102 protein-coding genes and 4 pseudogenes (1 of these 106 only partly in view) are annotated in these 114,078 nt (G+C 70.3%); 63 read left to right on the top strand and 43 right to left on the bottom strand.

Features of this window, described 5'->3' with window-relative positions; translation table 11 throughout:
* Together ACFVYL_RS26510 and ACFVYL_RS26505 are read left to right on the top strand one after the other, a co-directional pair.
* A protein-coding gene (locus tag ACFVYL_RS26510) for an ATP-binding protein (RefSeq protein WP_389720019.1) crosses the window boundary here: on the top strand, nt 1–68 show its end. It extends 409 nt beyond the left edge of the window; only the last 68 of its 477 coding nucleotides appear in the window; its start codon lies off the left edge, out of view; it ends in the stop codon at nt 66–68.
* A gap of 164 nt (nt 69–232) precedes the next feature.
* The gene (locus ACFVYL_RS26505) at nt 233–559 is read left to right on the top strand and encodes a plasmid stabilization protein (protein ID WP_389720017.1); all 327 of its coding nucleotides are present in this window, start codon (nt 233–235) and stop codon (nt 557–559) included.
* Between the two features lie 63 nt (nt 560–622).
* Here the strand turns inward: ACFVYL_RS26505 and ACFVYL_RS26500 are convergent, their stop codons facing one another.
* On the bottom strand, nt 623–964 hold the full coding sequence (locus ACFVYL_RS26500; protein ID WP_389720016.1) for a hypothetical protein: 342 nt from the start codon (nt 962–964) through the stop codon (nt 623–625).
* 198 nt (nt 965–1,162) lie between these two features.
* On the bottom strand, nt 1,163–1,753 hold the full coding sequence (locus tag ACFVYL_RS26495) for a TetR/AcrR family transcriptional regulator (protein ID WP_389720014.1): 591 nt from the start codon (nt 1,751–1,753) through the stop codon (nt 1,163–1,165).
* Between the two features lie 51 nt (nt 1,754–1,804).
* Between ACFVYL_RS26495 and ACFVYL_RS26490 the strand changes: the two genes are divergently transcribed.
* Complete coding sequence (locus tag ACFVYL_RS26490) at nt 1,805–2,356, top strand: GNAT family N-acetyltransferase (RefSeq protein ID WP_389720012.1); 552 nt, start codon at nt 1,805–1,807, stop codon at nt 2,354–2,356.
* 115 nt (nt 2,357–2,471) lie between these two features.
* Here the strand turns inward: ACFVYL_RS26490 and rox are convergent, their stop codons facing one another.
* Nucleotides 2,472–3,944, bottom strand: coding sequence for a rifampin monooxygenase (gene rox / locus ACFVYL_RS26485; RefSeq protein WP_389720010.1), 1,473 nt, complete (start codon nt 3,942–3,944; stop codon nt 2,472–2,474).
* Nucleotides 3,945–4,200: 256 nt separating this feature from the next.
* Between rox and ACFVYL_RS26480 the strand changes: the two genes are divergently transcribed.
* On the top strand, nt 4,201–5,058 hold the full coding sequence (locus tag ACFVYL_RS26480) for an SAM-dependent methyltransferase (protein ID WP_389720008.1): 858 nt from the start codon (nt 4,201–4,203) through the stop codon (nt 5,056–5,058).
* Nucleotides 5,059–5,089: 31 nt separating this feature from the next.
* Here ACFVYL_RS26480 and ACFVYL_RS26475 read toward each other — a convergent pair whose 3' ends face one another.
* Both ACFVYL_RS26475 and ACFVYL_RS26470 read right to left on the bottom strand, forming a co-directional pair.
* Nucleotides 5,090–5,845, bottom strand: a complete 756-nt coding sequence (locus tag ACFVYL_RS26475) for an anti-sigma factor domain-containing protein (RefSeq protein ID WP_389720006.1) — start codon at nt 5,843–5,845, stop codon at nt 5,090–5,092.
* Entirely contained in the window at nt 5,842–6,426 is a 585-nt protein-coding gene (locus ACFVYL_RS26470) for a sigma-70 family RNA polymerase sigma factor (protein ID WP_389720004.1), read from the bottom strand. The genes ACFVYL_RS26475 and ACFVYL_RS26470 overlap by 4 nt, the downstream gene beginning before the upstream one ends.
* Nucleotides 6,427–6,717: 291 nt before the next feature.
* Here ACFVYL_RS26470 and ACFVYL_RS26465 point away from each other — a divergent pair, with 291 nt between their 5' ends.
* Both ACFVYL_RS26465 and ACFVYL_RS26460 read left to right on the top strand, forming a co-directional pair.
* A complete protein-coding gene (locus tag ACFVYL_RS26465; RefSeq protein ID WP_389720003.1) occupies nt 6,718–8,397 on the top strand; it encodes a sulfite oxidase in 1,680 nt (559 codons plus the stop codon).
* 124 nt (nt 8,398–8,521) lie between these two features.
* Nucleotides 8,522–9,172: a fasciclin domain-containing protein gene (locus ACFVYL_RS26460; RefSeq protein WP_389720001.1), complete on the top strand. Its 651-nt coding sequence runs from the start codon at nt 8,522–8,524 to the stop codon at nt 9,170–9,172.
* Between the two features lie 132 nt (nt 9,173–9,304).
* Here ACFVYL_RS26460 and ACFVYL_RS26455 read toward each other — a convergent pair whose 3' ends face one another.
* On the bottom strand, nt 9,305–10,507 hold the full coding sequence (locus ACFVYL_RS26455) for a PucR family transcriptional regulator (protein ID WP_389719999.1): 1,203 nt from the start codon (nt 10,505–10,507) through the stop codon (nt 9,305–9,307).
* Between the two features lie 582 nt (nt 10,508–11,089).
* Between ACFVYL_RS26455 and ACFVYL_RS26450 the strand changes: the two genes are divergently transcribed.
* From ACFVYL_RS26450 to ACFVYL_RS26380, 15 genes are all read left to right on the top strand, one after another.
* Nucleotides 11,090–12,532, top strand: a complete 1,443-nt coding sequence (locus ACFVYL_RS26450; RefSeq protein ID WP_389719998.1) for a DUF6801 domain-containing protein — start codon at nt 11,090–11,092, stop codon at nt 12,530–12,532.
* 69 nt (nt 12,533–12,601) lie between these two features.
* The gene (locus ACFVYL_RS26445) at nt 12,602–13,726 is read left to right on the top strand and encodes an ABC transporter ATP-binding protein (RefSeq protein WP_389719997.1); all 1,125 of its coding nucleotides are present in this window, start codon (nt 12,602–12,604) and stop codon (nt 13,724–13,726) included.
* Nucleotides 13,723–14,520 carry an MlaE family ABC transporter permease gene (locus tag ACFVYL_RS26440; protein WP_389719996.1) on the top strand — a complete coding sequence of 266 codons (798 nt, stop codon included), beginning with the start codon at nt 13,723–13,725 and terminating at the stop codon, nt 14,518–14,520. Before ACFVYL_RS26445 ends, ACFVYL_RS26440 begins: the two co-directional genes overlap by 4 nt.
* A 3-nt stretch (nt 14,521–14,523) precedes the next feature.
* Entirely contained in the window at nt 14,524–15,354 is an 831-nt protein-coding gene (locus ACFVYL_RS26435; RefSeq protein ID WP_389719995.1) for an MlaE family ABC transporter permease, read from the top strand.
* Nucleotides 15,351–16,703, top strand: coding sequence for an MCE family protein (locus ACFVYL_RS26430; protein WP_389719993.1), 1,353 nt, complete (start codon nt 15,351–15,353; stop codon nt 16,701–16,703). The genes ACFVYL_RS26435 and ACFVYL_RS26430 overlap by 4 nt, the downstream gene beginning before the upstream one ends.
* Nucleotides 16,700–17,734 (top strand): MCE family protein, encoded by a 1,035-nt coding sequence (locus ACFVYL_RS26425; protein WP_389719992.1) that lies wholly within the window; start codon nt 16,700–16,702, stop codon nt 17,732–17,734. Before ACFVYL_RS26430 ends, ACFVYL_RS26425 begins: the two co-directional genes overlap by 4 nt.
* Nucleotides 17,731–18,807: an MCE family protein gene (locus ACFVYL_RS26420; RefSeq protein ID WP_389719990.1), complete on the top strand. Its 1,077-nt coding sequence runs from the start codon at nt 17,731–17,733 to the stop codon at nt 18,805–18,807. The genes ACFVYL_RS26425 and ACFVYL_RS26420 overlap by 4 nt, the downstream gene beginning before the upstream one ends.
* Nucleotides 18,808–18,842: 35 nt before the next feature.
* Entirely contained in the window at nt 18,843–20,018 is a 1,176-nt protein-coding gene (locus ACFVYL_RS26415) for an MCE family protein (RefSeq protein WP_389720103.1), read from the top strand.
* Entirely contained in the window at nt 20,015–21,184 is a 1,170-nt protein-coding gene (locus ACFVYL_RS26410; protein WP_389719989.1) for an MlaD family protein, read from the top strand. The genes ACFVYL_RS26415 and ACFVYL_RS26410 overlap by 4 nt, the downstream gene beginning before the upstream one ends.
* On the top strand, nt 21,184–22,395 hold the full coding sequence (locus ACFVYL_RS26405) for an MlaD family protein (protein WP_389719988.1): 1,212 nt from the start codon (nt 21,184–21,186) through the stop codon (nt 22,393–22,395). Before ACFVYL_RS26410 ends, ACFVYL_RS26405 begins: the two co-directional genes overlap by 1 nt.
* A complete protein-coding gene (locus tag ACFVYL_RS26400) occupies nt 22,392–22,889 on the top strand; it encodes a hypothetical protein (protein ID WP_389719987.1) in 498 nt (165 codons plus the stop codon). Before ACFVYL_RS26405 ends, ACFVYL_RS26400 begins: the two co-directional genes overlap by 4 nt.
* A 27-nt stretch (nt 22,890–22,916) precedes the next feature.
* A complete protein-coding gene (locus tag ACFVYL_RS26395; RefSeq protein ID WP_389719985.1) occupies nt 22,917–23,648 on the top strand; it encodes a hypothetical protein in 732 nt (243 codons plus the stop codon).
* An 11-nt stretch (nt 23,649–23,659) separates the two neighbouring features.
* Nucleotides 23,660–24,205 (top strand): hypothetical protein, encoded by a 546-nt coding sequence (locus tag ACFVYL_RS26390; protein ID WP_389719984.1) that lies wholly within the window; start codon nt 23,660–23,662, stop codon nt 24,203–24,205.
* A gap of 11 nt (nt 24,206–24,216) precedes the next feature.
* The gene (locus tag ACFVYL_RS26385) at nt 24,217–24,870 is read left to right on the top strand and encodes a hypothetical protein (protein ID WP_389719983.1); all 654 of its coding nucleotides are present in this window, start codon (nt 24,217–24,219) and stop codon (nt 24,868–24,870) included.
* Between the two features lie 85 nt (nt 24,871–24,955).
* Nucleotides 24,956–25,534, top strand: a complete 579-nt coding sequence (locus ACFVYL_RS26380; RefSeq protein WP_389719982.1) for a hypothetical protein — start codon at nt 24,956–24,958, stop codon at nt 25,532–25,534.
* 1 nt (nt 25,535) lies between these two features.
* On the opposite strand, the gene ACFVYL_RS26375 is transcribed toward ACFVYL_RS26380, so the two are convergent.
* A complete protein-coding gene (locus tag ACFVYL_RS26375; protein ID WP_389719981.1) occupies nt 25,536–26,672 on the bottom strand; it encodes a DUF6801 domain-containing protein in 1,137 nt (378 codons plus the stop codon).
* Nucleotides 26,673–26,821: 149 nt separating this feature from the next.
* A complete protein-coding gene (locus ACFVYL_RS26370; RefSeq protein ID WP_389719980.1) occupies nt 26,822–28,033 on the bottom strand; it encodes a DUF6801 domain-containing protein in 1,212 nt (403 codons plus the stop codon).
* Nucleotides 28,034–28,542: 509 nt separating this feature from the next.
* Here ACFVYL_RS26370 and ACFVYL_RS26365 point away from each other — a divergent pair.
* On the top strand, nt 28,543–29,493 hold the full coding sequence (locus ACFVYL_RS26365) for a DUF6801 domain-containing protein (RefSeq protein WP_389719979.1): 951 nt from the start codon (nt 28,543–28,545) through the stop codon (nt 29,491–29,493).
* Between the two features lie 209 nt (nt 29,494–29,702).
* On the opposite strand, the gene ACFVYL_RS26360 is transcribed toward ACFVYL_RS26365, so the two are convergent.
* Together ACFVYL_RS26360 and ACFVYL_RS26355 are read right to left on the bottom strand one after the other, a co-directional pair.
* Complete coding sequence (locus ACFVYL_RS26360; protein ID WP_389719978.1) at nt 29,703–30,734, bottom strand: WxL protein peptidoglycan domain-containing protein; 1,032 nt, start codon at nt 30,732–30,734, stop codon at nt 29,703–29,705.
* A 159-nt stretch (nt 30,735–30,893) separates the two neighbouring features.
* Nucleotides 30,894–32,033 (bottom strand): DUF6801 domain-containing protein, encoded by a 1,140-nt coding sequence (locus ACFVYL_RS26355; RefSeq protein ID WP_389719976.1) that lies wholly within the window; start codon nt 32,031–32,033, stop codon nt 30,894–30,896.
* A 434-nt stretch (nt 32,034–32,467) separates the two neighbouring features.
* Here ACFVYL_RS26355 and ACFVYL_RS26350 point away from each other — a divergent pair, with 434 nt between their 5' ends.
* The 9 genes from ACFVYL_RS26350 to ACFVYL_RS26310 all read left to right on the top strand — a co-directional run bounded on the left by ACFVYL_RS26350 (nt 32,468) and on the right by ACFVYL_RS26310 (nt 50,850).
* Complete coding sequence (locus tag ACFVYL_RS26350; RefSeq protein WP_389719975.1) at nt 32,468–39,583, top strand: SDR family NAD(P)-dependent oxidoreductase; 7,116 nt, start codon at nt 32,468–32,470, stop codon at nt 39,581–39,583.
* A 7-nt stretch (nt 39,584–39,590) separates the two neighbouring features.
* Nucleotides 39,591–44,099 (top strand): beta-ketoacyl synthase N-terminal-like domain-containing protein, encoded by a 4,509-nt coding sequence (locus ACFVYL_RS26345; protein WP_389719974.1) that lies wholly within the window; start codon nt 39,591–39,593, stop codon nt 44,097–44,099.
* Entirely contained in the window at nt 44,096–44,404 is a 309-nt protein-coding gene (locus tag ACFVYL_RS26340) for an acyl carrier protein (RefSeq protein WP_389719973.1), read from the top strand. Before ACFVYL_RS26345 ends, ACFVYL_RS26340 begins: the two co-directional genes overlap by 4 nt.
* Before the next feature lie 74 nt (nt 44,405–44,478).
* Entirely contained in the window at nt 44,479–45,270 is a 792-nt protein-coding gene (locus ACFVYL_RS26335) for an alpha/beta fold hydrolase (RefSeq protein WP_389719972.1), read from the top strand.
* On the top strand, nt 45,267–46,514 hold the full coding sequence (locus ACFVYL_RS26330; RefSeq protein ID WP_389719971.1) for a nucleotide disphospho-sugar-binding domain-containing protein: 1,248 nt from the start codon (nt 45,267–45,269) through the stop codon (nt 46,512–46,514). Before ACFVYL_RS26335 ends, ACFVYL_RS26330 begins: the two co-directional genes overlap by 4 nt.
* Entirely contained in the window at nt 46,493–47,581 is a 1,089-nt protein-coding gene (locus tag ACFVYL_RS26325) for a class I SAM-dependent methyltransferase (protein ID WP_389719970.1), read from the top strand. Before ACFVYL_RS26330 ends, ACFVYL_RS26325 begins: the two co-directional genes overlap by 22 nt.
* Nucleotide 47,582: 1 nt before the next feature.
* Complete coding sequence (locus tag ACFVYL_RS26320; RefSeq protein ID WP_389719968.1) at nt 47,583–48,839, top strand: lipase family protein; 1,257 nt, start codon at nt 47,583–47,585, stop codon at nt 48,837–48,839.
* Nucleotides 48,840–48,864: 25 nt separating this feature from the next.
* Nucleotides 48,865–50,040 carry a lytic transglycosylase domain-containing protein gene (locus ACFVYL_RS26315; RefSeq protein ID WP_389719967.1) on the top strand — a complete coding sequence of 392 codons (1,176 nt, stop codon included), beginning with the start codon at nt 48,865–48,867 and terminating at the stop codon, nt 50,038–50,040.
* A 72-nt stretch (nt 50,041–50,112) separates the two neighbouring features.
* Nucleotides 50,113–50,850, top strand: a complete 738-nt coding sequence (locus ACFVYL_RS26310) for a dienelactone hydrolase family protein (RefSeq protein WP_389719966.1) — start codon at nt 50,113–50,115, stop codon at nt 50,848–50,850.
* 56 nt (nt 50,851–50,906) lie between these two features.
* Here ACFVYL_RS26310 and ACFVYL_RS26305 read toward each other — a convergent pair whose 3' ends face one another.
* The gene (locus ACFVYL_RS26305) at nt 50,907–52,376 is read right to left on the bottom strand and encodes an FG-GAP repeat protein (RefSeq protein ID WP_389719965.1); all 1,470 of its coding nucleotides are present in this window, start codon (nt 52,374–52,376) and stop codon (nt 50,907–50,909) included.
* A 181-nt stretch (nt 52,377–52,557) separates the two neighbouring features.
* On the opposite strand from ACFVYL_RS26305, the gene ACFVYL_RS26300 reads away from it, so the two are divergent.
* The gene (locus ACFVYL_RS26300; RefSeq protein ID WP_389719964.1) at nt 52,558–53,736 is read left to right on the top strand and encodes a cytochrome P450; all 1,179 of its coding nucleotides are present in this window, start codon (nt 52,558–52,560) and stop codon (nt 53,734–53,736) included.
* A 179-nt stretch (nt 53,737–53,915) separates the two neighbouring features.
* On the opposite strand, the gene ACFVYL_RS26295 is transcribed toward ACFVYL_RS26300, so the two are convergent.
* The gene (locus ACFVYL_RS26295; RefSeq protein ID WP_389719963.1) at nt 53,916–55,232 is read right to left on the bottom strand and encodes a hypothetical protein; all 1,317 of its coding nucleotides are present in this window, start codon (nt 55,230–55,232) and stop codon (nt 53,916–53,918) included.
* Nucleotides 55,233–55,809: 577 nt separating this feature from the next.
* Here ACFVYL_RS26295 and ACFVYL_RS26290 point away from each other — a divergent pair.
* Both ACFVYL_RS26290 and ACFVYL_RS26285 read left to right on the top strand, forming a co-directional pair.
* Entirely contained in the window at nt 55,810–55,941 is a 132-nt protein-coding gene (locus ACFVYL_RS26290; RefSeq protein WP_389719962.1) for a hypothetical protein, read from the top strand.
* A gap of 491 nt (nt 55,942–56,432) precedes the next feature.
* Complete coding sequence (locus ACFVYL_RS26285; RefSeq protein ID WP_389719961.1) at nt 56,433–56,924, top strand: glutathione peroxidase; 492 nt, start codon at nt 56,433–56,435, stop codon at nt 56,922–56,924.
* 123 nt (nt 56,925–57,047) lie between these two features.
* Here the strand turns inward: ACFVYL_RS26285 and recA are convergent, their stop codons facing one another.
* The 4 genes from recA to ACFVYL_RS26265 all read right to left on the bottom strand — a co-directional run bounded on the left by recA (nt 57,048) and on the right by ACFVYL_RS26265 (nt 60,414).
* Nucleotides 57,048–58,124: a recombinase RecA gene (gene recA / locus ACFVYL_RS26280; protein ID WP_389719960.1), complete on the bottom strand. Its 1,077-nt coding sequence runs from the start codon at nt 58,122–58,124 to the stop codon at nt 57,048–57,050.
* A gap of 339 nt (nt 58,125–58,463) precedes the next feature.
* Nucleotides 58,464–58,874 (bottom strand): DUF3662 domain-containing protein, encoded by a 411-nt coding sequence (locus ACFVYL_RS26275; protein WP_389719959.1) that lies wholly within the window; start codon nt 58,872–58,874, stop codon nt 58,464–58,466.
* 356 nt (nt 58,875–59,230) lie between these two features.
* Nucleotides 59,231–59,491, bottom strand: a complete 261-nt coding sequence (locus ACFVYL_RS26270) for a hypothetical protein (protein WP_389719957.1) — start codon at nt 59,489–59,491, stop codon at nt 59,231–59,233.
* Nucleotides 59,492–59,787: 296 nt separating this feature from the next.
* A complete protein-coding gene (locus tag ACFVYL_RS26265; RefSeq protein ID WP_389719956.1) occupies nt 59,788–60,414 on the bottom strand; it encodes a hypothetical protein in 627 nt (208 codons plus the stop codon).
* Between the two features lie 468 nt (nt 60,415–60,882).
* Here ACFVYL_RS26265 and ACFVYL_RS26260 point away from each other — a divergent pair, with 468 nt between their 5' ends.
* Nucleotides 60,883–61,299, top strand: a complete 417-nt coding sequence (locus ACFVYL_RS26260) for an ATP-binding protein (RefSeq protein WP_389719955.1) — start codon at nt 60,883–60,885, stop codon at nt 61,297–61,299.
* 435 nt (nt 61,300–61,734) lie between these two features.
* Nucleotides 61,735–62,241, top strand: a complete 507-nt coding sequence (locus tag ACFVYL_RS26255; protein WP_389719953.1) for a MarR family winged helix-turn-helix transcriptional regulator — start codon at nt 61,735–61,737, stop codon at nt 62,239–62,241.
* Nucleotides 62,242–62,271: 30 nt separating this feature from the next.
* Here ACFVYL_RS26255 and ACFVYL_RS26250 read toward each other — a convergent pair whose 3' ends face one another.
* The gene (locus ACFVYL_RS26250; protein WP_389719952.1) at nt 62,272–62,781 is read right to left on the bottom strand and encodes a MarR family winged helix-turn-helix transcriptional regulator; all 510 of its coding nucleotides are present in this window, start codon (nt 62,779–62,781) and stop codon (nt 62,272–62,274) included.
* 442 nt (nt 62,782–63,223) lie between these two features.
* Here ACFVYL_RS26250 and ACFVYL_RS26245 point away from each other — a divergent pair, with 442 nt between their 5' ends.
* Entirely contained in the window at nt 63,224–64,396 is a 1,173-nt protein-coding gene (locus ACFVYL_RS26245; RefSeq protein WP_389719951.1) for a PP2C family protein-serine/threonine phosphatase, read from the top strand.
* 60 nt (nt 64,397–64,456) lie between these two features.
* On the opposite strand, the gene ACFVYL_RS26240 is transcribed toward ACFVYL_RS26245, so the two are convergent.
* The 5 genes from ACFVYL_RS26240 to ACFVYL_RS26220 form a co-directional block, all read right to left on the bottom strand.
* Nucleotides 64,457–65,782 (bottom strand): PP2C family protein-serine/threonine phosphatase, encoded by a 1,326-nt coding sequence (locus ACFVYL_RS26240; protein WP_389719950.1) that lies wholly within the window; start codon nt 65,780–65,782, stop codon nt 64,457–64,459.
* A complete protein-coding gene (locus ACFVYL_RS26235; RefSeq protein ID WP_389719948.1) occupies nt 65,779–66,534 on the bottom strand; it encodes a SpoIIE family protein phosphatase in 756 nt (251 codons plus the stop codon). The genes ACFVYL_RS26240 and ACFVYL_RS26235 overlap by 4 nt, the downstream gene beginning before the upstream one ends.
* Nucleotides 66,535–66,786: 252 nt before the next feature.
* A complete protein-coding gene (locus tag ACFVYL_RS26230; protein ID WP_389720101.1) occupies nt 66,787–67,173 on the bottom strand; it encodes an ATP-binding protein in 387 nt (128 codons plus the stop codon).
* 64 nt (nt 67,174–67,237) lie between these two features.
* A complete protein-coding gene (locus ACFVYL_RS26225) occupies nt 67,238–67,648 on the bottom strand; it encodes an STAS domain-containing protein (RefSeq protein ID WP_389719947.1) in 411 nt (136 codons plus the stop codon).
* Nucleotides 67,648–68,523 (bottom strand): STAS domain-containing protein, encoded by an 876-nt coding sequence (locus ACFVYL_RS26220; protein ID WP_389719946.1) that lies wholly within the window; start codon nt 68,521–68,523, stop codon nt 67,648–67,650. The genes ACFVYL_RS26225 and ACFVYL_RS26220 overlap by 1 nt, the downstream gene beginning before the upstream one ends.
* 384 nt (nt 68,524–68,907) lie before the next feature.
* On the opposite strand from ACFVYL_RS26220, the gene ACFVYL_RS26215 reads away from it, so the two are divergent.
* Nucleotides 68,908–69,087 (top strand): hypothetical protein, encoded by a 180-nt coding sequence (locus ACFVYL_RS26215; RefSeq protein WP_389719945.1) that lies wholly within the window; start codon nt 68,908–68,910, stop codon nt 69,085–69,087.
* A 259-nt stretch (nt 69,088–69,346) separates the two neighbouring features.
* Nucleotides 69,347–70,066 (top strand): tyrosine-type recombinase/integrase, encoded by a 720-nt coding sequence (locus tag ACFVYL_RS26210; protein WP_389720100.1) that lies wholly within the window; start codon nt 69,347–69,349, stop codon nt 70,064–70,066.
* On the opposite strand, the gene ACFVYL_RS26205 is transcribed toward ACFVYL_RS26210, so the two are convergent.
* From ACFVYL_RS26205 to ACFVYL_RS26185, 5 genes are read right to left on the bottom strand one after another with little or no spacing between them, the layout of a single operon-like run.
* Nucleotides 70,047–70,925 carry a phytanoyl-CoA dioxygenase family protein gene (locus ACFVYL_RS26205; protein WP_389719944.1) on the bottom strand — a complete coding sequence of 293 codons (879 nt, stop codon included), beginning with the start codon at nt 70,923–70,925 and terminating at the stop codon, nt 70,047–70,049. The genes ACFVYL_RS26210 and ACFVYL_RS26205 overlap by 20 nt on opposite strands.
* Nucleotides 70,926–70,950: 25 nt before the next feature.
* Complete coding sequence (locus ACFVYL_RS26200) at nt 70,951–71,811, bottom strand: class I SAM-dependent methyltransferase (RefSeq protein WP_389719942.1); 861 nt, start codon at nt 71,809–71,811, stop codon at nt 70,951–70,953.
* Nucleotides 71,808–72,551 (bottom strand): class I SAM-dependent DNA methyltransferase, encoded by a 744-nt coding sequence (locus ACFVYL_RS26195; protein WP_389719941.1) that lies wholly within the window; start codon nt 72,549–72,551, stop codon nt 71,808–71,810. The genes ACFVYL_RS26200 and ACFVYL_RS26195 overlap by 4 nt, the downstream gene beginning before the upstream one ends.
* Nucleotides 72,552–72,570: 19 nt before the next feature.
* On the bottom strand, nt 72,571–73,740 hold the full coding sequence (locus tag ACFVYL_RS26190) for a YcaO-like family protein (protein ID WP_389719940.1): 1,170 nt from the start codon (nt 73,738–73,740) through the stop codon (nt 72,571–72,573).
* A gap of 23 nt (nt 73,741–73,763) precedes the next feature.
* Nucleotides 73,764–74,606 carry an aKG-HExxH-type peptide beta-hydroxylase gene (locus tag ACFVYL_RS26185; RefSeq protein WP_389719938.1) on the bottom strand — a complete coding sequence of 281 codons (843 nt, stop codon included), beginning with the start codon at nt 74,604–74,606 and terminating at the stop codon, nt 73,764–73,766.
* Between the two features lie 757 nt (nt 74,607–75,363).
* Between ACFVYL_RS26185 and ACFVYL_RS26180 the strand changes: the two genes are divergently transcribed.
* From ACFVYL_RS26180 to ACFVYL_RS26155, 6 genes are all read left to right on the top strand, one after another.
* Entirely contained in the window at nt 75,364–76,503 is a 1,140-nt protein-coding gene (locus tag ACFVYL_RS26180; protein ID WP_389719937.1) for a glycosyltransferase family 4 protein, read from the top strand.
* Nucleotides 76,500–77,492, top strand: a complete 993-nt coding sequence (locus ACFVYL_RS26175; RefSeq protein ID WP_389719936.1) for an NAD-dependent epimerase/dehydratase family protein — start codon at nt 76,500–76,502, stop codon at nt 77,490–77,492. Before ACFVYL_RS26180 ends, ACFVYL_RS26175 begins: the two co-directional genes overlap by 4 nt.
* Nucleotides 77,489–78,118, top strand: a complete 630-nt coding sequence (locus ACFVYL_RS26170; RefSeq protein WP_389719934.1) for a sulfotransferase family protein — start codon at nt 77,489–77,491, stop codon at nt 78,116–78,118. Before ACFVYL_RS26175 ends, ACFVYL_RS26170 begins: the two co-directional genes overlap by 4 nt.
* Complete coding sequence (locus ACFVYL_RS26165; RefSeq protein WP_389719933.1) at nt 78,115–79,527, top strand: sulfotransferase; 1,413 nt, start codon at nt 78,115–78,117, stop codon at nt 79,525–79,527. The genes ACFVYL_RS26170 and ACFVYL_RS26165 overlap by 4 nt, the downstream gene beginning before the upstream one ends.
* 106 nt (nt 79,528–79,633) lie before the next feature.
* Entirely contained in the window at nt 79,634–81,511 is a 1,878-nt protein-coding gene (locus tag ACFVYL_RS26160; protein WP_389719932.1) for an ATP-binding cassette domain-containing protein, read from the top strand.
* A gap of 39 nt (nt 81,512–81,550) precedes the next feature.
* Complete coding sequence (locus ACFVYL_RS26155) at nt 81,551–82,387, top strand: sulfotransferase family protein (protein ID WP_389719931.1); 837 nt, start codon at nt 81,551–81,553, stop codon at nt 82,385–82,387.
* Between the two features lie 892 nt (nt 82,388–83,279).
* Here ACFVYL_RS26155 and ACFVYL_RS26150 read toward each other — a convergent pair.
* The 3 genes and pseudogenes from ACFVYL_RS26150 to ACFVYL_RS26140 all read right to left on the bottom strand — a co-directional run bounded on the left by ACFVYL_RS26150 (nt 83,280) and on the right by ACFVYL_RS26140 (nt 85,707).
* Nucleotides 83,280–84,449, bottom strand: a complete 1,170-nt coding sequence (locus tag ACFVYL_RS26150; RefSeq protein ID WP_389719930.1) for a hypothetical protein — start codon at nt 84,447–84,449, stop codon at nt 83,280–83,282.
* Nucleotides 84,450–84,956: 507 nt separating this feature from the next.
* Nucleotides 84,957–85,070, bottom strand: a pseudogene (locus ACFVYL_RS26145) (IS5/IS1182 family transposase); the annotation flags it as partial.
* Nucleotides 85,071–85,371: 301 nt separating this feature from the next.
* Complete coding sequence (locus ACFVYL_RS26140; protein WP_389719929.1) at nt 85,372–85,707, bottom strand: ArsR/SmtB family transcription factor; 336 nt, start codon at nt 85,705–85,707, stop codon at nt 85,372–85,374.
* 171 nt (nt 85,708–85,878) lie between these two features.
* Here ACFVYL_RS26140 and ACFVYL_RS26135 point away from each other — a divergent pair, with 171 nt between their 5' ends.
* From ACFVYL_RS26135 to ACFVYL_RS26125, 3 genes and pseudogenes are all read left to right on the top strand, one after another.
* Entirely contained in the window at nt 85,879–87,021 is a 1,143-nt protein-coding gene (locus ACFVYL_RS26135; RefSeq protein WP_389719927.1) for an FAD-dependent monooxygenase, read from the top strand.
* Between the two features lie 33 nt (nt 87,022–87,054).
* Nucleotides 87,055–87,477: a transposase family protein gene (locus tag ACFVYL_RS26130; RefSeq protein ID WP_389719925.1), complete on the top strand. Its 423-nt coding sequence runs from the start codon at nt 87,055–87,057 to the stop codon at nt 87,475–87,477.
* A gap of 629 nt (nt 87,478–88,106) precedes the next feature.
* Nucleotides 88,107–88,256, top strand: a pseudogene (locus ACFVYL_RS26125) (transporter); the annotation flags it as partial.
* 362 nt (nt 88,257–88,618) lie between these two features.
* Here the strand turns inward: ACFVYL_RS26125 and ACFVYL_RS26120 are convergent.
* From ACFVYL_RS26120 to ACFVYL_RS26110, 3 genes are all read right to left on the bottom strand, one after another.
* On the bottom strand, nt 88,619–90,016 hold the full coding sequence (locus ACFVYL_RS26120) for a DUF3533 domain-containing protein (RefSeq protein WP_389720098.1): 1,398 nt from the start codon (nt 90,014–90,016) through the stop codon (nt 88,619–88,621).
* A 226-nt stretch (nt 90,017–90,242) separates the two neighbouring features.
* Nucleotides 90,243–91,046 carry an IclR family transcriptional regulator gene (locus ACFVYL_RS26115; protein WP_389719924.1) on the bottom strand — a complete coding sequence of 268 codons (804 nt, stop codon included), beginning with the start codon at nt 91,044–91,046 and terminating at the stop codon, nt 90,243–90,245.
* 48 nt (nt 91,047–91,094) lie between these two features.
* Nucleotides 91,095–91,589: a VOC family protein gene (locus ACFVYL_RS26110; RefSeq protein WP_389719923.1), complete on the bottom strand. Its 495-nt coding sequence runs from the start codon at nt 91,587–91,589 to the stop codon at nt 91,095–91,097.
* Nucleotides 91,590–91,698: 109 nt separating this feature from the next.
* On the opposite strand from ACFVYL_RS26110, the gene ACFVYL_RS26105 reads away from it, so the two are divergent.
* The gene (locus ACFVYL_RS26105; RefSeq protein ID WP_389719922.1) at nt 91,699–92,538 is read left to right on the top strand and encodes a fumarylacetoacetate hydrolase family protein; all 840 of its coding nucleotides are present in this window, start codon (nt 91,699–91,701) and stop codon (nt 92,536–92,538) included.
* 66 nt (nt 92,539–92,604) lie between these two features.
* On the opposite strand, the gene ACFVYL_RS26100 is transcribed toward ACFVYL_RS26105, so the two are convergent.
* From ACFVYL_RS26100 to ACFVYL_RS26070, 7 genes and pseudogenes are all read right to left on the bottom strand, one after another.
* Nucleotides 92,605–93,060 (bottom strand): MarR family winged helix-turn-helix transcriptional regulator, encoded by a 456-nt coding sequence (locus ACFVYL_RS26100; RefSeq protein ID WP_389719921.1) that lies wholly within the window; start codon nt 93,058–93,060, stop codon nt 92,605–92,607.
* A 52-nt stretch (nt 93,061–93,112) separates the two neighbouring features.
* Nucleotides 93,113–93,511 carry an antibiotic biosynthesis monooxygenase family protein gene (locus ACFVYL_RS26095; protein WP_389719919.1) on the bottom strand — a complete coding sequence of 133 codons (399 nt, stop codon included), beginning with the start codon at nt 93,509–93,511 and terminating at the stop codon, nt 93,113–93,115.
* The gene (locus ACFVYL_RS26090; protein ID WP_389719917.1) at nt 93,508–93,882 is read right to left on the bottom strand and encodes an antibiotic biosynthesis monooxygenase family protein; all 375 of its coding nucleotides are present in this window, start codon (nt 93,880–93,882) and stop codon (nt 93,508–93,510) included. Before ACFVYL_RS26090 ends, ACFVYL_RS26095 begins: the two co-directional genes overlap by 4 nt.
* Nucleotides 93,883–93,896: 14 nt before the next feature.
* Nucleotides 93,897–94,817, bottom strand: a pseudogene (locus tag ACFVYL_RS26085) (VOC family protein).
* A 35-nt stretch (nt 94,818–94,852) separates the two neighbouring features.
* Nucleotides 94,853–95,698 (bottom strand): fumarylacetoacetate hydrolase family protein, encoded by an 846-nt coding sequence (locus tag ACFVYL_RS26080; RefSeq protein ID WP_389719916.1) that lies wholly within the window; start codon nt 95,696–95,698, stop codon nt 94,853–94,855.
* A gap of 54 nt (nt 95,699–95,752) precedes the next feature.
* Entirely contained in the window at nt 95,753–96,925 is a 1,173-nt protein-coding gene (locus ACFVYL_RS26075; RefSeq protein WP_389719915.1) for an acyl-CoA dehydrogenase family protein, read from the bottom strand.
* 57 nt (nt 96,926–96,982) lie between these two features.
* Nucleotides 96,983–97,534 (bottom strand): flavin reductase family protein, encoded by a 552-nt coding sequence (locus ACFVYL_RS26070; protein ID WP_389719913.1) that lies wholly within the window; start codon nt 97,532–97,534, stop codon nt 96,983–96,985.
* 104 nt (nt 97,535–97,638) lie between these two features.
* Between ACFVYL_RS26070 and ACFVYL_RS26065 the strand changes: the two genes are divergently transcribed.
* The 12 genes and pseudogenes from ACFVYL_RS26065 to ACFVYL_RS26010 all read left to right on the top strand — a co-directional run bounded on the left by ACFVYL_RS26065 (nt 97,639) and on the right by ACFVYL_RS26010 (nt 108,255).
* Nucleotides 97,639–98,466, top strand: coding sequence for a FadR/GntR family transcriptional regulator (locus tag ACFVYL_RS26065; RefSeq protein WP_389719912.1), 828 nt, complete (start codon nt 97,639–97,641; stop codon nt 98,464–98,466).
* A gap of 59 nt (nt 98,467–98,525) precedes the next feature.
* The gene (locus tag ACFVYL_RS26060) at nt 98,526–99,071 is read left to right on the top strand and encodes a pyridoxamine 5'-phosphate oxidase family protein (RefSeq protein WP_389719911.1); all 546 of its coding nucleotides are present in this window, start codon (nt 98,526–98,528) and stop codon (nt 99,069–99,071) included.
* Between the two features lie 158 nt (nt 99,072–99,229).
* Nucleotides 99,230–100,210, top strand: coding sequence for a TAXI family TRAP transporter solute-binding subunit (locus ACFVYL_RS26055; protein WP_389719910.1), 981 nt, complete (start codon nt 99,230–99,232; stop codon nt 100,208–100,210).
* Between the two features lie 8 nt (nt 100,211–100,218).
* On the top strand, nt 100,219–100,920 hold the full coding sequence (locus ACFVYL_RS26050; RefSeq protein ID WP_389719909.1) for a class II aldolase/adducin family protein: 702 nt from the start codon (nt 100,219–100,221) through the stop codon (nt 100,918–100,920).
* An 82-nt stretch (nt 100,921–101,002) separates the two neighbouring features.
* Complete coding sequence (locus ACFVYL_RS26045) at nt 101,003–101,734, top strand: dienelactone hydrolase family protein (RefSeq protein WP_389719908.1); 732 nt, start codon at nt 101,003–101,005, stop codon at nt 101,732–101,734.
* A 60-nt stretch (nt 101,735–101,794) separates the two neighbouring features.
* Nucleotides 101,795–102,781, top strand: a complete 987-nt coding sequence (locus ACFVYL_RS26040; protein ID WP_389719907.1) for a hypothetical protein — start codon at nt 101,795–101,797, stop codon at nt 102,779–102,781.
* 19 nt (nt 102,782–102,800) lie between these two features.
* Complete coding sequence (locus tag ACFVYL_RS26035; protein ID WP_389719906.1) at nt 102,801–103,901, top strand: alcohol dehydrogenase catalytic domain-containing protein; 1,101 nt, start codon at nt 102,801–102,803, stop codon at nt 103,899–103,901.
* Nucleotides 103,898–105,484, top strand: a complete 1,587-nt coding sequence (locus ACFVYL_RS26030; protein WP_389719905.1) for a bifunctional 3-(3-hydroxy-phenyl)propionate/3-hydroxycinnamic acid hydroxylase — start codon at nt 103,898–103,900, stop codon at nt 105,482–105,484. The genes ACFVYL_RS26035 and ACFVYL_RS26030 overlap by 4 nt, the downstream gene beginning before the upstream one ends.
* On the top strand, nt 105,481–106,572 hold the full coding sequence (locus ACFVYL_RS26025) for a zinc-binding alcohol dehydrogenase family protein (protein WP_389719904.1): 1,092 nt from the start codon (nt 105,481–105,483) through the stop codon (nt 106,570–106,572). The genes ACFVYL_RS26030 and ACFVYL_RS26025 overlap by 4 nt, the downstream gene beginning before the upstream one ends.
* 94 nt (nt 106,573–106,666) lie before the next feature.
* Nucleotides 106,667–107,422: an alcohol dehydrogenase catalytic domain-containing protein gene (locus tag ACFVYL_RS26020; RefSeq protein WP_389719903.1), complete on the top strand. Its 756-nt coding sequence runs from the start codon at nt 106,667–106,669 to the stop codon at nt 107,420–107,422.
* Nucleotides 107,359–107,502: pseudogene (locus tag ACFVYL_RS26015) on the top strand (hypothetical protein); the annotation flags it as partial. The gene ACFVYL_RS26020 and the pseudogene ACFVYL_RS26015, both read left to right, overlap by 64 nt.
* A gap of 276 nt (nt 107,503–107,778) precedes the next feature.
* Complete coding sequence (locus ACFVYL_RS26010) at nt 107,779–108,255, top strand: aldehyde dehydrogenase family protein (protein ID WP_389719901.1); 477 nt, start codon at nt 107,779–107,781, stop codon at nt 108,253–108,255.
* 16 nt (nt 108,256–108,271) lie between these two features.
* Here ACFVYL_RS26010 and ACFVYL_RS26005 read toward each other — a convergent pair whose 3' ends face one another.
* Complete coding sequence (locus ACFVYL_RS26005; RefSeq protein WP_389719900.1) at nt 108,272–108,748, bottom strand: MarR family winged helix-turn-helix transcriptional regulator; 477 nt, start codon at nt 108,746–108,748, stop codon at nt 108,272–108,274.
* A gap of 130 nt (nt 108,749–108,878) precedes the next feature.
* Between ACFVYL_RS26005 and ACFVYL_RS26000 the strand changes: the two genes are divergently transcribed.
* Both ACFVYL_RS26000 and ACFVYL_RS25995 read left to right on the top strand, forming a co-directional pair.
* A complete protein-coding gene (locus ACFVYL_RS26000; RefSeq protein WP_389719898.1) occupies nt 108,879–110,525 on the top strand; it encodes an MFS transporter in 1,647 nt (548 codons plus the stop codon).
* Between the two features lie 1,485 nt (nt 110,526–112,010).
* The gene (locus ACFVYL_RS25995) at nt 112,011–112,298 is read left to right on the top strand and encodes a transposase family protein (protein WP_389720096.1); all 288 of its coding nucleotides are present in this window, start codon (nt 112,011–112,013) and stop codon (nt 112,296–112,298) included.
* 217 nt (nt 112,299–112,515) lie between these two features.
* On the opposite strand, the gene ACFVYL_RS25990 is transcribed toward ACFVYL_RS25995, so the two are convergent.
* Both ACFVYL_RS25990 and ACFVYL_RS25985 read right to left on the bottom strand, forming a co-directional pair.
* Entirely contained in the window at nt 112,516–113,250 is a 735-nt protein-coding gene (locus ACFVYL_RS25990) for a transposase (RefSeq protein ID WP_389720094.1), read from the bottom strand.
* 43 nt (nt 113,251–113,293) lie between these two features.
* On the bottom strand, nt 113,294–113,632 hold the full coding sequence (locus ACFVYL_RS25985) for a hypothetical protein (RefSeq protein ID WP_389719896.1): 339 nt from the start codon (nt 113,630–113,632) through the stop codon (nt 113,294–113,296).
* Nucleotides 113,633–114,078: the final 446 nt, after the last annotated feature.

The following is a 114,078-nucleotide window of genomic DNA, read 5'->3' as shown; positions in this document are numbered from 1 at the left end:
GCATCAAGGCCGCCGTGGTCCTGGCCGACGAGCCGGCCGGAGAGACGGCGGACCACCAGGCGGTGTGATCGGGCAGCGCCCTCACCACCTGCGTACGTCCGGTGGCGCAGGGCGGGCCGGTTGACCGGGCGGGGTCAGGGTACTGGTGTGAAACTGGGCGCTATGCCCACAAAGGAGGCTGCCGCGCACCACCGCGTGCTGTGTGCGGTGTCGATGAGAAAGCGAGGTCACCATGCCGGCCGGATCCAGCAACAAGCGTGAGCGCCAGTACGAACACATCAAGGACAGCGCCGAGGACCGCGGGGCGTCCAAGGGCCGCGCCAAGGAGATCGCGGCGCGCACGGTCAACAAGGAGCGGGCCCGCTCCGGCGAGTCGAAGACCGCCGGCAAGACGTCGACGAAGGACCCGAAATCGGCTTCGCAGCGCGGCGGGGAGCGCTCGCACAGCGGCGCCCAGGGCCCCACCAAGGACCAGCTCTACGAAGAGGCCAAGAAGAAGAACGTCGAGGGCCGTTCCTCGATGAACAAGCAGCAGCTGAAGAAGGCGCTGGGGCGCTGAGCGGCGGGAGCTGACGCCCGCGGCGGGAACGGCTACCGCGGGGCGTCAGGGCGCTGCGGCCGCTCAGGACGGGACGCGGCTGCCGATCGTCAGCTCGACCTCGGCTCCTTCCGGCGTGAACTCCCGTACCAGCCAGGCGCGTTCGTCGATACGCGTGCCGGCGGCGGTGGTGTGGGCCGGGACGGTGAGCACGGGACCCGCGGGGTCCCCGGTGTGCAGTTCCGCGTCGACGAACACCGCGTCGGAGAAGCGCAGGTCCACGCCGACCGATCGTGGCGCGAGGGCGAAGGCGCGAGGGTCGGACAGTCCCTGCAGACGGCACCGGGCGCCCGGGAACAGGTGCGTGTGGCCGCAGAGGGCGGGGACGGTGTCCGGCTCGGCGGGATCTGCGGGAGGCTGGGGCATGGGCGGGCTCCGGGAGGGTCGGCGGCGTCCGGTCCCGCGCAGTCTGACTGCCCCGGACGCCGAGGCGGGCGATACGACGGCCGCGCCGCCCCGAGGCCACCCGGTCGGCGTCGCGTCCCCGGCACGCTCGCCCACCGCGCCGAACAGCGCCGGACCGCCGCACTCGACAGCTGAGCCGCGCGCCGCCGTCCGGCACGGTCAGGTCCGCGTGGTCAGTGCGGCGAGGTAGTCGTCCAGGAGCTTCACCTGTCGCTGCGGCGGGAACGCCGCCGGGTCGAACAAGGCCTGGACCACCAGGCCGAGAGTGAAGGACTCCGCGCCGGCCGCGATGTCCGTGGGATCGCCGGGGGGCAGCTCGCCGAGCTCCTGGGCCGCGATCACCCGCTCGCGCACCCTGTCGCGGCCCTGGGCGTACTTGCGGGCGTAGTCGGCGCTCAGGGCGGGGTCGGACAGCGCGGTGTCCCAGGAGGAGACCCAGATCCGGTTGCTGTCGACGGCCTCGGGGGTGAGCGGCAGGATGTCCAGGAGCGCGTCCCTGAGCGCGGCCAGACCGTTGCCCGACGCACGGCGGGGGCGGTTGAGCGTGCGCTGTTCGAGCAGGTCGAGGGCGTACTCCACCAGGGCCCGCTTCGTGGGGAAGTAGTGCGTGAGCAGGCCGGTGGTCGCCCCGAGCTCGGCGGCGACGGCGCGCAGCGTCAGGCCCGCGAAGCCGTGCGTGGCCATGACCTGCCAGACCGCCTCGGACACGTCGCGCCGGCGGGCTTCGTGATCTCCCTTGGTGCGTGGCATGCCGCCACGGTACATTGCCATAACGCGTGTTATGTAAATAGGGAGGCCCTCATGTTCTCGCTGTCGCTGCGCGATGGTGCCCGCCTGGCTCCGCTGGAGGTCTGGCATGCCGAGGAGTTCGCCGAGCACCTGGACCGGGCCCGCGAGCACATCCGCCCGTGGGTCGGCGCCGGGTTCGTCACCGACGACGTGGCGGGTGCGCGGGCCACGCTCAAGCGCTATGCCGAACGTCAGGCCGACGACGGTGCCCGGCTGTACGGCATGTGGCGGGACGGCGTCCTTGTCGGCGGCGTGATGTTCACCGACTTCCGGGCCGCTGCCGGTGCGTGCGAGATCGGCTGCTGGCTGGAGCCGTCCGCGGAAGGCCACGGTCTGGTCACGCAGGCGTGCGGCGTACTGCTGGACTGGGCGCTCACGTCCCGGGGGCTGCACCGCGCCGAGTGGCACTGCCGGGCCGACAACGACCGCAGCTCGGCGGTGGCCAAGCGGCTCGGCATGACACTGGAGGGTGTACGGCGCGAGGCATGGCCGTACGGGGGAGCGCGCCACGACAAGCAGGTCTGGGCGATTCTCGCTCCCGAATGGCGAGCCCTGAGCCGGTGACCGACGGGGGCGCCTCCTCCGGGCTGCACCTGGTCTGCCCTGAGCACCGCTGTCAGTGATCGAGGTGCGGGGCCGAGCTCGCCACGCGGGTGGAGGCACCTCCGTCGCCGCTGGATCAGCCGACAGGCCCGCCGAACCAGCGGGAGAGGTGGGCGTCGAGCTCCCGCTGATCGTCGCCGATCCAGGCGACGTGACCGTCCGGGCGCAGCAGGACGCACGGAACGTCCAGTGCCGCCGTGCGGTCCGCCAGGTGATCGACCCGGTCCGACCAACCGCCGACGGTCAGGCGTTCGGTGCGGTCGAGGAGCAGGCCTCGGCCGCTGTGCAGCTGGTCGTAGAGGCGGCCCTGTTTCACGTCGATGTCGCGCAGACGGCGGCCCAGCAGGTCGGGGCCTTCGCCGAAGTCGTAGCGGATGTTGATCGCGGTGATCTTCTCGATGAGCCGGCGGTTCACCTCGTCGAAGTCCATCAGTTCCGCGAGCAGTCTGCGCACGGCCTGCGGGCCCGGTTCGGGGGAGTGCAGTTCCATCTGGGCGCGGGTGTTGTCGAGGACCTCCTCGGCGACCGGACGGCGTTCGGCCTCGTAGGTGTCGAGGAGTGTGTCCGGCGCCCAGCCGCGGATCTGTGCGGCCAGTTTCCAGCCGAGGTTGAACGCGTCCTGAACGCCCAGGTTGAGGCCCTGTCCGCCGGTGGGCGGATGGATGTGTGCCGCATCGCCGGCCAGCAGCACACGCCCGAGCCGATACCGGTCCGCCAGCCGGGTGGCATCCCCGAAGCGGGACAGCCAGCGCGGGGAGTGCACGCCGAAATCGGTTCCGGCGACGGCGCGCAGCTGTTGCTTGAAGTCATCGAGGGTGGGCGGGTCCGCGCGGTCGCTGACTCCCGCGGCGGGGACCACGACGCTGTAGGCCTCTTCGCCGAAGGGCCTGAGCCAGAATCGCTTGTTGGTCCTGCCGATGTCGGCCACCTTGGCGGCGACCTCCTCCCGCGCCACGCCCACCTTCATCTCGCCCATCAGCGTCTCGGTCTGCGAGGGCTCGCCGGGGAAACCGACGCCGAGCAGCTTGCGCACCGTACTGTGCCCGCCGTCACAGCCGACGAGATAGCGCGCACGCAGCTGCTCGCCGTCGGCGAGCTCGACGGTCACACCCTCGTCGTCCTGCTCGAAACCGGCCACCGCGCCACCGCGCCGGACCTGGGCGCCCAGGCGGGCCGCGTGGTCTTCGAGCTGGGCGACGACGACCGGCTGCGGGATGCCCAGCAGATAGGCGTGCGCGGAATCCAGGTCCTTGGGCGCGGGTTTGTCGATGGCGGCGAAGAATCCGGCGGCCGGACGCCGCCTGCCGTGGGCGAGAAGACGGTCGAGCAGTCCGCGCATCGCCATCAGCTCAAGACTGCGGATGTGCAGACCGACGATGCGGACGAACGAAACGGGCTCGGTCTCCTTCTCCAGGACGAGTACCCGTACATCGTGCAGCCGCAGTTCGGCGGCGAGCATCGCGCCGGTCGGGCCGCATCCGGCAATGATCACGTCGAACATACGGGGTGCGTCCGGCGACGACTCGGCGGTGACGTGCAAAGAGTCCATGGGTGGTGCCCTTCAGGAGTGCCTTGTGGTCGAGGCGCTCCCGGCGACACCTGCGTCAGTCGCCGGCCGTGACGGTAAGGGGGAGCACCCACGTCGATACGTCGTTCATGGGTCTCACCTCCTCGGGCGGTGTCACGGTCGATCGCACGCTACAAGCCCGGACACCGCACCGTCCAACTCTTTTCCCGGACGTGGCCACGCGAGCGTGTCCGAAAGTCGGGTTTGTGCCGCGCCGCCCCTGCCGAGGAATGCCCCCATGACTGAGGACAACGCGGCGCGTGCCACCGATGTGGCTCGCGCGTACTACGACACAGATGACATCGACGCCTTCTACGCCCATACGTGGGGCGGCGAGGACATCCACGTCGGGGTGTACGAGGACGAGGTGTACGCGGACGGGCAGGCGGGGATCGCCGCGGCCGCCGGGCGAACCGTCGCGCGGATGGCCGCGAAGGCGGGCGACGGGCTCGGCCCCGGCACGTCGGTCCTGGATCTGGGATCCGGCTTCGGAGGCGCGGCCCGCAGGCTGGCCGGTGAGTTCGGCTGCCGCGTCGTGGCCCTGAACATCAGCGAGGTCCAGAACACCAGGCACCGCGAGCTCAACGCGCGGCGCGGCCTCGACGACCGGATCGAGGTGGTGTCCGGTTCCTTCCAGGACATCCCCGCCCCCGACGCGTCGTTCGAGGTCGTCTGGTCCCAGGAAGCCCTGTGCCACAGCGGCGACCGGCCCGGCGTGCTCCGGGAGGCACGACGGGTTCTCAAGCCCGGCGGCCGCCTGGTGTTCACCGACATCATGATCGCGGAGGGCGCCCCCGGCGACGTACTGCGGTCGGTGGCGGAGCGCCTGAGGCTCACCGACTTCGCCACGCCCGGGTTCTACGAAGAGCACCTGCGGTCACTCGGGTTCACCGACGTCGGATTCGAGGACCTCAGCGACCACATCGAGACGCACTACCGCCATCTGGCCGAGGCCGTCCGCACCCCGTCCCCGGGCCTGGTGGACGGCGTCAGCTCCGCGTACATCGACCAGCTGCGAACGAACCTGCCGCAGATGGCCGCCGCCTGCCGGGACGGACACGTGAGGTGGGGCATCTTCCACGGCCGGCGCACCTGACGCCCGGTCCCCACCGACTTCCCCGCCTCTCTCAGGCGGGGAAGTCCATCAGCGCCACCGGTGCGCCGGTGGGCCGCGAGGACCCGCCGGCGGGCTCCAGGGTGATGCCCATGCCGATCGCCCGGCCGAGCTGCCCGTCCATCAGCAGGGAGTCCGTTCTCCTGTCGGGGTCCAGGAGCCCGGCGGGCCGCATGGTGCCGTCGTCGTTGAACCACAGTTGGTAGACCTTGCCCCGCGGGGGAGTGGGCAGCTCGGTCGCCAGGAACGCGGCCCGGTCGCGGCTCGCGGACACGACCACGGTCCCGCTGCCTCCGCCGGACAGCCTGCCGGTGCGGGTCCTGGCGTCCGGTGCGGCAAGCACCGCCGCGACGCCGTCCGCCTGACGCTGCGTCTGCTGCGCCCGCTCGCGGGCGTCCTGGGCCTGCTGATGCTGCCAGACGGTGGTGCCGCCCAGGCCCGCCGCCACGACCAGGCAGGCCGCGAGCGCCCAGCGGGAGAGACGGTGGGACCGCTGTCGTACGGCACCGGGGCCGGGGTCCGGCTTGGCGAGCGGGACTTCCTGCCGGACGGTGGTGATGCGGCGCAGCACCTCGTCCTTCAGGCCCTGGCGGGGCGTGATCGCGGAGGCCTGCCCCAGGCGAGCCGTGGTCGCGGTGAACTCGCGCACCTCCTGTGCGCAGGTGTCGCACGCCGCGAGGTGTTCCTCCACCGTCGCGCGTTCCTCGTCGTCCAGCGCGTGCATCGCGTAGGCGCCGGTGAGCGTGTGCGGATCGTCGATGATGCTCATGCGCTGATCCCCAGGCAGTCACGAAGGCGGATGAGTCCATCCCTGAGGCGGGTCTTGACCGTTCCCAGCGGGAGAGCGAGTAGTTCGGCCACCTGCCGGTAGGTCAGGCCACGGTAGTACGCCAAGGTGACGGACTGCCGCTGGACCTCGGTCAGGGCCCGGAGGCACCGGCGTACCTGCTCGTGCTCCAGGCGGGTCTCCACCTGCTCGCTGACCTCGTCGAAGTCCCGGTCGCGCGCCAGGAGTGCGGCCTTGTGGTCGCGGGCCGCGGACGCTTGGACGGAGCGCACCCGGTCCACCGCCCTGCGGTGGGCGAGCGTGAGGATCCAGTTCCGCGCCGTTCCGACGTCCGGCCGGTAGCGGGGCGCCGTGCGCCATACTTCCAGCAGGACGTCCTGGGCCACTTCCTCGGACTGGGCATGGTCGCGCAGCACGGCACGGACGACCCCGAGGACGGGTCCCGCCACGGCGTCATAGACGCCGGAGAAGGCCTTTTGGTCGCCCTGGGCGACCTGAGTGACGAGCTCTTGGAGATCGGGCCCCGGAGTTGTCCGGGATCCGATGTGCACGACTTCCTTCACGCAGCGGTCCTCCACGGAACAGGCGTACGGCGCTGGCTACTCCCATGATTCGGAGCCGACGGCGGTGGCGGATTGGTCCGCCCCGGCAACAGGCCGGACCGAAGGCTCTTGGCCGTGCGGGTTCGCGGTCCTGCGGCTCTCGCCTGGACATGGCCGCGCCACCGGGCGACCGTCAGGGGTGTGCCTGGACGGTGGTTACGAGAGGGCCTTATGCGTCGGTTACGAGAGGGCCTTATGCGTCGTATGCGTGAACGACCAATCCGGACGCGGAGCAAGGACGGATTCCTGAGCATGGACGACGTGACACATCAGCCGCTTCGCGGCACCGGACGACTGTCTCTGGGCGCCCTGAGCGGCCTGCTGGCCGGATACGCCGCGGTCGCGGTCGCCGAACTGGTCGCCGCCGCGGTACGGCCCGAAGCGGGGCCCGTCGTCGCGGTCGGTGGGGCCGCGATCGACCGGACACCGGCGCCGGTCAAGGACTGGGCCATCCGTCAGTTCGGCACCGACGACAAGCTGGTCCTGCAGCTGGGCATCCTCACCGTGCTGGGCGTGCTCGCCCTGGTCCTCGGCATGGTCGCGACCCGTTGGCGGCCGGCCGGTCCGAGCGGTGTCCTGGCCTTCGGTGTCGTCGGGGCGCTGGCCGCCGTCGGCCGTCCCGACTCGACCAGTGTCACCGACGCGCTGCCTTCCGCCCTCGGCGCCGTCGCCGGGGCCGCCCTGCTGTACTGGCTGATCGGCCGTCTCGACCGGACGACGGGTCCGATGGCACCGGTGGACGGTTCCGTGCCGTCGGCGGACGGTTCCGTGCCGTCGGCGGACGGTTCCGTGCCGTCAGCGGACGGCGGGCCACCGGCGGGTGCGACGGCGGCCGAACCCGGCTGGGACCGGCGGGGGTTCATCCGCGCGGCCACCGCGGCGGCCGCCGCGTCGACCGGTGCCGGTCTGGCCGGGCGGGTCCTGAACGGCACACAAGGCCAGCAGGCGGTCGCCTCACGCAACGCCGTGACGCTGCCGGTTCCCTCCTCGAAGGCCGCGCCCGTGCCGCGCGGTGCCGCCTTGCGGATCAACGGCATCAGCCCGTTCACCACCCCCAACGGCGACTTCTACCGCGTCGACACCGCCCTGGTCGTACCCAAGGTGGACGCGACCCGGTGGCGGCTGCGCATCCACGGCCAGGGTGTCGGGCGCGAAGTGAGGCTCTCCTTCGACGACTTGCTCGGCATGCCGCTCATCGAACGGGACATCACTTTGACCTGCGTGTCCAACGAGGTCGGCGGGCCCTACGCGGGCAACGCCCGCTGGACCGGCGTCCGGCTCCGCGACCTTCTGGAGCGGTGCGGGGTGAAGCCCCCCTCCAAGGGCGGCTCCGCGGACCAGCTGGTGGCCCGCTCCGTGGACGGAATGACCATCGGCACCCCGGTGGAGGCCGTCATGGACGGCCGCGACGCGATGCTCGCCGTCGGCATGAACGGGCAGCCGCTGCCGTTCGAGCACGGCTTTCCCGTCCGCATGGTGGTGCCCGGCCTGTACGGCTACGTCTCGGCCTGCAAATGGATCCAGGACATCGAACTCACCACCTTCGACGCCTACGACTCCTACTGGGTGAAGCGGGGCTGGGCCCAACGCGCCCCGGTCAAGACCCAGTCGCGCATCGACACCCTCAAGCCCTTCGGCCGTCCGAAGGCCGGCACGGTCATGGTCGCGGGCGTGGCCTGGGCCCAGCACCGCGGCATCGGCAAAGTCGAGGTCCAGGTGGACGACGGGCCTTGGCAGGAGGCCGATCTCGCCGCCGAGGACACCCGTGACACCTGGCGCCAGTGGTCGTATGCCTGGCAGGCGACCCAGGGCAGCCACACGGTCACCGTCCGCGCCACTGACCGCACCGGCGAGACCCAGACGGACGAGCGCACCCAGACCATCCCCGACGGCGCCTCCGGACGGCACTCCGTCGCCGTCACCGTCGACTGACCCGCCGAGCCGTAGAGGCATCTCACGCTTTCGAGTGGTGGACCAATCCGTGGCGCGATCAGTTCCGGATTCCAGGTGATGAGGGCAGAGGGCCCTCACGGAAACTGAACGTCGAGGGATTGCCATGCAGACTCGTATCCGCCGTGTAGCTGTCGCCGTCGCCGCGGCCGCCCTGCTGCCGCTGGGGCTGACCGCCTGTTCCGACGGTGACTCCAAGGACAAGGCGTCCGACAGCGCGTCGGACGCGTCCGCGAGGGGAGCCGACAAGTCCGGCCCGTCCGAGGACATGGGGCGCGTGAACGAGCCGTTCGGTCCGGCCTGTTCCACCGTTCCCAAGGACGGCAAGGGCAGCTTCGAGGGCATGGCCGAGGACCCGGTCGCCACCGCGGCCTCGAACAACCCGGCCCTGTCCACGCTCGTCACGGCCGTGAAGAAGGCCGGTCTCGTCGACACGCTGAACAACGCCGAGGACATCACCGTCTTCGCCCCGACCAACGACGCCTTCACCAAGATCCCCAAGGCCGACCTGAACAAGGTCCTCGCCGACAAGGACCAGCTCACCAAGATCCTCACCTACCACGTGGTGGGCAAGAGGCTGGCCCCCGAGGACCTGGCGGACGGCTCCTTCGAGACGCTGGAGAAGACCAAGCTCACCACGTCCGGATCCGGCGAGTCGTACAAGGTCAACGACAGTGCCGACGTGGTGTGCGGCAACGTGAGGACCGCCAACGCCCACGTCTACATCATCGACACCGTCCTCATGCCCAAGAGCTGAAGGTGACGGCGGGCTGGGGGGCCGCTATGGCAGGCGTCGGCCAGGGGGTACGCCTCGTCGTGGCGCTGGGCCTGCTCCAGGAGGGCGACGGCGACGGAGGTCTCCACGAGCGTCCTGCACCGACGTCCCCCGTCACGGCCGGCGCGAGCGTAACTCCAGGGCGCGCAGCACCATTTCCGTGGCGAAGCGGCGGTCCGGGGAGGCCAGCAGGTCGCCGAAGACCTTCTCCAGGTTGCGCAGCCGGTAGCGGACCGTCTGCGGGTGGAGATGGAGCACTTCGGCCATCTGCAGGACGTTCCCCCGGGTGTCGAGCCACGCGCGCAGGGTGAGGATGAGCCGGTCGCGCTGGTTGGCGGTGAGACCCGCCAGAGGGGCGAGCTGCTGCTTGGCGAGCGCCGTGATCAGGCCGGGGTCGGCGAAGAGGGTGAGCGTGACCAGATGGTCCTCGCAGTAGATGTACGAGGTGTCGTCGAGGATGCCGGCCTCGGCGAGGCTCAGGGCTCTTCGGGCCCAATGCAGGGACTCTGCCGCGTCCGCGAGCGGCACGGTCAGGCCGACGGCCGCGCGGATGCTGCGCGGGGCGGCGTCCATGAAGGCGCGGCGGCACTCGTCGACGGCCCCGGGGATCAGGGCGTGCGGCAGCGGGGAGCTCAGATCGACCAGGACGTCCTCGGAGACCGCGCCCCGCTCCGGCTTGCCGTCCGCGCTGAACGCGATCGGCGTGACCTCGTCGGGCAGCTTCCACTTGGCGCGCTCGGCGAGTTCGACGAGGGTCGCCCGGGGAGCGGCCACATCCGAGAGCAGGTGCTTGAGGAGCCGTTGGCGCTGAATGTCCTGGCCCTGCTCCATCTCCGCCCGCGCTTCCAGATAGCCCTCGCGGGAGACGTCTATCAGGTTGTCCACGTAGAGCAGCAGAGCGTCGGCGAATGACAGCATCAGACCGGCCGGCAGGTTGAGCCGCCGGAGCACCCGCTTGGCCCGGTTGAGGGCGAGCCGGGCGCCGAGCCGGAAGATCGCCTGCATGGTGTCCAGGCTCCGGCCCTCGTAGGCCTCGAAGCGGCCGAACATGCGGCACACCTTGTCGCGTTGGACGGTGGAGGTGTCCGGGGCGGCGACCTGATCGACGAAGCTCGTCAGATTGTGCTCGACGACGAGATGCACGGCCCGGGAGTAGGGGCCGTCGAGGACTTCGGCGTACTCGGGGTAGGAGCGGCGGATCTCGTCGATGACTTCCTGGATCAGTCCGGGCAGTTCGGGCCGCATGACCGCGGCGAACTCGCGCGGGAGAGCGGACGCCGGGTGTCCCGCATCCACCGCCTTCAGTGAAGTTGTCATGGAACTCCCCTTACTCCGCCCGTGATCGAAACCGCTGACCGGTGGTGATGGGGGGCACGACCGGTCCCGGGCGACCTCGGTGGTCGCCGGCTGGCGGCAGGTCATAATTGATCTCGGCGCTTCGGGACCTCTGGCACGTTAGACCATGGGCAGTCGGTGTGCACCCTGCTCGCCACTCTCATCTGACAACTCCGTCCCGTCGGTGCCGTGTTCAGGGCGCCCTGCTCGTGTGCGGTCCGTCAAGGGGCTGGCGGGAGAGTGCTCACTTATGGACGAAGCCGCATTCGGAATTGCTGCCCGGGGGACAAGGAATTGCCAGGTGGCCGCGGGCCGGGGCGCTTTTGCAATTCGACCGTTGCGCCGCTCAGTTACCCGTGCGTAAGGTCCGGATCGCAAGCTGAACAGAAAGCAGATCGGGCCTTGTCAGAAGGCATTTCCCGACGCCTGCCCGGGTCCTTTGAGGTGCGGATCTCCCCTTCGCACGGGTGGCCCCGACGGTTTCGGGACCACTTGAGGACCTTCCCACCGGACCCCGCGGCGGCCCCCCTGCCGCGGGGTCCGCCCTCTGATCGGAGAGCAGCGATGACCGGTGCCCTGAGCGGCGGGCGTACCACCCGACCGGCCGTGGTCGCCGTCGCGGCCTGCGTGCTCGGTCTGCTGCCCGGCTCGGGTTCCGCCGCGCGGGATCAGCGCGAGGCCCGGCTCACGGCCGCGTACGACTGCGCACTGCCGTCGGGAACGCGGCAGGTCGAGGTCGCCTTCGACGTCACGTTTCCCGAGCGCGGCGTGGCCGGGAAGCCGATCAGGCCCAGGGCGGTGAGCGTACGGGCGAGCCTGCCGCGGCAGGCCGTCGCGGAGCTGCTGCCGGAGGGGGCGGTGTCGGCCACGGGGGCGGCCGCGGTCGCCATGGCCGTCGCGCAGGGGCGGGAGCGGGCCGGGGCGGAGTGGGCCGACCTGGCGTCCCCCGAGGTGAAGCTGCCCGCGCGGGGCTCCGTCGAGTTCGGCTTCGGCGGCGACGTGCCGTACGTGACGGTCGGCTCCGGAGGCGATGTCACCTTCAGGGCAGGGAAGTTGACCCTCACCCTTGACGCCGCCACCGCCCCGGCCGCCGGCGGCACGGGCACGCCCCCGGCCCGGCTCGCCTGCGCCCCCGCCCGGGGCGCGGACACCCTGCTCGCGACGGTCCCCGTCGAGGCAGCCGCCTCAAGCACACCGTCGGCACCGGACACCGGAAGTGATGCCCCGGACAGCGACGCTCCACAAGGCACCCCGAACGGCACCCCGAAGGGCGTCGAGACCGGGCCGCGGCCCCGCGCCGCCACGGACGCGTGCCCGGCGGAGGCGCCCAAGGGCGAGCTCGACCCGCAGCGGCTGCCGCCCGTGCCCGCGGGCGGCGAGGTCAGCGAGCTGGAGCCGACCTCGACGTGCGCGGTGCCGGTGGGCTTCGCCACCCTGCGCAAACTGAAGAGCTCCACCCTCGTCAACGACCCGCGCGGGCGCCGGGTCGGGCTCATGCGCCTCGCCATGCGGCTGCGGGAGGTGAGGGCGCCCGGGTACGTCGAGTACGACCACCTCGGAGACATGCGACTCCCCGACGCCGAGGGCACGTTCCTCACCTTCGGGTTCCAGCCGACCACCGCCAGGATCCGCTTCGAGCCCGAACCGGCGACCATCGTCAACGTCATCCGTCCCGGCAGGCCGCCGACGACCCGGGTCGGCTACCGCCAGCATCTGCGCCTCTACGACGTACGGGTCAACGGGGTGCCCCTCGACGTCGGGCCCCGGTGCCGCACCTCGCGACCCGTCGAGACGGAACTCACCGGCAGTTATCCGGTGAGCGAGGGCGGGCTGCTGCAAGGGGAGCTGGACATCCCGCCGCTCGCAGGGTGCGGCGTGCACGGCGAGGACCTGGACGCACTGCTCTCGGGTGCGGTCTCCGGGCCCGGCAACGCGCTGAAGATCCGCCAGGGGCGCGTCTGCGGCGCGGGATCGCCGTGCACGGTCCCGGAGCTCCCCGGCCTCTGACCGCCGGGCGGGCGCGCGGGGCCAAGGCGTGAACAGCGAGCAACCCCGAACTCTGAGCAAGGAGGTGCGATGGGAGTCGAAGTGGTCGTCGAAGGGCTGACCAAGTCGTTCGGCAAGCAGAACATCTGGCAGAACGTGACGCTCACCCTGCCGCGCGGCGAGGTCAGCGTGATGCTCGGCCCGTCCGGCACCGGCAAGACAGTCTTCCTGAAGTCGATCGTCGGCCTGGTCCGCCCCGAGCGGGGGCACGTGCTCATTGACGGCGTGGACATGGTCAACAGCCGCGAGCGGGACGTGTACGAGGCCCGGAAGCTGTTCGGCCTGATGTTCCAGGACGGCGCGCTCTTCGGCTCGCTCAGCCTCTTCGACAACGTCGCGTTCCCGCTGCGCGAGCACACCCGCAAGAAGGAATCGGAGATCCGCCGCATCGTCATGGAGCGGCTCGATCTGGTCGGCCTCGCCGGTGCCGAGAAGAAGCTGCCCGGCGAGATATCGGGCGGCATGCGCAAACGCGTGGGCCTGGCCCGGGCTCTGGTGCTCGACCCGCAGATCATCCTGTGCGACGAGCCGGACTCGGGGCTCGACCCGGTGCGCACGTCGTACCTCTCGCAGCTCCTCATCGACATCAATACCGAGATCGACGCCACGATGCTCATCGTCACCCACAATCTCGACATCGCGGCGACCGTCCCGGACAACATGGGCATGCTCTTCCGCCGCAACCTCGTGATCTTCGGACCCCGCGAGGTGCTCCTCACCAGCGAGGAGCCGGTGGTCGAGCAGTTCCTCCACGCCCGCAGGGCGGGCCCCATCGGCATGTCCGAGGAGAAGGACCAGGCCACCCTGGACCTGGAGGCCGCGCGCGGCATCGTCGCCGGGCCCGCCACGGAGCGGAGAATCGTGCCGCAGCTCGCGCCCACTCCCGGACTGCCGGAGCGCCGGGCGGTGCGTCGGCGCCGGGAGCGGGTCCAGGGCATGGTGCACGAGCTGCCGCCCGCGGCCCGCCGCGCCGTCGAAGCGAGCCTGCGGGGCGAGGAGGCGAGCTCGCGGGGCGGCGACGCGCATCGGCGGGGCGGGGAGGCGAGCTCGAAGGACGGCGAGGCGGGCCGGTGGGGTGGCGAGCAGAGCCAACGGGGTGGCGGCGACGCGCCCACGCTCGCCGCGCCCCGCGTGAGCAGGGGAGCGGGCGCATGACCGCTCCTCCCGCCGCGCGCAGGCCACTGCCGGGCCTGGGCGTGCTGCGCGAGATCGGCCAGATGTTCATGCTCGCGGTGAGTGTCCTGCGCCTGACCTTCAAAAGGCCTTTCCAGTGGCGGGAGTTCGTCGAGCAGTTCTGGTTCATCGCGAGCGTCACGATCCTGCCCGCGATGCTGGTGACGATCCCGTTCGGAGCGGTGATCGCGCTCCAAGTGGGCTCCCTCATCGAGCAGTTCGGTGCCCAGTCCTTCACCGGCGGCGCCAGCGTCCTCGTCATCATCCAGCAGGCCAGCCCGCTGATCGTGTCCCTGCTCATCTCGGGCATCGCCGGGTCCGCGATCTGCGCGGACCTCGCCTCGCGCACCATCCGCGAGGAGCTCGACGCCATGCGTGTCATGGGCGTCTCGCCCGTCCAGCGCCTCGTCGTCCCCCGGGTGCTCGCGGTGATGCTGGTCGGGCTGCTCCTCAACGGCCTGGTCTCCGTGGTCGGCACCCTCGGCGGCTATTTCTTCAACGTCGTGATGCAGAACGGCACTCCGGGTGCGTACGTCGCCAGCTTCTCCGCGCTGGCCCAGCTGCCCGACCTCTACGTCAGCGAGCTGAAAGCGCTGGTCTTCGGCTTCATCGCCGGTGTCGTCGCCGCGTACCGCGGGCTCCACCCGAAAGGGGGGCCGAAGGGCGTGGGCGACGTGGTGAACCAGTCCGTCGTCTTCACCTTCCTCATCCTCTTCTTCGTCAACATGGTCCTGACGGGCGTCTATCTGCAGCTCGTCCCCCCGAAGGGGCTGTGACCCATGGCCCTGACCGAACGCGGACGCGGGAGCCGCGCCTTCGCCTGGCTGGACCGGCCCGGCGACGAACTCCTCTTCTACGCCCGGGCGTTGTTGGGCATCCCTCGGGCCGTGCGCCGCTACCCCAAGGAGATCCAGCGGCTCCTCGCCGAGGTCGCCTTCGGCAGCGGCGGGCTCGGGGTGATCGGCGGCACCGTCGGCGTCATGATCGGCATCACCGTCTTCACTGGCACGGTCGTCGGCCTCCAGGGGTACGCGGCGCTCAGCCAGATCGGCACCGACGCGTTCACCGGATTCGTCTCCGCCTACTTCAACACCCGCGAGATCGGCCCGCTCGTCGCCGCCCTCTCCCTGTCCACCACGGTCGGCGCGGGCTTCACCGCCCAGCTCGGCGCGATGCGCATCAACGAAGAGGTCGACGCCCTGGAGAGCATGGGCGTGCGCTCCACGCCGTTCCTCGTGAGCACCCGCATCGTGGCCGGCACACTCGCGATCATCCCGCTGTACGGCATCGGACTGCTCGGCTCCTATCTGGCCTCACGCGCCACGACCGTGCTGTTCAACTCGCAGTCCACGGGAACGTACGACCACTACTTCCATCTCTTCCTCGTCCCCACGGACGTGCTCCTGTCCTTCCTCAAAGTGCTGGTCTTCAGCGTGCTCGTGATCCTCGCGCACTGCTACTACGGCTTCCGCGCCTCGGGCGGACCGGCCGGGGTCGGGGTGGCCGTCGGCCGCTCGGTACGGACCGCGATCGTGCTCATCAGCGTCACCGACTTCTTTCTCAGCCTGGCGCTCTGGGGCGCCACGACCACGGTGAAGGTGGCCGGATGAGCGCCCCGCCGAAGCCGCCGCGTTCGCCCGATGCGCCGGAGACCCGGCCCCGTCCCAGGACGGTGCCCCTTGCGCGCACCCGCCCCACGCAGGGCGCTCTGGCCCGCCGCAGACGGCTCGCCGGAGTGGTGTACCTCGTGGTGCCCGCCCTGCTGGTGTGGCTGTCGATCGCCGTGTACCAGAAGAAGTTCACGTCCTCCGCGACGGTCGTCGTCGAGACGGCACGGGCCGGCAGCGAGATACACCCGAGCGCGGAGGTCAAGCTGCGCGGTGTCGTGGTCGGCGAGGTCGAGAAGATCGACACGGACGGCTCCGCCGCGCGGCTCACCCTCGCCCTGCGGCCCGACAGGATCGGCAGGGTCCCGTCCGACGTCCGGGCCCAGCTCCTTCCGACCACCCTCTTCGGGCAGCGGTACGTGGCCCTCGTACCGCCGGAACACCCCTCGACGCGGCCGCTCGCGGCGGGCAGCGTCATCCCGCAGGACCGCAGCCGCAGCGCCGTCGAACTGGAGCAGGTGCTCGACAATCTGATGCCGCTGCTGACCGCCGTACGGCCGCAGGACCTCTCGGCCACGCTGTCCGCCCTCGCCAAGGCCCTCGAAGGGCGGGGCGAGAAGCTCGGCGACTCGCTGGTGACGCTGAACGGCTACCTGAAGGACTTCAACCCCCATCTGCCGTCCCTGAACGAGGACATCAAGGAACTCGCCGAGCTGAGCGACACCTATGCCGAGGCGGCCCCCGACCTCGTCGACGCGCTGCACGACGCCACCGTCACGAGCGCCACCATCGCCGACCGGCGGACCGAGCTCTCCGCGCTGTACGCGTCGGTGACCAGCAGCTCCCAGGAGTTCGGCGGCTGGCTGCGCGCCAACCGGGCCAACCTCATCCGGCTGACCGCGACCAGCCGGCCGACCCTGGAGATCCTCGCGCGGTACGCGCCCGCCTTCCCCTGCACCCTGCGCACGGTCGCCGACTTCGTCCCGGCCATGGACGCCGCTCTCGGCAAGGGCACGGACCGGCCGGGCCTGCGCGTCGACGTGCGGGTCGTCCCCTCGCGCGGTGCCTATGTGCCGGGCCGGGACACGCCCCGCTACGAGGCGGGCGGCGGGCCGCGCTGCTACCCCGTCCCCTACACGGGGGGTTCGTACACCACGCGGCAGAGCACGGCCACGACCCTGAGCGGTGTGGCCGGTGGTCTCGGCGTGGCCAACTCGCCCCAGGAGAACGACCTTGTCACCGAACTCCTCGCCGCACCGGACCAGGACAAGGCGCCACGCGGCCCCCTGCCCGACTGGTCGAGCGTGCTCGCCGGACCGGCCTTCCGCGGGGCGGAGGTGAGGCTGAGATGAGCGGACAGCGCAGCCTGACCGGCCCCGCCGTCAAGTCGCTGATCTTCATCGTGGTGACCGCCCTGGCCACCACCGTGCTCGCCCTGAGCATCGCGGGCACCGAAGTCGGCAGGACCCACGGTTACAAGGCCTGGTTCACCGACGCCACCGGTCTGAACGAAGGCGACTCCGTGCGCATCGCCGGGGTGAAGGTGGGCCAGGTGTCCTCGATCGAGATCGTCCAACGCCGCTACGCCGAGGTCGAGTTCGCGCTGGACGAGGACCGGATCATGCCCGCGTCCGCGACGGCGTCCATCAAGTACCTGAACATGATCGGGCAGCGCTTCGTCGAGCTGCGCCGGGGCACGGGACCGGTCGGCCGCACCCTGCGCCCGGGGCAGACCATCCCGTTGAGCCGCACCACCCCCGCGCTGGACCTGACACAGCTCTTCAACGGGTTCCAGCCGCTGATGCAGGGCCTGTCCCCGAAGGAGACCAACCGGCTGGCGGCGTCGGTCGTGCAGGTCCTGCAGGGCGAGGGCGGGACGGTCGAGAGCCTGCTGCGGACGGTCGGTTCGCTGACCACCACGGTCGCCACCAAGGACCGGGTGATCGGAGAGGTCATCAGCAACCTCAACCGGGTCCTCGCCTCGGTCAACACCCGGCAGAAGGGCTTCACCGAACTCATCGGAACCGTCGAGAAGCTGGTCTCCGGGTTCGCCGACGACCGCAGGACCATCGGCCGGTCCTTCGACTCCCTGGGCAAGCTCAGCGCGAGCACGGCCGGCCTGTTCCGGGAGGGCCGGGCGCCCCTGAAGAACGGCGTCCGCGACCTGGGGCGGGTGTCCGAGACCCTCGCCGCCGACACGCCACTGGTCGAGAACTTCCTCGAGAAGACACCGCGCAAGATGGCCGCCGTCTCCCGGATCGCGTCCTACGGGTCCTGGCTGAACCTCTACCTCTGCGAAGCGCAGCTCAGCGGCGTCACCACGTACGACGGCAGTCCGCCGCCGACCGGACTCGCGATCAAGGATGCGAGGTGCCGGGCATGAGGTCCCCGCGCGGGAAGCGGCCCGGACCGCGCGGGCTCCGGCTCCGGCGCCCTCGGCTCAAGCCCTTCGGGGAGCGCAACCCCGTGGCCGTCGCCCTGGCCGGGCTGCTGGCCATGACCCTCGTGGGGCTGCTCGCCTACAACGCCGCGTCGCTGCCCCTGATCGGCGGTGGCGGCACCCGCTACACCGCCGACTTCCGGGATTCGGTGGGACTCAAGGCGGGGGACGAGGTGCGGATCGCCGGCGTACGGGTCGGCGAGGTGGCGGACGTCGCCCTTGACGGCCCCAAGGTGAAGGTCGCCTTCGAGGTGCGGGACGCCTGGATCGGCGACCGCAGCACCGTCGGCATCGCCATCAAGACCCTCCTGGGCGCCAAGTACCTGGCGGTGGACCCGCTCGGCAGCCGGAAGCAGGACCCCGGCAAGCGCATCCCGGCCCGCCGCACCACCTCCCCGTACGACGTGATGGAGGCCTTCAACGGTCTGAGCCGCACGACCGGCGACCTGGACGAGGACCGGCTCGCCAAGAGCTTCGAGGCCGTCACCGGGGCCTTCGGGAAGACTCCGCCGCACGTCCGCAAGGCCATGACCGGTCTCGCCGCGCTCTCCCGGACGATCTCCGGACGCAACGACGAACTGTCCGAACTCCTCGACGGATCAGCGAAGTTCAGCACCTCCCTGAACAGCAAGAGGGCGGAGTTCGAGCGGCTGCTCGACAACGGCAACCTGCTGCTCGAAGAGGTACGCCACCGGCGGAAGGTCGTCCACGCCCTGCTCACCGGCGCCCGTGACCTCGGCACGGAGATCAGCGGCCTCGTCGACGACAACGAACGGCAGCTGGGGCCCGCGCTCACCGCGCTCGACCGGGTCACCGACGTGCTGGCCAAGAACAAGAAGAACCTCGACAAGGCCCTCGCCGCCGCCGGACCGTACTACCGGCTCGTCGGCAACACGCTCGGCAACGGGCGCTGGATGGACGGCTATCTGTGCGGCCTCGTCCCCAAGGACTATCTGCCCGCGGGCACGGGCCCGGGCACCGGTTGCATGCCGCCGAAAAAGGGAGACGGCCGATGACGGTCCGCACACGAGAGCCGGCCCGCACACGTGTGATGGCCACACGTGTGCTGGCCCGCACACGAGCGTCGGCACGCGGACACGCACGCGTAATTGTCCTCGTCATCGTCGTGACGCTGCTCGTGGCGGGCGGGCTCGTCGGCGTGACGGCTCTGGCACGCGGCGGCGACGGCAAGCACATCACCGCCTACTTCGACCGGGCCGTCGCCGTGCACGAAGGATCCGACCTCAGGGTGCTCGGGGTCCGCGTCGGCAGAGTCGACGAGATCCGGCCCGAGGGCAGGCAGGTGAGGGTGCGGCTCACCCTCGACGAAGGGGTGAAGGTGCCCGCCCGGGTCCAGGCCGTCGTGGTGGCCCCCAGTGTGGTGTCCGGGCGGTTCGTCCAGCTCGCTCCCGCCTACGGAGGAGGCCCGCAGATCCGCGACGGCGCCGTCATCAAGGCGGAGCACACGGCGACCCCCGTCGAGGTCGACGAGCTCCTCAAGAGCCTGACCGACATGAGCGACGCCCTCGGCCCCAAGGGCGCGAACAAGGACGGCGCACTCGCCGGGCTCGTCAAGGCAGGCGCGGAGAACCTCGACGGCAACGGCAAGGACATCGGCGACACCATTCACCAGCTGGGCGGCGCGTCCGCCGTCCTCAACGGGAACAGCGGTGACGTCGTCCGGACGGTCGAACAGCTCCAGCAGTTCATCAGCATGCTCAAGCGCAAGGACGGCCAAGTGCGCCGCGCCGTCACCCAGTTGTCGGACGTCGCGAGCTTCCTCGCCGACGACAAGGACGACCTGGCCGCCGCCCTCAAACAGTTGGGCAAGGCCCTCGGCCAGGTCAAGGGCTTCATCAGCGACAACCGGGGCCGGCTCAAGTCGAACGTCGACAAGCTGGCGGGCCTCACCCGGTCCGTCGTCGACCAGCGGGCCTCGGTCGCCGAGGCCCTGGACGTGCTGCCACTGGCCGCGGCCAACCTTGAACGGGCCTACAACCCGCGCACCCGCACCATCGACGGCCGCGCCAACATCAACGAACTCGCCGGGGCGTCGGGGACCGGGGTGACAGGCGCGGGGACCACGGACACCGGGGTACGCGGCGCCGCCGCCGACCGTCTCGTCGCCCTCCCGCACAGGCAGGCCAAGAACCTGCCTGCCCTGCCCTTGCCGCCGGTCGGCAGCGTGTACGGCGCGCGGGACAGCGCCGGGGGAGGCCGACGATGAAGCGCCGCACCGCACGCGTCGCACTGGGTCTCTCCCTATCCGTGACCCTCGTGGGCCTCGCCCTGGGCGTCGGCGGCCTCCCGGACTTCGACGGTCTGCAGGACCTGCCGCTGCCCGGCGGGGCCGACCTCGGCGGCCATCCGTACGAGATCACCGCGGAATTCCGGGACGTCGTGAGTCTCTTCCCGCACTCCGCGGTCAAGGTCAATGACGTCGACGTCGGCCGCGTGACCCGGATCGGCCTCGCCGCCGACGGCTGGGCCGCCCGCGTCACCCTCAAGGTCAACGGCGACGTACGACTTCCTGCCAACGCCTACGCCAACCTGGAGCAGTCAAGCGTTCTCGGCGAGAAGTACGTCCAGCTCACGGCCCCCGAGGACATGAGGGCCCGCCCCGACCTCCAGGAGACCAGGACCGGCACCGAGGCGGCCTACGCGCGCAACCGGGGCCGGTTGCGCGACGGGGCCGTGATCCCGGTGGCCCGCACCAACCGCAACCCCGAGATCGAGGAGGTCTTCGGCGCCCTGTCGATGGTGCTCAACGGCGGTGGCGTACAGCAGATCCGGACCATCTCCAGCGAACTCAACAAGGCGCTCGGCGGCAACGAAGGCCAAGTCCGCTCCGTGCTGCGGCAGATCAACACCACCGCGAAGAGTCTCGACAAGAACAAGAAGCACATCACCGCCGCCCTCGACGGCATGAACCGGCTCTCCACGACCCTGGCCACCCGCGACCGCAAGATCGGCGGCATCCTGCGGGACCTGCCGCCGGGCCTGAAGGTCCTCAGTGACCAGCGCTCGTCCCTCGTCTCCATGCTGCGCGCCCTGGACTCGCTCTCCGAGGTCGCGGTGAACACCGTCGACCGCACGAAGAACGACCTCGTGGCCGACCTCAAGGCGCTGGGCCCGGTCCTGCGGAACCTCGCCGACTCGGGCGCCGACCTGCCGGAATCGCTGCAGGCGATGTTCACCTATCCGTTCACGGACGAGGTGCTGACCGGGGTGAAGGGGGATTACCTCAACGTCTATCTGAAGATCGCGGCGGCCCCCGGCACGGAGATCGTGCCACCGGTCCGTGGCGCTGGTGGCGGTGCCGGTGGTGGCGGTGCCGCTCGCTCCTCCCTGCCGCTGCCCGCGGTCACCGGAACGTCAGGAGGCGACTCCTAGTGCTCACCCTCTCCACCCACCTCAAGAACATCGCCTTTCTCGTTCTCGGCGCGCTGGTCCTCGCTCACATCGCGACGACGTACGCGGATCTCGGGCGGTACGTGGGCGCCCGCGACTACTACACGGTCAAGGTCGAACTCGCCGAGGCCGGCGGCCTGTTCAGCCACGGAAACGTCACGTACCGGGGCGTCGACGTCGGCCGCGTGGAATCCGTCGAGCTGACCGACGACGGGGTCGAGGCCCGTATCCGCATCAAGGAATCGGCGCCGAAGATCCCCGCCGACCTGGAGGCGAAGGTCGCCAACCTCTCGGCGGTCGGCGAGCAGTACCTGGATCTGAGTCCGCGCACCGACGACGCGCCCTATCTCGCCGAAGGGTCGGTCGTCCCCCGAGGGGCCACACGGACGCCCGCGCCGGTCACCGACGTACTGACCAGCGTCGACCGGCTCGCCTCCTCGGTGGACACCGCCGCACTGCGCACGGTCGTCGACGAGCTCGGCAGGAGTTTCGAGGGGCGCGGGCAGGACCTGCAGATCCTCATCGACACGGGCAGCGAATTCATCCGGGCGGCAGACAAGGCGCTGCCCGCCACCACCGGACTCCTCATCGACGGCGAGACGGTCCTGCGCACCCAGAACGAGCGGGCCGACGCCCTGAAGTCCTTCGCGAGCGGAGCCGCCGAACTGGCCGAGCAGCTCAAGAAGTCCGACCCCGACCTGCGCCGCCTCGTCGCCCGGACCCCGGACGCGGCAACCGAGTTCACCGCGCTGCTTCGCGACACCGACCCGGGCCTCGGCGTCGTGCTCGCCAACCTCGTCACCACCTCCGAACTACTGGTGACCCGCCAACGTGGCATCCGCGAACTGATGGTGCGCATCCCGCGAGTCGCCTCAGCGGGAGCGACCGCCATCGGCCCCGACGGAGTCCGCTTCGGCATGGTCACCACCTTCTTCAAGCCGCTGCCCTGCACGGCCGGATACGGCGGCACCACCTACCGCAACGGCCTCGACACCTCACCGGCCCCCGCCAACACCGAGGCGGCCTGCACGGCGGCACCCGGAGGCGGTCAGAACGTACGCGGCTCGGCGAACGCACCGCGCGGCGGCGTGCCGTCCCCCGCCCGGCCCGGATCGGACTGGCTCGCGCGGAGCGAGACCCCGTCCGACAGCCCGAACGGTCTGGCCGAACTGCTCGGGATGGGGGAGTCATGAGGCGACGGTGGACGTGGACGGCCGCGCTTGTTCTGGGCGCACTCTTCTGCGGCTTCTCGGGATGGACGTACGCGCGGACGCGTGGCGACGACGATCTCGCGTACGCCCGCGACCGGTCCACCGCACTGGACGCGGCCCGCAAGCACATCGCGGTGCTCAACACCATGGACGGCAAGGACGTACGGGCCTCGCTGCGCGCCTGGACACAGGTGGCGGACGGGCCGCTCGCGGACGAGCTGCGGCGCACCGGAGACGACAGTGCCAAGGCCCTCGAAGAGGAGGGCACCAGCACCCGCGCCACGGTCACCGACGCGGCGGTCGTCGCCCTCGACACCCGGTCGGGCACGGCGAAGGTCATCGCCACCGTCCGCGTCGAGGTGACCGAACGCACCGGAAGATCCACCACCGACCGCAAACGCTTCGAGGCGAGCCTCGACAAGGGGGCGGGCTGGAAACTCAGCTCGCTGACGGCGATACCGGCCGGGACGCAATAGGGGGCGCGGCGGAATGAGGGAACGCGGATGAGTGCAGGACTGAGACCCCGGCGCGGGGCGGCGACGGATGCTGTCGGGACAGGCGACACCGTCGAAACAGGCGATGCTCATGGGGCTGAAGGTGCGCACGGATTAGAGGGTGCGCATGGGGCAGAGGGTGCGCTCGGGGTAGACGATGCCGTCGAGGCAGACGCGTCTGTCCGAAGCGGCGGTGACGCGGAGGACGACGCGGATACGGAAGCGACGCCCGCCTCCCGCCGCCGCCCGGGTGTCCGCACTCCGCTCGGCCTCCTCCTCGCCGCGCTGCTCCTGACCGGCGGCGGGCTCCTGGCCCTCAGCGACCGTGCCGAGGACACACCGGCCGCCGCCAACCGCGCGCTGACCGACAGCGAGCGGACCCGCCGGGTCGTCGGAGACGTCAGCGACGCACTCGCCGCGGTCTTCACCTACACGCCCAAGGACCTGGCCACCACCGAGCGACGCGCACGCGATGTGCTGCGGGGCGAGGCGGCCGAGGACTACCGGGCCCTGTTCGGCAGGCTCCGGGGGAAAGTCAGGGCGCAAAGACTGTCGCTCACCACGCAGGTGGTCCGTGCCGGAGTCGTCGAACTCGCCGACGACCGTGCGCGGTTGCTCGTCTTCCTCGACCAGCGGGCCGAGCGCGAGGGCGCCAGGGCGACGACCGCTGCCGCCCAGCTCTCGGTCACCGCGCGCCTGGCCGGCGGTCACTGGACGGTCACCGACATCAAGGCCCGTTAGCGGAGGCGGACATGGCACGTACGACATCGCGGGAGCGTACGAGACTCTCGCTCATCGCCACGGCGGCGGCCGTCGCCCTGGGCTTCGCCGGCTGGACGGGCTCGTCCTGGTACGCGGCGGCCCACGACGACTCCGCGCGATTCGCGGAGACCCGCGACGAGGTTCTCGCGGCGGGCGAGCAGGCCGTACTCAACATGAACACCCTCGACCACCGGGATCTGGAGCACGGACTCGACACCTGGGAGCGGTCCGCCACCGGAAGTCTCCTCGAAGAACTGCGCAAGGGCAGAAGCGAGTTCGAGAAGCAGGTGCGCAACGCGCGCACGGTCACCAAGGCCGAGGTGCTGTCCGGCGCTGTCACCGAACTGGATGCGAGAGAAGGCCGGGCAGGGGTCCTCATCGCGATGCGGATCACCGTCGACCCGCCGAAGAAGAAGCCGAGCAGCAAGGAGAGCCGACTGCTCGGTGAACTCACCCGCACCGGTGAGGGCTGGAAGCTGAGCGGGCTCGGCCAGGCCCCCGCGGGCGAAGCGCCCACCGATACTCCGTCCGACTGAGGGGCCTTTCCATGTCGACGACACGTCATGTGGTCAACAGGCAGCGGCGGTTGGCCGCGGCCGAGAGCCGCAGGGCGGCACCCGCGCCCGCGCCGCGAGCCCCGCGACCGAAGCCCCGGAAACGGCCCGCCCGAACCGTGCGCAGGTCCGTCCCCCGGCCCCTGCTGCTCGCGCTGCTTGCCCTGCTCGCCGTACTCGCGACGGCCTTCGCGGTCCTCGCCCACGTCCGGGCCGAAGACCTGCGCGACGCGCCCGCCCTGCGCAACGCGGCACTCACCGACACGGCCCGCACCAGCGATGTGAAGGGCACGGTCGGCCAGGCCGTCGACGCGGTCTTCTCCTACGACCACACGGACCCGGCCCGTACCGATAAGGCCGCGGACAAGTACCTCACCGGCAAGGCGGTCGGCCAGCACCGGGAGATGCTCGCGCCGCTCCGTGCCCAGGGAGCCCGGCAGAAGCTCGTCCTCACCACCACCGTCACGCACAGCGGGGTCGAGGCCATCGACGGTGGCAGGGCCCGGGTCCTGGTCTTCGCCGATCAGAGCAACACCAGTACGGCCAAGGGGGGTTCGGCCTCCCGGGCGGCAGCCATGTTCGCCGTTGACGTGGTCCACCGGGGCGGGTCCTGGCGGATCGCGAACATCGACACGTTCAGCCGATGAAGCAGAGCCAGACATGGATGAAGCAGAACCAGAGACGAAGCAGTGCCAGAGACGAAGCAATGCCAGAGACGAAGGAGAGCCGGACATGAAGAGCACGAGACAGAAGCGGCGCACCGCCGCGCTCCTGTCCGCCACCCTCGGGGTCGCGGCCGCGGCGATGATGTCGGGGTGCAGTTCGCGCGTCGACGACGGCCCGCAGGTCGACTGGGCCTCGGACGTCTGCGACAGCGTGCAGGACGTCGGGGCCGAGCTGACGCTTCCCGCCTCGGATCACAAGGACGCCAAGAAGTACCACGCGGAGGTCGTCACCTTCATGGACGCGCTCGACCGGCAACTCGGCGCCCTGGACGGCAAGATGCGCAAGGACGGCGCGCCACCCGTGAAGGGCGGCGACGCCGCGTACAAGAAGGCACTCGCGAACCTGCGCGGCGCCCGCAGCAAGCTCGCCGGCACCACCGCCGAGCTCAAGAAGGCCGATGTCACCGATGAGAAGTCGCTGAAGGCGGCATTGCAGAAGGCGGCCGAGGGCATGGAGCGGGCGGGCGCGTACCAGGGCCCCGCCCAGGACTTCCGCGCCGACCCCGCGCTCAAGCGGGCCTTCGACAAGGCGCCGGAGTGCTCGGGCCTGAACGGCGCCGGGCACTCGGCGGCATCGGCCGGCTGAGCTACTTCTCGTAGGTGAGGTCCATGTCGATGGTGTTGCCGGGGCCCGCGGTGAAGGCGCTGATGACGTCGTTGAGAGCGCCGCAGCCCGTGAGAGCGGGCAGGGTGTACGTGCCCTTGAGCTTGCCGCCCTTGTAGGGCTCGAAGCGGCCCTCGCCGACGAGGTCGATCCTGGCGGGTTCGACGGTCGTGCAGTTCGGCCCGCCGCCGATGGGCAGGCCGAACGCCCTCACGCCGGTGAGCTTGACGTGCGTCTCGGAGTGCGATGTGAGGCTGCCCGCCGTATCGACGGCTCCCGTCGTACGGGCGGTCTGCTCGAAGGCGACGTCCGCGGTCGTGGGCAGGAAGCCGAGCAGGGTGAAGCGGGCCGTGGTCGGTTCGAGCCGCAGGTCGGCGTCGAAGGTGCCCTTGTCCAGGTCGTAGCGGGTGTCCAGGGCGCCCGCCAGCGGAAAGCCGCCGTTGCCCGCCTTGATGGACGAGCTGCCCAAGATGCCGAAGCCGAGCGGCACCGGTTCTCCCCCGGGGTCCGTCGGCGCCGGTTCCACCTGGATGGTGTGCAGGGTCTTGTTCTGGTCGGCCGGGTCGAGGGTGCACTCGGTCTCGAAGGTGTCGAGCGCGGTCTTGTCGCCCGCCGCGTCCCGCGGGGTCATGGTGAGGAGCAGGCTGTCGACGTCGATCCGTACGGCGCCGGGCTGCCGGAACGTCAGGGGTGGGGTGTGGCCGGTCGCGGTCACGTCGAAGGCGGCGGGCGGGTCCGGCAGGGGCGTCTTCCCGATGGTGTTGTCGATGCCGATGTTCAGCGGCCCCTCCGGCATGTGAACGGTGACGCCGGCCGTGGCGGCCCCTTCGAGGGTGACGCCGCCGACCGTCCGCAGGGCGGCTGCCGCGGCCTTGCTGACCTTGGCCACCGAGACGACCTCGGAGGCCGGGATCCGCGCGCCGACCCGCACCTTGTCCGGCAGGTCCGTCTTGATCACGACGGTGAGCGGATCGTCCTCCATGATCGGGAACACACACTTGTACGTCTGCGTGAGGGGTGCCGGTTCCGCGGCGGCCGACGGGCCGGAGCTGAAGCCGGTCAGCACGGCGAGCAGCACTCCGGCGGAGGCGATGCGCAGCGGTATGTCGCGCGATCTCAACACTGTCTCTCCAAGTCCTGGAAGTTCTGAAGTTCTGAAGTTCTGAGGTCCTGAATTCCTGGAAGTGGTGCAAGTCCTGGGGGGAACGGGACGGCCCCCCGCCTGGAGTGGCGGGGGGCCGGGTCGGGATGCGGACTCACCACGGGGGGCTAGCTCTTGTAGGTGAGGTCCATGTCGATGGTGTTGCCGGGGCCTGCGGTGAAGGCGCTGATGATGTCGTTGAGGCCGCCGCAGCCCTTGAGAGCGGGCAGGGTGTACGTGCCCTTCAGCTTGCCGCCCTTGTAGGGCTGGAAGCGGCCCTCGCTGGCGAGGTCGATCTTGGCGGGCCCGCTGGTCCTGCAGTCGGGGCCACCGCCGATGGGAATGCCGAAGACGTTGACGCTCCCGAGCTTGACGGCCATCTCGGAGTGCGACTTCAGGGCACCGGCGGTGTCCAGCGTTCCGTTGGTCTTGCCGGCCTGCTCGAAGGCGATGTCCGCGGTCGTGGGCAGGAAGCCCATGATGGTGAACTGGCCCTTGGTCGGGTCGAGCTTCAGGTCCGCGTCGAAGGTCCCCTTGCTCAGGTCGTAGCGGGTGTCGATGCCGCCGGAGAGCGCGGCGTTGCCGTTGGCGGCCTTGATGAACGACGTGCCCTTGATGCCGAAGTTGAGCTTCACCGGCTCGTCACCCGGCGGGTCGGTGGGGGGATCGGTGGGCGGGTCGGTCGGTGGGTCGGTGGGCGGATCCGTCGGCGGGTCGGTCGGCGGGTCCGTGGGATCCGTGCCGCCGCCGTTGATGGTCATCGTGTGGAGGGTGGTGGGCTGACCCGCGTCCATGGTGCAGCTGGCGGTGAACTCGTCGCCGTTCGGCGGCAGTTGGACCGGCTTGCCGTCCGCGTCCCGGGCGATCATGTTGTGCAGTTTCAGGCCCGTCACGTCGAACTTGGCCGTGCCCTCCTTCTCCCAGGTCAGCAGGGAACCGGGCGACTTGCCGCTGGCGATGACGGTGAACGCGGCCGCCGGGCTGGGGATGTTGGCCTTGGCGACGGTGTTGACGACCTTGATGGGCAGGTTGCCGCCGCCGCCCGGCAGCGTCACGTTCACATCGGCGGTCGCCTTGCCCTCCAGCGTGACCGCGCCGAGCACGCCGAGGCCTTGGGCGGCCCGCGAACTGACCTTGGTGACGGCCTTGATGTCGTACTCGGGGACGGTCTCGCCCACCTTCATGGTGGCGGGCATGTCGGCCGTGATCTCGACCTCGATCGGATCGTTGTTGATGATCGGGAACTTGCAGGTGTACTTCTGTGCGAGCTTCACCGGGTCGGCGGAGGCGGAACCGCCGCCCAGGCCGACCAGGCCGGCGACGAGGCCGGCGGCCGCCACCGTGCTCAGGGCAGTGCGTGCCCTGACTTGTCTCTTGTGCGCTCCCATGAGCTACCTCTCGGGCTACGTGAATGGGCACGAACGAACGTCGGTGCCACCTCTGCGATTCCGGACTCGCCGGCCCAGCCGTCCAAGGAAATCGGAGATGCGAAATGTTCCGCCGCGAGGGAGTTTTCCTGCCGAAATTCCACAGGTGATACGGCGGTGTTTCGAATACGCAAACTACTGATGGGTAGCTGGGGGGTCAAGGTCTGTTCCGCCCTGATGGTGAAAGGCGGTCGACCGGCCGAGGTTTTGTGGCGGTGGTGAGCATGCGATGGTGCGTGGATGACAAATTGCGCGCCCCGCCACGTCGCGCTGTGCCGATCGGGTTGACGGGATCCCTTCCTGTCAGTACTCATTTCTCGATTGCGCCCATTCTCGGACAGGCCACACAGGGAGACCGCATGGGGAACCGCAGAGGAGAGCAACCAGGGAAAACCACGGCCAGGTTGGCACGGGGGTCGGCCTTGACCGGGGTTGCCGCGGTGTTCCTCGCGCTGGCCGGCGGGGGTGGCAGCGCTTCGGCCGAGCCGGTGTCGCTCACGCAGAAATACACGTGCAAGTTCCCGATCATCAACAACGACGCCATCGAAGCCGCGATCACCACGGACATGCCCGCCACCATGAAGGTGGGCGAGACCGTCCCCGAGTACGACATCAAGGCCGTCACCAAGGTCAGCTCGCGAGCCGCCCAAGGCCTCGGCGTGCTCGGCGCGGTGACGCTGGAGGGCAAGGCCACGGCGGATGTCGTCGTCACCCAGCCCGGCGGCGACGGCACGCTGCCCATCAAGGTCGTCAACACCGTCGCCAGGGCCGACATCCCCGATCCTCCGGCCGCTTTCGAGGTGACGGCGACGGGCAAATCGCCCGGCGGGCTGCTGACCTGGGGCAAGGCGGGTGAAGCGGCCTTCGATGTGAAGGGCCTGAAACTGCACAACATGATCGCCCGGGACGCGGCGGGAAAGCCGGTGAAACTGCCGCCCAATGGCGACGAGTTCACCGCGGAGTGCACCCTCGACGCGGGCCAGAAGACGCTGCTGCACAAGATGACGATCACGGGTGGCGGCGGTACGGACCCGACCGATCCGCCCACGGACCCGCCCACCGATCCGCCGACCGACCCTCCCACGGACCCCCCGACGGATCCGCCGACGGATCAGCCCGCCGACCCCACCGACCCCACCGACCCGGCCGACTCCGGCATTCCGGCGACCGGCGGCGGGACCACGACCGGCGGATCCGGCGGCCCCGGCGCCCAGTTGGACACGGAGGTGACCGGCGGCTCGGGCAGCCTCGCCTCGACCGGCCTGCCCGGCATCGGCCTGTTGCTGGCGGCGGCCGGCGGCCTCGGCACCGCGGGCGTAGTGGCCTTCCACTATCTGCCGCGGCGCTTGCGGAAGGACGAGGAAACCGCCTGAGTCCGCTGCCGCGCGGCGCCCGGGAATCCGCGTTCCCGGGGGCACTCCCCGCCGTACGGCGGCGCAGCGGGCCCGGAGCAGCGTCGGCGCTCCGGGCCCGCGGTCGTGCCGTCATACGTTGCCGTAATACGCGCCGTAAGACGACGTGCCGTAAGACGACGTGCCGTAATACGTGCCGTAAGAGGCGAGTCGTCGCCGAGTCGTACGGTTCAACTCCCCGCAGCGGTACGGGCTCTGCGGCGCCGCACCACCACGCCCACGGCCAGGAGCACCACCACAAGGGGGAACATCGCGAGCACGCCCCAGTTCACCGTGCGATACGCCGTGCTCGCACTCTCGACCAGTTCGCCGCCCTTGTCGCTCGCGGTCAGTTCGACGCTGCCCCAGTCCAGCGGTGGCGGCGCGGCCCACTTCTGGGTGATCCGCACCCGCTGGCCCGGCATCAGCTCGGCCGGCAACGTATTGCCCGCGCTGTCGAAGGACGTCCGGCCGAACAGACCCTCGGCCTTGAGGTCGACTCTCGGCGCCAGCAGCACGTTTCCGCTGTTGACAAGGGTGTACGTGACGGTGGCGTCCTTGCCGAGGCCGGGCAGCACGGGGACCTCGTAGTCGAACCGGACGTCCTGGACGCGCAGGCCGGGCGTCCGCTCACCCTTGACCTGGAGATAGATCCGGGCACCGACCGCCTGGCGGATGCCGACGCCGGTGCCCTTGGCGCGGGCGACCCGCTTGTCCAGGGCGATGACGGCTCCTGGGTGGTCGCCGGGCGGGGCGGTGCGGGGGAGGTCCACGGTGAAGGGGACCGTCACCCTGCCGTTGGCCGGGACGGTGACCTCCGAGCGTTCCAGGTGGGTCCACACTCCGACGGACCGCTGCTTCGCGGTGGGCTCGCGGACCGCGAAGCCGCCGTCGCGCGGGGTGTTGTAGGCGTCGGCGGCGTAGAGCAGAAAGGTCACCGGCTCCTTGGCGAGATTGGAGACGGTGACCTTGTCGTGCACGGCGCGGCCGGGGTCGGCCTTCATCCGGAAGTACGCCCGGTGCTTCCCGTCCTTGGCCGCCCGCTCGCCGGACTCGCCGGACTTGGCGGACGCGGCGGCGGGAAAGACGGACCAGCGTCCGTTGTCGGCGGCGTACGCGCCCGGTGGTGGGCTCGCGGTGAGCAGGCCGGACGCCAGGGTCAGGGCGGTGACGAGTACGGCGGCAGGTCTGCGATGCGCGAGCAGTGCGCGGACGGGTTTCATGCGGCCCCCGAAGCGAGGTGGACGGCGGGAAGGGAAAGGGGAAGGGGAAGGCGGAGCAGCGCGCGAGAGGCGCACGCGCCAGAGCGCGAGAGGTGGACCGGCCGTCGCACAACGGCCGGTCCACCGGTCAGGGCATGGGATCAGGTCAGCGTCCTGGGATCAGGTCAGCGTCAGCGTGAGCACGGCCGCGTAATCACCGGCGGCCGCGGTCTTCGGCACGTCGAGCGCGAGACCCGCGCCGACCGTGAACTCGCCGCCGGTCCGCGCCGCGTCGGGCGCGCTCGCGAGCGTGGCGCCCACCGTGCCGACCGGTCCTTGGGTGCCCGGCACGCAGGTGCTGGCCGATCCGGCCGCCGTCGCGCAGGACGGCGTCCAGGCGAGCTTGTCCGCTCCGATGCTGCCGGCGCCGCCCGTGAAGTCGGTGACCTTCCCGGTGAGCGACCAGCCGGTGGCGCCGTTACGGGCGTCCTTGACGGTCACCTTCTGCAGATCGCCGGTCGAGCTGCCGCCCGCGCCCTCCTCGACCGGGGAGAGCGCGACGGTGTCGCCCGCCTGGGCCATGGTGAGCTGACCGCCGCCCTGCTTGGGCGTGACCTTGGTGTGCACGTTCTGCTTGCCGGTCGTGGGGTCGGGGCCAGGGCCCGGGCCGGGGCCGTCGCCCTGGATCTCCATCGTGTGCAGCAGCGTCGCCTGCCCCGCGTCGAGCGTGCAGGTGGCGTCGAACTCGTCGCCGAACGGCGGGAGTTGGACCGGCGCGCCCGCCGAGTCCCGGGCGATCATGTTGTGCAGCTTCAGGCCCTTCACATCGAACTTCGCGGTGCCGGGCTTGGCCCACGTCAGCAGGGAGCCGGGCGACTTCCCGCTGGCGTTGACGTCGAAGGCGGCCGCCGGGTTGGGGATGTTGGTCTTGGCGACGGTGTTGACGACCTTGATGGGCAGCGTGCCGTCGCCGCCGGGCAGCGTGACGACCACGTCCGCCGTGGCCTTGCCCTCCAGGGTCACCGCGCCCATGACGCCGAGGCCCTGGGCCGCTCGCGCGCCGACCTTGGTGACGGCCTTGATGTCGTACTCGGGCACCGTCTCGCCCACCTTCATGGAGGTGGGCATGTCCGAGGAGATGTGGATCTCGATCGGGTCGTTGTTGATGATCGGGAACTTGCAGGTGTACTTCTGGTCCAGCCGAACCGGACCGGCGGCGGCTGTGCCTGCCGTCAGGGTGACCAGCCCGGCCACAAGGCCTGTGGCCGCGACCGTACACAGGGCGCGACGCGTCCTGGTTCTCTTTCGCTGAGCTCTCATCAGCTGCCTCTCGTACCGCGTGAAGGAGCAGAACGGTGAAGGGGAAATGGCCGTACTTGTCGTTGTCCTCGCCAGTTACGGCCCTGTTTTGGATTCGTAAACTACTGACGGGTAGTTGGGCGGTCAAGATGTGGATTACCAGCGGAATCCAGTTGCCCGTATTCGGGGACGGCTTCATCACCAGGTGAGCAGAGAGACGCCGGGATTCATACGCCGTTGCCAAAAAACGCGAAGTGGTTCCGGATGACAAGTGCTCCCGACTCCGTACTCACCGCACAACAGAACTTCCTTGTGCGGCGAAACATCCCTTGACCTGTTTCTCGGAACGCCGCTAACTTCCGCTCTCGACTCGTTTTCCCATTCAACGTAAATGCCTGCATCGCCGAGCGGTCGGAGTTCTGGTGCTGTTTTCTGAGGAAAGCCTGGACGCAGTCATGGGGGTGAGCCCTTTCGGCCGCCCGGACGCCCGTCTGGTGAGCGCGGTGTGCCGGGCCGGCGGTCTCGGCATGCTCGACCTCGGGACCGGCGACCGGCACGCACGCGAGGAACTCGCCCGGCTCTGCCGCTGGGAACCCGACCGCTTCGGGGTGCGGGTGGGAGAGCGCTGCGCCCTGCGCCCCGGCGACCTGGACACGACATCGGCCGGGCGCCCGCACACCGTACTGCTCGGTGTGGACTCCGCCTGGCTGCCGGGCGAACTCGGCAACTACTACTCCGTGTTGGTCGAGGTCACCACGCGCGATGAAGCCGTGCGGGCGGTCGCCGACGGGGCCGATGGCCTGGTCGCGCGCGGCAGCGAGAGTGGCGGACGCGTCGGCGACCTCAGTACGTTCGTCCTGCTGCAGCAGCTTCTCGCCGACCCCGATGTGCCGCTGCCCGTCTGGGCGTGCGGCGGCATCGGCCCCCGTACCGCCGCGGCCGCCGTGCTCGGCGGCGCGAACGGGGTCGTCCTCGACACCCAGCTGGCCCTGCTCGCCGAATCCGGCCTGCCCGAACGGGACCGGGCCGCGCTGGAGGGGATGGACGGCACGGGGACGGTCGTCGTCGACGGCAGACGGATCCTGCGCCGACGGGGCGTGCCGCGGGAAGCGGCGAGTGAGCCAAGGGACGGCGATACCCGCGATACCCGCGAGTCCCGCGATACTTGCGACACCCGTGGCATCCACGGCGGCACCCGCGACGCCCTCGGTGAAGAGCGCGCGCTACCCGTCGGTGAGGACGGATTCCTGGCCGCCCGTTTCGCCGCACGGTGGGGGACGGCGTCGAAGGCTGTACGGGGGATACGTACCGCCATCGCACAAGTGGTGGCCCCCGTGCCCCCGCCCCCGTCGGCAGGCGTCGAAGGCGTCGAACTCCCCCTCGCTCAGGGGCCGATGACCAGGGTGAGTGACCGGCCGGAGTTCGCCGCGGCCGTCGCCGAGGAGGGCGGGCTGCCGTTCCTGGCGCTGGCTCTCGCGGACGGCGAACAGGCCCGCGCCCTCCTCACCGCCACCCGTGCCGCGCTGGGCGAGCGCCCCTGGGGCGTCGGCATTCTCGGCTTCGCCGACGAGAGGGTCCGCGAGGCCCAGCTCGTGGCGGTACGGGAGGTCCGGCCGAGCCACGCCGTCATCGCGGGCGGCAGACCCGGACAGGCCGCCGAACTGGAGGCCGCCGGTATCCGGACCTTCCTGCACGTCCCGTCGGCGGGGCTGCTGCGGCAGTACCTGGAAGCGGGCGCCCGCAGGTTCGTCTTCGAGGGCTCCGAGTGCGGCGGCCATGTAGGGCCCCTCGCCTCCTTCCCGCTGTGGGAAGCGCAATTGGCGGTCCTGGAGGACTACGCGGCCGACCATCCCGACGGGCTCGCGCAGACCCAGGTGATGTTCGCCGGCGGCATCCACGACGCGCGGTCATCGGCGATGGTCACGGCCCTCGCCGCCCCGCTCGCCGCGCAGGGCATGGCGGTCGGCGTCCTCATGGGCACCGCGTACCTCTTCACCGAGGAGGCGGTCGCCCTCGGCGCCGTGCAGCCGCGCTTCCAGGAGCAGCTCGCCGCGGCCCGGACGACCGCTCTCCTGCGGACCGCGCCCGGCCATGCCACCCGGTGCGTGCCGAGCCCCTTCACCGCGGATTTCGCCACCGAGGAGAGGAGGCTGCGGGGTCAGGGTCTCGCACCGGAGCGGATATGGGCGGAGCTGGAACGCCTGAACCTGGGCCGGCTGCGGATCGCGGCCAAGGGCGTGGAGCGCCGCGACGGTGAACTGGCCCCCGCGGACGAGCAGCGGCAGCTGGCCGCAGGAATGTTCATGGCCGGGCAGGTGTCCCTGCTGCGCACGCGACCGACCACGATCCGCGCGCTGCACCTTGAAGTCGGGCCCGGGGCGCGGCAGTTCCTCGCCGAGCAGAGAGCCCTTCAGCGACCCCGGTTCGCGCCCCCGGCGCCGACGGCTGTCGCCGCACCCGAGCCGCTGGACGTCGCGGTCGTCGGCATGGCCTGCATGTTCCCCCAGGCGGACGGCCTCGACGCCTACTGGGCGCAGATCCTGGCCGGGACCGACGCGGTCACCGAGGTCCCCGCCGACCGCTGGGACCCGGCTGTGTACTACGACGGTGGCGCCGATGCCGATGCCGATGGCGGTGGCGGCACCGGTACCGGTGGGCAAGGCTCACCCTCGCGATGGGGCGGTTTCCTGCCCCGTATCCCCTTCGACCCCCTGTCCTACGGCATTCCGCCCGCCTCGCTCGGCGCCATCGAGCCCGTTCAGCTGCTCGCCCTCGAAGCGGCCCGCCGCGCACTCGACGACGCCGGGTACGCGGACCGGGCCTTCGACCGCTCCCGCGCGTCGGTCGTGTTCGGCGCGGAAGCGGGCAGCGATCTCGCGCACGCGACCACCCTGCGCACCGTCCTGCCCTCCTACCTCGACTCCGTGCCCGAGGCCCTGTCCGCCCAACTGCCGCGCCTCACCGAGGACTCCTTCCCCGGCATGCTCGCCAACGTCATCTCCGGCCGCATCGCCAACCGCCTCGACCTCGGCGGCGCCAACTACACGGTCGACGCGGCCTGCGCCTCCTCGCTCGCCGCCGTGGACGTCGCCTGCAAGGAGCTCGTCCAGGGCGCCAGCGACCTGGTGCTGTGCGGCGGCGCCGATCTGCACAACGGCATCAACGACTACCTGCTCTTCTCCTCGGTGGGCGCCCTGTCTCCGACCGGCCGCTGTCGCACCTTCGACGCGGACGCCGACGGCATCGCGCTCGGGGAGGGCGTGGCCTGCGTGGTGCTCAAGCGGCTCACCGACGCCGAACGCGACGGCGACCGCGTCTACGCCGTGATCAGGGGAGTGGGCCGCTCCAGCGACGGCCGCGCCCTCGGCCTCACCGCGCCCGGTCCCACGGGCCAGCGCCTCGCCCTGGAACGCGCCTATGCCCAGGCCCGTGTCTCACCGGCCGAGGTCGGCCTCGTCGAGGCCCACGGAACCGGCACCGTGGTCGGCGACCGCACCGAACTGACCGTGCTCACCGAGGTGTTCGCGCAGGCGGGCGCCCGTGCGGGTGCCTGTGCGCTCGGCTCCGTGAAGTCCCAGATCGGGCACACCAAGTGCGCCGCGGGCCTGGCCGGTCTGATCAAGACGGCCCTGGCCCTGCACACCGGTGTGCTGCCGCCCACCCGGCAGCTCACCCGGCCCAATCCGGCCTGGGACCCGCACTCCAGCCCTTTCGCCTTCCACACCGTCGCTCGTCCCTGGGCGGCCGAACCCGCCGAACGACGCGCCGGGGTCAGCGCCTTCGGATTCGGCGGCACCAACTTCCACGTGGTCCTGCGCGCTCACGAAGGCGGCGCGCCTCCCGCCCACGGGTACGCCCACTGGCCCGCGGAACTGTTCACCTTCCACGGCGACGACCATGAAGGAGCCGCCCGCGAGGTAGGGCTGCTGCTCGACCTGATGGACCGGAAGCCCGGCCCACCGCGGCTGCGGGACCTCGCGGCCGCCACCGCCCGGCGAGCCGCGCGGCGCACCGGGCCGGTGCGCATCGCCGTGGTCGCCACCGACCCGCACGGCCTGCCCGTACTGCTGCGCCGAGCCGTGGCCGGCGAACACGACCCGGCGGCCGGGATCTTCCTCGCCGACGCGTACGCCGACGCCGACGCGTACGCCGACGCCGACGCGTACGCCGATGCGGACGCGAGCGTGCATACGGAGAACCGGATCGCCTTCCTCTTCCCCGGCCAGGGCAGCCAGCGCCCCGGCATGAGCGGCGACCTGTTCATCGCCTTCCCCGAGGTCCAGCAGCACCTCCGCCGCGCCTCCGCCTGCGTACCCGCGCTCTATCCGCCCACCGGCTTCACCTCCGACGCCGACGAACGGCAGCGCGCCGGGCTCACCGACACCCGCAATGCCCAACCGGCCCTGGGCATTGCGGGGCTCGCCACCGCCGATCTGCTCGCCCGCGCCGGGGTACGGCCGCACATGGCCGCCGGGCACTCCTACGGCGAACTCGTGGCCCTGTGCGTGGCGGGCGCCCTCACTCCGGACGCCCTGATCGCGCTGAGCGCCCGCCGTGCCGAGGCCATGCTCGACGCGGCGGGCGACGTCCCCGGCGCCATGGCCGCGATCGGGGCGGGCGCGGTCCCGATCCTGGACGCCCTGCGCTCCGCGGGGCTGGCGGACCAGGTGGTCCTCGCCAACCTCAACGCCCCGGCCCAGAGCGTCGTCTCCGGACCGGCCGACGCGGTGCGGGACGCGGTGACCGCGCTGCGCGACGCCGGTCACAGCGCCAAGCTGCTGCCCGTCGCCTGCGCCTTCCACAGCTCGCTTCTCGCGGGCGCGGGACCGGCGTTCGCCGTCGACCTGGCCGAAGTCGCCGTGGGCATACCGGAGTTCGACGTGTGGGCCAACGCCACCGCGGCGCCCTACCCGGTCTCGCCCGAGGCGATCCGGGACGGGCTCGCCGAGCAGATCGCTTCACCCGTACGGTTCGCCGAGCAGATCGAGGCGATGTACGCGGCCGGGGCACGGATCTTCGTCGAGGCGGGCCCCGGCACCGTACTGAGCACACTCGTCGGCCGGATCCTGGGCGACCGCCCGCACCACGCGATCCCCACCGAGCCACAGGCCGGGGCCGGACTGCCCGGCTTCCTCGCCGCCCTCGCCCGGCTCGCGGTCGCGGGCGTGCCCGTGGCCACCGGGTGGCTGTTCCACGGGCGTGCCACGACCGGCACCGAGCCGTCCGCACCCGCCCGGCCCGCCGCCTGGACCGTCGACGGCCACCTCGTCCGGGACGCCTCGGGCGACCCCCTGCCCGGCGCACTGCGTCCGGCCCGACGCATCACTCTGGAGGCCGACGTGACCGGCACGAGCACGCACCACGACGGGGGAGCGGGAGGCCGGGACGCGTTGCTCGCCGACTTCCTCCGGGGGACGCGGGAGCTCGTGGCGGCCCAACGTGACGTACTGCTGGCCCACTTCGGCGCCTCGGCCGCACCCGCTTCTGAGGCCGTGCTCGCCACTCCGGCACGAGACGGCCACGCTGCCCGCCCCGAGGCGGTCCAGCCGGACCCGGAGCCGGACCCGGAGCCGGTGCCGGAGCCGGTGCCGGAGGCGGAACGGCCGCGGCCCGCGACCGGCGCCGATCTGCTCGGCGCCGTCCTGCGGATCATCAGCGACCGCACGGGCTACCCGGCGGACATGATCGAGCCCGACCTCGATCTGGAGGCCGACCTCAGCATCGACTCCATCAAGCGCACCGAGATCGCCGGGGAGCTCGCGGGGCTCCTCGGCGCGGGAGCGGACGCGGTGCGGCTCGACGACGCCGCACTCGAAGCGCTGTCCAGGGCCCGGACGGCGGCAGCGATCACTCAGTGGCTGAGGGCACGGCAGGCGGTACCGGCGGAGGGGGGCGAGGTTCTCGGACTGCCCGAGGAGGGCTGCCTGCCTGAAGCCGGACTGCCTGAGGCCGGATTGCCCGAAGCCTCGGCTCGGGATGACGCGGCTCGGGATGACGCGGCGTCGGCGGCACTCCTGGGGACGGTCCCCAGACGCTATGTCGTCCGACCGGAACCGCTGTCGAGGCCGACCGGGACCACGGCCCTCGACCTGACCGGAAAGCGGTTCGCGGTGCTCGGCGAGGCTCCTGCGGACGCGGGACCGGCTGATACCGCCGGGGCGGATCAGGGCACCGCACGGGCCGACCGGGCCGCACGGGCCGACCGGGCAAGCCGCGTGGCCGCCCTCGTGGTCGCCGGGCTCCGGCAGCGCGGGGCCGACGCCCTACCGCTCGGCCGAGAGCACGTGCTGACCGAGGAATTCGGCGCTCTGGACGGCGTCGTCCACCTCGGCGCGCTGGCGGACGACGCCGGGCCCGTGCTCCCCGCCGGGTTCGCGGGACTCGCCGCAGCGCTGGCGCTTCGCCCCGCCTGGCTGATCGGTGCCTGCCCGGCCTCGGGTGCGGCGGGAGCCGGTCTGGCCGGTCTGTTCCGTACGGCGGCGCGTGAACACTCCGCTACGAACGTCCGGTTGGTGCGCCTGGCGCATCGGCCCCCGGACGCGGACCTCGCCGACGCGCTGGTGGCCGAGCTGTCCGACCCCGGGCCCGAGCCCGTGGTCGATCACAGGCCCGAAGGCCTTTTCGCGCCACGTCCGGAGCCCGTCCCGCTGGGCCCGGCCGCGCAACGCGGCGCGGGACCCGCGGACGACGGTGGAGCCGAGGCCGCGGCCTGCGGGCTCACCTCCGAGTCGGTCGTGGTCCTCGCCGGAGGCGGGCGCGGCATCACCGCCCGCTTCGCCCTGGCCCTCGCCGCCGCCGCACGCTGCCGCGTCGAACTCCTGGGCCGCACCCCGCTGCCCGACACTCCCGAATCCCCGGCCACGGCCGTGGCACGGGACCGCGCCGGGCTGCGGGCGGCGCTCGCCGCCCAGGGCGGCCGCTCCCCGGGCGAGGTCGACCGGGCCGCCGGGCTGATCCTCGCCCAGCGCGAAGTCGCCTCCACCCTCGCCGAGTTGACGCGCCTCGGCTGCCCCGCCCGCTACCACGCCGCCGATCTGCGCGACGCGGACGCCGTCGACCGCGTACTGAAGGAGGTCATGGCCGAGCACGGCAGGATCGACGGCGTCGTCGGCGGCGCGGGCGTCATCGAGGACCGGCTGATGGCCGACAAGGACGCCGCGTCGTTCGACCGCGTGTACGGCACCAAAGTCGACGGGGCCCGCCACCTCCTGGACGCGGCGGCCGCGCTCTCCGAAGGGCGGCAACGCCTGTTCGCCGTCCTGTTCGGCAGCGTCTCCGCCGTGCTCGGCAACCGCGGCCAGTGCGATTACGCCGCCGCCAACGACGCCCTGGAGAGCCTCGGCGCCGACTGGTCGGCCCGCACCGGCCACCGCGCGCTCACCGTGCACTGGGGGCCCTGGGCGCCCGTCGGCGCCCACACCGGCATGGTCACCCCGGAGCTTGGCCGCGACTACGCACGCCGCGGTGTCGGGCTGATCGACCCCGACGAGGGAGTGCTCGCGCTGCTCCGTGAGCTCGCCTGGGGCGACCCGGCGTCGACGTCCGTCGTCCTCACCGCGTCGGGTCTGTGAGGCCGCGATGACGGATGTGGCCATCGTCGGCATGGCGGTCCTGCTGCCCGGCGCCCCCGACCTCGCGGCCTACTGGCAGAACCTCGTCGCCGGAGCCGACGCCATCGCCGAGGCGCCGGGGCACCGCTGGGACGCCGCCCTCTACCCGGAGCGGATCTACTGTCGGCGCGGCGGCTTCGTCGACGAGTTCGCCTCGGTGGACGCCGTCGGTTTCGGCGTGCTGCCGGACTCCGTGCACGGGACCGAACCCGACCAGTTGATCGCCCTCCAGGTCGCCGCCCGCGCGATCGCCGACGCGGGCGGCGAGGAACGCCTCCCCGGGCGCGACCGCGTCGGTGTCGTCCTCGGTCGCGGCGGCTATCTCACCCCGGCCCAGGCCCGCAACGACCAGCGGGTGCGTACGGCCCGGCAACTCCGGCTCACCCTGGGTGAGTTGCTGCCGGAGCTGAGTCCCGCCCGGCTCGCCCGCATCGAGGAGGCCTTCGCCGGGCAGCTGGGCCCCGACCGGCCCGAGGCGGCCATCGGCCTCGTCCCCAACCTCGCCGCGTCGCGCATCGCCAACCGGCTCGACCTGCGGGGACCCGCGTACACGACGGACGCGGCCTGTGCCTCGTCGCTCATCGCCGTCGACCAGGCGGTGGCCGAACTGACCACAGGACGCTGCGACATGATGCTCGCGGGCGGCGTCCACCACTGTCACGACATCACGTTGTGGAGCGTCTTCAGCCGCCTCGGGGCCCTGTCGCGCTCCGAGCGCAGCCGCCCCTTCCACGCCGAGGCCGACGGCATCCTCATCGGTGAGGGCACCGGCATCGTCGTCCTCAAGCGTCTCGCGGACGCGACCCGCGACGGGGACCGTGTCTACGCGGTCGTCCGCGGTACGGGCGTCGCCGCCGACGGCCGCGTCGCGAGCCTGCTCAGCCCCGATCCGGGCGGCCAGGCCCGGGCTGTCCGGCAGGCCTGGCGGGCGGCCGGGCTCGACCCGCGCGCCCCGGGCGCCCTCGGCCTCCTAGAAGCCCACGGCACCGGGACCCCGGCCGGTGACGCGGCCGAACTCGCCACGCTGGCCACGGTGTTCGGGCCGCCGCAGGATCGCTCACCGGACGAGCGGCGCGGCGTCATCGGTTCGGTGAAGTCGATGATCGGCCACACTATGCCGGCCGCAGGCGCCGCGGGCCTCGTCAAGGCCGCCCTGGCCCTGCACCACGCGACGCTCCTTCCCACCCTGCACTGCGAGGACCCGCACCCCGCACTCGCGGCCACCCGCTTCCGGCCGCTGGGCACGGCCCGGCCGTGGGACGCCGAGGTCCGCAGGGCCGCGGTGAACGCCTTCGGCTTCGGCGGCATCAACGCCCACGTCGTCCTCGAACAGGCTCCGCGGCCGCCCGCCGCACCGGCCCGCACCGTCGTCCGTGAAGCGGAACCGGTGCTCCGCCTCACCGCCGAGAGCCCCGGACTCCTCGCCGACCGGCTCGCCGTCCCCGACTCCGCGCTGCGCGACCAGGCGGACACCGAGCCGCTCGCGGGCCGCGTCCGCCTCGCGGTCGTGGCCCCCGACGCCAGACGCCTCGCCCTGGCCCGCCGCGCGGTGGCCAGAGGGCGGGCCTGGCGGGGCAGGGGAGACGTGTGGTTCACCCCGGACCCCCTGCTCACTCCCGAGGCCGGCGGCAGACTCGCGTTCGTCTTCCCCGGTCTCGAAGCGGAGTTCGCGCCCCGGGTCGGCGAGGTCGCCCGGCACTTCGGACTGCCGCTGCCGACGGGGGACGCCACGGTCGTCGGCGACGTCGGACGCCACGGCATCGGCGTGCTCGCCGTCGGCCGGGTCCTTGACGGCGCCCTGCGCGCCCTGGGCATCGAACCCGACGCGGTGGCCGGACACAGCATCGGCGAGTGGTCGGCGATGCTCGCGGGCGGCCTGTACGACGCCGCCACGGCCGACGCCCTCCTCGCGGACTTCGACCCCGACTCCCTCAGCGTCCCCGGCGTCGTGTTCGCCGCACTCGGCACGTCCGCCGAGCAGGTCAGGGCCGTGCTCGGCGCCCGTACCGACGTGGTCCTCTCGCACGACAACGCCCCCGCCCAGTCCATGATCTGCGGCCCGAAGGAAGCGGTCGACGTCCTGGTGCGGGACTTCCGCGAGCGGCGGATCGTCGCCCAGATCCTGCCATTCCGCTCCGGCTTCCACACGCCGATGCTCGCCCCCTATCTGACCCCCCTGACGGCAGGAGTGCACCGCGCCCCCGTGCGCACGCCCCGCATTCCCGTCTGGTCGGGCACCACCGCGGCCCCCTTCCCTCCGGCCGAGGCCGACGTCCGGGCCCTGTTCGTACGCCACCTCCTGGAGCCGGTCCGCTTCCGGCCGCTGATCGACGCGATGTACGCGACCGGGTTCCGGGCCTTCGTGCAGATGGGCACCGGCCGCCTCAGCTCCCTGATCGACGACACCCTGGCGGGCCGCGAGGGTCTGACCGTCGCCGCCGACACGCCCCGCTGCGGCGGGCTCGCCCAACTGCGCCGCGTCGTCGCCGCGCTGTGGGCCGAGGGCAGCCCCCGGGCCGCGCACGCCCCGCTGCCCCGCCGTGCCACCGCCCGGACACCGGTACGCCTCGACCTCGGCGCCGCGTCGGTGTCGCTGCCGTCTGCCGTACGGTCGGAACTGCGCGCGGACCTCCTCGCCGCGCTGGACCGCACCCCGGCGCCCACGCCCGGCCGCCTCGACGCCCTCGCGACCCGTTTCCCCGCGGCGGCCGAACTGCGGTCCGCGCTGGCCGAGACGGCGGACACCGCGGTGGCGCTGTTCACCGCGACTGCGGCACCTGAACGGGCCGCCACCCCGCCGGGGTCGGCATCGCCCGCGGCACCCGGGGCCGCGACGCCGCCCACCGCCCGAACGGAACCGGCCTGCCCCGCAGGAGGAAAGACAGGAGGAAAGACCCGCACACCGCCGGCGGCCACCGAGCCCCGCGACCGCACCCAGCTCGTCATCGGCACCACCGCCATGCCCCACCTCCTCGACCACTGCTTGATCCCGCAGCGCCCCGGCTGGCCCGACCTCTGCGACCGGCACCCGGTCGTCCCCGCGACCACCGTCATCCACCACATGGTGCGGGCCGCCGAGCGAGCCCGCCCCGGCCGCCGGGTCGTCGCGGTGTACGACGTACGGCTGGAGCAGTGGCTCGCGGCCGAACCCGCCACCCGGGTCGAGGTCGTCGTGACGCCCGAACCCGACGAGCGGCTCATGCGGGTGGCGTTCGGGCCGTACGCGCGGGCCGTGCTCGAACTCGCCGACGGCTACCCCGCCCGTCCACCCGCACGCTGGCGCCGGGAGACGGACGAGCGGCCCTGCGCGATCACCGCCGAGGACCTCTACCGGGACCGGTGGATGTTCCACGGCCCCGCCTTCCAGGGGGTCACCGAGCTGACCGGCATCGGCGACCGGCACGTCCGCGGGACCATCGCCGCCCCGGCCGCCCCCGGCGCGCTCCTCGACAACGTCGGCCAGCTGCTCGGCCACTGGATCCTGGCCGAACACACCGAGCGCACCGTCGTCTTCCCCGTACGGATGGACGCCTTCCGCTTCTTCGGCCCGCACCCGGCCCCCGGCACACCCGCCGAGTGCCACGTCCGAGTCACCTCCCTCACCGGCCCCGCACTCACCGCCGACGTACAGCTGAGCGTCGGGGGCACGGTCTGGGCCGAGGTCACCGGCTGGCAGGACCGCCGCTTCGACGTGCCCGGCGCCGACCGGCCCGGCGGCTACCCCGAGCGCCGCACCCTGTCCGAGGCCCGGCCCGGCGGCTGGACGCTGCTCACCGACGCCTGGCCCGACCTGGCCTCGCGCGACCTCGTGATGCGCACCCAACTGGGCGCCGCCGAGCGCGCCGCCTACGAGAAGCACCCGCCGCGCGGCCGCCGCCAGTGGCTGCTCGGCCGGATCGCTGCGAAGGACGCGGTGCGGCACTGGCTGTGGCGGCGGTCCGCGGACGCGGTGTATCCGGCGGAGATCGCCGTCCGCAACGACGCCGAAGGACGGCCGTACGCCGTCGGTGTGCACGGCAGGGAACTGCCTGCCCTCGATCTGTCGCTGGCCCACCGAGCGGAGACCGCCGTCGCACTCGTACGGCCGCACACCGAACGGGAGCACCCCGGCACGGGCGTGGGCATCGACGTCGAGGTCGTCGCCGAGCGGACCGATGCCACCCACCGCACCGCGCTGGACGACCGGGAACGCGCCCTGCTCGCCGGGCTCGGCACGGCTGCCGGCGGTGAGCGCGAGGCCGTGTGGTTCACCCGGTTCTGGGCGGCCAAGGAAGCCGCGGCCAAGGCCGAGGGCCTGGGGCTGCGCGGCCGACCGCGGCGGTTCGCCGTCCGCGGGGTGCGCCCGTACGGACTGATCGTCGAGACGGACCGGCAGCGCCACCACGTGCGCTGCGAACACCTGGGGCCCGCCCCCGCACCCGGAGCTCAGCACAAGGACTACGTCGTGGCCTGGACAGCGAAGGAGAACGACCTGTGAAGACGACCGCGGCGCCGGACGAGCGCCACGTGCTCGGAGAAGTCGCCGAGATGATCACCACGGTGCTCGGCGACTACGCACCGGACGCCGTCGAGATCGGCCCGCACTCCCGCTTCGGCGACGACCTGGAGATGGAGAGCATCGACCTGGTGACCCTCGCCGGCCTGCTCGCCGACCGGTACGGGCCGGACGCCAACTTCGCCGCCTACCTGGCGAGCCTGGAGCTCGACGAGATCATCGCCCTGACCGTGGGCGATCTCGTCGCCTACCTCTGCCGCGCCCTGCGGCCCGGCGCGGGAGGCTGACCGTGGCCAGGGTACGGGCGAACGGCCTCCTCCACCATGTACAGCGGCTTCCCCACGGTTCCGGAGCGCGGGTCATGACGGCCGACGGCCGCGCGCCGACCGTCGTCTTCCTGCACGGCGCCTTCATCGACAGCCTCGCCAGCTTCTACTTCACGCTCGGCCCGCAGTTCGCGGACGCGGGCTTCGACGTCCTCATGTACGACCTGCGCGGGCACGGCCGCAGCGAACGCCCGCCCACCGGCTACACACTGGAGCACTTCACCGACGACCTCGTCGCCCTGCTCGACGCCCTGGGCATCACCGAGCCGGTGCACCTGGTCGGCAACTCCTTCGGCGGCACGGTGGCGCTGGACTTCGCCGTGCACCGCCCGGCGCGTACGGCGTCCGTCACCGTCGTCGAGTCGGGGCCCGCGACGCGCGACTGGGCCACCACCATGTCCGGGGCCCTGCACCGGGTGACGGGGGAGCGGTCCGAGGAGGAGGCGCTCGCCTGGTTCGTCGCCGAGTACGGGGCGCTCGCCTCCACCCGGCAGGGCGACGGCCTGCACGACGCGCACATCGCCCGCCTCGGACGCGCCGCCGGGCGGCTGATCGCCACCACCTCCATCGCGCGGGACATCCCGGGCGGCCGCACCCTCGGCGACGCGCAACTCCGCGCCCTCGACCGCCCGGTGCTGCTCGTCAACGGCCAGGGCGGCCTCGTCGCCGCGGAGACCGCCCGCCTGGCGGCACTGCTGCCCGACTGCGACGTCGTCGTGGTGCCCGGCCAGAAGCACTCGGTCCTGGTGGAGGCCGCCGAACACGTCGGTGCCCTCACCCTGGACTGGACGGTGCGGCGGCTGCTCTCCGGGGGCGTCGCCCGATGAGCCGTTTCCTCTTCGTCGTGCCGCCGCTCGCCGGTCACATCAACCCGGCCTCGGCCGTCGCCGCCGCACTCGCCGAGCGGGGCCACGAGGTGGCCTGGGCCGGGCAACCGGCGGCCCTGCAAGGCTTGGTGGCCGCGGACAGCCGCGTCTTTCCCTGCGCGGGCGCGCCGGGCATCGAGGACCGGCCCCGCGAGCTGCGCGGCGTGGCGGCTTTGAAGTTCCTGTGGGACGACTTCTTCGCACCGCTCGCGTACGCCATGGCGCCCGGAGTGACCACCGCGGTCATGGAGTTCGGGCCCGACCTGCTCGTCGTCGACCAGCAGACGGTCGCGGGCGCACTGGTCGCGGAGCGGCTCGGCGTCCCCCACGTCACCTCCTCGACCACCTCCGCGGAGCTCTCGGGCAGTCTCTTCGGCATCCCGAAGGTCGACCAGTGGCTCACCGACCTCCTGGACGGTCTGCGACAGCGTCTCGGCGACCCCTCGGCCCGCCACGACCCGCGCTTCTCGCCACGGCTCACGCTCGTCTTCTCCACCAGTGAACTCACCGGCTCCCCGGCGCGGGACCGCGGTCCGGTGCGCTTCGTCGGGCCGGCGCTCGGCTCGCGCGGCGACATCGCCGACTTCCCTTGGGAGTGGGTCGACCGGGACGACGGCCGGGCGCTGGTCCTGGTCTCCCTCGGCACCGTCAACGCCACGGTGGGCGCCCGTTTCCTCGCCCGCTGCGTCGACGCCGTACGAGCCCGCTCACGCGACCTGCGCGCGGTGGTCGCCGACCCGGGCGGACTCCTCGGCCGGCCGTGCGGCGACGACGACGTCCTGATCCGCCCCGCGGTTCCCCAACTCGCCCTCCTGGCCCGCGCGGACGCCGTCGTGTGCCACGCCGGACACAACACCGTCACCGAGGCCCTGTGGCACGGCGTCCCCCTCGTGGTCGCCCCGATCCGCGACGACCAGCCCGTGGTCGCCGCCCAGGTCACCGCTGCGGGAGCGGGCGTACGGGTGCGGTTCGGCCGGGCCGACGCCCAGGCCGTCGGAGCCGCTCTCGACACCGTGCTCGGGCGGCCCCACCACGCCGCGGCCGCCCGCCGCATCGGCCGCTCCTTCCGCGCGGCGGGCGGAGCGCCCGCCGCGGCCGCACATCTCGAAGAGCTCGCCGTCGAACACGTCGAAGAAGTCGTGGAAGTCGAAGAAGTCGAAGAAGTCGTAGAACAGGAGAACCCGTGGCACGGACTGCGGACATAGCCGCGCGAAGGCCCCACTACCAGCGGCTGCTCGCCGCGGGAACGGGCCGGTTCTTCCGGCCCCCGCGCACCACCTGCCCCTGGTGCGCCTCCGGCCGGCTCCGCCACCGGCTGCGCAGCCGGGACCACGTGCAGAACAAGCCGGGCAGCTTCGTCCTCGACGAGTGCCGCGACTGCGGGCACATCTTCCAGAACCCGCAACTGACCTCCGAGGGGCTCGACTTCTACTACGGCGACTTCTACGACGGCCTGGGCGGGGAGACGACGGCCAAGATGTTCGCCGGGCGCGGCAGCGTGAAGCGCTTCCGGCACAGCGCCCGCGCCCTGCGCGCCCATGCGAGTCCGCGGCGCTGGCTGGACGTCGGCACCTCGCACGGCCACTTCTGCGCGACGGCCAAGGAGGAGCTCCAGGACACCGAGTTCCACGGCCTCGACATGGGGGAGAGCGTCGAACTCGCCGTGAAGGAGGGGCGGATCGAGGTCGCGTACAGGGGACAGTTCACGCTGCTCGCCGAGGAACTGGCCGGACGCTACGACACGGTGAGCATGTTCCACTACCTGGAGCACACCCTGACGCCGCGCGGCGAACTCCTCGCCGCCCGCACCGCGCTGCGGCCCGGCGGGCACCTCCTCATCGAGGTCCCCAACCCCGAATCCCCGCTGGGCAGGCTCTTCCGCGGTCGCTGGATGCCCTGGTTCCAGCCCCAGCACCTGCACTTCGTGCCGATCGGAAACCTCTGCCGCGAGCTGGAACGCATGGGCTTCACCGTGGTGTCCGCCCGCCGCCGCGGCAACCAGCACATCCCGGTCGACCTCGCCTGCGCCACCTGGTTCTGGGCGGCCCGCGCCATGCCCAAGGAAGACGCGCCCTGGCTGGCACGACCGCCGGGACGGGCCGCGGTCGCCGTCCGCTGGGCCGTGGCGCTCGCCGCGCTGCCGCCGCTCCTCGCCGCGTACGGCCTCGATCTGCTGCTCGCACCGCTCGTACGGCGGACCTCGCTGAGCAACGCCTACCGGGTGATCGCCCGCCGCGGCCCCGACGACGCTCCCGAGAGCGGAGGGAACTGACATGCCGGTACCGACGATCCGCCGGGCGGGACGGCTCACCGTCGCCCTCGCCCTGATCCTCGCGGCCTGCACGCTGTCCGCGGGCACGGCGGGCAGTGAGCCCCGTCCGGCCCCTGCGAGCACCGCCGCGACGCTGCCGCCCGACGACTTCTACGTACCGCCGGGGACCCTGCCCGACGGAGAGCCGGGCGACGTCATCCGCTCCCGCAAGACCGACCCCGGCACCCCGACACCCCGCGCCCTGGCCGACACCTGGCAGGTGATGTACCGCTCGACCGACGCGCTCGGCAAGCCCCGGGCGGCGACCGCCACCGTCATGGTGCCCAAGGGCGGCGCCCCCGCGTCGCGGCCCGTCGTCGGCTGGGGCCCCGGCACCCAGGGCCCCGCCTTCCGCTGCACCCCGTCCCGGCTGATCGCCAAGGGCGCCCTGTACGAACAGTGGGTCATCAACGCCATGCTCGAAGCGGGCTACGCGGTCGCGGTGCCCGACTACGAGGGCTACCGGCCCGCACCGAAGACGACGTACATGGTCGGCCGGTCGCTTGGCCCCGCTCTCATCGACGCGGTCCGCGCCGCCCAGCGGCTGCCCGCGGCCGGACTCTCCGCCGACGCGCCGGTCGTGTTCCGCGGATACTCGCAGGGCGGTGGCGCCGCGCTGTGGGCGGGGGAGTTCCAGCCGGACTACGCGCCGGAGCTCAAGCTCAAGGGCATCGTCGCGGGCGGTGTCCCCGGCGACCTCATGGAGGTCGCCCTGCCGCTCAACGGCCGCCCTGGCTCCGGCTTCCTCTTCTACGCCCTCATCGGCCTCGACCACGCGTACGCGGAGCTCAGGTTCCACGACGTGCTCAACGACGCGGGACGCGCCATGGTCGCCGACCTCGAAGCGGGCGGCTGCGCCCTGGAAATGATCAACAAGTACGGCAACAAGCCGCTGTCCACGTACGTCACCCGCAGCCCGCTCGTCGACCCGCCCTGGGTCGCCCGCTACACGGAGAACACCCTCGGCAGGACGCCGAAGATCAAGGTTCCGGTGTTCCAGTACCACGCGACCCAGGACGCCCTCGTCGAACCGCACCAGGCCGACGCCCTGCACAGGGAGTACTGCGCGCAAGGCGTGCCGCTGACCTGGAAGACGTACGACACCACGGGCCGCCCGCCGGTCGCCGACCACCTCTGGCCGATCCAGGCGGCTAACGCCGAGGCCATGCGGTATCTCGCCGACCGTTTCGCCGGCCGGCCCGCCGCCTCCACCTGCTGAGCGTCGCGAATCCGAGAGGTGAGCCATGGCAACGAGCAACAGACACCGCGGCAAGGGCAGCCGCCGCTTCCGCCGCGGCATGACGGGCACCGTCGTCGCGGCCCTCGCGATGGCCGGACTCACCGCGTCGGCCGCGCCCGACGGCCCACTCGCCCCACCCCGCCACGGCGCCGACCCGGAAAGCGATGCCGGGGGCGGCGGCTGGGACCCGCCCGCCGGATCGTCGGCCGACTCCTACCACACCGAACTCCCGCCTCTGCGCGCCGGGAAGGGCGCACCGGCCGACAGGAGCGAGGCCGCCGCGGCGCGGACCCAGTCCGGCATCCCGGCCACCGTCCTCACCGCCTACCGGCGTGCCGAGGCCGCCCTCGCCGCCACCGACCCCGGCTGCGGACTGCCCTGGCAACTCCTCGCGGCCATCGGCAAGGTGGAGTCCGGACAGGCCAGGGGCGGCCGGGTCGACGCGGCCGGTACGACACTCACACCCATCCTCGGACCTGTCCTCAACGGCACCGGATTCGCCCGGATCTCCGACACCGACGACGGGGCGTACGACGGCGACTCCACCTACGACAGGGCGGTGGGGCCGATGCAGTTCATCCCCTCCACATGGGCCCGCTGGGGCGCCGACGGCAACAGCGACGGCCGCGCCGACCCCGGCAACATCCATGACGCCGCGCTCGCCGCCGGCCGCTATCTGTGCGCGGGCGACCGCGACCTGGCGAACAAGGCGGACCTCGACCGGGCGATCCTCAGCTACAACCACTCGGCGGTCTACCTGCGCACCGTCCTGGCCTGGCTGGACTTCTACCGCCGCGGCGTCCACGAGGTGCCCGACGGCCGGGGCCCGCTGCCGACCGGCCCCGGACCGGGCGGCAGGACGCCCACGACCCGGCCCACCGGCGTGGTCGTAGGCCCCCCACCGTCCAACCCCTCCCGCCCGCGCCCGGGCGGCTCCCCCTCCCCGAACCCGCCCCGCCCCGGCCCGACCCCTTCCGCCCCCGGAACGACCCCCGCCCCTTCCGACCCCGGCCCTACTCCGACGCCGACCCCAACCTCGACCGACCCGGAGTGCCCCACCCCCACCCCGGCCCCCTCCGACACCCCTTCCCCCTCACCTACGGGGCCGTCCGTCCCCTCACCCTCACCCTCACCGTCGGATTCGGAACCCCCGGAGCCGTGCGCCCCCCGCATTACGTAGACACAGCCGTCATGTTCTGCCCGTGGCAGAACATCAGTCCGGTCGAACACGTCGGTCTCTAGGGTCCGTGTCATGACGAGAACGACGACGAGGGTGACGACGCGCACGGTGACGTATCCGGCCGACGGCCTGACCATGGTCGGCCATCTCGCGCTGCCGGCCGGTGTGGACCGCCGCCCCGCGGTCCTGGTCGGGCCGGAGGGCACGGGACTCAGCGACGTCGAGCGCCACCGGGCCGACGCGCTGGCCGAGTTGGGGTACGTGGCGCTCGCCTTCGACATTCACGGCGGGCGCTGGTTCAGTGACCCCGAGGAGATGCTGGCGCGGTGCATGCCGCTGCTCGCCGCCCCCGACCGGATGCGGAGCATCGGCCATGCGGCGCTCGACGTGTTGCGCGCCGAACCGCGTACCGATCCCGGTCGCATCGCCGCCGTCGGCTACGGCACCGGGGGCGCGATCGGCCTGGAGCTGGGACGCGACGGCGTCGATCTGCGGGCTATCGGGACGGTCAACGCACTGACCACGGGCCGGCCGGGCGAGGCGGCGCGCATCCGCTGCCCGGTGTGGGCCGGTGTCGGGTCGGAGGACCCGATCATGCCGCCCGCGCAACGGGAGGCGTTCACCGCCGAGATGCAGGCCGCGGGCGTCGACTGGCGCCTCGTGGTCTACGGCGGCGCCCTGCACGCCTTCCACCATCCACCGGTCGACCAGACCGTGCTCCCCGGCGTCGGCCACCACCCGCGCCACGCGCAACGGGCCTGGCGCGACATCGTCGGCCTGCTCGCCGAGTGCCTGCCCGTGACGGAGTGATCCGGCCAGGCAAAGGCTGTTGAAGGGCGGATGCCGTTCAGCGACCGCTGGACTGCTCAGTGGCTGCTCAGCGGCTTGCCGTACTTCTGAGCCGTGGAGAGGTACGGGAGGCCGAGCGTGCGGGGCGAGAAGGCCGCGGAGCCGTCGGCCGAGCCGCCGGGCAGGAGCCATGCGGCGCCCAGGGAGGCGTTCTCGGCGGGGGAGCCGACCGTGACATCCGGGACGCCGTCGGCGTTGTGATCGCCCCCGGAGACCGCCGCGCCGAAGGCGTCACCCGCCTCCGCGACACCCGGGACGCCGGGTGTGTCCTGGTTCCAGGCAACGGACGTGGCCGCGCCGCCCGCGTCGAGCAGGCCCTTGGCGCCGCCGCGGAGCAACCAGGCGGCGCCCGCCCCCGCTTCGCTTCCGACTGCCTCGCCGGGAGCGCCCGCGATCAGGTCGTCGCGGCCGTCGCGGTCGACGTCGGCGACGGCGAGGGCCGCGCCGAAGCGGTCGCCGCTCTCGGCCACGCCGGGAACGCCCGCCGTGTCCTGGTTGAGGGTCTGGGCGCGGCGGCCGAACGGGCCGCCCTCGGGGCTCCCGTAATGGACGTGGACGCCGCCCCCCTTGGCGAGTCGCTCGGGGCCGCACGGGTCGTCGATGTTCTCGTCGGCGATCTCACGGCACTCGCCGAGCGCCAGGTCGTCGCGGCCGTCGCCGTCGAAGTCACCGGCGGCCAGGGCGGTCACGCCCGCGTTGTCCGTGTTCCAGAAGTTGGCCATCTCGGACCGGGCGGCGTCCCACTTCCACAGGCGCACGTGGGACTGCGTGCTGGGGCTGCCCGCCGTCCAGTACGCCACGGCCAGGTCCGCCGTGCCGTCGTCGTCGAAGTCGCCGGTGGCCAGGACGGGGGCGCGGCCGCCCATGGGGGCGGCGACGACGGTGGTGACCATGCTGTCCTCGCCCTGGATGACACGGGCGACGACCTTGTCCGTGCCGCCGATCACGATCGTCTTGTTGCCGCCGCCGGTGAGGTCGGCCGCCGCGATCGAAGTGCCGTACGCCGCCGAAGGCGACGGCCCGGTCAGGACCGTCGACCCCGGTCCCGGCCCGGTCTCCGAGCCGCCCACGGCGATGACCATGCCCGCGTCCCTGCCGCGGTCGGTGACGTCCTCGCCGGGGACTCCGGCGAGCAGTTCCGCGACGCCGTCGCCGTTGAGGTCCGTCAGGGCCACGGACGCGCCGAAGCGGTCGCCCGCCTCCGGGGTGCCGGGCACTTCGGGGGTGGCCTGGGTGACACGGATGCTGCCGTGCCCGCCGACGCCCTTCGGGCCGCCCCAGACGACGTTCACGTACCCCGCCTTGGCCTGGCCGCCGACGGTTCCGTCCGGGACACCGACGGCGAGGTCCGCGTAGCCGTCGCCGTTGAAGTCGCTCGTGGCGGAACGGGGTGCGGCGGCGCAGGCACCGGTCGGGAGCACGACCCCGGCGGTGACCGCGGCGGCGGCTGCGATGGCGTACGTCAGAATGCGGCGGCTGTGCGGCATGGAGGCCCCACTCGGTCGACGGGTTGCGGGTCTACCTGGTGTGACCGCCGAAGGACGGAGCTGGTTGTACGGAGTTCACCGGCAGGTGACGCCGGGGTCGCGGGAACCCCTCGTCGGACGTGGCTATCGTTGTCGCCGACGACGACGGCCTGCGGCCGGAACCCCATGGGAGCCTGAGCACATGACCGACCCGACTCAGGACCCCCGCTTCCTCCGGGACCCCTATCCCGCCTACGCGGCCATGCGGTCTACCGGCCCGGTGCAGTCCGTGCCCGTCGGCTCCGGAGGGCATCCCGGCTACGTGGTCACCGGCTACGCGGAAGCCAGATCGGCCCTCGGCGACGCCCGGCTCTCGAAGGACACGGCCGTCTTCTTCGCGGGCAAGAAGTCACGCCGCCGCCTCCACCCCGCGGTCGCCCACACCATGCTGGCCTGCGTCCCGCCTCAGCACACCCGGCTGCGCAAGCTGGTCACCAAGGCGTTCACGACCGGTGCCGTCAAGGAGCTGCGTCCGTTCATCGCCCGCGTCACCGATGAGCTCCTTGACCAGTGGCGTGCGGGCGAACGGTTCGACTTCGTGGCGGGCCTTGCGGTGCCGCTGCCGGTCGTCGTGATCTGCGAACTGCTCGGAGTCCCGGAAGCCGACCGGCCGCACGTCCAGCGCTGGTCCGCCGAGCTCTTCGCGGCCGGACAACCCGACGTCATCGACGCGGCCTCCCACGCGATGGCCGACTACATGACGGGCCTCATCGCCGCGAAACGCCTGGCCCCGGGCGGCTCCCTCCTCGACCGGCTGATCTCGGCCCGCGACGGTGACGACCACCTGAGCGAGGAGGAGTTGGTCTCCCTGGCCGTACTGCTCCTCGTAGCCGGACACGAGACGACCACCAACTTTCTCGGCAACGCCCTGCTGGCGCTGCTCCAGCACCCGGCCGAGCTCAGTCGCCTCCGGGACGACCCGGACGACATCCCCGCCCTGCTGGACGAGTTGCTCCGGTTCGATTCCCCCGTGAGTACGGCCACGTTCCGGTTCACGACGGAAGCCGTCACGCTCGGCGGCACCGAGATCCCGGCAGGCGCCCCGGTGCAGGTCGTTCTCGGAGCGGCCAACCGTGACCCCGCGCGGTTCCCCTCGCCGGACCTGCTCGACCTGGACCGCGACGCCGCCGCACACCTCGCCTTCGGCCACGGAATCCACCGCTGCGTCGGCGCCCCGCTGGCCAAGGCCGAAGCGGAAATCGCCCTGCGAACGGTGCTGACCCGCTTCCCCGCAACGCGCCTTGCCGTACCCGCCGACCAACTGGACTGGCGCCGCACACGTCTGGTCCGCGGACTCGTGTCGCTTCCTGTCGTGGCGTAGCGCGAACTCCGCGTGGGTTCGGGGGGTTGTTGTCGGTGGGCGGCACCGCGTACGAGGCCCTCTCGCATGGCCAGGTGGCACCTGCGGTGGAGCGCAGGCGCTCCAAGCGGCGGGGTTGATGCTGGGTGCTTGGCCGCCGTGCCCTACCGGGCCGTGGGCTTCTACGGCCCGGTAGAAAATCAGGGGAGTTTGATGGAGAAGACGACCCGGTCTCCGGTGCGTTGCTGGCCGGGTGCCACGTACATGCTCTCGTTCGTCCCCCACAGACGGCCCGATTTCGGAGCGTACGAGAGATTCTGGGTGAGGCGGGGCGAACGGGTGAGTACGTGGGGCGCCTCGTTCGGCTTGGCGCGGTGGATGCAGTTGAACGCCGCTGGGTCCTTGACCGGTGGCTCACCGTCCTGCCACCAACCCGTGGGGCAGGCCCCGCTGGAGTAGTAATAGGTGCCGTCGGTCGCGGTGCCCTGCGCGGCCCACACCGGCGAAGTGTAGGCGGCGGATGCCGTGGTGGTACCGATGCCACTGCCGTCGTCAGCCTTGGGCAGCGCCACATCCGCGTTCAGCGGCCAGCGTGCGACGCGACCGCGCACACCCGTGGCCGAGGTCGCGTAGGTGACGTGTTCGCTGGAGACCAGGGCGTCCGGGTAGGAGCTGCGGTCCAGGCTGAGGGAGCTGAGGCAGATCTCGGTGCCGGTGCCGGGTGTACAGCCCGATCCCTCGTTCGCACCCTCGATGTCATAGCGCCCGATCATGGGCATGGCCCACTGATGCCAGCGGGCGGACGACTTCCCGTCGTCGACGCCGACGTTCTCGGCGAGGGATGTCATCTTCCACAGGTGACGCATGTCGTAGACCTGGAGTTCGCCGCCGTTGGCCACGAACAGCCGGTTGCCGTACCAGACCATGCCGTCCGCGTGCGTGTTCTCCACCGGAGTGAAAGTCCCCGACGTACCGGCGACGGAGGGCACGACCAGGAGGACGTGCCCGTAGGAGGGAGCGGTGCCTCCCAGGTTCTTGGCGAGGGTGATCCGGGCGAACTCGTTTTTCGACCCGCCCTTCCCGTAGTACCAGGAGGCCGCGTACAGGTGGTTGCCTTCGATGGTTCCGTCGGGGGAAGCGTCGTGACTTGCGGTCAGCCCCTGCGGCATCCAACCGCCCTTGACCTTGTCGTAGTTGTTCGTCACGTCGTCGGTCTTGTCCCAGCAGAACCCGTCCGGGTCGAGCCTGATGTCGAGTCCTGTGGAGTGACAGAGTCCCGCCCTGCCCACGTGCTGGCCCGAGGTCGCGACCTGTGTCGGCGTCACCTTGGTGACTGTTCCTGTGGCCTCGACCGCCTCGACCGCCTCGCGGGAGGCGGTCCAGGCCCCGTCGGTGGTAAGCATCTTGAACTTGGAGCTGGGTATCGACTTCAGAGTCTCCGGAGGCGCTTCGGCCGCTGCCGCGACGGAGGGAGCGGCCACCAGGCCTGCCCCCAGGGCGGTCAGGCCGAAAAGCATGCCTGCAAGGTTGCCCCGCACGGACAAAAGCCGTCTATTCGTTCGATGTTGAGTGGGCATTAAAGGAAGTTAACCGAGGTAGATGGCGCCTGCAACCACGTATGGGCCGCGCGACAGCGCTCCGGTGCGCGACCGGCGGCGGCCCTCGAACGAGGCCGCAGCGCCCGGCTTCGGGTACGGATCCTCTCGGGGGATAACTGAGCTGGGAAGACGCTGATTGGTGTGGGGCGGCGGCGTCGTGTTTCTACCGTGGCGGGGTGGAGGTGGGACGCCATGGTGTCTTTACCGGAAGGGCTTCAGGCGCGGGAGGCGGCGGCGCGCCAACGGGTGGAGGAACTTGAGGCTGCGGCGGCGGAGTTGGCCGTCCGGCTGGAGAGGGCCCGGGAGGATCTGTCGCGACTGGAGATCATGTGGGAGACCGTCGGGCAGGTGCTGGCGGGGCTGTCGGCCGCCGAGCGCGAGGCTGAACCGGACTGTCAACATCCTCTTCGGCATCGCCGCAGCCCTCGGCGCGCTGCGCACCCTGCCCGCCCCGGCCGCCGACCGGCCGCGCCCTCGCCTTGACGTCCCCGGCGCCTTGCTCGCCTCGGCCGGCCTGGCCGGCTTCGTCTACGGCCTCTCCCACGTCTCCGAGGACGGCTGGAACTCCGCCGCCACCCCGGGCCCCATCGGCGCCGGGCTGGTCCTGCTGGCCACCTTCGCCAGGTGACAGACGCGGGCGAAGTCCCCGCTGCTGCCCCTGCGCATCCTGGCCGACCGCAACCGCGGCGATCGTGTGCTGCCCGGTATGCTCGTCACCGGCCTGGGCCTTGGCGCCGCCTTGATGCCCGCCTTCAGCCTGGGCACCCTCGGTGCCCGCCCCGAAGACGCCGGCATCGCCTCGGCTATGGTCAACACTCCCAGCGGGTCGGCGGCGCGATCGGAACCGCCCTGCTCAACACTCTCGCGGCCACCTCCACCGCCGCCTACCTCGGCGGCCACAGCGGACAGAAGAGCGACGCCCTTGTCCACGGATACAGCACCGCCCTGTGGTGGGCCGCCGGAATCCTCACCCTCGCCGCTCTCGCCGCCACCCTCCTCATCACCCACGACACCCGGCACCACCCCGGCACCGCACAGCCGCACGCCCCGGACAAGGCCCCCGCCACCCACAACTCAGGCCACCCGCACCCCTGCAGAGCACCAAACACAAGGAGAGTCATGACCGTCTTCGACGTCGAGATCGACGCCCTCACCGGCGGCCCCGCCCGCCTCGACCAGTACCAGGGAAAGGCCGTTCTCATCGTCAACGTCGCCTCCCAGTGCGGCCTCACCCCCCAGTACGCCGCCCTGGAGAAGCTTCAGCAGACCTATGAGGCCCGCGGCTTCACCGTCCTGGGGGTGCCGTGCAACCAGTTCATGGGCCAGGAACCCGGCACCCCCGCCGAGATCGCCACGTTCTGCTCCGCCACCTACGGCACCACCTTCCCCATGACCCAGAAGACCGACGTCAACGGCCCGGCCCGCCACCCCCTCTACGACAAGCTGATCGGCACTCACGACGCCGACGGATACATCGGCGACGTGCGCTGGAACTTCGAAAAGTTCCTCATCGCCCCTGACGGCACCGTCGCCGCACGCTTCGCACCCCAGACCGAACCCGACGCCGACGACGTCACCACCGCGATCGAAACCGTGCTGCCTGTCCAGTAACGGCCACGTGCGCCGCTGCCACTCGGACATGTGCCCGGGACGCTGAAGGACTGAAGCGTCCCGGGCGTCGTCGTCCTACCACGGGCCGCCCCGACCAGCCGGATCCTGACGCGCCCGTGTCCGTCAGGCGGCGTTTCCCGCCGAGGCCCGTGCGGCATCCGGGGCCGGGGCGGCACCCGGGCCCTCGGCGCCCGCGGCCTTCACCGGTACCCCGATCCCGAGCTTCTCGAGGATCTTCTTCTCGATCTCGTCGGCGAGGTCGGGGTTGCCCTTGAGGAAGTTGCGGGCGTTCTCCTTGCCCTGGCCGAGCTGGTCGCCCTTGTACGTGTACCAGGCGCCCGCCTTGCGGACGAAGCCGTGCTCGACGCCCATGTCGATCAGGCCGCCCTCGCGGCTGATGCCCTGGCCGTAGAGGATGTCGAACTCGGCCTGCTTGAAGGGCGGGGCGACCTTGTTCTTGACGACCTTGACGCGGGTGCGGTTGCCGACCGCGTCCGTGCCGTCCTTGAGGGTCTCGATGCGGCGGATGTCGAGCCGCACCGAGGCGTAGAACTTCAGCGCGCGGCCACCGGTCGTGGTCTCCGGGGAGCCGAACATCACGCCGATCTTCTCGCGGAGCTGGTTGATGAAGATCGCCGTCGTCTTCGTCTGGCTGAGTGCGCCGGCGATCTTGCGGAGGGCCTGGCTCATCAGGCGGGCCTGCAGACCCATGTGGGAGTCGCCCATCTCGCCCTCGATCTCCGCACGCGGCACCAGGGCCGCGACGGAGTCGATCACGATCAAGTCGATCGCACCGGAGCGGGTCAGGATGTCGACGATCTCCAGCGCCTGTTCACCGTTGTCCGGCTGGGACAGGAGGAGATTGTCGGTGTCGACGCCGAGCTTCTTGGCGTACTCGGGGTCGAGGGCGTGCTCAGCGTCGATGAACGCCACCGAGCCGCCGGCCTTCTGCGTATTCGCCACTGCGTGCAACGTCAGCGTCGTCTTGCCGGAGGACTCCGGCCCGTACACCTCCACCACACGGCCGCGGGGCAGACCGCCCACACCGAGCGCCACGTCCAGCGCGGTCGATCCGGTAGGGATCACCTCGATGGGTTCATTGGGCCGGTCGCCGAGGCGCATGACCGCACCCCTGCCAAATTTCCGCTCGATCTGCGCAAGCGCGGTGTCCAACGCCTTTTCGTGCTCGGTTCCTGCCATGAGCTTTCACCCGGTCCGATGGTGTGGCACGCCGCACGTCGGAGAACGTGAGCGTCTACTGCCGACAACGGACGTCTCGGAGATCCCAGTAAACGAACATCCGATCGATTTTCGTGTCCAGTGAAAGGTACCAAACGGAAACGAAGCGGGACGGGGTGCGCACCGGACTACTCCGGACGCATCGCGGCGCCCCCCGTTTGCCCGTGTTGAACCGCGGCGTCGTCACCTGCCGTCGCGGCTTCCGGGAGCGCCCCGCGCCGGGCCGCGATGGCGCGGTAGGAGCCGTGCCCCTGCCAAGAGCCCCCACCGGTAGGCGAATTCGAGGGGCTCATGGGCCGCTTATGCGTCGCCCGATCGGGCCTTGGGGCACCGAGCCTCAGTGGGGTCGATCCGGCTGCGGATCTGGAAACGGCCAACTGACTCGTTGGCGGAGGGACGTAGCGCGACCGCGACGGGTCCCGCGAACGTGTATCCGTGTTCGGCCGCGTGACGACACACTTGGCTCGCCAGCTGGCGCGAGACCTCCTCGGAGTGCGCGGTGAGTTGGCTATGACTTTCGGACGGCAGCTCGATGACGAAGGCGTTCGGCACCAGGACGCGCTGCCGGTCGAGGATCAAGGCGTTGTCGTCGCACTCCCGATGGAGTATGGACACCACCTCTGCGTGCTGCTGGGGGGATGGAACAAGGATCGCCCACAAGGCAGAGGTCCATCGCTCTATGGTCTGTTCGACGGTGCTGATGAGTCCCATCGACGCCGGTTGCCCAACGGCGCTTGAGACACACTCGGCCATACGGGTGTCACGGCTCGCGTAAGCTCAACCGCTTCTTGGGCGTCCCCTGGCTGCTGGTGTAATGCGCCGGCGGAGTCTCTTCGGGGCACTGCTGGCGGCCCCTGCCGCCCGAGCGCTAATCGGCTTCAGCTCGTAGCGCGGCACGCGAGGCATCAAGGGCACCACGCATGTGCCGAAGGCGTCGGTTCTGCAGGTTGCCGTTGGCGATGAGCCAGCCGACGATGATCACAGCGCTGGCAGCCAGGATCGACAGGATTACCTGGAGCCAAGGCGCTTGGCTAGGAGAGCATTCAGCTTCTCCATGATGGCCCGCCTCAGATCCGCGTCCGGCTGCGGGCTGCAACAGCACGGGTGACCAGCGCCATGGCCAGCAGCACCCAAGCCACGGCGGAGTACGCCCAAGCGGAGACGCCCCCCGCTACGCCGACGGCGCTCCAGATCCCCCAGAACAGCAAGATGACGCACAAGGCAGTCCAAGCGACATCCGCGATACGAGTACGCAACTGCGCTCGTTGCCTGGTGACCGGTTCGAGTGCGCCGAGCCCGGCTGCGTCATCCGTCTCCGGTTGTGCCATGAATCTGTTCCCCTCCATCGCCATTCCCCTCCATTGCCGCGCGCAGCGGCTTCTCCCGCGCCCGGAGGCCCGCCAGGGGTGCCTAACGGAAACAGTTTCTATCAGGAAACAGTAGCATGGGTAGGCTTCAGATCAGCCGAAAATCACGTCCTGCCAGCAGCCCTCTGCCCGCAGCCCAGGCGGCCCGGTAGCCCGGTAGTCCGGATGTCTGGTGTGCCGAATGGAACGCGAGGGGGGCGGACCCGAAGCCCGCCCCCTCGCGCTCCGCTACGTCAGCCGCTCAGCCGCTCAGCCGCTCAGCCAAGGCTGCGAGTACGGTCGGCAGTGCGCTGCACCGGGACGTTCTGCAAGCGTGGTGCCCGAGCCTTCCTCGCGCCCTCCTCCCGCGGCTGCGTCGTCAGGAGCTCTTCGAAGAGCAACCGGCCGGACACCATGGCCTGACGCATCGTCTCGGGTTCAGCCTCTCCGGCAGCCGACTGTTGTGCCGCCGTGTGCAGCTGGCGGATGCCATCTACGCGGCGCGGGTGATGGACGGACAGCGCTTCGACCTGCCGGGCATGCGAATCCGCCGGATAGCCGCGGGCGACGGCCAGTTGCCACAGCAGACGGTTGGCCTTGGCGACGGCGGCACCGGGGCAGTCGACGAACTGGCCTTGCAGATCCGCCCACTGGGCGGCGTACCGCTCCCGAGTCGGAGCTGTCAGGCTGAGGGGACGCAGATTGCCGAACCGGCGTACCCGGGCCTTCAGTTCACGCTCCGCCGCTTTGGCGTCTCCGTGATGCTGGGCGGTGACGCGGTCAAGTTCGGGCCCGAATCGCTCTCTCAGGCTACCGAAGCGAACGTGAGGCACGGGTGGGGCGAGCACGAGTGCGGTGATGATCGCTACCACCACGCCGAAGACGATTCCGAGACCCACGGACATGTGTTCCGCCTTTCTCCGAGGTTCCTTCAGGCGCTTTTCGCTACCCAGCGTTTCCAGAAATCCGCTCGGGAAACACGGAACGTAACCGAAGGAAGTGCTTCCGCTCCCTCGAGCACCGTTCCGATAAGGGGTTTCGCAACCGATACGCTCCTTGCGGCACCGCTCGAATGGGCGGCGAGACACACGGGGCGCTCGACCGGTGAAGCCGGGTCTCCGGCCTGTTCCGTGAGCTCGACCGGCTTGCTCAGCAGCTGACTTCCTGGCTGCGGGCAAATCGCCAACCACAGCGACGCCATATGGCTACTCCCAGCAAGGGAGATTTTCTACGTGACGCATTGACGGTGTTCTGTCGTCCCGGTCTGCAGAAAGCTTCATCAAGACGTGCGGGACAGGTGTGGGAGTGGCGAGAGGGGGCACAGTGCCTCGCACTGCAAAGCGGCGCAACCGGAACAGATGGGGTGAACGCGCATGAACAGCACGAAGATCACCATTGCCTCGACGCCATCCGTACCGACCGTGGTGCGTGGCGCCAGTGCCGACAGCGTCCGCTGGGCCCGTGAGGCCGCCCGCGCCTTCACCGACAGCCTCATCCCGGCCACGGCTCCCGCTACGGCCGACACCTTCGTCCTGGTGGTTTCCGAGCTGGCCACCAACGCGCTGCGGCACGGCGGTGGCCGGTACACGCTCGAACTGTCTGCCACGACGGACGCGTTGACGGCGGCGGTCAGTGACCCCGACCCGGCACCCCCGCGCGAGCGCACACCTGACCTGGACGCGGGCAGCGGCGGCTTCGGCTGGCACATGGTCCGGCGCCTCACCACCGAACTGACCGTCACACCCGGACCCGGCAGTGGCAAAACCATCCACGCCCGACTCCAGCGCTGAGAGCGCCGTGACTAGGTAGGCCTCTTCCTGCTCCTGGTCATCGTGGCGATCGTGCTGGGCATCATGGGGGCTGTCGCCGAGGGGCTCTTCTCTCTGCTGAGGCCGTGGGCCCCAGAACGCGAAGGCCCACCGGCGCCGGCTACGACGTCGACCTGGTCTCGGTCCACGGGCGGCAAGCCGCCCGTGGACGGCGGCGCCGAGAACTTGAGCATCAGGCAGAAGCCGAGCCTCGTCGGGCCGTACTTGTTGGTCACCAGGTCTCAGTCGTCATCAAAACCAACGTCCAGCACGCCACCACGTCACTTTGCGGCACGGCTGAGGTAGTGAGGTATTGAGGTATGACGCGGGACCGTAACCAGTCGCTGCTCAGGGGGAGTGGTTCGATGGAGAGGTCCTTGGCTGACAAGCCCAGCCTTCTAGTGAGAGAGTGTTTGGATGCCCCGAAGTCGTCCTTCCCACAGCCCTGAGCGGGTGGCACACGCCGCGTGCAGTGTGTCGGATCTGCTGGAGGTGTTGTGGGGGCGCGGCCAGGAAGCCTCCCCCTCGGGTCCCCTGCCGCCTTCGCAGTTCCGGGCGCTGACGGTGATCAAGGAGCAGAAGAAGGTCAACCAGCGGACCCTTGGTGAAGCACTCGGCTCACGACCGTCAGCCGTGAGCCGGCTGTGCGATCGCTTGGAGGCCGCCGGTCTCATCGAGCGGCTTCCCAGCACCACCAGCCGCCGTGAAGTCGATCTGTGCCTGAGCCGGCGTGGATCTGCCGTCCTCGAAAAGTTCCGTACGTTGCGGATGCGTGAGGTCGAAGCCGTACTGGAAACAATGTCACCGGATCACTTGGCGACACTGGCCGAGGGGCTGGAGCTCTTCCAAGCCGCCGCTGGCGCGCACATCGGTTTGCGTAGCGAGGCGAATGCTGACGACGGGCCCGCCACGGCTATCGCCTAGACACCGGCCCAGGCCGCTCCCGCGGCGCGTTCAGCCTCCGTCCATGCCCGGCGGGCCGCCGCCGTCAGAGGTCAGCTCCGATCGCTGCCGTTGAGGGTGTCGTTCTCGCGCGGCATCTGAGAATTCCTGCAAACCTGCCAGAAAATGTCGCCGAGCGGCGGTCGGCATACGGCTCAGCACGTCACCGAACAGCTGGGAACGCCGGACGAGCAAAGCGTTGATGACGTCGGTTCCTTGCTGTGTCAGTGCGAGCCCAATCTCTCGCCGGCTCGTGGGCGCCGGTTCGCGGCACAGAAGTCCAGCGGCCTCGAGCCGGTCACACAGTCTGCTGACGGCGGGCAGTGTGGCCCCGACCTCTACGGCCAGCCCGGTGAGATTGATGCCGGGGCTGCGACGCGTGATGAGCAGTGCTTCCAGCTGCAGGGCCGAAAGCCGGGGAGTGGCGGCCCGGGATGCCCGCGCCCACAGAGACACCAGTGTTTCGACAGCAGCAGCCGTCTCCTCGGTCAGCTCGTACAGGGGATCGCCCTCGCGGTCCATACGACCGTCACTCTCCGTGAACTGATGTGCGCCCTCGTGAACCACGAATGTCGTGCCACGTGCCTGGTCTTCTGCCCGCTCGCCGCAAAGTATCCCTGGGCGTCTTCCACCACCCAGGGTCGGAGGCCTTGGAGGAGACCGGCAGGAATGCCGACGGAGTCAGCCTGGAACGGCCGCTTTTTCCGGCTCCGCCGAGCGGTAGGATCAATAGTTGCCGCATAGCAATATTCGCGGCTCTACGAAGTCTCGCTCGGTCTCAGCAGACCGCGCTGTCCGGTGCACCGCGGTCAAGGTCAGGTTGGTGAAGGGCGTACACCGCCAGGAGCGTTCTTCCCGGGCGCCGGGCGGTGAGCGACCTGATGGCACATGCCCGCGGTCCCATCAGTCACTCAGTAGTACCCGACCAACCCGACCAACCGACGAAGACGAAGAAGGCCTCACCGTGACGAATTTCCTGGCTGTGGAACGCGCCGTGCGGACGGCGGCACCGCACAACCTCCTCGGCACGGTGCGAGCGGCCCTGGTCGAGCACTATGAGGCCACCGAGGTCGATCTGCTCATGGCCGATTACAGCCTTACGGTTCTCCAGCCGGTTACGGCGCTGCCGCACACCGCTGAGCCCTTGTCCGTGTACACCAGCGCCGAAGGCCGCGCGTTCGGCAGCCAGGAGCCCTATGGGCGGCTCGTGAGCCGTGAGGGCGTCGTGGACCTGCACCTGCCCGTGACGGTCCGCGGCGACAGACTCGGGATCCTCTCCGCGCGCATCCCCAGAGACCGGTGCACGCCTGAGGCTGTGGAGGAGCTCACCGCGGTCGCCGAACTCCTCGGGCACGAGATCGTTGTCGCTGAGCGGGACACCGATCTGTACCTTCAGGCCCGCCGGGCCAGCCGCCTCACACTGGCCGCCGAGATGCAGTGGCAGCTGCTGCCGGGACGGGCCTGCACCCGCCAGGAATACGCGATCGGTGCGCAACTGGAGCCGGCGTATGCCATCCACGGCGACAACTTCGACTGGGCCGCGACGTCGGAGACGCTCACCCTCAGCGTCACCAACGGCATGGGGGAAGGAATCCAAGCCTCTCTCCTCACCAACCTGACGGTCAACGCCCTGCGTAATGCCCGAAGAGCCGGTATCGGCATCGCGGACCAGGCGGCTCTGGCCGACCAGGCGCTGTACGCGCAGCATCGGGGCGATGAGTACGTATCGACCCTGCTGCTCTGCTTCGAGCTGGCTACAGGGCGCGTGCAGGTGGTGGACGCCGGTTCGCCCCAGCTGTGGCGTCAGCGCGGCAAGAGCGTGGAGCGCGTGCACTTCGAGGCGCAGTTTCCGCTGGGCATGTTCGAGGAGACCGAGTATGTCGCCCAGGAGTTCGATGTCCTTCCGGGCGACCGGTTGATCTTTGTCAGTGACGGCGTCTACGGCGCCGCCACTGAGATGGGAGAGGCTTACGGCGAGCGGAAGCTGGCGCTCGCGGTGCAGGCCGCGAGCCTTCTGCCCGCCGCTGCGGTTCCCCGGGCGATCCTTCAGGAACTCGCCTCGTACCTCGACGCCGATGCTGAGGACGACGCGTTGGTCGTGTGCCTCGACTGGTTCGGGCGCGATTCTCGCCCCTGAACGCGGAGGCCCGCTTCCGTTCCAGGGGTGGGGGCTTCCCCCTCGCCATGTGGGGTTCCCTCACCGTCGTTTCGGTGTCTGCGTCTGCGTTTGCGTTTGCGTTTGCGTCTGCCGAGCCTGTGGAGCAGGGGTGGTGCGGCGGATGGCAAGGGCCAAGGTGTCGTCGGGGTGGAGCACGACGGTGTGCATTTCCGCGGCGATGGCGCTGGGGAGTTCAGCGAGCGGCGTGGCCGCGTGCCGACGGGCTGCTGCGACGAGTCGCAGTTCGCCCTCGCACGGGTCGCGGCGGCTTTCGGTGAGGCCGTCCGTGTAGAGGATGAGGAGGTCGCCCGGGTGGATCTCGGTGTGCAGCAGTCTTTCGCTGCCGGGCAGCGGGAAGCCGATGCCGCGGCCGCGCACTTCGAGATACTCGGATGTGCCGTCGGCCCGGAGCAGGAGAGCGGGAGGGTGGCTTCCATTGGCCAGTTGCAGTTTCCCGGTGGCCGGGTCGAGTCGCGCCAGGAGCACGGTCGCCATGAGTTCGGGTGCGAGCGGCATGAGGATCTCGTGTGTGCGCTGCAGGATTGACTGCAGGGGGTGGCCTTCGAGCGCCAGCGTCCGGACGGCGTGGGTCACGTTGAGGGCGCTGCGGGTGCTTCGTACCCCATGGCCGAGCGCGTCGACGACGGTGATGTGCAGGGTGCCGTCGGGCAGCGCGAACCAGTCGTAGAGGTCCCCGCCCGTGGGGGCGTTGGCCTCTGCGGGGGCATAGTGGACCGCCAGCTCCAGGCCGTCGATGTCCATCGGCTGCGGACGCAGCGCGTCTTCGAGGTCACGCAGTATCTGCCCGTGCGCCTTGCGGAGCTGTTCGTCGCGCTCCTCGAGCTGGACGTAGAGGGCGAGAACGCCGCCATTGGTCTCGGCGAGCTCGTGCTTGAGACGCCGGTACTCGGCCGCGAGCGCGTCGGCACGGGCGACGGTGGCGCGCAGTTCCTCGTTGATGGCCCGGGTTTCGGCCAGGGACGACTGTTCCGCGGTCGCATCGCTGTCGGCGCTCGGGCTCGGGCCGGGCACCGGTGAACCCGCCGTGTGAGGCACCGGAAGGCGCCAGATGACCGAGCGGGGGCCGTCGGCCAGCGCGGGTAGCGGCAGGTCCCTGACACTCAGCGGCCGACGGGCCTCCGGGGCGCTGAGAGCCATGGCCAGGACGGGCGAATCGTCGTGTGAGCCGGCCTCGTGGGCCGTGCTGAGGACAACGGACCGGTTCGCGCCCAGCTCGTCGGCGGCCACGTCGGTGACAGACAGCACCAGGCGTGCCCGGACGTCTGCCGGCAGCCGGTGGGCGTCGGCCACGCGGCGCACGGCTTCGCGCAGTGGGGCCAGAGCGGAGAAGCGGTTTCTGGTCATGAGTGCCTTGGGTGGGGCATGGCGGCGAGTACGGCGGCGTCATCGCGCGTGGAGCGGTGGTTGTGGGCGACGGCGCCGGCGAGCAGGGAAGGAGGCAGGCGCAGCATGAAGGGCGGGGGAGTGTGCGTCCATCTGCTGTCGATGCCGTCGCTGTGGAGCACGGCTGTCGTCCCCGGGGTCAGGGGGAAGCAGTGGCTCTGGGGAGCGGGGATGTTCCAGCCGACGACGCCGGGTTGTCCGGTCAGCCGGTGGTGGACCTGGTGGGGGGAGATCGCCGCGGCGCGTACGTTTCCGATCCCGCAGTACTCGGCTCGCTCCGGCCTCAGGCGGAGGACGCCCACGGCTGCGCCGCGGGTGCGGCGAAGTGACCGGTGGATGCCTGTGAGGATCTCCGGCAGTGGACGGTCCACGACCGTGTGGAAGGACCGCAGGGCGGTCTGCGCGGCCTCGGCGGCGTGCGGACCGTGGCCGAGCCCGTCGATGACGATCGCCGTACGCGCGCCGTCCGTGTCGACGATCGCGCAGGCATCGCCGCACTGCTGCTCCCTGTCGGCGGGTACGCAGACCAGTCCGACCGCCTGGCGCGCTGCCCGTGGCCGGGGCAGGGCGAGCCGGGCGCAGGAGAGGGTGCCCATTTCGGCATCGGTCCGGATGATGAAGTCGGTGGCGATGCGGGCCACGGCGCCCAGGCCTGCGCCCATGGTTCCGGTCGTGGTGTAGCCGTCCGTGAGGCATCGCTGGAGCTCGGGCATGCCCGGGCCCCGGTCGGCTGCCAGGATCTCCAGACCGCCACCCAACGGCAGCGGGTGGACGTAGAGCGTGCCCCCGTGTGCGTGCTTTGTCGAGGTTGCTGGCCAGTTCCGAGGCGATGACCGCTGCTTGGTCCGGCATCGCACCCGGCAGGCGGCACTGCCCGGCCATTGCACGGGCGGTCGAGGCGGCGAGGTGGACGGCACTGTAGTGGTCGATGGGCACGCATGCGGTCGGCGGTGTGGAGAGGGGTGTCACTGGCGAGCCCATCGCGTGGCGACCACGGTCGTGCCCCTGCCCGGTGCGGAGTGCACGTCGAAGTCGTCCATGAGACGGCGTGCCCCGCCCAGTCCGTGGCCGAGCCCGGCGCCGGTGGTGAAGCCGTCGGTGAGGGCGGCCTCCAGGTCGGGGATGCCGGGGCCCTCGTCCCTTATGGTCAGACGCAAACCACGCCCGCCTCCCCGGCGGAGGTATTCGATGGACAGCGCTCCGCCCCCGCCGTGGATGTACGCGTTACGGGCAAGCTCGCTGGCCGTGGTCACCACGCGGGTCTGGTCGACGATGCCGAAACCGACCTTCAGTGTCGCGGCACGCACGGCATGACGAACCGTCAGCAGGTCTTCCTCCGTGCGCAGTTGGATCCGCTGGGCGGATGCAAGAGTGGCGGGGGAACCGGCCTCGGCGCGGCCTGCCGCATCGGTGCTGTCAGCGAGTCGTGTCACGGCGCGCCCCTTCAGGGGGCTGCGGGACTTGGCGCCAGCCGAGGGCAGTCATGCCACGCTCCGCATCCAGCGCGGTCTCCACGCCGATCAGTTCGATCCCCAGCTCGCCCAGGGTGATGGCCACCGGCGGCCGCATACCGGCCACGATCACGCGGGCACCCAGCAGTCGAGCCATGGTCGTCAGCTCCATCAGCGTGCGCGCCACGAAGGAGTCAATGATCTCGAGACGTGAGACATCGAGGAGCACGCCTCGGATGCTCTCCGCCGAAATGCGTTCGGTCAGCTCATCGGTAAAGGCAAGAGCGGCCTTGTCATCGATTTCGTTGAGCAAGCCGGTGACCAGCACATCGCCGAGCCGCAGAAGGGGAACACCGGTGCTCGGGCGGCCGTCCATCAACGTGCCGCTCCCAGCGGCTCGGGCGCGGCACTGCCCGTGAGCTTGATGGCCTCGGAGAGGGCGTCGGCGAGGGTGACCCGCGTAAGGATCTTCGACAGGTCGATGCCCAATTGGGCGATGGTCTGCGCGATCGGAGGCCGGATGCCGCTGATGACGCAGTCCGCTCCCATCAGGCGCACCGCGTTGACGGTCTGCATGAGGTGCTGCGCGACGGCCGTGTCGACCGTCGGTACCCCGGTGATGTCGATGATGGCCACCTGCGCTTCGTGGTCCTGGATCGCCTGGAGCAGGCTCTCCATGACGATCTGTGTCCGGGCGGTGTCGAGAGTGCCGATCAGCGGTACGGCGAGCACCTGCCGCCACAGACGTACGACCGGCGTCGACAGCTCGAGCAATTGCCGGCTCTGTCTGCGGATGATCTCCTCCCGGCCTTCGACGTACGTGTCGAAGGACAGGGCGCCCGCCGCGTCCAGCAACCGGTTGATCAGCAAGGCGGCGGAGAACAGTTCATCGGCCTTGTCGGTGCTTTGCTGCACGGCCTCGAGGACCGCCTCCTTGAGGGAGAGGACCGACAGGGAGGTGGCGGTGGGTGTCGTGCCCACTCTGGCCCGGCGCAGTGAGAACTCGCTCACCGCCCGCTCCAGTTCGTCGTGGGAGTGCACGATTCTGCCGACCGGGAGCACGCTGTCCATCCCGGCGATCAGAGCGGCGACCAACGCATCGGCCTCTTCGCGCAGTTCACCCTCGGTGATGCCGGTGCCGGGCTCCTGTTGGCTCCGCTGGAGCTGCACCCAGCGATCAGCGATCTCGTCGGCACGTCCGTGCAGCGCCGTCGTCACGCGCTGCCGAATGACGGCCTCGCTGCTGCTCACTCGTAAATCCCCTCGACGTAGCTGTCCTCGCACGGCACACGCCGACGCCGCGGGGGATCACCTGCGCTGGATGTCGGGGCACGCCTGACCATCCAACTGTTTCCATGTGGCAAATATAAGCACGCTGTCCGTGATGCGGGGAAGCCCCGGACTTCTTGCGGGCCGGGCCGGAAGTGGAGCGGCGGCCAGGGGTACTGCGAGAAGATTGCCAGAAGGCAACTGTCGCCCTATGGTGTTGGGGCAGTGCGCGGGTACAGGATGGCGATGCCCTTCATGGGAAGGGCCCCTTGGGCCCGGGAATCCGCAAGAGCGGAATGAGCGCGGCGGGTCGGGCGCATGCCAGTTCTTGATGCCGCCGTTCGGAGATCCGTCAGAAGGGCATCTGTGGAGGTTCCTGCTGGGCGGGATGCGGCCATCGCGGAGATCGTGCAGGCGGTTCGTGAGGGTGAACACTGGCGGGTCAGTGTCCTGCTGGACCGGTTCGTGGTGGATGCGGACCTGCCCGCGCTCATGGCTCTGCGAAAGGCGCTGGCCGACGCGGTGTCCGAGCGGGGAGGGCCCTGAAGCCTCCGTGGCCGTTCTCGGCTCCTGCGGGAGGGAGCCGAGAACGTTTGCGTGCAACGCGCGCCGTGCAAGTGCGGGCGATCGGTGGCGTCAGCGAGAACCCGGACGCGTCCTCGACGAGAACCCGGACGCGTCCTTTACGAGGGTCCAGGCACCGAGCGCCGCCGCGGTGTAAAGTGTCGAAACAGCCCTTGACCTGTAAAAACGCAGGCAGGGAGCCTAAGACCGGGAGTGCCTCAATGCTGAAGCGCGCCGGGAGCTGGGACAGGAGACCGTCGCGGAATACGCGAAGCAGTGGCGGCCCCGCCAGCGCCGGATGACCGAATACTCCACGGGCGAGCACGTCAACAGCTCCATCAACGTCCATATCGTTCCGCGCTTGGGGTCACGGAAGCTGATGTCCGTAACTCCCCTTGTGGTGGAGCGTTTCCTGGACGAGATGGAGGCCGACGGCGTCGGCCGGGGCAATCAGGTCAACATATTGCGCACCCTCAAGGCGATTCTGCGGGACGCCTATGACAAGGGGGCGATGGCGGATGACCCGGTTAAGGGGGTGCAGGAGCCGGAGTACGTCCGCAAGAGGGTGGTTATTCCGGACCTAGCCTATGTGAAGCAGGCTCTGGCTGTCGCGGGTGACGACCTTGCTCTGGAGATCGTGATGATGGCGGGGTGCGGGCTGCGCAACGGCGAAGCGCGGGCCGTGAACACCAACAACGTGGTAGCAGCCGACATGTACCGGGTGCACGAGCAGATCCACTCCAACACACACCGGCCTGCGAAGCTAAAACACCGCAAGGTGGAGGAGTTCCGTGAGGTGCCGCTGCCCCGCTCGGTACGGGAGGCGATCGAACGCCATGCGGAAGAACACGGCACGACAACGGAGGGGTATCTGTTGCGGGGGCCTAGGTCGACCGAGCCGGATGTCGTGGGCGGAGTACCGAGTGGTGCTCCGCACCTGCTCAGGTACCGCGCGAGTTGAGACGGCGGCGGGTCTGACGAATGAGTTGGCGGGCGCGTCCGGCGGTCAGAACCGACCGCAGCGGTGCCAGGGGGCGAAGCGGTGTGCCGAGCAGGCGCGGGTCGAGGTACGGAACCCAGCCGGTGGCGCGCGGGTGGTAGCGGGGCGGGCCGAGGCAGATGCGCTTGGTGACCACCCACCGGGTCTCCGGCCCACTGTTGGGACGAGTGGCATGAAGATGGTCGCCTGCGAAGAGCAGTAAGTCACCTGGGTTGAGCTGGACTTCCACCGGTTCGCCGACCGCTTGGCCGGGGAGCAGCCGTACCCCCTCGTGGAGCAGCGAGCGCCGATATGCCCCGGGCCAGATGAGCAGGCCGTTGTCCCGACGGACCCGGCTGAGGGCCATCCAGAGGTTGACGGAATTGACGGCTGTGTTGAACCACGAGTCCACGTGGGCGCCGGTCGGGATCATGAAGCCGGTGTACCCACCCAGTTCTTCTTCCCGGCCGTGGACAGTGGTCCTTGGGGGCATGATCCGCACGCCCAAGTGGTCGCTGACGTACACCTTGCGGCTCTGCGGCGGGAGCAGGTCGGCGAAGCGCAGCAGCAGGTGACGTGCGGCGGGTCTGAGGCGACGGTCCAGGTCGTCGCGGACGGCGCGCAACTGATCGATGTCGGCGACGGTGTGGATGTGTTCCAGCCCTCGCTCCGACACCTGCTCGGCGGCCTCCGGCGAGACGGCGGATGCGATGGCCGCCAGTGCCGCCCGGGTCCATGATCCTGTGGGGGTGAGCTGTGCGAGACCGTCCCGGACGACCGCCATCCGGCCGTCGAGGACGTGGCGGAGATCGAGTTCGTCGAGGGAGCGGTGTGAGGTCACGGCGGGCAAGCTGCTTCTCCCTGTCTCAGAACCGCTGTTGGGCGGGTGGCTTGGAAGCACGGAGAGAGAAGGACAGCGGCATGGACGGCAGACCGTCCGGCAGTCGCCACCAGTTGTCGTCGTGCTCCACCATGCAGGGGAGCATCCGCCAAGCCACGAAGGGCCATTCGTGAAGGAATTCGATGGTCAGTCCCGCGGACGCCAGGGCGCTGACGATCTCGCCGAGTGAGTGTCCCCAGGCGTATTCGACTCCCGGCACCTCCCGGTCTGGTACAGCAGTCGGACTGCGGTACTCGAAGGAAAGAGGCTCCGGCTCACCGAAATACGAGTAGCGGAGGCGTAATTCGGCTGTGTCGAGCCGGTTGTCGAGCATCCAGGCCGCGGGATGGGACTCGAAGACGTAGACGAAGCCGCCCGGTGCGATGAAGTGGGCGACGACCTCGGCCCAACGGCGCAGATCGGGCAGCCAGCCCAACACTCCGTGGGACGTGTACACGATGTCGAAATGGCCGTCCAGATGCGCGGGCAGCGCCAGGACATCCGCCTCCACGAAGACCGCCGACGGGTCGATGTCGGCGGCCAGGGAACGCGCCGTCGCCACGCCCTCGGCGGCGAAGTCGACACCGGTTACCCGGGCACCCAGCCGCGCCCAGGAGAGTGTGTCGACGCCGACATGGCACTGCAGGTGCAGCAGCGAGCGGCCGCGCACCTCGCCGACCTCGGTACGTTCAAGTGCGCGCATGCGCGAACCGCCGACCCGGAAACCGGCCAGGTCGTACTGGGCCGACGCGGCCTTCAACGGCGTCCACAGGCGCCACAGTTCACGATTCTTGCGCAGGTACGCCTCTGGGTCACGAGCTCCACGGGGCAGGTCCGCCGCGCTCACGCGGGCAGCTCGTACACGCTGACGTGGTAGTTGCTGCCGTCGGTGAACGGGCCTCCGGACCAGCCGCCAAACCGTTCGCGCAGTCGCAGGCCGGCCATGGCGGCCATCAGGTCGAGTTCGCCGGGGGAGGCGTAGCGGAAGGCCACCCGGATGTGCCGGACGTCGCCGTTGTGGATGACCTTGTAGTCGGAGGTGTAGCGCTGCGTCGCTGGGTGGATCCGGCGGACACGCGTGACCGGGTCGCCGCTGGCCGCCCGGACGGGCTGGGCACCGGCACCGGCTCCGGCGGCCAGGACCTCCGGAAGATGCGCGTCCAGGACGAAGAGCCCGCCCGGGAGCAACCGCCCCGCAGCTCGTGTCAGGCAGTGGATCTGCGCCTGCTGGGAGGTCAGCTCGAAGAACGTGCCGTTGACCACGTAGATCACCCCGAACCGGCCTTCGTGTTCCACATCGGAGAAGTCGCCGATGCTGATGGCGATTTCACTGCCCCGGGACTTGGCGCGGAGCTGTTCAACCATGGCCTTCGCGGCATCGACACCGTGGAGGTCGTGCCCGAGCGCGGCGAGCGGAAGGGCTATCCGCCCTGTGCCGATGCCGAGTTCGAGCATGGGCCCTTCCGGTGCGGTCGCCGCCAGCCGGTCGAGCAGGGCCACTGTGGCGTCGGTGGTGGCCGTCGGTGGGGTGAACCAGTCGTCGTAGTGGTCGGCCAGGTCCACGGCGTAATCGGGACTCGGTGGCATGCTGCTCCTCTGTGAGGGTTCAGCCGAAGGGATGCGGCGGAATACGCGAGCCGATGGAAGAGGCGGACGGCAGCGGCAGGGCGCCGGGGGCGATCAGCCGGACGACGGCCGTACCGGAGGCGGCGAACGCGGTGGGGGTCGTGTCGACCGCGATCACGTCCTGGCCGGTGTGTTCGGCGAGCAGGCGCACCGGGTCCACCGGCCCCTGCCTTGTCGGGCACAAGTCTGCCGTGGTGTGCGGCAGCCAACGCGCCATCGCGTCCTGACAGCCGAGATACGTCCACACAGCGTGCTCGACCGCGGAGACCGGTCTGTCGCCGGGTAAGGACCGCCCACGGACCCGTCGGGCCGCCGACGTGCTCATGCTCCAGCGCACCATGAGCGCCTCGTGGGCCGCGCGGGCGATGAGCTCCGCGTCCTGCCCGGGAGGGCCGCAACGAGCACCGAAGGTCTGCTCGTTGAGCTCGGGCGTGTGCAGACAGACCGCGACGGCGTGGGAGCCGGGCGCGGGCAGGGTGAAGGCGGTCGCCCGCAGTCCGAGGTGCGCGCATACGCGGCGCAGGGGGAGGGGCAGTTCGTCGTGTACGGGACGGTGGCGGGGCGGATGCCGTGCCGGATCCTGCCAGCTCAGGCGGAGCAGATCGCGTTCGAGTGTCTCCCATGCGGCATGGGCGACGGCGGCCCCCGGGTCGGGGTGGGCCGCGAGGCCCGTGGAGCCGGCCCGGTCGGGCGCCGCGCAACCCGTGGGCGGACGGTGCTGCAGGAAGGCCAGACCTGCCGGAACCAGTACTTCCGAACCGGAGAGCAGGGAGCGCCCGGTGACCCACAGCTGGCGTACGCTCCGGGTGGCCGGCCCGGACCAGGGCGCGGGGTCCAGGGCGGGAGCGCCTCGACGGACCAGCTCGGCGTGATCGGCGAGGAGAGAGCAGGACTCCTCGGCGGCGCGGGCCGCGAGCACGTTGCCCAGCCGCTCCAGCAGCTCGCCGCGGGCCCGTACGGCGACGTCGTCGGGGTGTTCCCCCGAAGCGCTGCCGATCAGGACGTGGTCGCCCCCGGCGCTGTCCGTGGCGGCGAACAGCGCGCTGCGGGCGGCAACCCGCCCGAAGAACACCGCCGGTTCGACGGAGAACGGTGCGAAGACCTGAGGCTCCCAGGTGGTGGGCGATGAGGGAGCTGTGGGCTGCGGCATCGGCGTGGCTCCGGGGTCTAGGGTCAGACGGCGGTGGTCCTCAGCAGGGCGGCACACTCCTCCAGCACGGTCAGCCCGTGCCCGGTGAGCAGTGGTGCGCGGTCCCGCAGGGAGCCGATCGCCTGCCGCGCCCTCTCCGCCAGCAGGACCCGGCGGGCCTCCAGCGCGTCCGCGGCCGTGGTGTCACCGCCGAGGAGCAGCGCGTAGAGCGCGCTGCTCCGGGCCAGGACGACCATTTGCTGGAACAGCCCTGCCACAGGCCGGGGGTCGGCGCGCAGGGGAGTGCGGACGGGACGCGCGGAGTCCGCGGCCGTGGTGAGGAACGGAGTGCTCAGTTGGGCGGCGTTGCAGCGGGTGTGGGTGCCTTCGTGCACCAGCGCCTCCGCGCACCGCACCGGACCGGGCAGCCCGCGGGGACTGGTGCGCAGCCGCGACCGGTTGACGTAGATCGCGCCATGAGTGGCGAAGTCGGTGAAGCCGTCGATCGCCGGGCCCTCCAAGAGAGCCACTTGCGCGACACCGATACGCAGTTCGCTCAGCATCAGCGGCCAGGCGGCCGCCAGCCGCGCGACGCTCTCGTCGAGCACGGCCCGGTCCGGGCGCTGCCAGGACACCACGCGGGAGCCCCCGGGGGCGTCGGCTCCGGTTGGCAGAGCGGACAGTGCGCGGGTCACCGAGCGGATGAGGTGGGGGGACGGCTCCGCGGGCGCCAGGCTCTCGCGGGCCTTGGTGTCACGCGTGCTGCGCAAGATCGCCGAAGGAGTGAGTCCTGGCTCCGCCTGAAGGGTGAACGCGGCCGCCACCACGGCGGGATGCGCCTCCGGCGGCGCGGGGAGTCCGGCCGCCGTCAGGACGGAACAGACCACTCGATGGACCGCTCCCTCATCTCGCACCGCCTCGCGCGTGTCGGGTGCTACTCGCAGCAACTGCTCACCTCCACGCGTTCACTCCCTTGCCCGGGTGAAGACTGGTGCCGTGGCCGACAAGGCCGGCCCTTCGGGGGACAGCGCCCCGCGCGCCGGGCGGCCGGCAACCCGCACGGTGAAACCGCCGGACCGTCTGCCGGTGCGGTGAGCGCGCGGAGGCTCCGACGGAACGAACCTCGCCGGCGGGAGCACCGGCACGACGGGCGGGTGCGACTGTCCGGACCGCTCAGTCCTGGTCCGGAATGTCGATCATGAGCGCGTACTCGGGGAGCTCCTCGGTGACCTGCTCGATGTCCTCGTTCTCCACGATGTCCTCCACGGCTGTGCTCGGGCCCGGCAGCGTCGGATGACGCCCCGCTCAGAAGTACCGCACGGCGGGACGGCGCACCATCGGCGGAGGCACGGCCAGTGCGGGAACCAGACAGCCGGGGGTTTCCGTGCTCCGGCCCCGCCCGCAACAGCATGGAACAGGCGAACGGCATTCCGGTGAGCGGCCCTTGGCGATGCGCATGTGACGCGTGGGGCGCCATGGACCCTGTCGGCCCGTCAAATCTGGCTGGCAAGGGTGAGACCGGGCCCGCCCGTGCGCTGCTGTGCGCCCTTGTGTGCCACAGCCGCCCGGTGGCGGGCATTGTGCCCCGACGCCCGGCTGCGGAGCATGGGTGTCCCTCTCCAGATCCCGGAGGCCCATACAGTCATGCGGATCGCCTACCTGCACTCCGGCAGCATCCCCTCCGTCTACGCGAACGGCGTCCACGTCATGCGGATGTGCGATGCCTTCACCGACGCGGGGCACGAGGTCGTCCTCTACGCGCTGCCGGGGACCGTGCCCGCCGGTGACACACACCGCTACTACGGCACCCGCAACCGTTTCGAGGTGCGGAGCATCGCCCAGCCCGCGCTGCCGGGCCCGGGCGTATGGATCCGTGCCTGGCGGATCCGCGCCGACTTGCGCCGACGAGGCGCCCCCGATCTGCTGTACGGACGAGACCTGCGCGCCCTGCTCGTCTCGTCGGGCCTGGCCCCTCTGGTGTACGAGACGCATCTGATGTGGCCGCGGCGGATCGTCCGGAGGATCGAAGGCGTCCTGTTCCGCAGAAGGAATCTGCGACGCGTGGTTTTTGTGTCCCAGGCGCTCGCCGACGACTACCGTCGCGTCTTTCCGGAGCTCGACTCGTCTCGGCGGGCGGATCTGGTGACGGCTCATGACTGTGCCGACCCCGCCCCGGCCGACGGGCCGGTGGCAGACCTGCCGGGCCGCCCGCAGGCACCGAAGATCGGCTACGTCGGTCATCTGTACCCGGGGCGCGGCACCGACGTCATTCTCGAACTCGCCGCCCGCGTACCCGAGGCCGACTTCCACCTGGTCGGCGGCACCGTGGCCGACCGCGCCCACTGGCAGAGCCGCTGCACACGCCCCAACGTCTACTTCCACGGGCATCTCCCGCCTGCCGAGCTGGCCCCCTACCAGCGGGCGTTCGACATCGTCCTGGCGCCTTACCAGCGCAGGACGTACTGTGCCGGAGGCGTGGGCGAGATCAGCCGTTGGGTATCGCCGATGAAGCTGTTCGAGTACATGTCCTACGGCAAGGCCGTCATCGCCTCGGATCTGCCGGTACTCCGGGAGATTCTGACCGACGGAGTCAACTGCCTGCTCTGCCCGCCGGACTCCGCCGAAGCCTGGGCGGCCGCGGCCAAGAGGCTCGTCGGTGATGAACACCTGCGCGCCGCCCTGGGCGGCGAGGCACGACGGCAGCTCCACGACCGGCACACCTGGCGGATCCGGGCCGACCGGGTACTGGCCGGGCTCGGCGACACAACCAGGCCGCAGCCTTGACGCGGGCCGTGGTGACCGGCGCCGCCGGCTTCATCGGCTCCCACCTCTGCGCTCACCTGCTCGCGGCCGGTGACAGCGTCCTCGGTATCGACGTGCTCACCGACTACTACGACCCGGCACTCAAGGAACGAAACCTGCGCGACCTGATCCCGCAACCGTCCTTCACCTTCCACCGCGTGGACCTGCTGGAAGCCGCTCTCGAACCCCTCGTCGACGGAGCGGACGTCGTCTACCACCTGGCCGGTCAACCAGGAGTACGGTCTTCATGGGGAAAGGACTTCGAGCTGTATGCCCGTCGCAATGTGCTCGCCTCGCAAAGACTCCTGGAAGCAGTGAGGGACCGACCATTGCGCAAGTTCGTCTACGCCTCCAGTTCCTCCGTGTACGGCGACGCCCCGGTCATTCCCACGGGCGAGTCGGTGTGCCCCCGGCCGCTCACGCCGTACGGCGTGACCAAACTGTCGGCGGAACATCTGTGCGAGATCTATCGGATCACCTTTGGCCTGCCCGCGGTGTCACTACGCCTGTTCAGCGTGTACGGCCCACGGCAGAGGCCCGACATGGCCCTGGCCCGGCTGATCGAAGCGGCCCTGACCGGCGGGCCCTTCCCGCTCTACGGGAACGGCGAGCAGATCCGCGACTTCACCTACGTGCACGATGTCGTCACGGCGATGCGGGACGCGGCCGGTTCCTCTTTCACCGGCGTGGCCAACCTCGGCGGTGACGCCCCGGTGTCCATGAAGCACGCCATCGCGGCCGTCGAGCGTCTCGTCGGCCCGGTGAACCTGGATCCACGGCCCGGCAGCCATGGCGACGCCCGGCGCACCGCGGCCGACATCGCCCTGGCGGCGCGGGCGTTCGGATATCGGCCCCGCACGGAGCTGGACGACGGCCTGGCGGCGATGGCCGACCAGACCGTCATCGATCTGGCGCGTCGGCCCGAGTCCGGAAGCACCGGCCCGCGAGCCACGTGGAGGGGCGTCACGTGACCGGTGGTATTCCCGGTGCGGCACCGCACCGCTCCCGTCCTCGTCCCAAGGTCTTCGGTATCGGCCTCTCGCGCACCGGCACCCGCTCGCTGACCGCCGCGCTGCGCACCCTGGGTTTCGACACCGTGCACTACCCCTCCGACCCCGCCACCTACCGGACCCTGCTCGCGGGCACCGGGCGCTTTCCGCTGCTGGCGGACCATGACGGGATCACCGACATCAGCGTGGTTCCGTACTACGAGGAACTCGATCTCGACTGGCCCGGAGCCAAATTCATCCTTACGGTCCGGGAGGAGCAGGCCTGGCTGCGCTCGTGCGCGACACACTGGGCACGACCGGTGGACAGCAAAACCGACCGTGGCGAGGGGTATCCGGACATGCAGCGCTTCCTGCGTGCTGCCGTCTACGGGTGTCTGGAATTCAACCCGGAACGATTCGCCCGCGTCCACCGCCGCCACGTCGAGCAGGTGCTGCACCACTTCGCGGGCCGGGACGACGACCTGCTCGTCCTCGACATCGCCGGGGGCGAGGGCTATGAACGGCTGGCCCCCTTCCTGGGCAGGGAGGTCCACGACCGTCCCTTCCCGAACGTCAACCGGGCCTCGCCCGCCCAGGACCGGCTGTGAGCGGCGCGATCCGCACCCTCCCCGGCGACTGGTCGCCGCCCGCCGGCCGTCCGGTCGACCTGGTACTCCGCACGGTCGGTGAGCGCACCACCCACCTCGCACTCGGCCTCGCGATCCGGCACATCCGCCCACGCCGGGTTCACATCGCAGAGAACATCCAGCCACTCGCCCGTGCCGTGGACCGCCAAGTGCACATCGACCACGGCGACGCCTCGCACGTCGTCCACGTCGACGCCGACTGCCTGATCCTCGAGGACATGAGGCCCTTTCTCGACGCCAACGACCTGGCATACGTCGACTGCTTCGTGCACGACCGGTTCCGCGGCCGGGTCCACTGCGGGGTGCACATCACCCGAACCGACCTGGTCCGGGCGATGCGGGAGGTGGATGTCGAAGCGGAGGCACCAGCGGCGGGGCGCGGGCCGATGCTGCGGCCCGAGGCGTTCCGGCGGCACCTCGCCCGACGTCATCTCCAGCCCGATGTGCAGCTGAAGGGCTTTCACATCCTGCACGACCACTTCCAGCACTATCACCACATCTTCGCCAAGTACGCTCTGCGCGAGGTGCGCAGCCGTACCGAAAGCGCACACGCGGTGCTGAAGTCGGCCCTGCTGCGCTGGGGGGACGACCTGGACTTCGTGGTCGCCAGAAAGGCGATACGGCACAGCCGCTCGGTGGTACCCGCCGATGTCACCCCGCACGCGCTGGGCCGGTACCTCGACGGCCTGCCCGAACTGGCTGCCCGCGTGGTCGGTCAGCTGCGCCTGCCCGACCGTCCTCCGCTGACCATGGCCGAGGTCCGGAAAGCCGTGGCCCGCGCACCGCGGCCCCATGGCCCCGCCGCCGACCGGCCCAAGGTGTTCTCCCTCGGCCTGCCGGGTACGGCGACCCGGAGCCTGACCGAGGCCCTCCACCGGCTCGGTTCCGACCTCGCCCACTACCCGCTGGGCGCGGCGGACCTGGCGGCCCTGCGCCGCCGGGACGGTGACTTTCCGGCGCTGCGGCACTACGACGGCCTGACGAGCGTCTTCGCACTCGCGTCCCTCACGGCACTGGACGCCCGGCATCCGGGGGCGCGGTTCGTCGTCACCGTACGGGATACGGAGAGCTGGTCGCGCGCGGTGGAGCGGCTCTGGGACACCGGCTGGCCGGCGGGGGCGCCCTCGGCGGAGCGGGCCGCCCACAGGGAGGCGGCGCATCTGTTCCGTACGCGGATCTGCGGCGGGGAGACCTTCGACCGGGTTCGATTGGCTCGGGTCCAACAGGAACAACTCGCCCGCGTACGACGTCACTTCGCCCGCCGCCCCCGGGATCTGCTGGTCCTGGACATCTGCGCGGGTGAGGGCTGGGAGAAGCTCGCCCCTTTTCTCGACCGACCGATTCCACCGGGTCCGTTTCCGAGAGCGTGAAGCCCTTCACCGCACCGTCGTCCGCACGTGGGATTTCGGCGCCCGCAGAGGCGGGCCCGGAGCGGTGTCACCGTGCGGCACCGGGCGTGACGGCAGGATGACCCGGGTGCCTACCCATGCTCCCTCGTCCTCCGCTCCTCAGCCCGAACTGCGCCTGGGCTGGGACGACCCGCACCACGACCGCGTCGCGGCGGCGGGCCTGCCGCAGCTGGCGGCTCGTCTGCCCGCCACGATCGCCGGCGCCGCCCGGTTGAGCTGGGCCGCCGACCGGTGGGCAGTCCTCCAACTGCTGGTGGCCCAGCTCCTGGCGGCTGCCTCCGCCGCGGTGGTCCTGGCCGCGACCGCCCAGGTGATCCAAGCCTTGGTCGGGCAGGGCCGGACCACCGAGCGGCTGCACGCCGCGGTGCCGGCGCTGATCATCGCGGCGGGGGCGGCCGCGGCCCGGGCGGCGTCGGACGCGGTCTCCCAGTACGCGGCGGTGAAACTGGGGCCGGAGGTGACCGCCCTCGCCGAGGAACGCATCCTCGCCAAGACCCCCGAGGTCGAGCTGACCGCGTACGACCGGCCGGAGTTCAACGACTCGCTCCAGGCCGCCGGGCTGGGGGCGATGGCCACGCAAGACCTGATCGCCGACGCGCAGCAATTGGTGTCCGCGGTGGCGCAGCTGACGGCCGCGGCGACCGTCCTCACCCTGCTGAACCCCGTCTTGCTGCCGCTGCTGGTCCTCGCGATGCTCCCAAAGGGGGCGGCCGCTCTGGGCGCGGCCCGTATCGCCCACCACACCGCTCACACCAGCCTCGCCGACAACCGACTGCGCTACATCCTGCGCCAGCACAGCACGGACCGCCGGACCGCCGCAGAAGTCAGGGCCGGCACCATGGCCGCGTTCCTGCGCCAGTGGTACGCCCAGGTCGCCACGCGGATCAGGACCAGGCACCGGGCGGCCGCGCCCAGGGTGCTGCTGGTGACACTCGGCGGAGCGGCCGGGACCGGCGTCATGCTCGCCCTCACCTGGCTCACCGTCGGGCTGCTGGCGATGAACGGCACCATCGCGCTCGCGGTCGCCGTCACGGCCGTGGTGGCGGTCCGCTCTTCCACCGGCGCGCTCAACTCCCTGGTGGTGGCGGGCGCCCGGCTGTTCCGCACCTCGCTCCACCTCCAGGACTGGCGGGACTTCCTGGCGCTCGCCGACACCCTGCGCGCCACGCGCGGACCGCTGGTGATCGACTCGGCCGGTCCCCGGGAGATCCGCGCCCACCGAGTGTCCTACCGCCACCCCGGCAGCCCGGCGAACGACTTCGCCGTGCACGACATCAGCCTGGCCCTGCGCAGCGGTGAAGTCGTCGCCCTGGTGGGTGAGAACGGTTCCGGCAAGACGACGCTCGCCCATCTCCTCACCGGTCTCTACCTGCCCACACACGGCACGGTCAGCTGGGACGGCATCGATCTGGCCCAGGCGGATCCGCACTCGGTCTGGTCGCGAGTCGGTCTGGTGCCCCAGGACTACACCAAGTGGCCGATGGCCGCGAGGGAGAACATCACGCTCGGTCAGGACCGCGGCGGGGACGGCCTCGTGCACGCCGCAGCCCGCGAGGCCGGCGCGGACAGCGTGCTGGCCGGACTGCCGCACGGTCTCGACACACTGCTGGCCAAGTCGTTCTGGGGCGGGCACGATCTCTCGGGCGGCCAGTGGCATCGCCTCGCCGTCGCCCGCGCCTGTTACCGGGAGGCCGGCGTCCTGGTCCTCGACGAGCCCACTTCCGCGATGGATCCGCGTGCCGAACACCGGGTGATCAGCCGTTTCAAGACGCTGGCCGAAGGCCGGACCGCCGTGTTCGTCACGCACAACCTCACCAACACCCGCGTCGCTGACCGCATCGTCGTGCTGGCCGGGGGGCGCATCGCGGAGGAGGGCACCTTCGATGAACTCCTCGCCCGGGGCGCGCTGTTCGCGGAACTGCACAAGCTGTCTCAAGATCGGTGACCGGTTCCTCGACCCCGGCGACGGAGGTGCTGTGAAGTGATGAACAGTGAGCGGCGCAACAAGACGGTGATCTTCATTATGGGGGCCGGGCACTCCGGTACCACGCTGCTCGGGCTGATGCTGGGTGCGCATCCGGCGGTCTGCTTCGCCGGCGAGGCGTGGAACAGCACCCGCCTCGGCGCCACCGACGCACAGGGGCGGACCGTCGGCTGCAACTTCTGCGCCGACGGTTGTTCCGTGTGGGGCGACCCGCTGCCGAGCACCGGCCCCGACCTCTACGAGGTGCTGGCCCGGCGCTGCGGCCGCCCCTTCGTCGTGGACTCCACGAAAGCGGTCGGCTGGATCGATCAGCAGGTGGCACTGCTGCCCGGCACCGTCCACCGTCATCTGGTGGTGCTGGCCCGCGATGGCCGGGCGGTGGTCAACTCCCTCCTGCGCAAGTACCCCGACGCCCACCCGGCGGAGCTGGCTTCGGAGTGGGTCGCCCAGATCCGCCGGACAGAGGAGCTTGCGGCCCGCTGGCCCGGCGTCGTCAGCCGGGTGCACTACGAGGACGTCGCCACCCACCCCGAAGACGTCCTGTCCCGCCTGAGCGCGACGCTGGGCTTCTCCTTCCTTCCTGCGATGCTCGACCCTTGGGTCAGCGTCCAGCATCCGTTGGGCGGCAACGAGGGCACTCAGTACATCGTGGCGCGGGAACGCGCCGCACGGGCCACGGACCGGTCCGTCAATCTGGAGCGCACCAAACGCGCCTACTACCTCGGCCACCCACCCGCGATCGTGCTGGACCTGCGCTGGCGTGAGGAGATGTCCGAGCCCGCCCTGCGCGCCTTCGACGCCATCGCGGGCGAGACCAACGCGCCCTATGCGCGTTGACCACTGCCGAGTCTCCGAATTCTTCCAGCCGATACGGGCAGACCCGCACGCCGACCCAGATGGGCGACAGCGAGCTGATCCTCACCCCCGACCGAAACCTGCTGACGCACCAGAGACGTCTACCCCGCCTACATCGACCCCTATGTCTCCAGCCCGCGTCCGGGCTGGACCGCGGTCTCCAAGAAGCACCCGGGCACCTCTTACTGGAACCACTCCTCCGATGTGGCCCGGGTCGGGCACGTCGGAGACGGGGTGGGGGGCACCTGGTGAGCCTTCATCCCAATCAACCCGCGCGCTGCACGGCAAGCAGATGATGAGCCGACTTGATCATCCCGAAAGTAGCCTCTGACCTGCATGTTCCTTTGTGATGTCTCAGTTGCACGCGTTCCCTATGGCCCATCATGTTGAGTGCGTCGCGATCCTTGAGCCCTCCGCAAAGGGTGCCTGACCTGCGGTTTTGGTGAGTGTGCATTATGTGCGTTGTGGGCGTTACGGGCGATATCTTGACGCATATTCGAAGCACGTGAGGCCCTTCTGACGCACGTTTGACGCACGTTCTGACGGGATTTCAGGTGCGCGTTCCTGCAGGTGGCGGTGCGTCAGGTGCGGCCTTCAGGGGGTCCGTCTTTACCGTCTCTTGGGGAAATCCTGTTGGTTATGCCCGGATTTTAGGCGGCCGGTGGGGCGAGGTCCGTGGGGCATCGGTGGCCGAAGAAGGGCTCTAGGTCTTCGGCGCTGGGCTGCGGCGGTGTGGGCAGCTTCGGCGCCAAGGCGGACTCGGTGCGCTGGCGCAGGTGGGCGTCTGCGAACGCGAGCCATGTCTCGGTCGCGGTCCTTTCCTGGCCGGGCGGCAGTGATGTGGTGTGGTTGCGTACGGCCGTGACGTATTCGGTCAGGCGCTTGGCCTGGCGCCAGGTGTCTGCCTGTTCTTCGAGATGCTCGATGCGATAGGCGTGGGTGTATGCGGCGTGGGCTTGGCGCGCGGCGCTTTCCCAATTCTGCTGGGCCGCCTCTTGGGCTTGTTCGTCTGCGTGACGGTTGCGTTTGGCGGCTTCGCCGCGGAGGTTGACTTCTTGGGCGATTTCGGCGATTTGGTCTTCCAGGGGTCGGTCAGGGAGGTCGGCCCATTCGCTGCCGCGGTGCGCGGTGCCGCCACGGAGGATGAAACGCAGCCGGTCGGCGGGGGTGTAGTCGAAGCGGGGGTGCGTATCCATGTGTGCTTCTTGGCGTCGGCGCGTTCTTTGTCGGTGGGGATGTGTTTGCTGTGGTCTTGTTCCTGGAGGACGAGGAAGTCGATGGATTCGCCGTGGGCGGTGATGGTGAAGTGCGGTTCGGCCTGCCGGCGGTGGCGGGGTGGGGGAGCGTCTTGAGTGGGGCCGAGTGCTGGGGTATGGCCTTGTGATTCGGTGGCGGTAACAAGGGTCTGGATGATGCGCAGGGCTCGGCCGTAGATGGATTTCGGCAATCCCATCCGGTGGGGTTGCTGTTGCAGGGCGGCCACCACGGTATGGGGCCGGGTGAGTCTGGTCGGCACGATGAGCGGGGTGAGTTCGACGAGACGCCAGGCGGGGATATCAACGAGTTTGATTTCGTAGCCGCGGTGGGTCTGCTTTCCGCGGAGCTCCTGGGTGTGGGGGACCTTCCCGGACTTGCGTGCGGCACCGACCCGCGATGCCCAATTCACCGCGTGCGGGCCGGATTCGACTGCCTTGACGAGGTAGTTGTTGTTGGCTGTCAGCTCTTCGAGGAGCTGGTCGGTGTAGTTCGTGCGGGCCCTCGGCGCAGTTCGGACGTGTAGTGACGGCAGTGTTTCGCTGGACGCTGCAGGTACTTCGCCGTTGCGCTCCCCGGGGCTGGTGTCGACGGAGGCCAGATATGCCCGCCCTTTGTCGGTGAGTTGGGCGTTCCAATGTCCACGGCGTTTGGTGACTTTGACCAGTTCACGGCTTTGCAGGGCCTGGGCGCTCACCTTGTATGTACTGTCTGACCAGACTCCGTCGGGACACTGCAGGCCCACCCATTCGAGGACGGCCAGCTGGCGCTCGTTGAGGCCGCCTTGCATGAGGTTCTCCCGTGGTTGTCGGGCGTGCTGCCCCAGGCACAATGCCCGCCGGATTCGCGGCCACTCCCCGGGCTACGGGAGGACCTCTATTCGGATGGATGTGCTGCGTGCGCCGCTGTCAGGGGTCTTCCTGGTGGTTCTCTACGAGCTGTCGCCGGATTCCGGGCTTTCCAGGATGACGATGCGCTGGTCGGGTCGTGTCTGTGCGGCGATGCGGTCCTTCTCCCTGCGTGAGGCCACGAAGATCACCAAAGGGGGCAAGATGCGCCCTCGAGCCGGGGATTCTGCTGGCGACGGGGCACACCACGCCGTAGGGGCATTGGCCGATGTATACCGGTAGGCCCATGGCGAACTCGGGGGCCGGCCCTCATCGATGTATGGGTAGACGCCTGTCGCGCGGCGTATGAAGTCGTACACCGGCTTCTCCAAAGCTGCTTGGCGTTGCATCAACGCCTGAATTGCTGCTTGGTGGTCATCGGACCGGTCCGTAGGGAGCCTTTTCCAACCTCAGTTTGAGCATGTCAGGTGCAGGGTGAGGACGGCCTGGACGAGGCTGGTGATACGGCTGGTAGAGCATCGCAGTTTGCGCATGAGCCGCCAGGTTTTGAGGGTGGCCATGGCCCCGCGGAAGCTCCTGGCAAGACGGTTGGACTCGACATGCCCGTCTACCAGGAGCTTCTCTACTACCGGACCCCCGCCCTCACCCCAGTGGCTCCGCTCCGCACGCAGCTTGAGGAAACCTCAGTGGGTGTTGGCGTGAGGGAGCGCGCGCCGAAGTGCTCGGCGCCGATCACAAGCGCGGGACGGTAGTCGAAGCGGCACCGATCCCATTCGTGCCCGCGTCGTTACCTGCGGGCCGGGCGCGAGCTGGATCCGGTCGGGCTCGCGGCTCAGGGCCGGCTCGGACTCCCCTCCGGTGTGCTCAGCGAGGAGCGGTACCGGCCGGGGGCTCTGTCCCCAGGAGCGCGAGCAGCCCAGGGAATCTCTTCTCGATGTCCGCTCGTCGTAGTCGGATGCCCTTGCGGTTGCCGTAGTCGATCTCGTCGATGAGGCCTGCCTCGCGCAGGACCCGGAAGTGGTGAGTCTGGGTCTGCTTCGAGATCGGAAGATCGAACGAGTTGCAACCCCGCTCGCTGTCGCTGCGGTCGGTGGCCAACTCCGTCATCACCGAACGACGGTGCTCGTCGGCGAGGGCACGAAACACCGTACCCAGATCGAGTGCATCGGCCTCCGGGCCGTCCAGGTTCTTCCCGGTCACGCGGCACCTCCTTCAGGTACGACTTGAATCGTACCTGAAGCATGTGCTCCACTGAGGTACGAAATTTTTCGTACCTCAGTTCCGGTTGCGCTGCCCCGTGCCGCCGCGCCCTGAGAACCGGCCCGGCACTCGCCGGGGACCTGGTCATCGACACTCCGAGAGGTCATCGTCATGAAGAAGCCCGAGGTGCTGATAGTCGGTGCCGGAATCGCAGGGCCCGCACTCGCGTACTGGCTCTCCCGGAATGGATACCGGCCGACGGTCGTCGAACACGCCCGGCAGCTGCGCTCCGGTGGTAGCGCGATCGTCGTGAAGGGGCCCGCGATCCCGGTCGCCGAGCGCATGGGCATCCTCCCGCAGCTCCGCGAGCTCGCCACCCGCAATCGGTCGCTGACCCTGCTCGACCCCGGCGGCAGGCGAATCCTGCAACTCCCGCTCACCTCGGACAAGGCGCCGACGGTCGAGGTGACCCGAGCCGACCTGTCCGAGGTGCTCCACCGGTCGGCGCAGGCCGAGGTCGAGTTCTTGTTCGACGACACGGTCACCGCTCTCGACCAGGATGAAGGCGGGGTGGACGTCACCTTCCGGCGGTCCGCGCCACGGCGCTTCGACTTGGTAGTCGGTGCCGACGGGATGCACTCCACCGTACGGCGCCTGGCATTCGGGCCCGAGCGGCAGTTCGCGAGCGACCTGGGCCTGTACGGCGCGACCGTCCCGCTGGAACCCGACGCCATCGAGGACCCGACCGAGATGACGATGCTGACCGTGCCGAACCGGATGCTGGTCCTCCACCCCTCACGGACCACCCCGCTTGCGATCTTCACCTTCCGGGCCGCACAGCCGGCGCCCCACGACCGCAAGAACATCGCCCTTCACAAGCAGACCGTGGCCGACGCCTACGCCGACGTGCCGTGGCGGGCACCAGAACTCGTGGCGGCGTACCTCGACCACCCGGCTCCGTTCTTCGACCCCCTGACCACCCTCCGGATGCCCTCGTGGTCCCGCGGACGGGTCGTACTGCTCGGGGACGCGGCGGCGGCGACGGCCCTGCTGGGTGACGGGTCCAGCATGGCGATGGCGGGCGCGTACGCCCTCGCAGAAGAGCTCGCCGCCCATCCCGGTGATCACGCCCGCGCCTTCGCCGCCTACGAGTCGCGGCTCCGCCGTGAGGTAGGCCCGCGGCAGCGACGCGTCGGTCTGCTCTCCAGGCTCATGGTGCCCCGCACCCGGCCGGGCCTCGAGGTGCGCAACGCGGTGGGCCGCGCGGTCGGTCGCACGAACCGGATCGCCTCTCGCGAAGCCGCGAACCGGTAGACCGGATCCGCACCAACCGGTCGTCACCGGTCGGTGCTGCAGCTCCGCGGTAGCTCTCAGCCGGGTCGGCGCCGCCATGTCCGACGAGCCCGGCTCGGCGCGGTAGGCCATCGCCGATGCGGCAGGTCGGCTGCTGTCGGCCTCGCCCACCGTTCCGGGCGCTCGTCACGCCATGGGTGCTGCCGGTGGCTACGCCCCCGTGACGCGGAGGTGAAGTACTGGGCGGACAAGGCGTATCAAGGCGCCAGCGGCACCATCCGGGCGCCCTTCCGCGGCCGGCGTCTCAAGCTGCGGCAACGTCGGCACCACAGCACCCACGCCAGGATCCGCTGCCTCGGCGAGCAAGCCATGGCCGCCCTGAAGGGCTGGTGCCTCCCGCGGAAACTCCGCTGTAGCACCAACCGGGTCACCGCCATCGTGAAGACCATCCCCGCCCTTCGTCACGCCTCAACCTGAGGTTGGAAAAAGCTCACTGAGGCCAACAGGTTCTTCGTCTGCTGGTGGTACAGCAGCTGTACCCCGACTGACCAGGGAAAACGGTGCTTTGCAAGCCTTTCGCGCGGGGGCTGGTCCGGAAATGGTCCGGATCTTGGTGGCCACGGCATCAGCACTAGGGGCCAGTTGCATAGTGGGAAGTCGTGGGAGCGATTGGGAGCAGGTAGGGCAGTCCTGCGGGTAGTCCGTGCTGTGGGCAACGGCCGGTGGTCGTCGCAGAGCCATCCGGCGGGATAGAAGCGAGCGGGTGCCCCGCATGGTCGTACCCCAGCCCCGCACTTGCCCCGGTAAGCGATCGGCGGCGCCCCCGGCACCGTATGCCTTGGGCTCGGGGTGGACGCTGGTGAGCGGGGTGTCGGGATGTAGGGGAGCGGCACGGTGTCGTGGTCCGGCGCAGCCGGCGGCCGGACGCGGCACGTCGGGTCGCCGTCCTCCATAGGACGCCGCGCCTGACGTGGCCTTGACACGGCGGCGGGCGGTTCGCCCGATGTTGCGTCGAGGTACGCAGTGTGATCGGTAGTGGGGGTCCAGAACTCAAACGCAGTCCGCTTCACTTTGACGAGCGGCCCCGATCTCGGGCAGGAGCTGGCATGACCGAGGTCATGCCGCGTCGGGCCGGAGCCGAGGCCGATGTGCAGGGTCTCGTCGAGGCAGGAATGGAGACCCTGCTGGGCGTTCGCTTCCTGGCGAGCGAGTACGGCACTGGGCCGATCCACGGGGGCCGGATCGATTCGCTCGGGACCCTGCCGCGCCGATGGCGCTCCGAAGTCACTGCACGTTCACGGTTCACACCTTCCTCAAGCCCGAACAGAACCTCGTCGAGCGCGCTCGCAATTGCCTCCGGTGAGCCTGTGCGGTCAGGGCACCAGGTAGTCAGGCTCTGCCTCGTCGATCACGAGCACCGGGGACGCGAGCGCGGCCGTGCATGCCCCTGCACGGCCGCGCCGCTTTCCGGCCGGGCACCGGAGCGTCGCCGGTGTTTCCCCGTCCCCACGGTGCCCGGCGGCTGCCGCGCCCCCTGCCAGATCGAGCCGGGTGGACGCGGGCCTGGGTTCCGCCTCCGTGCCGAACCACGAGGACGGTGGTCAGTTGATCCCCGGCATTATGCGGGGCCTGGCGTGGACGTGCTGGCCGGGGCAGGGTGCTGACCGGCGGCGTCGATGCCTGTGGGGGTCTCCTTGTCGTCGTGGTGCAGGAAGGCACGCAGGCGCTCGAGGGCATGTGGGTGGATCCGGTGCAGTCCCTTGTGGCCGTAGAACCAGGTCACCAAGAATCCGATGAGCACCGTGATGGCCAAGCCCACGCCGAGGACGGTCCAGGCGCGTCCCAGTCCGGCCGAGGACTGCGCGTCGAAGTACATGATGGCCCGTACTCCGTCGCACAAGGCGCGCTGTGGCTCGAACGAAGCGAGGAACTTCCAGAAGGGGGGCATCGCGTGGAGCGGGATCGCGCCGCCCGAGGTGGGGATGGCCGCCGCGACGAAGACGAGCATGGCCACCACGATGCCCGGCGCTCCGAGGACGGCGAGGACACAGAGCGTTCCGATGCCGACCGCGGAGATGGCCGCGGTCCCGAACAGCCACAGCTGAGCCGAATGCGGAAGATCCAGGTCGAGTGCGAATGTGGAGACGGCCAGTACGCCGGCTGAGACCACGGCCGCGGTCGCTGCCATGATGAGCGACTTGGCGAGCAGCGTTTGGCTTCGGTTGATGGGCTGCGGAAGGGCAGTGTGCCGCTTGGGGCCGAACTCCGATGCGCTGAAGCCGAGTTCGGCGTCTGTCATCGCATTGATCAGGTTGGCGCCGAGGAAGCCGGCCATCATGAGGAGCAGGGCGTAGAAGAAGGCGGTCATCCCCATGCCGGTGCGCTCGCCGAGGGGGGAGCCGGGTTGCTCGACCACGGTGACCGGATCGAGCAGGAGGGCCCGGTTGGCGTGCGGGACGGGCTGCCCGGCCTTTTGGGTCTGCTGCAGGATGAACTGGCCGACAGCTTTGGAGGCGCCGATCGCCGCCTTCTGACCGGCGTTCTGGCCGATGGACGCGGCCATGGAGCCGCCGCCATGGTTGGTCAGGACGGTCACAGCCGGTTTGGCCGGCTCAGGTCCGGCCAGGCCGAGCATCTTGGCGCTGTAGTCCTTGGGCAGGACAACCGCAGCGAACAGTTCGTTCCGCCCGATGCGTGTCTTTGCTTCGTCGAGGGACGAGAGGGTTTCCCATTTGATCTGCCGCGGGTGTTGAGGCTGAGACGTGATGCCTGTCAGAGCCTGGTCGCCCAGATTCTGGGTGGATTCGCCTGCCATGGCCCCCTGGTCGAGGTTGACGAGCCCGACGGGGGCGTCGCGCAGATCCGCGTTGGGGTTGGCCACGCTCCCGTTGAACACGACAGCGATCACGCAGAGCGCGACCGTTAGCAGGAGACAGGGTACGAGCCAGACCTTCGGGCCGCGGAGGAGGTGGAGCGCGCTGCTCACCCTTTGCGGGTGTGGCGACGAGGGATGCATCCGTATTGACCGATCTTCGTAGATACCCAAGATGTCCATCCGACTATAGCTATAGTTGCATGGGTACCTGCTCTGGATCGGCTGTGGCGTGCGCGACCGTCGTGAGGCTTGATTCTCCGACGGCCGTCCGCTCGGGGTCCCTGCGGGGGCTGACTTGGTTGTCACCACGAGGTTGGTGGCGGCGCGTCGAGGCCCCTCCTTCCGGGCTGCGGGGACTCGGAGAGCCTCAGGCCACGGTCATGCGCGTCACCTGGGCGGACAGGTCGTCCGCGGCTTCCCGAACTGCCTTGACGTAGCGGGGTACATCCCGGTCGGGTACCCGGTGTGACAGTGCGGCGAGGCTGATGGCGGCGGTGACAGTGCCGCTCTCGCCGAAGACCGGGGCCCCGATGCCCAGCACGTCCGGGTCCAGCTCTCCGCGCCCCACGGCGTAGCCCTGCTCGCGGATCACTGCCAGGTGTGCTCGCAGCTCGCCGGGCTCGGTGTGCGTCGCGTCGGTGTACCGGGGGAGGGGGGTGGCCAGCAGGGTGTCGAGTTCCGCTTCCGGCGCCCAGGCCAGCAGGGCCAGGGCGGCGGCCCCGGCGTTGACCGACAGCACCTGTCCGCGCTCGTAGGAGAGCCGAAGTGCCGTGCTGGCCTCTTCGCGCTCCAGGCAGACCACGGCCGCGCCCGTCCTGCGGGTGAGCAGGACGGGCATCCCGGTCCGCTCGACGAGATCGCGCATGACCGGCCGCGCCAGGTCGGACAGGCCCACCCCCTTGCGGGCCAGGCGGGCGAGGTCGAGAACCCGCGGGCCGAGCCGGAACCCGGAGCCCTCGCTCTCCTCCAGGAACCCGTTGGAGGTGAGGCTCTGCAGGTAGCGGTAGGCGGTGGAGCGAGCCACACCCAGATGCTTGGCGACCTCGGTGGCCGGCAGCACCAGCTGGTCGTCGTCGAACATAAGCAGGATGTCCAGGGCCCGGTCGGCCGTGGAGTTACGCCCGCGATACCCCTGACTGCTTCCTGCTTCACGAGGAGTGATTCCTGACATGCAGGAAACCTACCAGGGGCAGGTGCGGGCCATCATCGTGTGGGGCGGCTACTGGACGGGCTGGTAGGCGTCGGAGTCGTCGTTCAGCAGGCGGTCCGCCTCGGCGTAGATCTCGTCCGGGCTCAGGCCGAAGTCGATGGACTTGCGGAAGGGCTGGCGCACATCGCGCTCGATGCGCAGATACACCTCGTTGCGGTTGCCTTCGGGGTCGAAGAAGTAGATCCCGAAGGCGTTCCCATGGGTGACCTCCTGCTGGACCTTCACGCCTTCCGCCTCGAAGCGCCGGTGGAACACGCGCAGATCCTCCAGCGACTCCACCCGCCAGGAGATCTGGTGCTGTTGCTTGTCCCCGATCGCCGCGGTGCGGCCGGTCTGCAGTACGAACTCATGATGCTCCTCGTCCGGGCGGGCACTGAAGAAGACGATCTGCAGCTTCTCGTCCTCGTCGGTGACGGGCAGCCCCATGACGCGCTCGTAGAAGTCCCGCATCTTCGGCAGGTCGTACACCCACAGGCCCGTGTGGCCGAGTCCGGTGATGGCCATGTCGCCAACCCCCTCAAGTGTCTCGTTTAACAGGACATCTATCCTGCATTTCGCGACTAGCGTACGATCAGGTCGCGGTATCGGTCAATGAAAGAAGAGGTGCATCACCATGCGACTGGCCACACTCCGGGTGGGGGACGAAACCCGCGCAGCCCGGCTCGACGGTGACTTCTACGCCCTGCTGCCCTCCCGTGACGTGGGTGAGCTGCTGGCGTCGGGGGAGGGTTGGGCCGAGGCGGCCGGGCAAGGTGGCGGGCAGCGGATCCCGGTCGAGGAGGCCGAGTTCGCGACGCTCGTACCCCACCCCAACAAGATCGTGTGCCTCGGCCTGAACTACGCCAGCCACATCAAGGAGATGGGGCGCGACACCCCGCAGTACCCGACGCTGTTCGCCAAGTACGACGGTTCGCTCATCGGCGCCCACGATCCGATCACGCTGCCGTGCGTCAGTGACCGGGTGGACTGGGAGGCCGAGCTCGGCTTCGTGATCGGCCGTGCCGCCCGACACGTTCCCAAGGAGAAGGCGCTGGATCACGTCGCCGGTTACACGGTGGTCAACGACGTGACGGTGCGCGACTATCAGCGGCGTACGCGGGAGTTCCTGTCGGGGAAGACCTTCGAGGCGACCACCCCGGTCGGCCCTGTGCTGGTCACGGCCGACGAGTTCGGCGGTCGGGAACCGGACTTGGAGATCCGCTGTGAGGTCGACGGGGAAGTGATGCAGTCCTCGCGCACCTCGGACCTGCTGTTCGGGATCGCGGACGTCGTCTCCTACGTGAGCGACATCATCACGCTGCTGCCGGGCGACGTCATCTGCACCGGCACCCCGGGCGGTGTCGGTGACGGCCGGGAGCCGAAGGTCTATCTCAAGCCGGGCCAGACTCTGCGGACGGTGATCGAGGGGCTCGGCGAGACCCGCAATCTGTGCGTGGCCGAGCAGTCCCTCTGATCCGGCCGAGGGCGAGGGCGAGGGCGAGGGCGAGGGTGGCGTGACGTCGCCCCCGCCCCCGGCCGGTTACCGGGGCGGAGCCAGGGCTGCTGCCAGATCCCACAGATCGGGAACGGCGGCGGTGATGCGTGCCACCGCTTGCGGTGAGAGCTCGGCCAACGCCGAGCCGATCTCCTTCTGCAGGCTGTGGTTCACCTCGCCGCTGGCGGCGATCATCTTCCCGGTGGGGTGCAACTCCACGAAGCGCCGGTCCAGCGGGTTCTGGCGTCGCTCCAGGAACCCGTCTCGGTGCAGGTGTGTGACGAGCGTGCTGACGTTGTTCGGCTGCATGCCCAGGGCCTCGGCGATCTCCCGCACGCTGATGCCTGGCCGGCTGTCGATCAGGCGCAGCACCTCGACCTGGGCGAGCGGGCGGGCGGTTTCACCGGACGGGGGAGTCTGGCGCTGGCGAAGCGCCCGGTGAAGGGTCCACGTGAGCCGGACCAGATCGATGGGGAGTTCTTCGGTGGGGCGCTCGTTCACGCACCCACCTTATCTCTACCTCTATAGGTACCGCTGTCGTGTGAAACCCGCGTCAGGCCACGCAGATCCCGGCCACGGTCTCGGGGCGGATCAGCTGGCGGGTGCACACGGTGCCGTCGGGGTAGTCGCCCGCGATCTTCGCGAACTCCGGGTCGGTGACGGCGGCGAGTAGAGCGGCGGCCGACTCCCACACGGCGAAGTTCACCAGGACCCGGCCGTCGTCCGACGGGGTGCGGTGCATCTGGGCGGAGATGAATCCCGGCCGGGTCTTCATGTACTGCGAGTGCAGACGCCACTGTTCGATCGCGGTGTCCTGGGTGCCGTGGGGCACGACGAGGATGTCCAGGAGCGTGCAGGGGCCGGACGCGGCGGAGACCTGGTCGGCAAAGCTCTGGCCGGGGTCCAGTTCGGTGAAGGTGATGCTCTGCTGTTCGGTGCTGTCGGCATTCATGCCACGCACACTCCGGAGACCGCGTGCTTGCGCACGACGACAGGGTACGAGAGGGAGCCGTCGGGGTAGAGCGGGATCGTCTGCTGGAACTCCTCGCACTGGAAGGCGTTGCGCAGCGCGGTGAGCGACTCCCATACCGCGACGTTCGTCAGGACGCGGCTGTCGCCGAGTCCGCGGTGCAGCTGGGCGGAGACGAAGCCGGGTCGGGCCTTCATGATGAGGGAGTCCTGCCGCCAGACGTCGATGACCTTGTCGATCTGCCCTTCGGGGGCGACGAAGGTGTTGACGAGGGTGACCGGGCTGCCGTCGTCAGGCCCCTGCAGCTGGGCCAGGAACGGGGATGCGGGGTCGAGATTCTTGATTTCGATCATGATGGTCCTCCGGGTCAGTTGCTGTGGGAGCCGGTCATGAGGCCGGCCAGGTCTTCGGGCTGGATGAAGGACGGTGGGGGCGGCGGCCCCCAGCTGAACAACCCCCTTGCGCCGTCGAACACCTCCGGCTTCCACAGCTGGTCGTCGAGGATGCAGTCCATGTCGGAGTAGTACTCGCTGAAGTTGCCGGCCGGGTCCTTGAGGTACCAGAAGAAGTTGGAACCGGCGTGGTGGCGGCCCAGGCCCCACACGTGCCGCTCAGGGTGGTTCTCCAGCATGGCCATGGCGCCGCGGCCGACGTCGTCCACGTCGTCGACCTGCCAGGAGGTGTGGTGCAGGAAGGCCACCGGCGCTGCGAGGACCAGGACGTTGTGGTGGTCGGTGGAGCAGCGCAGGAACGCGCCCACCTCGCCCATCAGGTCGGAGACCTGGAACCCGAGGCCGTCGCGGAAGAAGGCGGTGGTGGCCGCGAAATCGGTGGTGCCGAGCACGGCGTGGCCGAGCTTGCGGGGCCGGACGGGGCCGGTGCGCAGGGTGCCGGGGGCACGGCGGTCGGCGCGTTCGGTGCGGCCGGGTCCGTTATAGGGCGTGGCAGGTGTCAACGGCTGGGCCTGGCGCGGCTCGATGCGGAGCACGGCGCGGACGCCGGTGACCTTCTCCTGTGCGGTGAGGGTGTCGGGCGTGCGCTGGCGGTGGATGCCGAGCCGGGTCAGCCGGGCGGCGGCCGCGCCGAGGTCGTCGGGGGTGTCGACGCCGACGGTGACTTCGACCAGGCGGCGCGAGGGCGCGGGCACGATGCGCAGCTGGCGGCCGCCGTCACGGGTGCTGAATCAGCCGTCGGTCTGCGCCGTGAGCCCGAAGTCGCGGTAGTACGCGGAGGTCCGGGGCGGGTCGGGGACGCCCATGATGATCGAGGAGAGGCGGTGCAGGGCCATGCGGGACTCCGGAATCTGTGTGAGGGCCGGCCGGGTCAGGAACGGAAGGTCTGGCGCAGCTCGCCGATGCCCTCGATGTGGCTGACGAGTTCGTCGCCGGCGGACAGCCAGCGCTGTGGGCTGCGGCCCATGCCGACGCCGTCGGGTGTGCCGGTGAAGACGACGTCACCGGGCAGCAGCGGGACGATCGCCGACAGTCGGGCGATCAGAGCCGGAACGGAGCAGATGAGGTCGCTGGTACGGCCCTTCTGGACCTCCTCGCCGTTGACGGCGCAGCGCAACTCCAGGTCGCCGGCATCGACGAAGGTGTCCGGAGTGACCAGGTACGGTCCCATCGGGGTGAATCCGGGGAACGACTTGCCGACGCCGAACTGCGGTGCAGGGCCAGCGAGTTGCGTGATGCGCTCGGACAGGTCCTGGCCTGCGGTGAGGCCGGCCACGTGCCGCCAGGCGTCGGCCTCGTCGACGCGGTGGGCCCGTTCGCCGATGACGGCGACGAGTTCGACCTCCCAGTCGGTGTGACCGCCCTCGGGCAGTGTCACCTCGGTCACCGGGCCCGTGATGCTGGAGACGTACTTGGTGAACACGGGCGGCAGGCCGTCGGGGGTGCCGAAGCCGGATTCGTCGGCATGCGCACGGTAGTTGAGGCCGACGGCGAAGATCTGGCGCGGTGCGGGGGCCGGGGAACGCAAGTCCGCGGCGGTGAACGGGCGGCCCGGCGGCAACGGCGTCTCCGCGGCCCAGGATCGGAAGGCGGCCCAGTGCTCGAAGACGGACTGCGGGTCGGGGCCGAAGCGGCCATTGCTGGCCTCCGCGACATCGACGGCCAGCGCGTCCTCGGTGACGAGGACCAGGCGGCCCAGGAGATTGGCGGTGCGCAAGACAGTGCTCCTGTGGAGAAGAGGGAGGCTGGACGGGGTGTGACAGGCGGCTGGTCAGACGAGCGGGGTGATCCGTTCGTCGGAGCCGACGAGGGCCTTGCCGTAGACCTCGAAGGCCAGGGTGGGTGCCGCGATGGCGTGACGTCCTGCGGTGTTGGCGTCCCGCCATATCCGCTGCAGCGGATTGGCCTCGGCGAACGACCCGGCTCCGTGCACAGTGACCAGAGTGTTGATGGCCTCCAGGACGTTCAGGATGGCCCATCCGGTGTCGGCCCGCACCCGTGCCCGCCGGGTGAAGTCGGGATAGGTGCCCTGCCGTGCGGCCTCGTCGATGTCGGCCGCCGCGCGGTGCACATGGAGCGTGGCGGTGTCGAGGCGCAGCGCGGCTTCGGCGATCTGCATCTGTACGGCCACCGATTCGGCCTGCGTCTCGTAGAACGAGTACGAGATGGGTTTGCGGCCGACCCTGTCGACCACATAGTCCAATGCGGCCCGGCCCAGGCCGAGTTGTGGACCCGCCAGGACCAGTGCGAGGACCGGCACGAAGGCGGAGCGGGCGAGCGGCTCGTCCGCGTGGTCCGCGGGATAGTCGCCCTCGATCGCCGCCGGCACGGACAGGACGCGGTGCTCGGGGACGAAGATGTCCTCCGCGATCAGGCAGTTGCTCGCCGTTCCCCTCATGCCGGCCACGAACCAGGTGTCCTCCAGTTCGAGGTCCGCTCGCGGCGCGAGGACCAGTCCCTGGTCGACGACGGTGCCCGAGTCGTCGGTGAGCGGTACGCCCAGGACCGCCCAGTCCGAATGCCAGGAACCGGAGTTGTAGTACCAGCGGCCCGTCACTCGCCAGCCGCCGTCCACCCTGACCGTGGAAGAGGTGGGACTGAGCACCCCAGTGACCCGCGCATCCGGCGCGGCGCCGAATACGTCGTCCTGCGCCTTGTCGGGAAACAGGCTGGTCAGCCAATTGCACACATTGACCAGAGTGACCACCCAGGCGGTGGACCCGTCGCCCTCGGCCAGCGCCGCGGACACGTCGACCATGGTGCGCACCGAGGATTGGTGGCCGCCGTAGCGGCGGGGTGTGGCGAGCTTGAACAGGCCCGCGTCGGCGATGGCTTTGATGACCGGCTCGGGCACTCGGCGGTCCGCCTCAGTGGTGGCCGCGTGCTCGCGCAGCAGCGGCCGCAACTCCCCGGCGCGGGCGACAAGTTCTTCGTGGGACGTCATCGTGAGGCGCTCATCTCTTTGAAGTCGGGGGCAGGGAAACGGGCGGGGCGGCAGCGCTCAGCGCGCGCACGCGGCGACCTGGTCGCGGATGCCGCGGCGCGGGCGGTCGGCATAGGCCGAGTGCGTGCCGAAGGTGCGATGTCCGTAGATCAGGGGCGGCGCGCCCGGCAGGGTGCGGGCCCGGGTGACGGTGCCGATCAGGAGCAGATGGTCGCCACCGTCGACCGCCCGGTCCAGTTCGCACACCAGCCACCCGGGCGCAGCCGTCAGGCGCGGCAGACCGCTGTCCAGATGCCAGTCCACGCCGGCGAAACGGTCGGTACCGCGCCGGGCGAATCCGAGCGCCAAGCTGTCCTGGGAGCGGCTCAGGACGTTGACCCCGAAGCGTGCCGTGTCGGTGATGCGAGCGAGGACTCCGGAGGCGCGGTCGAGGGCGACGGTGACCATCGGCGGGCGCAGCGACAGGGATGCGAACGCGCTGACGGTGGTGCCGAAGGGAACGCCGCTGTCCGCGGTGGTGACGACCGTGACCGGGGCGCAGACCCCTGCCATCAGATCCCGGAACTCCTGCTCACCAAGGACGGGGACCATGCGATCTCCATTCATCATGATGATTATGGTGATGTTGCAGGGCTGTTTCGCAGGGCGTCAAGAGGTGCGACCATATCCATCACAATGAATAGCCCCGAGAGTCACGAGGAACCGGAGGCGCAGTGACGGCACGCGAGGACCGCGGCAGGCCCACCGCGAAGGACGCGGCGGACGACCGCACCGACCCGCCGGCGCTGCGGCGCGCAGACTGGGCCCCGGCGGCAGGGCGCTCCCGCGCCGAGCTCGCCGCTGACCAGGTCGCCCGGCTCGCCGCCGAGGCCGCGCCCGGCTCCCGGCTGGGCACCAAGGACGAACTGCGGGCCCGCTGCGGTATCTCCGTGGGCACCTTCAACGAGACCCTGCGCCTGCTGTCGGCCCGCGGGGTTGTGACCTCCCGGCCCGGGCCGGGAGGCGGGCTTTTCGTCGCCGAGCAGGCCCCGGTGACCCGCCTCGCCCATGCACTGCTCGCCCTCGACGCCTCCGCGGCGGACGTCACCGAAGCCCTGCGCATCCGCAACGCCCTCGAACCCCTGCTGTGGCAGGACGCGTTGTGGCACGCCTCGCTGGCCGACGTCGAGCACCTGCGCGGCCTGCTCGTCCCCATGCAGAGCGCTGTCGACAGTGCCGACGTCGACGCCTTCGTGCGCGCCAACTGGCGCCTGCACGCCCAGGTCGCCGATCTCACGCCCCACACCCTCCTGCGTTCCCTGTACGTCCACCTGCTCGGCTTCGTCGAGCAGCACGCGCTCGGTGTCGAACCCCGTCCCGGCGTCCCGCTGGACGAGCACATCCGTGACCGCTGCCGGCTGCACGCGGCCCTCGTCGACACCCTCGGCAAACGCGACGAGGAGCAGCTGATGCGACTCCTGTCCGAACATGACACCGGCGGAGGCGACCACCGCCCCGGGGATCCGTGCGATAGAAGGAAACCCGCGCGCGTCTTGCATTGAAGGACTAGTGTCCTATTTTCTGGGATCTGAAACCAGACCCCGAGGACACTGGAGGCGTCATGCCGCGCAGCGAGCCCACCCTGGACCAGATCGAGACGAGCGTTAAGGAGCTACTGCGGGCGGAGGAGATCGCGGCTCTGGGTGTCCATGACCGCCACGGCCGTCCTTCGGTGTCGACGATGCACATCGCGGCCGACGGGCTCCGCGTCTACGTTCACACCTTCGCCCGCTTCCGCAAACGCACCGAACTGGTCCGCGACCCCCGCGTCGCCTATGCCGTCAATCACCTGCCGCCCGGCGGCTATGGCAGTCGCTTCGAGACCCGCTCGCTGCAGGTCAAGGGGGAGGCGTCCCTGGTCACTGACCCCGACGAGATCGCCCTGGCCGCCCGCCTGAGCCTCGAGCAGTTCCCGTGGGCCGCCGACGCCGGGCTCTTCCGTCACGTCAAGGCCCCCGACGAGGGGCAACAGGCGTTCTTCCGTATCGACCCGGTCGAGGCGGTATGGGCGGACAGCAGGGTCGGCCTCATGTACCGCACGGTCCTCTCGTTCGCGGAGGGTGGTGCGCGACTGGCGGGGCAGCGGCCCTATGGGGCGGGCGAGTGAAGCGTCCGTGCAGGCCGGGCATCCGGCGCAAGTAGGTCTACTATTAGAGGTATAGCGCTAGATTTATTGCGCTCCCCCCTCGTCAGGGTTCGTCGGATCTCCTATGCTGATCGATATACGGGACATGCGTCCTTCTATTCAGGACTGGAGCGTTAGTCATGAGCCGACCCCACGACCCGCACGGGCAGCGCCCCGCGGAACCGAGGATTGAGCGGTCCCTCACCCTGCATCTGCGCGGCGACTGGGGAAGCGCCAACCTGCACCGCGTCTGTGGATGGATCGCCCAGGAACTGGCCGACCGCTGCGGCCCCCACACCCGTATCGCGACCTGGAACAGTCGCGGATTCAGCGACGCCGTGCGCGCCGTCGGTCGTGGTGAGGTCCACGTGGCCCTCACCACGCCGACGGCCTTCGCGGCCGCCGCGCTCGACGGCCGTGGCGTCTACGCCGATGAGTACTATCCCGACCTGCGCGCCCTGGGCGTCGTACCGCAGCGGGACCGGCTCGTCGTCGCCGTGGACAAGAGGCACAACATCACCAGCTTCGCGGAACTGCGCGCGCACAAGCCCGCCCTGAAGCTGGCGACGTCCATCCATGACGGGGTCAACCACGTCGGGCTCGCCGCGCACGAGGTCCTCACCCGCTCCGGCGTCGACATCACCGGCTGGGGCGGGCAACTCCTGGAGGACGAGCGGCCGTTCGAGTCCCTCGATCACGTGAAGGAGGGCCGGGCCGACGCCATCGTGCACGAAGCGGTCATGCTGCCCGCCTGGCAGGAGATCGGCCGGCACATGAACTTCCTGGAGGTCGAGCGCGACGTCCTCGACTCTCTGGCCGCCGACTACGGCTGGCCCGACGCGGTCGTGGACGAGGGATACTTCCCGGACCGCGCCGCGTTCACCACCCTCGACTTCTCCGACTTCCTCGTGGTGACCCGCGCGGACCTCCCCGAGGACCTCGCCTATGCCATCGCCTGGGTGCTCGGCGAGACCCGGCACATCATCGAGGGCCAGTACCGGCACCTGTCGCCGGAGCGCAGCCCCATCACCTACCCGCTCGACCCGCACGCCATGGGCCGCAGCCCGGTTCCGCTGCACCCCGGCGCGGCCCGCTACTACGAAGCGCTGCCGACCTCATGACACCCGAAATGACGCCCGAAGAGGCCCGCACCCTGACCATCCAGGCCGGCCGGGCCCTCGCTGCCGCGGGGCAGGGCGACATGGTGTGGGGGCACGCGGCCGTACGCGACCCGGCCGACCGTGGTATCTGGATCAAGGCACCCGGATGGGGCCTGGACGAGGTCACCGAGGAACGCCTCCACCTCGTCGGCCACGACGGCACCGTGCTGCAAGGTGACGGCAAACCCCACAAGGAATGCCACATCCACCTCGAAGTGCTCGCCGCCGACCGGAAGTTGGTCTGCTCCGTGCACACCCACGCCTTCGCGGCCGTCGCCTTCGCGGCCCTCGGCACACCGCTGCTGCCCCTCTCGCACGAGGGCACCCTGTTCGCCGGGAGCGACGTGCCACGGTTCACCGAGACCGGCAACCTGATCAGCACCCCCGCTCTCGGCAAGGCACTCGCCGTCGCTCTCGGAGAGGCGCCCGCGGCGCTGCTGCCCAAGCACGGCCTGGTCGCAGCAGGCCACAGCGTGCCCGCCGCCGTCATGCACGCCGTCCTGCTCGACCGGGCCTGCGCCGCCCAGCTCGCAGCGGCGGCGGCCGGGCCCGTCCGCGTCCACTCGGACCCGGCCGAGGCGCGCGCCAAACGCGCCGAGTGCTGGCCCGACACCCAACTGGAGGCGGGCTGGAACTACCTCCTGCGCCGCGCCGCCCTCCTGCACCCCTGACCGCCCACCCGGCGGCCGCACCACACGCCCCACACGCACCACCGGGTCGCACGCCACGCACCACCCGTTCGAGAGGCACACCGTGAACACCCAACAGCCCACCTCCTGGATCACCGTCCCCACTGCCGACGGCCCGATGAACACCTACGTCGCCCGCCCCGACGGCGCCGCCGACCGCGCCATCGTCGTCCTGCAGGAAGCCTTCGGCGTCAACGACCACATCCAGGACATCACCCGCCGCTACGCCGCACACGGCTTCCTCGCCCTGGCCCCCGACCTGTTCCACCGCAACGGCGCGGGCACCCTCGAATACAGTCGGCACGCCGAGGCCATGCCACTGATCGGCGCCATCGGCCCGGACGCCATCGTCACCGACGTCGAGGCCGTCCTGGCCCACCTGGCCGCACATGAAGGAATCACCAGGGCGCGCACCGCCGTCAACGGCTTCTGCTTCGGCGGCCGTGCCGCCTTCACCGCCGCCACCGCCATCCGCGGCCTGGGCGCCACCGTCGTCTTCTACGGCCCCGGCATCGCCGCCGGACCGCACGCCGTCCTCGACCGCACCCGGCACATCGACGCCCCCGTCCTCCTGCACGTCGGCGCCGAGGACCCCACCATCCCCGGCGACCAGGTCGCCGCCATCGACGACGCACTGCGCGGCAGCGGCGTCGACTTCGAAAGCTACGTGTACGCCGGCGCGGGCCACGCCTTCGCCTGCGACGCCCGGCCCCACATGTACGTCGAGGACAGCGCCGAAACCGCCTGGCAGCGCACCCACGCCTTCCTCGACAAGCACCTGCCCCCGGCCGCCTGAACGCCCCGCCGCAGACACACAACTGGACACACAACACCCCGACATAACAACGGAGTTGTCATGGGTACCGTCACCGAAGTGATCGCGGTCGCCTGGTCCGACGAGCCGCCGCGCACCGTTTCCCGCGACGAGCATCTGCTCCTGTCGCCGCCGCACCCCAACCCTTTCCCGGTGAAGCTGTGGCACGACCACGAGCCGCTGCCCGTCGTCCACTTCCCGCAGGGCTACGAGGCCGTTCCGTTCGCGCCGCCGCGCGCCGTCTACGAAAGCGCACAGGTTCGCGTCGAGTGGCAGACGATGGACAATCGCCAGCCCTTCTACCACCGCAACTGCGACGTCGACGAAATCTCCTACCAGATCGCCGGCGAGCGCACGCTGATGACCGAACTGGGCACCATCGAGCACCGGCCGGGCGAGTTCTCCCGCATCCCGCGGGGTATCGCCCACGACAACTACGGCCGCCGCGAAAGCCACCTGCTCTTCTACACCCCGGCCCCCGTCACCGAGGAGCGGGCCGCGCAGCGCACGTCCGAACCCCTCTTCCCGCCCTTCGAAGGCTGGACACCGGGCCCGGTCAACGAGGCCGTCACCCAGTGCATGGGCACCCCGGGGCACGACATCACCGTCGCCCCCGCCGACGAACGCACCCTCCTGGAACAGGTGCACGCCGAGAAGGACCGGCTGCACGTGATCACCGCACCGCGTGACCCCGGCATGACGTGGCTGTACCGCTCGCGCGGCTTCCGTATGGGCAGCGTCCGTCTGCTGCCGGACAGCCCCCGCACGTACCGCCGCACCCTGGACGCCGACGAGATCCAGTACCAGATCAGCGGCCGGCGCACCCTGATCACCCAGCGCGGCATCGCCGAACTCGGCCCCGGCGACTTCGTCCGCATTCCCCTCGGCATCGCCCACGCCAGTGTCTGCGCCGATGAGTCCGAGCACATCGCGCTGTTCTCGGACCGTGAGCTGCCACAGATCGCCGACACGGCCAGGACCGCCGACCCCTATACCCCCGAACGGCTCGCCGCAGCCCTCGACGGTTGAGCGAGCGAGGAGCCGCACCATGACCGCGATGCTGGCGGCGCGCGCCCAGAAGGGCTCCGAAGCGCTGCACCTGCACAAGATCGCCATACCCGAACCCGGACCGGACGATGTCCTGGTGAAGGTGGCCTCGGCCGGCCTTGCGCCCGGCATGATGACCCTGCTCGCCCAGGGCGCCTTCAAGCATCTGCCCACCACGCTGGGCCACGAGGCCGCCGGCACCATCGCCGCCGTCGGCAGCGGCGTCAGCGGTATCGACGCCGGCACCCGGGTACGGGTCCACCCCAACCTCAACTGCCGTGTGTGCGGATACTGCCGCTCCGACCGCGACATGATGTGCCCGCAGCAAGCCATGATCGGACACGCCGCGTTCAGCCCCGTCCCGATGCCCCTGTACGACCGCTACCACGACGGAGGCCTTGCGGAGTACATCCGGGTACCCGGCCACCTGGTCGACGTCCTGCCCGACAACGTCTCCTACGACGTCGGCGCAAAGGTCCACGACCTCGCCAACGCCGTACGGGCCCTGAAACTGGCCCATCTCCCGCTGGGCGCCACCCTGATCGTCACCGCGGCCACCGGAACCATGGGGACCGCCACCATCAAGCTGGCCTCCCAATTCGGGGTCGGACGGCTGATCCTGGTCGGCCGCAGCGCGGAGCGTCTTACACCGGTGAGCGCGCTGGCCGACGACGTACAGGTCGACACCGTCGCCCTCGACGAACTGCCCGCCAAGTGGGGCACCACCGCCGGGCTCACCGCAGTCCTGCGCGCACTGGCCCCCCACGGCGCCGACGCGGTCCTCGACTTCGTGCCCGAAGGGCCCGCCACATCCCAGGCGCTGGCCGCCCTGGCCACCGGCGGCACCCTCGTCCACATGGGCGCCAACCGCAGCCCCCTGTCGCCGCCGATGGCCGCGGTCATGGTCAACTGCTGGCGGATCATCGGCACCCGGGCCTGCACCCGCACCGACGCCCAGGAAGTCCTTGCCCTCCTTGCGGATGGCGGGCTCTCGGCCGATGACCTCATCACCCACCGCTACCCGCTCGCCGCCGCCATCGAAGCCGTTGACGCACTCCAGAGCCGCGCCGAGCCGATCTGGATGGCGGTGGTGAACCCGTGAACACCCCACACCCCGTCCTCATCATCGGCGGCGGGCCGGTCGGCCTGACCGCCGCCAACCTCCTTGCCGCGCGCGGCATTCCGCTCGTCCTGATCGAGCGGAACCCCTCCACCAGCGACGAGGCCAAGGCCATCAGCCTCGACGACGAGTCACTGCGCACCCTGGAAGCAGCCGGACTCGCCGAACGGGTCCTGGACGTCGTCGTGCCCGGCACCGGCACCCGCTACTACGACCGCAAGGGCCGCCCGCTCCTGCACGCACGCGGCCCCCAGCCCTACCGCCTCGGCTACCCGTTCAAAAACCAGTTCGCCCAACCGGAACTGGAACAGGTCCTGCTCGACGCCCTCACGTCTCGGCCCGAGGCCGACATCCGCTTCGCCACCGAACTGGTCGCCTTGGACGAACAGCCCGACGGCAGCGCCACCGTGGCCCGCCTGCGCCCGACGGGCAGCGACTCGGACACCGTCGAAACCCTCACGGCAAGCTGGGTCCTGGCCTGTGACGGCGGCCGCTCCACGGTGCGCGATCTGCTCAGCATCGGCATGACCGGCACCAGCCACCAGGAGGTCTGGCTGGTCGCCGACACCACCGGTGACCACCACGACGAGCGCTACGGCATGCACCACGGCACGCCTGATCGGCCGACGGTCATCGTGCCCGGCCGAGGCGGCCGTTGCCGCTACGAGTTCCTGCTTGGGCCCGGTGAAGGGGAGAAGGGCGTCGAGCCCGACTTCGAGACGGTGCGCCGACTCGTCGCCCCCCACCGGGTCCTGACCGAGGATCAGGTCGAGCGCTGTACCGCGTACACCTTCAACGCGGTCGTCGCCGACCGCTGGCGCGATGGCCGCGTCCTCCTGCTCGGCGACGCCGCGCACATGATGCCGCCGTTCGCCGGCCAGGGCCTCAACTCCGGGGTACGCGACGCCGCCAACCTGGCCTGGAAGATCGACGAAGTATGGCGCGGACGGGCCGACCAGCGCCTCCTGGACACCTACGAGGCCGAACGCCGTCCGCACGCCACCGCCATGGTCCGCTTCTCCGAACGCCTCGGTGACGTCGTCATGACCACCGACCGGCGCCGCGCCCTGCTGCGCGATGTCACCGTTCGGACCTTGCAGCGCTCCGGGCCCGGACGCCGCTACCTCAGCGAGATGCGGTTCCGGCCGATCGCCCGCCACCGGGCCGGGCTCGTCGTCGGTGACCATGCGCTCACCGGTACACAACTCCCGCAGCCGCGGGTCCTTGTACCGCCCTCCCTGCACCCGCGACTGCTCGACGAGGTCCTCGGCGACGGCCTGGCCCTGCTCGGTGTGAACGTCCCCGACGCGGCCTGGGCGCTCTTCGACGCCCCCCAGTGGCACGTCATGAACCTGCGCCGGATCGACGTCGTCCTGGACGACCGGCTCCCACAGCCCGACGGCCCGCGCCCGGCCGTGGCCGACGCCGACGGCCGCCTGGAGGAAGCTCTCGCCGGTGCCCGCAACCGGTTCGTCCTGGTCAAGCCCGACCGTTACATCGCTGCCGTCATCGGGCCCGACGACATTCCTGCCGTTGCCGAGGCATTGCGCAGGAACACCCGGTGACCTCTATCCCGACGACCACGGCCGCCGTATGGGTCTACGAACACGGCGGCCCTGAGCAACTCGTCCACGAACAGCGCCCCCTGCCCGCCCTGGGACCCACCGACGTGCTGGTGGCCGTCGACACCGCTGCCGTCTCGGGCTGGGATCTGAAGTACCGTCGCGGACTGCAGCCCGGCACGAAACTCCCGGGCCGCAACCCCTTTCCCATGCCCCAGCAACTGGGACGTGAGGCCGCGGGAACAGTCATCGCCGCCGGGCCCAACACCCAGCTGCTGCACGTGGACGACCGGGTAGCGGCCGTCGTCCACCCTGAGAACCCCTATGCCCCAGAAACCTACCGGGGCCTGGGGAACCTCTCCACAGGCATCGCCATCCCCGGCCATCAGGGCCCGGGCGCCTACGCGGAGTACGTGGTGCGCGACGAGCGGCTCTTCCTGCCAGTGCCCGACCACGTCGACCTCGAACAGGCAGCGGTCACGCTGTGGCCCTACGGCACCAGCCACCGCGTCCTGCGTGACCGTCTGCGGGTCACCGCGGGCGACACCCTGCTCGTGACCGGTGCCGCCGGCCCGATGGGTCTGGCCACCATCCAACTCGCCCAGCTCTTCGGCCTGCGCGTCATCGCCACCACCCGTCATGCTGAGCGAGCCGACGCTCTGCGTGGCGCCTGCAGTGCCGAGGTGGTCGTCACCAACGACCTCGACGCCGCCCGACACGCCGTACGGGACCTCACCCACGGCCAGGGCGTCGACCACGCAGTCGACTACTCCACCCACCGCGACCTCCTGCGCTTGGCCCTGGACGTGCTGCGACTGGGAGGCAGGCTCTGCCCGGCGGCCGGTGAACAGAACCCGCCCGGCCCGATGCCGTTCACCGTCTTCGACCTCACCCGTCTGGAAGCCGACATCGTCGGCGTCCGCGGAGCACGGCACGAGGACGCTCTGCGCGTGATGGCCCTCCTGGCCGACGGCAGGCTGCACTCACGGATCGCGGCACGCTTTCCGCTGGCCGACGCTGCGAAGGCCCACGACCTGATGGAACGAGGCACCACCGTCGCCGGACGCATCCTCCTCAAGCCCGGGACCTGAAAGCGCGCGGGTGGCCGGTTCCTGCCCTGACCCGGCCACCCGCGTTTTCTCATCTCAGGAGAGAGAAGCTCTTGCCCACTCTCGCATCACCGCAGTGGCCCGTACCGGCGAGGACACCTTTCACTGGGAACGCGCCGTCTTCGACGACCCCGGCCCCGGCGAAGTCCTCGTCCGCCTCGTCGCGGTCGGCCTCTGCCACACCGACCTGTCCGTCCTGACCGGACGCCTGCCCACCCCTCTACCCGCAATTCTGGGCCACGAGGGAGCAGGAACCGTCGAAGCCGTAGGAGCCGACGTGGTCGGCATCGGCCCCGGAGACCACGTGGTGCTCTCCTTCAACTCCTGCGACCACTGCAACGCCTGCCGCACCGGCCGTCCCACCACCTGCGAGACATACTTCCCCCTCAACTTCCGGGCCGCACGCGCTGATGGCACCACATCGATCGACACGGAGGACGGCGCACCGCTCGGCGGCCTGTTCTTCGGACAGTCCTCGCTGGCCCGGTACGCCGTCGTCTCCGCGCAGAGCGTCGTCCGAGTCGACGTCGCGGACGAGGAAGAACTCAGCCTGCTGGCACCCGTCGGCTGCGGGATCCGGACCGGAGCCGGAGCGATCCTGAATCTGCTCAAGCCCCACTACGGTGACGGCGTGGCCGTCCTCGGCGCCGGGGCGGTGGGACTGTCTGCCGTCATGGCGGCCCGCCTCACTCCCGCCCGCACCATCGTGGCCGTGGACGTCGTCCCGTCGAGGCTGGCTCTCGCCACTGAATCGGCGCCACCCACACCATCGACAGCAGCAAGGAAGATCTCCGGCCTCGTCTCGCCGACCCGGCCGGTCCCCGCGGTCTGACGTACATCATGGAAACCACCGGCGTCCCCTCACTGCTGGAGCTCGCCGCCACGGCCATCGCCGCCGACGGAACCGTCGCCGTCATCGGAGCCCCCTCCGCCGGCAGCCGGGCTTCCTTCAACATCAACTCCCTCATATCGACGGACGCACCCCCGCGGCGTCACCGAAGGCGCCAGCGACCGGCTGACCTTCATCCCCGCCCGCATCGGCCTGCACCGCCAGGGCCGCCTGCCCTTCGACAGATTCATCCGCTTCTACACACCCGACCGACTCGACCAGGCGGTCGCCGACGCCCGCTCGGGCCATACCATCAAGCCCGTCATCCGCTTCGACACCTCCGAGAAGCTGAGGGAGAAGTGAGCCTCGTCGCCAGAGCCAGAGCCAGAGCCAGAGCCAGAGCCAGAGCCAGAGCCAGCGCCTACGGCACGGTCCTGGTCCGCGGCGGACTCCTCAACCCCCAGGGCGAGGACGCCTACCTCAGGCCGAGCCTCGTTGAGGTCGTGGACCCGGCGGCACCACTGGTTCAGCAGGGGGTGTTCGGGCCGGTCGCCACCTTCGAGGTCTTCGACAACGAGGACGACGCCGTGCGCCGGGCCAACGCCACCGAATTCGGCCTCGCCGCGTCCGTGTGGAGCAGCGACGCGGCCCGGCCCGTGCGCCTGGCGGCCCGCCTCGACGCCGGAACCGTCTGGATCAACAACTGGGGTATGACCTATGATCAGTTCGAGGAAAGCGGCATGAAGCAGACCGGTATCGGGCGTCTCAACGGCGCCTGCGGGCCGGCCGAGTTCCAGGAGATCAAGCACCTGGTACACACCGTGCGCGTCGGCTGAACCCACGCTTCGACCGTCACCGTCCGGGCCACAGCTGCCCGGGCGGGGTATCGGGCCCGTCGAACTCGTCACTCACCCGCCGCAGCGCTGCCAAGAACTCCTCCGCCTGCCGGGCCCCACCCAGCGCGGCACGCATCCGGTCCATGACGGCATCGGTGCGTGCCCGGCCGGCGGCCACCCCGGCGTGCCCCTCCTTCGTGAGATCGAGGAGCACGACCCGCTTGTGCACCGGATGCGGGCGGCGCTCCAGCCAGCCAAGCCGGTCCAGATGGGCCAGTGCTGAATTGGCCGTCTGCGGAGTGATGCCCTGACTGCGGGCCAGATCAGCGGAGGACAGCGGAGCGTGCTGGGCCAGCGTCACCGCCAGGGCCAGCTGGTTGATCGTCAGGCCAAGGCCGGCCAGCTCTTCGTTGAGCGTCCGGTGCAGTGCCTGGCTCGCTTTCCACATCCGGTGGTGGAGCGTCTGCTGCCAGTCCTCGTGGCGTGTGGGCATGGCGGCTCCTCGAATGTCGTGCAGCGGCTCGAAACGGCAGCGTGCCTGTGTCGGCAGAGCTCCCACGCGACGAGTATCAGTAAGGCTGATAATATCGCAGGGTCCCTGATTACAGCGAGAGGGGTGCCCTGTGCCCACCGATACCGCCCACAGCCCGCCGATCCGCGGCGCACCGACCCCGGCCCACGCCAGGCCCGGCTCCGTCGGCAAGACCGTTGCCCTGGCCTGCCTCGGGGTCTTCGCCTCCTACCTCCCCATCGGCGGAGTCTCCGTCTCCCTGCCGAGCATCCAGCAGGGCCTGGGCGCGTCCACCGCCGACCTGCAGTGGATCACCGACGCCTTCATCCTCCCGATGGCGGCGTTCATCCTCACCTTCGGCCTCATCGGCGACCTCTACGGCCGCAAGAAGGTCTTCCTCGCGGGCCTCGGCTTCTTCGCCGCGGGCTCCGCCGTCAGCCTCACCGCCACCTCCGTCACCCAGGTCTGGATCGGCCAGGCACTCTCCGGTGCGGGCGCCGCTGCCCTACTCACCTCGACGCTCGCGCTGATCAGCCACGTCTGTCCCGACTTCCGGGCCCGCGCCAAGGCGGTCTCCGCCTGGGCCGCCGCCCTCGGCCTGGGGATGTCACTCGGCCCCCTGATCAGCGGCGCCATCCTGGAAGGCGCCGCATGGCGCTGGATCTTCCTGCCGTCGCTCATCGCCTGCGCCATCGGCCTCGTCGCCGGCGCCGTCCTGCTCGTGGACTCCAAGGCCCCGCACGGCCGAGCCATCGACATCCCCGGCCAGCTCACCGCCGTCATCGCCGTCGCCGCCCTCGTCTACGGCGTCATCGAAGGCGGGGCCGCCGGCTGGGGTGCGGGCAAGGTCGTCGCCGCATTCGCGGTCGCCGCCGTCGCCCTCGCCGCCTTCATCCTCGTCGAGCTGCGCTCGCCCTCCCCGATGCTGTCCATGCAGCTCTTCAGGTCCCGGGCCTTCTCCGGCGCCGGCATCGTGATCGCTCTGGCCCTCTTCGCGCAGGTCGGCCTCGTCTTCGCCCTCAGCCTGTTCTTCGGCACGGTCCAGCACCTGTCCGCGCTGGACATCGGCTGGCGCTTCCTGGCGCTCAACGGCCTGGCTGTCGTCCTCGCCCCCGTGGTGGGACGACTGATGGGCCGGGTCGCTCCCGGTCTCTTGCTGGCCCTGGGCCTCGTGGTCACCGGCATCGGCACGTTCTGGCTGAACGCCCTCGAAGCCGACAGCGGCGCGGGCCTCGTCATCCTGGTGCTCGCCGTGATCGGCGCCGGATTCTCCTTCGTCATGTCGCCCATCACCGCCATCGCCGTCAGCAGCGTGCCCCACCACCTGGCCGGCATGGCAGGCGCGGGCAGCAACACCCTGCGTCAGGTTGGTGGGGCCCTGGGCCCTGCCGTATTCGGTGTCATCCTCACCCAGCACACGGTCAGCGCGCTGCCTGAGCAGCTCTCGGCAGCCGGTCTGAGCGCCGCGGACCGGGACTCCGTTCTGAACGCGGTCGCCGCCGACGGTCTCGCTGCCGCCGGACACCTCGACCTGGGCGCACCCGCCACCGGCCAGGCCCTCGGCGCCTTCGGCGAAAGTTTCAGCGGAGCCCTGCACCTGTGCGCCACCATCGGCGGAATCGGCATGCTGGTCGCAGCCGTCGTCACCGTCGTGTGCATCGGCGTACGCAAGGCAGCAGCGCCCGAGACCCACCCCGTGCAGAGCGCTCCCGCACAGCGCGGTGAAGGGGTCGTCAAGGAAGCCGTGGAATCAGCCTGAACAGAGAATCGGGGGCGGGTGCCTTTCGGTACTCGCCCCTATGGGCCCTGTGCATCATGAAAAATGCACGTCAGATGGCCTGGTGTGCGTAGGCGTCGGGAGGATCGGGTAGGTCCGGGGCGGTAGTCCACCGACAAGGTCACCTGTCCGCGATGCCCCCTGTGAGCTGACCGCGCGGTGAAGGGATCGCTGAGAGGTGAGGACGGCTACCCCGGCCCGTTGTCAGTGCCCGCCCGTAGCCTCGTAGAGGCAATCGTGCTGAAGGGGGCTTCATGGCAGTCCGACCCTGTTCCAAGTGTGGCAAGAATGAGAGTGCCAATCGCAAAGGCAAGCCAGGACGCTGTGTTGAGTGTATCGATGCGATCTACCGTGCGCTCAAGGTAGATCCAGAGGGGACGTTTGTATCTCCTGGGGCCTCGAGGAAATATCGATGCCAGACCTGTGGCAGACCCGGGGCGATTCCGTACAAGGAGATCCAGTCGCGAAGTATTGAACTCTGCAACTGGTGCGTTGGTCGCCGCATGTATGAGGACGGTGTGGCGCGGGACCCAGAGCACTGGCTGATGGACCAGAGCGACGTGGCCCGAATGGTCCGCGAAGCAGGTTTTGAGATAGTGGATGGGTCTGGGAGGACGCTTCCCGACAGTCAAATGGACAGCCGTATCGGGGAAGTTTGGGAGTCAATCGATGTCGTGTGCGTACTCTGTGCTGCTCCGAACACCTTCAACGCCGTCCACATACTTTCGAGTTCGAGTGAGCCATGGACGCATTGCTATGCATGCTTCACGTCAAAGTTCGCTGGTTGGCAAAACGAGTTCTATGGCAAGTTCGGATTGATTCGAGAGCATGACGGGTATGCGACGCTATCGGATCCAGTCTCTGCACGCTGTGCTGAGACCGACTGTGGTGCGAGCAGGCAGGTCTCCATCTGCGCGCTCGCTGCTGGCGCCCCTCCTTGCTTGCGGTGCGCAGAAGGGATCGACCCGGATCTCCCGCACTGGGTATATCTGATCCACTTTCCACCCCTCGGGCTAATCAAGGTCGGAATCACGCATAGCGAGCCGAGGGTGTATGACCGCGTCGCTGCCCACATCTCTCGGGGCGGTATCCTGATTGATCGGTGCCTCGTTCCGAATCGGGAGGCTGCTCGCGCTGTCGAGGATTGTGTATTGGAGTCGATGCGCCAGCATCTACACCCTGGAGATCCGAGAGACTTCCCTCGAGGAGGGTGGACTGAAACCTGGGTCGACAGTGCTCCCTCCTTGGACCTCGGCGCGATGATTGATGAAATCGCTACCCAGAAGACCCCTGGATTCGTTCGAGGGTCAAGGGTGGAGCACTCCCCTTTTTCGTCGGCGGTGGACGGCAGCATGCAAGGTAGGTTCGTGTCATCTGAGGAGGTTTCGGAGAGTGGAGAAGTCACTCGTGCCGTGACCTTTGTTCATCCACTGCTTGAGTGATCAATTTCTGTCTTAGCTTCGCTGTATTGGAGTTGGACAGCTGATTCGCACCCGGCGGCGCACCGGCAAAGAGAACCGGAAAAACTACTCCGGCAAGAGCAACTGCCATGGCCTACTCGTCATCGCGCTCACCAACGACCGCGGCCGACTGCTCTGGGTCTCGGTGGCCCGGCCCGGACGCACCTCTGAGATCACTGCCTGCCGCCACGACCAGCTCATCGCCAAGCTGCGGGCGGCCGGGGTCTCGGCGCCATCGCAGACCTGGGCTTCGTCGGGCTCGACGACAGCAATCCCGGCGCCGACCCGGCGGTGATCACCGGCCACAAGGCCGCCCAGAACCGGCCCGTGACCCGCGGCCAGAAGCTGTCGAACACCGCACTGGCAGCGGTCCGGGCACCGGTGGTGATCGGCCCTTGACCAGCCCATGTCGATAAGCGGGTGGCGGTTGCGCATGTACTTGACGTCCGAGTCCTTGGCTCTAAGCGTTGTCCCGTAAATGATCTAGGACGTGTTGACCTGCCTGTTCGTCGTCACCCGGTGAGGATGAGGTTGTGCAGGCGGGCGATGCCGAGCATCGCGTGGTGGACGCCGTCGCCCTTGAGGCGGCAGTCGCGGAGGATCTTCCAGGTCTTCATCCGGGCGAAGGCGTGCTCGACGCGGGCGCGGACCTTGCGGTGGGAAGTGTTGTGTTCCTCTTTCCATGCCTCCAGTTCGCTCTGGCCAGGTTCGCGGCGGTGTGGGATGACCAGGCCGGTGCCCCGGTAGCCGCCGTCGGCGATGACCGTGGTCTGGCCGACGGCGGCCTTCGCTCCGGACAAATCCCACGCCTTGCAGTCGTTGCGGTTGCCGGGCAACGGCCGGCCGACCGCGACGACCACCCGAGTGTCTGCGTCGATGACGACCTGGTGGTTGGTCGAATACAGGTAGTTCTTCGACTGCTCAGCGATGCTGTGATCGCACGTGGGGGCCAGGGTGCCGTCCACGATCAGCACGGTGTCCTTGCGGAACCGCTTGCGTTGCTGGAGCGCGAGCGCGGGTCCGAGATGGTCGATGATGCGGTCGGCTGCGGACTTGGACACCCCGAACAGCGGCGCCAGTTGGCGCAAGGTGAGGCTCGTCCGCCAGTACGCGGCGACCAGCAGCACGCGGTCCTCCAGCGGCAGGCTCCACGACCGACCCTTGCGCACCAGATCTGCACCCTCGCGTCGGAGCGCGGTGATCAGTTTGCCGAACTGCCGTGGGCTGAGCCCGCTGAACGGGGCTATTCAGGAGGGCCCCGACGCCGTGATCACACCAGTCACTGTGTGATTACTCCACTGCTTCAGGTTCTCCCTGCTCGAAGGCGATGCGGCAGCGTTCAACCTGCTCGGCCACATGCTCCATGAACCAGCACATGATCTCGTAGGGGATGACGTGCTCGTCGTGGCTGTGGATGTGGACGGTCGGCTCCAGGTCCGGATCTTCGTCGGGTATCACCGCCACCAGGAAGGCCACTCCAGGCAAATGCGTTTCGGCGCTGGGGTTCTCAGCCCACGCCGTCGGCGCTGGGACGGCCTCGCTCAGCTCCACGCACCATCCGTCGTCCGGCAAGGCGTAGTAGAACTGGATGGCGTAGTGACGCCTCGCATGAACACGCAGCTCTGGCATGTTCGCAGGCTGTCACAGCCCCGCGCCGGAGTCCCGCGAGTATCCCGCTCAGCACCTGGCGCGGGCGCCAGCCAGCCTTTTGCGGGACAGCCCTTAGAGCCAGCCCGTCGGAATGGGATGGGTATCCCAGAGGCTTTCGGGAGGCGCCGGAGACTGACAAACATGGAAGTGGAAGGCAGGCAAAGCGCGCGGAAGCCCCGGCCCCGGCTCACCGGGCAGGAGTAGCGATTAGTGGATCTTCTGCTGCTCCAGCCATTTGAAAATTTCGGCCCTCTTGTACAGGACCTTCGCGTTCCTGCCTCGGCCGAGCAACCCTTCAAGCCCAGTTTCGATGCCTCCCTATAGACCCAGCTAGAGATCTTTAATGGCTGGGGTTACGGCGGTTGGAGGTCGAGTCCGGTCTTGGCGATGAGCCCCTCGATGAGGTGGGGTCGATACTGCATCCG

This window comes from Streptomyces sp. NPDC058308, from assembly GCF_042880275.1.
Classification (GTDB): Bacteria; Actinomycetota; Actinomycetes; order Streptomycetales; family Streptomycetaceae; genus Streptomyces.
Note: the sequence above shows the minus strand (reverse complement) of the source record. Positions and strands in the feature narration are given on the sequence as shown.

Bases quoted from the DNA above. Each gene is read 5' to 3' on its own strand.
- ACFVYL_RS26295 (WP_389719963.1), bottom strand. From the start codon at position 55,232: ATGCTTTTCGGCCTGACCGCCCTGGGGGCAGGCCTGGTGGCCGCTCCC.
- rox (WP_389720010.1), bottom strand. From the start codon at position 3,944: ATGGACTCTTTGCACGTCACCGCCGAGTCGTCGCCGGACGCACCCCGT.
- ACFVYL_RS26335 (WP_389719972.1), top strand. From the start codon at position 44,479: ATGACGGCCGACGGCCGCGCGCCGACCGTCGTCTTCCTGCACGGCGCC.
- ACFVYL_RS26310 (WP_389719966.1), top strand. From the start codon at position 50,113: ATGACGAGAACGACGACGAGGGTGACGACGCGCACGGTGACGTATCCG.
- ACFVYL_RS26270 (WP_389719957.1), bottom strand. From the start codon at position 59,491: ATGGCACAACCGGAGACGGATGACGCAGCCGGGCTCGGCGCACTCGAA.
- recA (WP_389719960.1), bottom strand. From the start codon at position 58,124: ATGGCAGGAACCGAGCACGAAAAGGCGTTGGACACCGCGCTTGCGCAG.
- ACFVYL_RS26495 (WP_389720014.1), bottom strand. From the start codon at position 1,753: ATGCCACGCACCAAGGGAGATCACGAAGCCCGCCGGCGCGACGTGTCC.
- ACFVYL_RS26195 (WP_389719941.1), bottom strand. From the start codon at position 72,551: ATGCCACCGAGTCCCGATTACGCCGTGGACCTGGCCGACCACTACGAC.
- ACFVYL_RS26180 (WP_389719937.1), top strand. From the start codon at position 75,364: ATGCGGATCGCCTACCTGCACTCCGGCAGCATCCCCTCCGTCTACGCG.
- ACFVYL_RS26475 (WP_389720006.1), bottom strand. From the start codon at position 5,845: ATGAGCATCATCGACGATCCGCACACGCTCACCGGCGCCTACGCGATG.
- ACFVYL_RS26075 (WP_389719915.1), bottom strand. From the start codon at position 96,925: ATGACGTCCCACGAAGAACTTGTCGCCCGCGCCGGGGAGTTGCGGCCG.
- ACFVYL_RS26480 (WP_389720008.1), top strand. From the start codon at position 4,201: ATGACTGAGGACAACGCGGCGCGTGCCACCGATGTGGCTCGCGCGTAC.
- ACFVYL_RS26095 (WP_389719919.1), bottom strand. From the start codon at position 93,511: ATGAATGCCGACAGCACCGAACAGCAGAGCATCACCTTCACCGAACTG.
- ACFVYL_RS26415 (WP_389720103.1), top strand. From the start codon at position 18,843: ATGGCCACACGTGTGCTGGCCCGCACACGAGCGTCGGCACGCGGACAC.
- ACFVYL_RS26425 (WP_389719992.1), top strand. From the start codon at position 16,700: ATGAGCGGACAGCGCAGCCTGACCGGCCCCGCCGTCAAGTCGCTGATC.
- ACFVYL_RS26135 (WP_389719927.1), top strand. From the start codon at position 85,879: ATGAAGAAGCCCGAGGTGCTGATAGTCGGTGCCGGAATCGCAGGGCCC.
- ACFVYL_RS26090 (WP_389719917.1), bottom strand. From the start codon at position 93,882: ATGATCGAAATCAAGAATCTCGACCCCGCATCCCCGTTCCTGGCCCAG.
- ACFVYL_RS26465 (WP_389720003.1), top strand. From the start codon at position 6,718: ATGGACGACGTGACACATCAGCCGCTTCGCGGCACCGGACGACTGTCT.
- ACFVYL_RS26155 (WP_389719931.1), top strand. From the start codon at position 81,551: ATGAACAGTGAGCGGCGCAACAAGACGGTGATCTTCATTATGGGGGCC.
- ACFVYL_RS26300 (WP_389719964.1), top strand. From the start codon at position 52,558: ATGACCGACCCGACTCAGGACCCCCGCTTCCTCCGGGACCCCTATCCC.
- ACFVYL_RS26380 (WP_389719982.1), top strand. From the start codon at position 24,956: ATGAAGAGCACGAGACAGAAGCGGCGCACCGCCGCGCTCCTGTCCGCC.
- ACFVYL_RS26445 (WP_389719997.1), top strand. From the start codon at position 12,602: ATGGGAGTCGAAGTGGTCGTCGAAGGGCTGACCAAGTCGTTCGGCAAG.
- ACFVYL_RS26240 (WP_389719950.1), bottom strand. From the start codon at position 65,782: ATGACCAGAAACCGCTTCTCCGCTCTGGCCCCACTGCGCGAAGCCGTG.
- ACFVYL_RS26455 (WP_389719999.1), bottom strand. From the start codon at position 10,507: ATGACAACTTCACTGAAGGCGGTGGATGCGGGACACCCGGCGTCCGCT.
- ACFVYL_RS26110 (WP_389719923.1), bottom strand. From the start codon at position 91,589: ATGGCCATCACCGGACTCGGCCACACGGGCCTGTGGGTGTACGACCTG.
- ACFVYL_RS26255 (WP_389719953.1), top strand. From the start codon at position 61,735: ATGCCCCGAAGTCGTCCTTCCCACAGCCCTGAGCGGGTGGCACACGCC.
- ACFVYL_RS26285 (WP_389719961.1), top strand. From the start codon at position 56,433: ATGACCGTCTTCGACGTCGAGATCGACGCCCTCACCGGCGGCCCCGCC.
- ACFVYL_RS26260 (WP_389719955.1), top strand. From the start codon at position 60,883: ATGAACAGCACGAAGATCACCATTGCCTCGACGCCATCCGTACCGACC.
- ACFVYL_RS26005 (WP_389719900.1), bottom strand. From the start codon at position 108,748: ATGCCCACACGCCACGAGGACTGGCAGCAGACGCTCCACCACCGGATG.
- ACFVYL_RS26265 (WP_389719956.1), bottom strand. From the start codon at position 60,414: ATGTCCGTGGGTCTCGGAATCGTCTTCGGCGTGGTGGTAGCGATCATC.
- ACFVYL_RS26430 (WP_389719993.1), top strand. From the start codon at position 15,351: ATGAGCGCCCCGCCGAAGCCGCCGCGTTCGCCCGATGCGCCGGAGACC.
- ACFVYL_RS26305 (WP_389719965.1), bottom strand. From the start codon at position 52,376: ATGCCGCACAGCCGCCGCATTCTGACGTACGCCATCGCAGCCGCCGCC.
- ACFVYL_RS26070 (WP_389719913.1), bottom strand. From the start codon at position 97,534: ATGATGAATGGAGATCGCATGGTCCCCGTCCTTGGTGAGCAGGAGTTC.
- ACFVYL_RS26450 (WP_389719998.1), top strand. From the start codon at position 11,090: ATGACCGGTGCCCTGAGCGGCGGGCGTACCACCCGACCGGCCGTGGTC.
- ACFVYL_RS26105 (WP_389719922.1), top strand. From the start codon at position 91,699: ATGCGACTGGCCACACTCCGGGTGGGGGACGAAACCCGCGCAGCCCGG.
- ACFVYL_RS26360 (WP_389719978.1), bottom strand. From the start codon at position 30,734: ATGAAACCCGTCCGCGCACTGCTCGCGCATCGCAGACCTGCCGCCGTA.
- ACFVYL_RS26120 (WP_389720098.1), bottom strand. From the start codon at position 90,016: ATGCATCCCTCGTCGCCACACCCGCAAAGGGTGAGCAGCGCGCTCCAC.
- ACFVYL_RS26505 (WP_389720017.1), top strand. From the start codon at position 233: ATGCCGGCCGGATCCAGCAACAAGCGTGAGCGCCAGTACGAACACATC.
- ACFVYL_RS26390 (WP_389719984.1), top strand. From the start codon at position 23,660: ATGGCACGTACGACATCGCGGGAGCGTACGAGACTCTCGCTCATCGCC.
- ACFVYL_RS26190 (WP_389719940.1), bottom strand. From the start codon at position 73,740: ATGCCGCAGCCCACAGCTCCCTCATCGCCCACCACCTGGGAGCCTCAG.
- ACFVYL_RS26050 (WP_389719909.1), top strand. From the start codon at position 100,219: ATGACGCCCGAAGAGGCCCGCACCCTGACCATCCAGGCCGGCCGGGCC.
- ACFVYL_RS26500 (WP_389720016.1), bottom strand. From the start codon at position 964: ATGCCCCAGCCTCCCGCAGATCCCGCCGAGCCGGACACCGTCCCCGCC.
- ACFVYL_RS26150 (WP_389719930.1), bottom strand. From the start codon at position 84,449: ATGCAAGGCGGCCTCAACGAGCGCCAGCTGGCCGTCCTCGAATGGGTG.
- ACFVYL_RS25985 (WP_389719896.1), bottom strand. From the start codon at position 113,632: ATGCCAGAGCTGCGTGTTCATGCGAGGCGTCACTACGCCATCCAGTTC.
- ACFVYL_RS26330 (WP_389719971.1), top strand. From the start codon at position 45,267: ATGAGCCGTTTCCTCTTCGTCGTGCCGCCGCTCGCCGGTCACATCAAC.
- ACFVYL_RS26420 (WP_389719990.1), top strand. From the start codon at position 17,731: ATGAGGTCCCCGCGCGGGAAGCGGCCCGGACCGCGCGGGCTCCGGCTC.
- ACFVYL_RS26440 (WP_389719996.1), top strand. From the start codon at position 13,723: ATGACCGCTCCTCCCGCCGCGCGCAGGCCACTGCCGGGCCTGGGCGTG.
- ACFVYL_RS26115 (WP_389719924.1), bottom strand. From the start codon at position 91,046: ATGTCAGGAATCACTCCTCGTGAAGCAGGAAGCAGTCAGGGGTATCGC.
- ACFVYL_RS26250 (WP_389719952.1), bottom strand. From the start codon at position 62,781: ATGGACCGCGAGGGCGATCCCCTGTACGAGCTGACCGAGGAGACGGCT.
- ACFVYL_RS26355 (WP_389719976.1), bottom strand. From the start codon at position 32,033: ATGAGAGCTCAGCGAAAGAGAACCAGGACGCGTCGCGCCCTGTGTACG.
- ACFVYL_RS26435 (WP_389719995.1), top strand. From the start codon at position 14,524: ATGGCCCTGACCGAACGCGGACGCGGGAGCCGCGCCTTCGCCTGGCTG.
- ACFVYL_RS26350 (WP_389719975.1), top strand. From the start codon at position 32,468: ATGGGGGTGAGCCCTTTCGGCCGCCCGGACGCCCGTCTGGTGAGCGCG.
- ACFVYL_RS26275 (WP_389719959.1), bottom strand. From the start codon at position 58,874: ATGGGACTCATCAGCACCGTCGAACAGACCATAGAGCGATGGACCTCT.
- ACFVYL_RS26055 (WP_389719910.1), top strand. From the start codon at position 99,230: ATGAGCCGACCCCACGACCCGCACGGGCAGCGCCCCGCGGAACCGAGG.
- ACFVYL_RS26395 (WP_389719985.1), top strand. From the start codon at position 22,917: ATGAGTGCAGGACTGAGACCCCGGCGCGGGGCGGCGACGGATGCTGTC.
- ACFVYL_RS26225 (WP_389719947.1), bottom strand. From the start codon at position 67,648: ATGGACGGCCGCCCGAGCACCGGTGTTCCCCTTCTGCGGCTCGGCGAT.
- ACFVYL_RS26235 (WP_389719948.1), bottom strand. From the start codon at position 66,534: ATGCCCGAGCTCCAGCGATGCCTCACGGACGGCTACACCACGACCGGA.
- ACFVYL_RS26490 (WP_389720012.1), top strand. From the start codon at position 1,805: ATGTTCTCGCTGTCGCTGCGCGATGGTGCCCGCCTGGCTCCGCTGGAG.
- ACFVYL_RS26035 (WP_389719906.1), top strand. From the start codon at position 102,801: ATGACCGCGATGCTGGCGGCGCGCGCCCAGAAGGGCTCCGAAGCGCTG.
- ACFVYL_RS26385 (WP_389719983.1), top strand. From the start codon at position 24,217: ATGTCGACGACACGTCATGTGGTCAACAGGCAGCGGCGGTTGGCCGCG.
- ACFVYL_RS26060 (WP_389719911.1), top strand. From the start codon at position 98,526: ATGCCGCGCAGCGAGCCCACCCTGGACCAGATCGAGACGAGCGTTAAG.
- ACFVYL_RS26410 (WP_389719989.1), top strand. From the start codon at position 20,015: ATGAAGCGCCGCACCGCACGCGTCGCACTGGGTCTCTCCCTATCCGTG.
- ACFVYL_RS26400 (WP_389719987.1), top strand. From the start codon at position 22,392: ATGAGGCGACGGTGGACGTGGACGGCCGCGCTTGTTCTGGGCGCACTC.
- ACFVYL_RS26320 (WP_389719968.1), top strand. From the start codon at position 47,583: ATGCCGGTACCGACGATCCGCCGGGCGGGACGGCTCACCGTCGCCCTC.
- ACFVYL_RS26040 (WP_389719907.1), top strand. From the start codon at position 101,795: ATGGGTACCGTCACCGAAGTGATCGCGGTCGCCTGGTCCGACGAGCCG.
- ACFVYL_RS26315 (WP_389719967.1), top strand. From the start codon at position 48,865: ATGGCAACGAGCAACAGACACCGCGGCAAGGGCAGCCGCCGCTTCCGC.
- ACFVYL_RS26460 (WP_389720001.1), top strand. From the start codon at position 8,522: ATGCAGACTCGTATCCGCCGTGTAGCTGTCGCCGTCGCCGCGGCCGCC.
- ACFVYL_RS26345 (WP_389719974.1), top strand. From the start codon at position 39,591: ATGACGGATGTGGCCATCGTCGGCATGGCGGTCCTGCTGCCCGGCGCC.